The organism is Ruegeria sp. CDSA141 (assembly GCF_059612005.1).
This window is the reverse complement of record NZ_JBXWPT010000002.1, coordinates 1-113,919: the sequence shown is the minus strand read 5'-3', so window position 1 is coordinate 113,919 and position 113,919 is coordinate 1. Positions and strand designations below refer to the sequence as shown.

The window sequence follows — 113,919 nt, the reverse complement described above, 5'->3', positions numbered from 1 at the left end:
GGGCAAACTGCTGTTCCCGCGCGCCGAGGTTCTTGCCTGGCTCAACGCTTCGCGATCCGGTCCACAGGTTGCCGAACCGCCCCTGCCCCAGATTGTTGCCGGCAGCCACGATCCCCTGTTGGACTGGGCGCTGCGCGAAAGCGGTTCGGGGCTTGCCACCTATTACGACGGTTCTTTTGACGGGCTGACAAGGCTGAGTGAACGCAACGCACAGGCTGCGGTGTTGCACATCCACGAAGATGGAGGGTTCAACAAAGACTCTCTTCGGGGCGCCCTTGGCGAAGCACCGGTGATCCTGTACGAAGTCGCCCGGCGCAAGCGCGGGCTGCTTCTTGCCCCGGGCGTATCGGATATCAGAACATTCGAAGATCTCAAGTCGCGCCGCCTAATCATGCGTCAGGACAGTGCAGCCAGCCAACGCCTGTTCGAAACACAGCTTGAAGCACATGGCATGTGCCGAGACGATCTGGACGTAACCCCCGGCTGCGCACGCACCGAAGAGGAACTGGCCATCGCCCTTCACGACCAAAAGGCCGAGGTTGGCTTTGGGTTGGGTGCTTTGGCAGGGCTTTACAACCTGGGTTTCGTCCCCACCCATTCCGAGAGGCTGGATTTGGCGATTTGGCGCAGGTCATATTTTGATCCGCCAATGCAAAAACTGATAACGCTGCTGCGCTCGGATCAATTTGCGCAAAGGGCCCATGAATTCGGTGGCTACGACCTGTCAGGCCTGGGCACGATACACCACAACGGTGCCAGCGGGTGAACCATCATCCACCTTGTTCCTTGTCATGGTACTTCTGCCGCAGGCCAGCTATTGGGCGTTCGGAAAGAACACCTGCTGCCCGTCCAGCCTGAACGACGCGATCGCCTCCTGCCCGTCCGGCCCCGTCAGCCAGTCGATAAAGCGTTGACCGGCAGCTGCCCGCACATGCGGGTGTTTTTCAGGATTCACGAGGATCACACCGTATTGATTGAACAGGCGCGGATCCCCCTCGACCAGAACGCCAAGGTTTCCCCGGTTTCCAAAAGACAACCACGTGGCCCGATCCGTCAGCGTATAGGCATCCATTCCACTGGCCACGTTCAGCGTCGCCCCCATACCAGATCCGGTCTCGCGATACCAAGCACCCGAAGCCTCGGCAGGGTCCAGCCCGGCCGCGGACCAATGGCCCAGCTCGGCCTTGTGCGTTCCGCTGTCGTCACCACGAGATGCAAACGGAACTTCCGCCTCGGCGATTCTTGAGAGCGCGGCCAACACATCGGTGCCGCCGCGAATTCCAGCAGGGTCAGACTTGGGGCCTATCAGAACGAAATCATTATACATCAGATCCTTCCGCTCCACGCCCCAACCGTCAGCAACGAACTTCTCCTCGGCCGGTTTGGAGTGAACCAAAAGAACATCCCCGTCCCCGTTGATGGCGTTGCGAATGGCCTGACCGGTGCCCACTGCCACAACACGGACATCGATACCTGATTCGGCTTCGAACCACGGCAGGATGTAATCCAACAGTCCCGAGTTCTGCGTTGACGTTGTCGACTGCACCACAATAAATGGTTCTTCTGCTGAAACCGTGCTGGTCAACAGGCCCAAAGCTATCACCGCTGCCCGAATTGGTTTCCGGAACATCACACTCTCCTCTTTCTCTTTTTCAGGTAACCAATCCGCCCGCCAAATAGCGGCGCGACGCATCGCTTTCGGGAGAATCCAAAACCTGTTTTGCCGCACCGTGTTCCACGACTTGTCCGCCCTGCATCATGACCACGTCCGAGGCCAAACGGCGTGCCTGACCGATATCATGCGTCACCATCACGATCCGCACAGCCCGAGCCGAAGCCCGTAATACCATTCGTTCAATCATCTGAGTCGCGCTTGGATCCAGTGCGCTGGTGGGCTCGTCCAGAAACAAAGTCTCGGGGCTCAATGCCAGCGCCCGTAGAATCGCCAACCGCTGCGCTTCCCCTCCGGACAATGATCGCGCGGGTTGTCTGGCCTTGCCGTCCAGCCCGCCTTCGGTCAGCAATTCGGCGGTGCGGGCCTTTCGTGCCGTTCGCCCCATGCCTTGACGCTTTAGAACGAAGTCAAGGTTTGCCGCAACTGATCGACGCAGCAGAACCGGTTTCTGAAACACCATGGCCTGGCGGGCTTTTTGTGCCGCGCCAAGCGGTTTTCCATCCTGGACGACCTGCCCCCGATCCGGAGTGATCAGCCCGTGCAGACAGCGCAGCAACAGGCTTTTGCCTGCACCGTTGGGGCCAAGGATCAAGGTTGGCCCCGGCCCATCCAATACCAATGACGAGACGTCCAACAACGCCTTGCCACTACTGCGGATTTGCAGGTTCTCGACCTTCAGGCAATTCACCATGTCGCAGAGCAGGTCACGCATGGCGCACCCCCTCCTGTTCGGCGCGCAGGCTGACCGCGCTCACCATCGCGTTCACGGCCACCGCTATCCCAATCAGGATTGCCCCCAAGGCCAGTGCCAGCGCCAGATTTCCCTTCGAGGTTTCCAGCGCGATGGTTGTGGTCATCACGCGCGTAACATGGTTGATGTTGCCGCCCACAATGATCACCGCGCCCACCTCGGCAATGGCGCGCCCAAACCCCGCAAGCAAGGCCGTGACCAATGCCAGCCGTGCATCCCACAGCAGCACAGGAACCGATGCAAGCCGTGACACGCCCAGTGATCGCAACTGTTCAGAGTACTCCTCGGCCAGCATTTCGACCACCTGTCGGGTCAGCGCGGCAACAATAGGAGTGACCAACACGACCTGAGCGATGATCATTGCCGTCGGGGTATACAAAAGCTCGAGCACACCCAGCGGGCCAGAACGGGACAGCATCAGATAGACCAGCAACCCCACAACCACGGGTGGGAACCCCATCAAGGCGTTCATCAGAACGATCAGCATCCGCCGTCCCGGAAACCGGGCCACAGCCAAAGAAGCACCGACAGGCATGCCAATCAGGGCAGAAATCAGAACCGCAAACACGGATACTTTAAGGGACAACAGCACAATCGCCCAAAGCTCTGAGTCTCCCTCAAAGATCAGAGCGATCGCAGAACTGAATTCTGATGCAAATCCCTGCATTTTTTTCCACTTTTTCTGCATTCCGTACGAAATGCGCTCTTTTACAAGCAAATACTACTCTGTTTTTGGTTTAAGTACAGACACATATCCGGCATTCTAAATGAAAAACGCGGCCCCGATTGGGACCGCGTCTCAATTCGTGAATAGAGGGCTGAAGTTAATTCAGCGCAGCTTCGGTGATCTGATGCGTCCAAGCCCCTTCGGGCTTTTTAGTGATAACCGGATCGGAACCGCCTGCCAGCAGAGTGTTGACAGTGCGGTCGAAATCAGCCGGGTCCAGCGCTCCGTTCGACCCTGCGGTCAACTTGGCGATCTCACCCATCATACGCTTTTGGTGTTCTTCCGTCTGGGCACCGGTTGCATCGTTTTCCAAAACGATTTCCGCCGCTTCGTCTGGATTCTCCTCCGCATATTTCCAACCCTTCATCGACGCGCGAACGAACCGCTCCATCTTGTCAGTGAAGGCCGCATCGCTCAGGTTCTCTTCCAGAACGTAAAGACCATCTTCCAGCGTCGCCACGCCCTGGTCTTCGTACTTGAAGGTCACCAGTTCATCCGGGCTGACACCGGCATCAATGACCTGCCAGTATTCATTGTAGGTCATGGTGCTGATGCAATCCGCCTGACGCTGAAGCAACGGGTCCACGTTAAAGCCCTGCTTCAGAACTTCCACGCCGTTTTCGCCTTTGCCATCAGTGCTGATGCCCAACTGGCTCATCCAGCTCATGAACGGAAACTCGTTGCCAAAGAACCAGACACCCAGCGTGCGGTTCTTGAGGTCCTCGGGCGACGAGATCCCAGCGTCTTTCCAGCAGGTCAGCATCATGCCAGAGCTTTTGAACGGTTGAGCGATGTTCACCAGCGGCAGCCCTTTTTCACGAGCAGCAAGCGCGGCGGGCATCCATTCGACGGTGACATCAGCGCCACCGCCTGCAATCACTTGCGTCGGAGCGATGTCAGGTCCGCCGGGAAGAATGGTGACGTCCAGCCCCTCTTCTTCGTAAAAGCCCTTGTCCTTGGCAACGTAGTAGCCCGCGAATTGTGCTTGCGTGACCCACTTCAGTTGCAATGTCACCTCGTCCGCAGCCAGCGCCGCACTGGCTGCCAGACCAAAGGCGGCAACCGCCCCGCTGAGTAGCTTGTTCATCTTCAATTCTCCTAGTTGCTTGTTGTGCCCCAATTTCGGGGTCTGTTGATTTCCTTGTTTTATCCGCGCTGTGACGGGTGCCAGAAGGTCACCACTTTTTCGACCCCCGCCACCAGACCATAAAAAGCTGTACCTGCGAGTGCCGCAACAACGATTTCGGCCCAGACCATGTCTAATGACAGTTGCCCGACGCTGGTAGATATCCGGAACCCCATACCAAGTGTCGGTGAACCGAAGAACTCAGCCACGATAGCGCCGATCAGCGCCAAAGTGGTGGAAATCTTCAGCCCGTTGAAAATGAAGGGCATCGCCGCAGGCAGTCGCAACTTCAAAAAGCTCTGCCAATAGGTTGCGGCATAAGTCTCCATCAGGTCGCGCTGCATCGAGGTGGCCTCACGCAGCCCGGCCACGGTGTTCACGAGCATCGGAAAGAACACCATCACAACCACCACCGCCGCTTTGGAATGCCAGTCAAACCCGAACCACATCACCAGAATGGGGGCGGTCCCGACAATCGGCAGGGCGGCCACGAAATTGCCGACCGGCAACAGGCCCAGACGCAGGAAATCCCAGCGATCCACCGCAATCGCCATCAGAAAGGCCGCAAAGCACCCGATGACATAGCCGCTTAACGCGCCCTTGATGATGGTCTGCACAAAGTCAGCCCACAGGATCGGAAGGCTGTCCGCAAACCGCACCGCAATCACCGATGGCGCTGGCAGGATGACCAGTGGAACCTCAAGGCCGCGCACCAAAAGTTCCCAGATCCCGATGACAGTCAGCCCAAAGATCAAGGGGGCCAGAAACCGCACCATTCGGGTATCGGCGTAAGGCCCACTGGCCAACCGACTGTTCAACCACCAGCCAAAAAGCCAAAGCAGGATAGCACAGAAAACCAGTATCATTGCGCCATCCCCATCCGTTTCAGCACGGCCCGTTCAATCAGCCCCAGCAGCCCGACCAGGCACGCCGCCAGAATGGCTGCAGCAAACAGGGCCGACCAGATCTGTACCGTTTGCCCGTAATAGCTGCCGGCAAGCAACCGCGCGCCCAGACCTGCGACGGCGCCTGTCGGAAGCTCACCAACAATGGCACCGACCAGCGATGCAGCGATCCCAATCTTGAGCGACGTGAACAGATACGGCATCGACGCAGGCAATTGCAGCTTCCAGAAACCCTGAGACCGGCTTGCGTTATACGTCCGCAACAAGTCCAGTTGCATCGCATCAGGACTGCGCAATCCTTTGACCATGCCAACAACAACCGGAAAGAAACTCAGATAGGCCGATATAATCGCCTTGGGAATGATCCCTTGAATACCAATGGAGTACAGAACAACAATGATCATCGGCGCAAGCGCGATGATCGGAATAGTCTGACTCACAATCGCCCAGGGCATGACCGACAAATCCATCACGCGGCTATGCACGATCCCGACTGCGAGCAGAATGCCCAGCCCGGTGCCAATCGCAAATCCCAGCATCGTAGCACTCAGCGTGACCCAGCCGTGATAGATCAGCGACCGTTTCGAGGTGATCTTTTTCTGGACCGTCGTCTCCCACATCTCGATGGCGACCTGATGCGGGGCCGGCAGTCGAGGCCTGTCCTGTTCCCACGTGGCCGGGATGGCGAAGGCGTTGTTCAAAACAAGACCAACCTCGGACATGTCACGCCGGTCCTTGGCGGATGGCGGCTGCACCACGGCCCCCGCACGTTCCTGTTCGGTCAACACGCCCTTTATGTTCATCGGAATGCAGGCCACGTACCAGAACAGAACAATTGCGGCGACGACGGTGAATACGGCAATGACCTGCTTCATGCACGCCACTCCATCCTATAGACAGGCACGGTATCCGGCGGCACGGGGGGCTCTTCGGCCGTCACTTCGAACCCTTCGCGGCGATAAAAGCGTTGCGCCGATGTATTGGGCCGGTGCGTCGTCAGACAGAGAAAATCGCGGCCCTCTTTTGCTTTGTCGACAAAGCGCTTGCCGATACCCTGTCCCCTCCGGCCGCAATACAGCGCACCGATTTTGTTCTGTGCCGGGTCCACTGACATGTAGCAATCGACCGGATCACCGGCGACCCACATTTCACGGTCGTCGAATGCGTCGCTGATCAGTTTCGCCAGCTCTTCTACCGGCAGTTCATCGGGCATCCAGTCTGTTTGCGTGACCCAGTCATGAACAACCCTGGCGCAGGCTGGCACATCACCTGGAACCGCGCGCCGGATCCTATCCGCATTCAGCTTAGTCGTCATTGGAATGCCCACCCCGCAAACCTTCCCGGACGCGATGCGCGACCTCAATGAACTCCGGAGTGTCACGAATATCCAGCGGCCGCTCCTTGGGCAACGGGCTGTCAATCACATCAGCAATCCGCCCAGGCCGCGGGCTCATCACCACGATCTTTGTGCTCAGGTAAACCGCCTCGGGAATGGAGTGTGTCACGAATCCGATCGTCTTTTCCGTCCGCGCCCAGAGCTCAAGAAGCTGCTCGTTCAGGTGGTCCCGCACGATCTCATCCAGCGCCCCGAACGGCTCGTCCATCAGCAGGATATCCGCATCGAAGGCAAGGGCACGCGCGATACTGGCCCTCTGCTGCATCCCGCCCGACAACTGCCAGGGAAACTTGCCGCCAAACCCTTCCAGATCAACAAGTTCCAGCACCCTTTTCACCTGCTCATTCTGTTCGACAGCGGTGAATCCCATTATCTCAAGAGGCAGTTTTATGTTCTTGGCAATTGTGCGCCAGGGATAAAGGCCCGCAGCCTGAAAGACATACCCGTACGCCCGGTTTCGACGCGCCTCATCGGGGGTCATGCCATTGACGGTCAGCGTCCCGCCCGTAGGTATCTCAAGGGCTGCGATGCAGCGCAGAAAGGTGGTTTTGCCACAACCGGACGGACCGATGAAACTGACGAAATCGCCCTTTTCAATTGTCAGGTTCACGTCCTTGAGGGCGTGTACTGGCCCATCGTTGGTCTGGAATGTCAGGTCTAGCTGCCTTGCCTCGATGACGGGCCGGGTCGTGCTTTCAGTGTTCATTTTATTGCCTTGAGAAGAGTGGTGCCAGGGCCGCCGGCAAGGCCGCCCCAACTGATCAAACACCGGTCGCCGGAATTCCCGTCCGCTCGACAGGCCTTGGGGCCGTCAGCTCTTTCCAGGTGCTCAGCGCCTTGTTGACGGTAGTGTTCGCCTCGCGCGCGACAAAGTCCCCATGACCTTCCTGCGTGCGGATTTCACCGTCATGCACCGCCACCTGTCCCCGTGTCAGGGTAAAGCGTGGCAGACCTTTGACCTCCTTGCCCTCAAACACGTTGTAATCAATCGAGGATTGCTGGAAACCGGCACTGATCGTTTTGGATTTCTCAGGATCCCAAACGACAAGATCAGCATCTGCACCTACCAGAACGGCGCCCTTTTTAGGATAGCAATTCAAAATCTTGGCAATGTTTGTAGAAGTAACAGCTACGAATTCATTCGGCGTCAGGCGCCCTGTGTTGACCCCATGCGTCCACAGCATCGGCATCCGATCTTCCAGCCCGCCGGTGCCGTTCGGGATCTTGGTGAAATCCCCAACGCCAAAGCGTTTCTGTTCGGTTGTGAAGGCGCAATGATCGGTTGCAACCACGCTCAACGTTCCGGATTGCAGGCCATTCCACAGACTGTCCTGATGCTGTTTGTTCCGGAACGGAGGGCTCATGACCCGTCGCGCCGCGTGGTCCCAATCCTGATTGAAGTATTCACTTTCGTCCAATGTCAGGTGCTGGATCAGGGGCTCTCCCCACACTCGCTTACCCTGCATTTTCGCCCGGCGGATAGCTTCATGCGCCTCTTCACACGAGGTGTGTACAACGTAAAGCGGCACACCCGCCATGTCCGCAATCATGATCGCCCGGTTGGTGGCTTCACCTTCCACCTGCGGCGGGCGGGAATACGCATGTGCTTCGGGGCCGGTGTTCCCTTCGGCAAGCAGCTTGGCACTCAGTTCTGCCACCACATCCCCGTTCTCGGCATGAACCAGGGCAGTACCGCCAAGCTCCGCAAGACGCTTGAACGAGGCGAACAGCTCATCATCATTCACCATCAGCGCACCCTTGTAGGCCATGAAATGTTTGAAGGTGTTGATACCGCGCGTCTCGATCACGGTTTTGATGTCGTCGAACACCTGTTCTCCCCACCAGGTCACCGCCATGTGGAACGAATAGTCACAATTCGCCCGTGTCGACTTGTTGTCCCAACGTTTCAGTGCATCCAGCAGGCTTTCACCAGGGTTGGGAAGAGCAAAATCGACAACCATCGTCGTGCCGCCGGCCAACGCCGCCCGCGTCCCGCTTTCAAAGTCATCGCTGGAATAAGTGCCCATGAACGGCATTTCGAGATGGGTATGGGGATCAATCCCGCCCGGCATCACAAAACAGCCGGTTGCGTCCAGCTCCTTATCGCCCGTCAGGTTCATACCGATTTCGGTGATCACGCCACCGTCGACCAATACGTCCGCCTTGTAAGTCAGGTCCGCAGTGACAACGGTTCCGTTTTTGATAACAGTACTCATTTTGAACTCCCTGATGCGGTCTACGCCGCTTGCTTCATCTGGCCAAAAATATCCCGGGGGAGTCGCCCTCGGGGCGACGGGGGCAGCGCCCCCTATTCCACGATTTTGGCAGTCTCGACCACGGCGTGCAGCAGAACATCCGCCCCGGCTGCCGCCCATTCCTTGCTGATTTCCTCGGCCTCGTTATGGCTCAGCCCATCAACACAGGGGCACATGACCATCGCGGTCGGAGCAACCCTGTTGATCCAACAGGCGTCATGCCCCGCACCCGAAATGATATCGGTGTGCGAATAGCCCAGCCGTTCGGCTGCGTTTCGCACGGCAGACACGCAAGCATCGTCAAATTTCACCGGATCGAACCCACCGACTTTCTCGAATTCGATCTGAAGGCCCATCTCGTCAACGATATCCTCGGCAGCCACCCGCAGGCGGTTTTCCATGTCGGTGATCACCTCCAGCTCGGGCGAGCGGAAATCGACCGTAAACACCACCTTGCCCGGGATCACATTGCGTGAGTTCGGATAGACATCGATATGCCCCGCCGCACCCACCGCATGCGGAGCATGAGACCAGGCGATCTCGTCGACTTTTTCCAGGATCCGCGCCATGGCCAGCCCGGCATTCTTGCGCATCGGCATCGGTGTCGACCCGGTATGAGCATCCTTGCCCGTTACCGTGATCTGCGTCCAACTCAGCCCCTGTCCATGGGTGACGACGCCGATATCGTTGCCTTCGGCTTCAAGGATCGGCCCCTGTTCGATATGCAACTCAAAGAACGCATGCATCTTGCGGGCGCCCACCTCTTCATCGCCTCGCCAGCCGATACGGTTCAACTCATCCCCGAACTTTTTGCCCTCAGCGTCTTCGCGGTTATATGCCCAATCCTGCGTGTGCATCCCTGCAAACACGCCCGAGGATAGCATAGCCGGTGCGTAACGCGTACCTTCTTCGTTTGTCCAGTTGGTGGCGACGATCGGATGTTTTGTCTTGATCCCCAGGTCGTTCAGCGTCCGGATCAGTTCCAGCCCACCCAAGACACCCAGCACACCATCGTATTTACCGCCTGTAGGCTGCGTATCCAGATGCGATCCCACGTAAACCGGCAACGCGTCCGGGTCGGTGCCTTCGCGGAGGGCGAACATGTTGCCCATCTGATCGAGCCCCATGGTACAGCCCGCTTCCTCGCACCACTTCTGGAACAGGGCGCGGCCTTCCGCGTCTTCATCCGTCAGGGTCTGGCGATTGTTGCCACCGGCGACACCCGGACCGATCTTGGCCATCTCCATCAGGCTGTCCCACAACCTGTCGCCATTGATCCTGAGATTCTGCGCCGGAGGTGCCATGTTCATCTTCCCTGTTTGCTTGCGATTTAGCTCGCTTTTGGTGTCTTGATTTGACCATATGGTCAAACTCACGCTATCACGGGTTCGGTATCAGTCAAGAATTTGCGCGGCACGGCTGAAATTTTCAGTGCATTCCGCACCTGTTCGACGAAAAAAGAGACACGTTGAAAACATGCCAAAAGACCGCGCACCGACTCGCATTCAGAAAAAGAACCGTGCTGCGATTCTAGAGGCTGCCCTGAACGTGTTTTCTGCTCACGGGTTTCGCGGAGCAACCGTTGATCAGATTGCGGCCGAAGCGGGTTTGAGCAAACCGAACCTGCTGTATTATTTCCCTTCAAAAGAGGCGATCCATACAGAGCTGCTTTCCGGGTTGTTAGAGACTTGGCTGGCCCCGCTGCACGACCTGGACGCAAACGGCGATCCAATGGAAGAAATCCTGGCATACATTCGGCGCAAGTTGCAGATGAGTCAGGAGTTACCACGCGAAAGCCGCCTATTCGCCAACGAGCTTGTGCAGGGCGCGCCGCGCATTCATGATGCTTTGTCCTATGATCTCAAGGCACTGGTCGACGAAAAGACCACGATCCTTACCGGCTGGATGGATCAAGAAAAAATCGCACGAGTGCATCCCTACCACCTGATGTTTTCGATCTGGGCCTTGACACAGCACTATGCCGATTTCGATGTTCAGGTTCGTGCAATTCTGGGCAACGAAGATCCGTTCGAGGGCGCAGAAACCTTTGTTGATACGTTGTACCGAAAACTTCTGAGCCCCTGAAAAAAGGGGCCGCAAAAACGGCCCCTTGACGATCTGTCGCAATCCCCTCATTCGGCCGCTTTGGCCATGGGGTTGTTCGGATGCGTCGTCCAGTTCGCATAAGTTGGCTGAACTTCTTTTCCGGTTCGGAGATCAACCTCGCCCGCTGCCATCGGCACCATATCGATGCAGCCTTCGATCGGGCAAACATCGACGCAGAGGTTACAGGCGACGCATTCGTCATCCATCACCTCGAAGACGCGGTCCTCGGACATGGAAATCGCCTGATGGCTGGTGTCTTCACAGGCCGCGTAACACCGGCCACACTTGATGCACTGATCCTGATCGATCTTGGCTTTGGCGATGTAGTTGAGGTTCAGATACTGCCAGTCGGTGACATTGGGCACCGCGCGCCCGATCACCTCGTCGACGCTTGAATATCCCTTTTCGTCCATCCATTCCGACAGACCCGCAGTCAGTTCGTCGATGATCTTGAAGCCATAGGTCATCGCGGCTGTACACACCTGAACGTTGCCACAGCCCAACGAGATGAACTCGGCCGCATCGCGCCATGTGGTGACGCCGCCGATGCCGGAAATGGGTAGGCCTCGCGTCGCCTCGGCCCGCGCGATCTCGGACACCATCGACAGGGCAATCGGCTTTACTGCCGGGCCGCAATACCCACCGTGACTACCCCTGCCGTCAATCGAAGGTTCAGGGCTGAACGTGTCCAGATTGACGCTGGTGATCGAATTGATTGTGTTGATCAGCGACACCGCATCCGCGCCGCCATTTCTGGCGGCCGCAGCCGGTTTACGGATGTCAGTTATGTTTGGCGTAAGCTTCACGATGACCGGGCGGTCATAGTATTTCTTGCACCAGCGTGTGACCATCTCGATATATTCAGGAACCTGCCCAACGGCCGAGCCCATACCGCGTTCGCTCATCCCATGCGGACAGCCGAAGTTCAGCTCGATCCCGTCGGCACCAGTCTCAGCCACACGCGGCAGTATCGCCTTCCACGCCTCTTCCTCGCATGGCACCATGATTGACGCGATCAGAGCACGGTCCGGGTAATCTGATTTGACCCGCGCCATTTCCTCAAGGTTTACCTCAAGCGGACGATCAGTGATCAGTTCAATATTGTTAAGGCCCAGCAATCTGCGATCAGCGCCATAAATTGCGCCATAACGCGGGCCATTCACGTTCACGACCGGAGGTCCCTCGGACCCAAGAGTTTTCCAGACAACGCCGCCCCATCCCGCTTCGAACGCGCGGCGAACGTTGTATTCCTTGTCCGTCGGCGGCGCAGAGGCCAGCCAGTACGGGTTGGGGCTGGAAATGCCCAGAAAGTTTGTCGTCAGATCGGCCATGGCTTCTCCCTTCCCGGCTCAGCCGGTTTTTTTGAATATCATTTCGGTCGGGCGAATGCGCCCGGCCTTGAGGTTTTTGACGTAGTTTTGGAACTTTTCGGGCGCCGTTTCGCCCATCATCAGGTGGATACCCAGCGGTGCTGGTCCGGTCTCGGCTATCTTGGCAAACACGTCCTCGAAGAATTGGATCGCAAACGCGGTGCGGTCTGTTTCGGTAACCAATTCAAGACCAGCCTTCTTTGCGGCGTCCTTATAGACATCCGGCGCGTGAACAAAGGAGGTTTCTGGCAAAGTGGACCAGGGAAGCGGAAAAGCCAGCGGCTCATCCACCTCTCCGCCCATGACGTCGAACAGGGCAAAGGTTCCGCCCGTGGAGAGCGCCCGCGACACTTCCGCAAACAGCCCGGCCTTACTTTCGATGTTCATGCCCACATGCATCATGACCGCAAGGTCGAACCCCGCATCCGGCACAGGCATGTCCAGTGCACTGCCAACGTGAAAGCTGGCCTTTTCAGAATGACCGACCAGATCACTGAGCGCGGCGGCGGTTTCAACGAACTCTGGTGTCAGGTCGACCCCTGTTACCGTTGAATCATATTTGTCCACTATGTACCGGGATGTGCCTCCGATGCCGCATCCGACATCCAGAACACGTGTCGCATGGGTCGGCGAAAGCTGCGCAAACAGGTTGTCGGTTGCAAGAACGCCGCCTGTATGGAACTCATCCCCAGCCTTCAGATCAGCGACCGTGGCCGCATCCGGGTCGATGCCGCTGGCCTCCAGTGCCGCGCGGACGCGTTCGGTCAGTGCACCGGTGGTATAGTGTTGAGCAACAGCTTGTTCGATCTGGGACATGGGAATACCTCAGCAGCGAAAGGAATGGGGTGAATACCCCACCCTATCACGAAAAGAGCGTCGCGTGGATGTCCATCGCCGCGTCCCGACCTTCGGCAACAGCGGTTACGGTCAGGTCTTCGCCACCCGCAGCACAGTCACCACCAGCCCAGACACCAGCCAAGGAGGTTCGGCCAGCCCCGCTGACGGCTATCTTGTTGCCGTCCAGCGTCAGCCCGTCCGGTGTACCTTCCAGCGTCTGCCCAATAGCCTTGAGCACTTGATCTGCTGGCAGGCGGATCATCTCTCCGGTTCCAGTGAGCTGACCGTTCTGGCTGGATGTATATTCCAACTCAATCTCGGCCGCTGCACCGTTGCCGTGTACGGCCACTGGCTGAACATTTGTCAAAATCCGAACACCGTGCGACGCTGCCAGATCCTGCTCGTACCGGCTGGCCCCCATAGCGTCGCGGCCACGACGATAGGCAATGGTCACATGTTCTGCTCCCAGAAGCTTGGACTTCACAGCAGCATCCACCGCGGTCATGCCTCCGCCGATAACGACCACATTCCGCCCAACGGGCAGATTGGCGAGGTCACTGGCCTGCCGCACGTCCGAGATGAAATCGACCGCAGCCCGTACTCCGTCTTTATCGACACCGCCTGCACGCAGGGCGTTGACGCCAGCAAGACCAATGGACAGAAACACCGCGTCGTAGTTTTCGACCAGCCCATCCAATGAGATGCTTTCGCCCAAAACCGAACCGGTCTCGATTGCAATCCCGCCGATTTTCAGCAGCCAGTCCACCTCGGCCTGTGCAAAATCGTTGGTCGATTTGTAGGCCGCAATACCGTATTCATTCAGGCCGCCGGGTTTGGGCTTGCTTTCATGGATCACCACATCATGGCCCAGCATGGCCAGCCGGTGGGCGCATGCCAGACCCGCAGGCCCAGCCCCCACAACCGCAACTGTCTTACCGGTCGAAGGCGCACGTTCGAACGGATGCACACCCGAGGCCATGATTTCATCGGTGGCAAAACGTTGCAGGCGCCCGATTTCAACCGGTTTGCCTTCGGCGGCTTCGCGAACACAGGCCTCTTCGCACAGTGTTTCGGTTGGACAGACCCGAGCGCACATTCCGCCCAGAATGTTCTGTTCCAGGATCGTGCGCCCTGCTGATTGCGGTTGACCGGCTTGAATCAGGCGAATGAACAACGGGATATCGATATCCGTTGGACAGGCCGTAACGCATGGTGCGTCGTAGCAAAAATAACAGCGATCTGCGGCTACTGCGGCCTCATGCTGCGCAAGTGGCGGATGCAGATCGGTGAAATTTGAGGTCAGCTCATCGCTTGAAAGCCGCCCGGCTACGATACCGGGTGCCATCTGGCCCTGTGCCATCACTCTACTCCCTGTAGATATGTTTGTTATGCTCTCAGCTTGCCACAAATAAATTTTTTATCAATTGGTAAAATTTGCCAAATGATCAAAAAATGACAAGCCCAGTCAAAACACCTGCATTCTCAGGCGCTTCACCCGCGAACTGAACACAAAAAACGACGTATAACTGGGGCCGGTGTTCGGATTTGACAGAAATACACCCGCCTTCAGGGTGTGCGGGGATCAAAAAAACGGACCCCTGAGCATGGCACGTCGCCGATTTCTCCCTTCCATATGGACTGTGAAACCCTCGAGATGTCTGCAAAGATCACCTTGCGCGAACCCTTCCTCGGCCCGGTGAAGGGAATGACATAGATGATGAAAAATCAAACTATCGGCTTTTGACGCCCCACTCCGCTTGCTGTAATCCGGACCAAGGGTGCCGGTTCCGGCAGCTTTCAGGAATGGGCACAGATGCAGGCAAGTTCTCAGAATTTCAACATCGCGGTTGTCGGGCAAAACAACCGCCTGCAATACGAGGCCCTGTTGTTCGCGGCCTCGCTTCGCCATTGCTCACCTGAGTTCAAGGGCAGGTTGTTTGTCGCCACACCCAACCCAGGCCCGCGCTGGAAGCACGACCCCAGCATTCAGGACGAGGACGTTCTGAGGGCCCTGAACCAGTTGGATGTCGAAATCCTGCCATTCGACTCGCATGTTTTTGGCGAAAGCTACCCTCATGGCAACAAGATCGAGGCTTTGTTGGCCCTGCCAGAGGGTGAACCTTTTGTGTTCTTCGACACGGACACGCTGATCACCGGTGACATCACAAGCGTTCCGTTCGATTTCGACCGCCCCGGAGCCTCATTGAAGGTCGAGGGCACGTGGCCAAAGCCGACGCTGTACGGCCCCGGCTTTGACGGTATCTGGCGGGCGCTTTATGCGCGCTTCGGGCTGGATTTCGAAAGCTCTGTGGATGCTGACCAACCCCTTGGTTACTGGCGGCGCTACCTTTACTTCAACGCGGGTTACTTCTTTTACAAATGCCCCAGGATTTTCGGTGAACGGTACCTGGACTACGCAAGAACGATCCGGGACGAAAACATTCCCGAATTGACGGGCCAGAACCTTGACCCATGGCTGGATCAGGCGGCCCTGCCGCTGGTCATTCATTATTTCGGCGGCGGGCGGGATGCTTTGCCTGACGGGCTTCTGGACGGTTCCGTCAGCTGCCACTATCGCCTGTTCCCTTTGCTTTATGCCCGCGAAAGCGATCACGTGATCGATGTGCTGGAAACCGTCGTGGCCCCCAACAAAGTCAAAAAAGTGCTCAAACAGTATGATCCGCTGAAAAAGCTGGTTCTTCAGGGGAAAGGCGCGAAAATCCGCGGCCTGTTTGATCAGGACAACCTGCCGCGACGGGAGCAAGCGCTGCGCAACGCGATCAAAAGCAAAGGCCTCTGGCTGCGCTGACAGGATCGTTGTGCGCAGGCGGGCAATGGCCTACAGATTCCGCAAGACAGATACCAACAGGAGATTTTCAAGATGTCTGACGGCCCGACCTACGGTTTCGACACATTGCAAATTCATGCGGGCGCCCGCCCCGACCCGGCGACCGGAGCGCGCCAGACACCGATTTATCAGACAACTGCCTATGTGTTCCGCGATGCGGACCACGCAGCGGCCTTGTTCAACCTGCAAGAGGTGGGCTTTATCTATTCCCGCCTGACCAACCCAACCGTCGCCGTTCTGCAGGAACGCGTGGCCACGCTTGAGGGCGGCGTCGGCGCAGTCTGCTGCTCGTCCGGGCATGCAGCACAGATCATGGCGCTGTTCCCGTTGATGGGACCGGGTTGCAACGTTGTCGCCTCGACCCGTCTGTATGGCGGTACGGTCACGCAGTTCAGCCAGACGATCAAACGTTTTGGCTGGTCGGCAAAATTCGTGGACACCGATGATCTGGATGCCGTGAAAGCTGCCATCGACGAAAACACCCGCGCGGTTTTCTGCGAATCCATCGCCAACCCTGGCGGTTATGTGACTGATATTCGTGCGTTGGCAGACGTTTCTGATGCTGCGGGCATCCCGCTGATCGTCGACAACACCTCAGCCACGCCTTACCTGTGCCGCCCGATTGAGCACGGTGCGACGCTGGTTGTGCATTCGACCACCAAGTACCTGACCGGCAACGGCACTGTCACTGGCGGGTGCATCGTGGATTCGGGCACATTCGACTGGTCCGCGAATGACAAATTCCCGTCACTGAGCGAACCTGAACCAGCGTATCACGGCCTGAAGTTCCACGAGACCTTTGGCCCGCTGGCCTTCACGTTCCACGGTATTGCCATTGGCCTGCGCGATCTGGGTATGACAATGAACCCACAGGCAGCCCATTACACGCTGATGGGAATCGAAACACTGTCGCTGCGGATGGAGCGTCACGTTGAAAACGCCCAGAAAATCGCTGCGTGGCTGGAAGCGGATGACCGGGTGGAATACGTCACCTATGCGGGATTGCCGTCATCGCCTTACAAGGACCGGGTCAAGTCACAATATCCACGTGGCGCCGGTGCATTGTTCACCTTTGCGGTGAAGGGTGGCTATGACGCCTGTATCAAACTGGTCAACGCCCTTGAGATTTTCAGCCATGTGGCCAATCTGGGTGACGCACGCTCGCTGATCATTCACTCGGCCTCGACCACCCACCGACAACTGACGCCGGAACAGCAGGAGGCTGCCGGCGCAGGTCCGGGCGTGGTGCGTGTTTCCATCGGGATCGAGGACGTGAACGACCTGATCGCGGATCTTGATCAAGCTCTGGCTAAAGCCAGCGCCTGACAATGACCAGGCACGACACAAACGCACTGGGCCAGCCCATTGGCTTGCCGGTGTCGGGTGACTTTCCACGCCCGACACCCCCGTATACACCGATGGCAGGACAGTATTGTTCTGTCGTGCCCCTTGATGTGAACAGACATGCGCCCGGACTGTTCCGGGCGTTTGCAAATGACAGGGATGGTCGTAACTGGACATACCTGCCCTATGGCCCGTTTGACAGTGAGCCGCAGTTTGAAGACTGGGTCCGTGCCAACTGCATGGATGCGGACCCGATGTTTCATACTGTATTGGATGCGGACGAGGTGCCGGTGGGCATGGCATCTTATCTGAGGATCGAACCCGCAGCTGGCGCCATCGAAGTTGGGCATATCCACTTTTCCCCGCTGCTGCAGCGCAAGCCGCAATCGACAGAGGTCATGTACCTCATGATGAAGCGGGTTTTCGACGAGCTTGGCTATCGCCGGTATGAGTGGAAATGTGATGCGCTGAATGCACCGTCACGCAGTGCCGCTGAACGGCTGGGATTTACTTTCGAAGGGGTGTTCCGGCAGGCGACCCATTACAAGGGCCGCAACAGGGACACGGCATGGTACGCGATCATCGACACTGAATGGCCGCGCATCCGCGATGCATTCGAATCCTGGCTGTCGCCCGACAATTTTGACAGCAAGGGCCAGCAGCGTAAACCGCTGATGGCCCGTGCGAAAGCTTGATCTTATTCCGAAATCTCGAATTCCATCGAGACACTGACGGTAACCGAGACCTCTCCGCCTGCAACGGGAACACCACCCGCATCCGCCATGCTCATGGCGCGCATTTCGGCCATCGGACGGATACCGGCCGTTTGTTCGGATATGGATTGAACCGGGCCGAGCGTTACGCCCGCTGACTGCGCCAATTGTTCTGCCTTGGCAGTGGCTTCACCGACGGCTTTGGCGCGGGCTTGCGCTTCGATCGGTTTGGGATCCTGTACGCCAAAGCTCAAGCCCCCGAAATCATTGGCGCCGTCCTGAATGACCGCGTCCATGATTTTCCCCAATTGGGTCAGGTCACGCACGCGCACAAACACGCGGTTGGACGCTGTAAAGCCGGTGATTTCAGGCTTCTCCCCATTCTGTCCATGACGACCCGACCAAACGGGCGACAATGACAGGTCCCGTGTCTGGACGTCACGATCTTCGATACCCATCTCGGTCAGGCGCGCCAGGACTTTGGAAACGGCATCCGACGTTGCCTGCATCGCAGCCGAGGCTTCTGCGTTTTCGTTTGTTACGCCCAGCGTGATCGTCGCCATATCGGGTGCGACCTGCACGGTCCCGGTTGCATCAACGTTGATGCGACGTTCTTCCGCATGGGCTGCTCCAGCGGCCGTTGCCGCCATCATCGCGGCCAGAAAAGCGAATGTCTTCAAGGTTATCACTCCAAGTTGTTCTGTTCCAAGATGGGTTGGCAGGGCTTGGCCATACAAGAGGAGAGGTTGCCTTTTTCTTTCCCTCGGCGGGTTCCTGCTTTAATGTCGGTCTGCACACGCAAAGTCGTTTGCATTGACGTTGATAATTATGGTTCCTCCGGAATATGAAACCCGCCTTTGCGCTGTCTTTTTCTACGACCGGAATAACACTGCACCACCGTTCGGATGACGACTGGTTCGTCATCGGTACGATTCCGCTGGATGTTCCGGACTTGTCCGGACAGATGCAGGCGTTGCGGGAAAAGGCATTTGCGCTGGAAAATGATCTGAGCTGCAAGCTTGTGCTGCCGGCGGATCAGGTTCGGTTTCTACAGCTATCGACCGATGGGTTGCCCCCAAAAGACCGGACGGAACGTATCAAGAATGCTCTGGTGGAAGCCACACCTTACGCCCTGTCAGAACTGAGTTATGACAGCCAGACCGAAGGTGACACGACCTATGTTTCTGCCGTCGCGGTTGAAACTCTGGCCGAAGCGCGAACCTTTGCCTCGGAACATGGTTTTGTGGTGGTGACGTTCACCGCCGAAGGTCACGAGGGCGCGTTCCCGCGCGAGGCGGTGTTCCGCGAAACCTCAGACAGTTCCGAGGGTTCACACCCGGAAGACCAGCCTGCACTGGCAGAAACGGACGCTCCTGAACAGGCCAATACGTCCGGCCTGCCCACCCATCCTATTGCCGGCACCACCGCGCCCGAGGCTTTCCGCGTGCCCACGGAAACCACGGGTATGAACGTTGATGGGCCTGCGGGGGTAAACCGGTCTGCCATTCCTGTCTTTGCCGCTGTGCTGCTTGTTGGCGGACTTGTTGGCTCATGGCTGGCAATGGGGTTCGGCTCTGAAAAGGATCAGGCGGAACAGAGCCCTGCGCCGGTCGAGGTTTCGACCCCAGAACCAACCCCAGGACCCACGCCCGAACCAGAGCCGGACACGGCCGCGCTGGAGGACCCGCAGGAAGTAGTTCCGGATCTTGCCACCGATGATCCTGAAGAGCCTCAAACCAACGTCTCAGAGGCGGAGACCGATGCGCAGCCGGATCTGACCGCTACAGACGCAGCAATTCTGGAAGCCCTCAAGGTTGCCCCTACCCCGGTGGAATCCGTCGCTCAGGACCCCGCGACACAGAAGGATATACTGGCCGTTACGGGCGTCAACACAACCGCGCCTGCAGCACCGGAAATACCGGAGACCGTGGAACCGCAGGAGTTTTATCTGGCATCGCTTGACAACTCCGATCTGTTCACCGATGCGGTTGCCTTGCCTCCCGACCCCAGTTTTGACACTGACGCTCCTTTCAAACCCGACGTATCCCCAAACATTGCTGGCACACGATTTGATCTGGATGAGAACGGACTGGTCGTGCCAACACCGGATGGCACCGTGAATCCGGATGGGGTCATTGTTTTTCTGGGGCGCCCCTCCAAGGTTCCCCCTGAAACTCCGGTTCGTTTCGAAGAAGAACCGCTGGTTGACGAAGCCGACGGCAGGTTGGCCGGAATTCGCCCCAAGCCACGCCCCTCCGATCTGGTTGAGAATTTTGAGCGCGGCCAGCTGGGTGGCCGGTCATTGGAAGAGCTGGCGAGCAAGCGGCCCAAAGAGCGCCCCGAAAGCCTTCAGGTTCAGCCGCAAGTTGACGAAGCACCAACCGCTTTGGCTGTCGTCAGAGTCCCGCGCCCCAAGTCCCGTCCAGCCGGGTTGGCCCCTGCCAAAACACCCGCTTCAAGCAGTTCAAATCTGGGGTCTACGGCAGCATTGGATCAGACATCTGATGAAGCAGGGTCGTTCCAACCAAAGACCGTCGCACCCAAAATCCCCTCGACCGCGTCCGTCGCACGACAAGCCACGATCGACAACGCAATCAATCTGCGCAGGCTGAACCTGATCGGAGTCTACGGAACGCCAGCCAACAGACGCGCATTGGTGCGGCTTCCCAGCGGGCGTTACAAGAAGCTGAAAGTCGGAGACCGCATTGACGGCGGCAAGGTCATTGCGATCAGTGACAGTGAACTTCGGTATCAGAAAAAGGGTCGAAACGTGACGCTGGCGATGCCGCGCAGCTGAAACCGGCAACCGATCTTTTGACGCAACAACTGTCACATAAAAGCGCCGGAGGCAGATGAACAGCCCCCGGCGTGCCAGTGCGTTTCAATCAGGCTGCGGAAATCTCGCCGCTTTCGATCTGTTCGCGTTCGATGGATTCGAATAGCGCCTGGAAATTCCCCTCGCCGAAACCGTCGTCACCTTTGCGCTGAATGAACTCGAAGAAGATCGGACCGATGACAGTCTTCGAGAATATCTGTAGCAAGATCCGGGTCTCACCCCCATCAACGACACCTTCGCCATCGATCAGGATGCCGTGTTTCATCATCCGGTCCAGCGGCTCATCGTGGTCGGCCACGCGGGTCTTGGACATTTCGTAGTACGCCTTGTTCGGGCCCGGCATGAATTTCAGGCCGTTTTCCGCAATTGCATCGGTCGAGGCGTAAATGTCGTCACTGCCGACGGCGATATGCTGAATGCCTTCACCTTTGTATTTCTTAAGATAAGACACGATCTGACCCGTTTCACCGCGATCTTCGTTGATCGGAATACGGATGCGGCCACAGGGAGATGTCAGCGCGCGGCTGAAAAGCCCGGTGAACTTGCCCTGAATGTCAAAGAAGCGGATTTCGCGAAAGTTGAACAGGTCGCCGTAGAACTTGAACCACTTGTCCATGTTGCCCTTGTAGACGTTGTGCGTCAGGTGATCGAGATAGAAGAACCCCACACCCCGTGGTTTGGATTCTTTGATCCACTCGAATTCCTGATTGTAGGGCGACGTGTCGTAGTACTGATCAATGAAATAGATCAATGATCCGCCGATGCCCTTGATCGCAGGCACATTCATGGTCTTGTCGGCACCGTTGTAAGGTTCTGCACCCTTTGATACCGCATGGTCATATGCTTTCTGCGCGTCCACGACTCTCCAGCCCATAGAAGGAGCGCACGGGCCGTGTTCAGCCACGAACTTTTCCGCGAAACTGTCAGGGTCAGCGTTGAGAATATAGGTGACATCCCCTTGCTGCCACAGTTCGATGGCAGGTTTGTCTTTATGGCGGGCCACCAGGTCAAACCCCATCTTTGCGAACAGATCACGCAGCTCCTGCGGTTCAGGATGGGCAAACTCGACGAATTCAAACCCATCGGTACCGGCAGGGTTTTCTTCGCTGATAACAGATTTCGGTGCGTTGTGCGGGAAAGGACCCATGGCGCGTCTCCTTCGAGAACAGGAATTTCTTTGCTGATTCAAAAATACGACTTTTTTGGCGCTGTTTCTGCGCATTGTTTTCTTGTAGACTGCCGTTAGGCGCGCAAAACGCGCATAAAAGTTATTAAAGTCAGGATTCTTCCGCACATGCTGGACGCGACCGACAAGCGATTGCTCTCCGCCCTGCAGAAGGACGCGCATCTGACCGCACACCAACTGGGCGAGATGCTGAACCTGTCGCCCAGTCAGGCAGGACGTCGCCGACAACGGCTTGAGGCCGAAGGGTACATCACCGGGTATGCCGCCCGGCTTGACCCGCTGAAACTGGGTCTTCACGTGCAAGGCTTTGTTCAGGTTCATCTGGGTACTCATGGCCCTGAACAATCCGCAAGCTTTGCCCGCATGGTCGATACCCGCCCCGAAATTACCAGCGCATGGACGATGACCGGAGAGGCAGATTACCTGCTGCATATCTACTGTGACGATCTTTCCGCCCTCAACAGCTTGCTACATTCGGTCATCCTGCCGCATCCTGCCGTTGCAAGAGTTCAGAGCCAGATCGTAATGGATCAACTGAAACGCGACGCGCCCCTGCCCACCTGAACGGGCCCGAGAGGACACAAATGGACGTTTTCCTATACCAGGCTTCGATCTATCTGGCAGCGGCAGTCATCGCCGTTCCCCTGTCTGCGAGGCTAGGCTTGGGATCGGTTCTGGGATACCTGGCCGCCGGGATCATCATTGGCCCTGTTCTCGGGCTTGTCGGTGCGGAAACGGAAAACCTTCAGCACGTTGCCGAATTCGGCGTGGTGATGATGCTGTTCCTGATTGGCCTTGAACTGGAGCCGCGCGCGCTTTGGGATATGCGTGACAAGTTGCTGGGGTTGGGCGGGTTGCAGGTTGCGTTGTCAACGGTTGCGATCGCTGCCGTGGCAATCTATGCGAACCACCCGTGGTCGGTTGCTCTGGCCGTCGGGCTGACCTTGTCGCTGTCCTCTACAGCAATCGTTCTTCAGACCCTGTCGGAAAAGGGTCTGATGCAGACAAATGGCGGTCGAGCTACATTTTCGGTACTGCTGACACAGGACATTGCGGTCATTCCGATCTTGGCCTTGCTGCCACTTCTGGCCTTGCCGGCCATGCCTCATATCGAATCGGATGGTTCGATCGACCGCGGGGCCGGTGATCTTCACGGCGCGGACCATCACAGCCTTTCTCTGGTCGAAGGTTTGCCGGGTTGGGCCGTCACGCTGGTCACGATCGGCGCAGTTGTGTTTGTCATTCTGGCCGGTGTCTACCTGACCCGCCCGCTGTTTCGCTTCATCCACGCGACCCGCCTGCGCGAGATGTATACCGCTCTGGCGCTAATGATCGTGGTCGGGATTTCCTTCCTGATGACCCTCGTCGGCCTTTCCCCTGCCCTTGGCGCTTTTCTGGCGGGCGTGGTTCTGGCCAGTTCCGAGTTCAGGCACGAAATGGAAAGCGACCTTGAGCCATTCAAAGGGCTATTGCTCGGGCTTTTCTTTATAACGGTCGGTGCCGGTATTGATGTTGCGTATTTCTTCGATGACCCCCTTGACCTGATCGGTCTGGCGCTTCTTTTGATCCTTGCAAAAGGGATCATCCTGTATCTCGTTGGCAAGGCGTTCAAGCTGCATGCGCGCGATCACTGGCTGTTCACGTTGGGGCTGGCGCAAGCCGGTGAGTTTGGCTTTGTCCTGCTGGCATTTTCAACGCAACAGAATGTCATACCCCCCGACCTGTCCCAAAAACTGCTGATGATCATCGCTCTGACGATGCTGATCACACCGCTTCTGTTTATCATCTACGATCTTCTGTCTCGAAAGATCGGCGACACCTCCAAAGAACCTGTACCGGACGAGATTGATGAAAAAGGCCCCGTCATCATTGCCGGGATTGGCCGGTTCGGACAGATTGTAAACCGGCTGGTGCGGGCCAGCGGTTTCAAGACGGTTGTACTGGACCACAACATCGAAACAATTCAGCTGATGCGCCGTTTCGGCGTCAAAGGCTTTCTGGGCGATCCCACTCGCCCCGAGTTGCTGCGCGCTGCGGGGTTGGAAAAAGCGTCGGTCCTTGTGGCTGCTATGGATGACCACAAGCAAGTCACACGGCTCGTCAGTTTTGCCAGACGGCAGCGCCCTGACTTGCACATCATCGCCCGCGCCCGAGATCGTACCCATGTGTATGAGCTTTATCAGGCTGGTGCCAATGACATCGTGCGGGAACTGTTCGACAGCTCGCTGCGCGCAGGCCGCTATGTTCTGGAGAATATCGGGTTGAGTGAATACGAAGCCGCGCAGGCGGAGCAGACCTTTTACCACCATGACCGGATGTCAGTTCGCGATCTGGCCGAGCTTTGGGTCCCGGGTTTGCCAACAGCGGAAAACAAGAAGTACATCGAGCGCGCGCAGCAACTGGAAAAAGATCTGGAAACCGCGCTGCTGGAACTGGCTGAAAAGCACGCCAAGAAATCCGCCTGACCCAGGTCTGTGCCCGGGTCACGCAAGTACTCAGCCGTCAGATACCCCTGCCTCGGCAAAGGTCGCCATACCGGAATGGCAGGCCACGGCGCTTTTGAGAATGTTGATCGCCAGAGCCCCGCCCGACCCTTCACCCAGCCGGAGACCAAGGCTCAACAGCGGTTCCTTGCCCAGCTTCGCCAACACGGCGCCATGCGCAGCCTCGGCGCTTTGGTGGCCTGCCACGGCGTGATCCAGTGCGGTATCCGACAGCCTCCACAGGCAGGCAGCGGCGGCCGAGCAGATGAACCCATCAAGGATCACAGGAATGCGCAATACTCGCGCCGCGGCAATCGCCCCGGCCATCGCTGCGATCTCACGCCCTCCGAGGCAGCGCAGGATTTCCAGGCCATCCTCTGACCTGTGCAAGGCTACACCTTCGGCCACTACACGGGTCTTGTTGGTCAGACCTGCATCATCGACGCCCGTCCCGCGACCCGTCCAATCAGACGCGTCACCACCGAACAGCGCGCAGGCAATGGCGGCAGCCGGGGTGGTGTTGCCAATGCCCATCTCGCCCACGACCAACAGGTCAGCCTGCTGATCCACGGCTTGCCAGCCGGTACGCAGCGCGTCCAGCAATTCGGCTTCCGTCATGGCCGGTGCCTGGGTGAAATCTGCGGTCGGGTTGTCCAGATCCAGTGCGTGTACATCCATCGCCGCACCCGCAGCCCGGGCCAGTTGGTTGATCGCCGCACCGCCATGTTCGAAGTTCATCACCATTTGCACGGTCACTTCCGACGGAAAAGCCGAGACCCCCTGTCCAGTGACTCCGTGGTTTCCTGCAAAGACAATGACCTGTGGCGCCGTTATCTGTGGCCGGGCATCTCCTCGCCATCCTGCGTACCAGATAGCCAAATCTTCAAGTCGCCCCAGCGCACCGGGGGGTTTCGTCAGTTGTCCGTTTCGCTCTGCCGCGCCCTGCGCCGCGGTGGCATCCGGCCCCGGAGCAGCTGCGAGCGCAGCGCGGAACGCGTTCAAATCATTCAGTTCAGGCAACATGAAAGCCTCATTGCATCAGAGTGGTCCTGTGTGTTTAACCGAAGCATTGAATCCAACAAGACCCCGAAAGGCACGGGCGTGCAAAAAAACGACACCAAACCCTTTTCCCTGTGGGATATTCCGCTGGCGCTGGTGCTGCTGACCCGCCTGCCCCTGCCCCGGTTGCCTGAACCTGTGTTCAGACGGCAGGCACAGGCGGCATGGGCCTTCCCCGTCGCCGGGCTGGTCGTCGGAGGGATTGCCTGTATGGTTGGATGGCTGGCAATGGTCTTTCATCTGTCCCCGTTGGTTGCTGCGATCTTGTTGGTTGCGACATTGATCATGATGACGGGTGCAATGCACGAGGACGGTCTGGCAGATACGTTCGACGGCCTCTGGGGCGGATTCACCCCCGAACGCCGACTTGAAATCATGAAAGACAGCCAGACCGGAACCTATGGTGTTCTTGCTTTGGTTATCTCTCAGCTTGCTCGGGTTTTGGCAGTTGCCGCGATTTTGGCAAGCGGATCGATTTGGACGATTCTGGCGGCTTGCGCGTGTTCACGCGCCCTGATGCCGGTTTTGATGGCATCCCTGCCGAACGCCAGAAAATCCGGGCTGAGCCATTCGGTGGGAACCCCCAGCACGATTTCGGTCAGCATGTCCCTGGGCCTGGCCGTTCTAATCGCCGTTTTCCTGTGCGGGGGTATGGCGATCACCGCCATCTTCTCTGCTGCCTTGGTAGCAGCCATCTTGGCGTTGATAGCGCGCAAGAAAATCGGTGGCCAGACCGGGGACATACTTGGGGCATCACAACAACTGGCAGAGATCGCGTTTCTGCTTGCCATCAGCGCCCGGATTTAGGACGCGCCGCCAGTTTCGATCCGCAGTGTTCCACCACAATGCTTGCAATGCACGGCATCCGGATCATGCCGATACAACCCGCAGCTTGGGCATTTGTGACGTACTTTCTGCGGCATAAAGATCGCCTGCGCCAAACGGACAAACAACGCGACACCCACGACCATGATGAAAACCGAGAACAGCTTCCCCCAGGGGGTGCTCAGCGTGATGTCACCGAAACCAGTTGTGGTCAGGGTGGCCATGGTGAAATACAGCGCGTCTATGTAAGGCGTCTGTGCGTCTTCCGGAATAAAGAACACCAAAACCGCCGTAGAGGTGGCAAAGACAAAAACCATCAGATTGATCGCTGCAATCACCGCGTCTTCATGGGTGCGAAAAAAGCTGCTGTCGCGTCGCAAGTCCCTGAGCAGATGGTATGAGTGGATCAAGCGCAGGGCACGCAGAATCCTCAGGAAAGCCAGGTTGCCCGTCAGAAACGGATCCAGAACCAACGACATGATAACGACAATATCCGCCAGCGTATAAATCTGGCGCAGCAGCTTCCAGCGGTCTTTTGAAATCCAAAGCCGCGCAGAGAAGTCCAACAAAATCAAAAAACCGATCAACTGGCTTGCAAGGACCAAGCCGGGACCGTGAGGGACATGTGCCGTCGCGACAAAGAAAACGATTGTCGTAACATCGAACAGGATCAGCGCATACCGAAACCAGACCGAAATCGGGTCATGTCCGATATACAGATATCTAACTGTTTGCTTCATGTCCGCCCTGTAGCTTGCTGCATCTACAGTGAAATTAGCGGCACTTAGGCAATTCACCAAGTCACGAAAAAGGCCGCCCCAAACTTGGAGCGGCCCGTTTTTTCACAGAGTTCGCTATCAGGCAGCGCGTGAGGTCAGAACTTCGTCTACCTGTTTGGCGGCGGATACTTCGCCTGCACCAGAAACGGCCGCGACCTCGCGGGTCAGACGCTCCAAGGCCGCTTCGTATAGCTGACGCTCGGAATAGCTCTGCTCGCGCTGATCGTCCGTACGATGCAGATCGCGGACCACCTCCGCAATCGAAATCAGGTCGCCAGAGTTGATTTTCTGCTCATATTCCTGCGCACGCCGGGACCACATGGCGCGCTTAACCTTCGCCTTGCCTTTCAGCGTTTTCATCGCCTGGCTGATCACATCGGGTGAGCTGAGCGACCGCAGGCCGGATTCGGTAGCCTTGTTCGTCGGCACACGCAACGTCATCTTGTCTTTCTCAAATGAGATGACGAACAGCTCCAGAGAGAACCCCGCGACATCCTGTTCTTCGATCGAGATGATCTGGCCTACGCCATGTGCGGGGTAGACAACATAGTCGTTCGGGCGGAACTCGAGCTTTTTCGACTTTGTCATTCAGTTTTTTCCTTGCTTACGGACGGGACACAGACAACAAAAACACCACATGCGGGGACTGTTTCAGCCCCGACAGGCGGCGATATTGTCAAAAATTCAGAACTCCAAAGTGAGCATACTTGTGGAGCGCATCCCAATCTCGGTCATCATACAGGTACAGAGTATATCACAAAAACACGACACCCGAAAGTTTACCCCACGGGAATTTTTCATATTTATCCTGTTTTCAACTGGTTATGCTGCATTCCTTGTGCAGAAAACAGGGATATGAGCGCGAATCGCTTAGCCGCCTTCGCCAGGCGCCTCCGAGAAATACTTCTCCATTTTACCTTCTTCACCATCGTGTTCTTCGGCGTCGGGAAGCGGGTCTTTCTTGGTAACGATCACGGGCCATATTTCCGAGAACTTGCGATTGAATTCGACCCATTGCTCCATGCCTGGCTCGGTATCGGGACGGATCGCATCTGCCGGACATTCCGGCTCGCAAACACCGCAGTCAATGCATTCGTCGGGGTGAATTACCAATGTGTTCTCACCTTCATAGAAACAGTCCACCGGGCACACCTCGACGCAGTCGGTGTATTTGCAAGCGATACAGTTTTCGGTGACAACATAGGTCATGATCGGATTCCCGTTTGCGGTTTGAGCGTTTAGCTAATTCAGTCTGGCCTACTCTTCAAGATAAGATCAGCGATCTTCTGTGCGAGAAAGATCAAGTGCGCGACGGTCTTTCTTAGTCGGACGACCTTTTCCCTCGAACTCCGGATTTTTAGGCGGGACGTCCTGTTTTTCGGTCATATCGAAATACAGCATTTGCGCTTCGGGTGCCGGACCACGGCGTTCACCCAGTTTTTCCACGCGTATGACACGAACAATGCGGCCCTGTGGAAACGTCAGAACGTCACCGGGAGCCACAGCTTGCGCCGGTTTCCGCACCCGGTCTCCGTTCAGCCTGACATAACCGCCGCTGACCTGTTTGGCGGCCAGGCTACGGGTCTTGAAGAACCGTGCCTGCCACAACCATTTATCGATCCGCAGCCTGGCCTCGGCCATTTCGGATCAGTTACCGTCCTTCAAACCCATCAGCGCAGCAGCAAACGGGTTGTCGGGATCGATGGCCTTTTCCTTTTTCGGAGGCCGTGACGAGAAGGTCTTGGCCCCCTGAGGTTTGCCGCCCTTCTTGCCATGAGGTTTGCCACGGCCATCCTGCGGTTTGCCACGCGGTTTGCCCTTGCCCTGCCCCTGTTCACGGCGCGGGGCCCGGTTGGGCTGTCGCTGACGGGCCCAGGTGAAGGTATAGAACACTTCAACTTCGGGTTCGTCTGACACAGGTTCTGCGGCTAGACTCTCTGCGGAAACCTCGGCTGACGCCTCGGTGCTGTCGGCGGCCTCGTCTGCCGCCTCGGCGGGTATGGCGACCTCTTCCGCCGCGACTTCACTCGCCGGAGCCTCTTCGGCGGTCGGTTTGTCAGCCGCATCTGCCGCAGGCTGTTCGACCGGTGCAGGTTTGACTTTCGCGCGTTCGCCACGTTCTGCCTTGTAGCCCAGACCCTGCATCAGATCGGCGAACTGATCCAGCGTCATCCCGGTGATCGACAGCATATCGGGTTTGGCCTCGAAACCGCCGCGGCTGTCTTCAGCACGCAGCATGTCGGCCAAGCGTTCCAGCATGTCGATACGGATCGAGCGCTCGCCTGCATCGCGGTAGCCACACATGGTGTCATAACCCTGCGGCGCATCCTTGGCGACCGGCACGGTGACCAGCCCGGGTGGTGGCGCTTCGGGAAACTCCTGCAGTCCACTGGACAACGCCCACAGCACCAAACGCAGACGCGTCGGGGCTGGTTTCAGCAATAGCGGCATGAAGATGGTGAACTGGCCAAATCGGATACCATGTTTGCGCAAGGCACCACGGGCATCCTGATCGAGATCCTTGACCTCTTGTGCGACCTGAGCGCGCGGCAGAACGCCCAGCGCTTCGACCATGCGGAAGGCAAAACCTCTGGCAAGACCGCTGAGTTCCTCATCGCGTGACAGGTTCAGCAACGGCTCAAACAATGCCGCTACTTTTCGGTCAATGAAATGCTGCAACCGGCGCTGCACTTTCTGTTCGACGTCCGGCCCTGCGGCTTCGTCAACGAATACCTCGACAATAGGTTTGAGAGGTTCTGCCCCGGCAACCAGTTTGCCAACGGCATATTCGCCCCACATCAGGCCACCCTGATCAGTGAAATCAATTTCTGTATCGGGCGCATTGTAGAAGCGGTCGGCGCGCAGATGGAATTGCGGCGCGAGTGCTTGCAGGGATGCCGATTTCAGAGCTTTCGCCTCGGTTCCCTGCGCGCTTTTGTCCGGAGTAAACCGGAACCCTTCCAAACGACCTACGAATTCGCCTTCGACGGTCACTTCACCCTTATCATTTACTTCGGCCAAAAGGGCCTCCTTCTGCTTGAGCCGGCGCAGCAACACAGACGTGCGCCGGTCCACAAATCTTTGCGTTAGACGCTCATGTAGAGCGTCAGACAGTCTGTCTTCTACAGTGCGGGTTTCGTCGCGCCAATGTGATTCGTCACGAACCCAACCTTTTCGCTGCGCAACATATGTCCACGTGCGAATATATGCCAATCTTTTAGATAAAGCGTCGATATCGCCGTGGGTCTGATCGATCCGCCGGATCTGCCGTGCCATGAATTCGTCGGGAATAGATCCCCGTTCATGCAGGTGGCCGTAGATCACCTCAAGCAAACTGGCGTGTTCTGCATGGCTGATACCGCGAAAATCAGGGATTCTACACACATCCCACAGCAAGCGGATGGACGGGCCGTCGCTTGCACGGGCTATGACCTCGGTCACTTGCGACAGCGATTTCAACGCGTTCAGGTCGTCGGCGGGGCGGGCTTTGATCAGGTGTTCATCATCTGGGCTGACTTCAAGAGAACCGATCAGCGCGTCAATCGAGCCAAACTTCAGGGCAGCATTTCGCCAGTTCACCTTTTTCATCGGCGCAAACCGGCTGTCCATGATCGCCTGAGCCAACCCTTCGTCCAGCGGTGGGGCCTCTCCGGTCACGCCAAAGGTACCATCGGACATACCGCGACCTGCCCGGCCCGCGATCTGCGCCAGCTCATTTGGCGCAAGTGGACGCATCCGGCGCCCATCGAACTTGGACAGGGATGAAAACGCAACGTGGTTCACATCCAGATTCAACCCCATCCCAATAGCGTCCGTGGCGACCAGGTAATCAACCTCGCCGTTTTGGTACAGGTCTACCTGTGCATTCCGTGTACGCGGGCTGAGCGCGCCCATAACCACCGCTGCACCACCTTTCTGGCGGCGCAACAATTCGGCGATGGCATAGACGTTTTCTACCGAGAATCCGACGATGGCGCTGCGCGGGGGCATCCGGCTGATCTTCTTGGAGCCAGAGTAAACCAGTTGCGACATCCGCTCTCGCCGCACGAACTGTGCCTGGGGGACCAGCGCCGAAATGGGGCCACGCATTGTGTCCGAGCCCAGGAGCAATGTCTCGTTCGTACCGCGTGACCTGAGAAGACGGTCGGTGAAGACGTGACCCCGTTCAGGATCGGCACAGAGCTGTATCTCATCGATGGCAACAAAGTCTGCGCCCATGCCTTCCGGCATCGCTTCAACGGTACACACCCAGTATTGAGCGCGAGGCGGCACAATCCGCTCTTCACCCGTAACCAGCGCCACGACCGATGGCCCACGGATCGCAACGATCTTGTCATAGACCTCGCGCGCCAGCAGGCGCAACGGCAGACCGATCACGCCGGTCCGATGGCCCAGCATGCGATCAATAGCGTAATGGGTTTTACCAGTGTTGGTCGGGCCCAGTACGGCCACGATTCGGGATGACCCGCTCACATTCGCCCCCTGCGCCTTGAGCCTTACAGCGCCTTGCCTTCAACCTGAGGCTTCAGCCGATTCACGGCATTGGTTACTTCTTCATGATGGGGATGTATAGCCAAGGCCCGAGAATATGCTTCGTAGGCTTTCTGAGGTTCCCCGATAACTTCGAAGATCAGCCCCAGACCGTAAATCGCCTCATAGTGATTTGGATTCAGGGTCAGCACATGTTCCAGGTCGGCAGCCGCCATACCAAATCGCTCGACGCCAAAAAAGGCAGACGCGCGCAGATGCCAACCTTCGGCAAAACCAGGAGCGTGATCCGTCAGTGCCGTCAGGTGATCCAGTGCAGCGTCGACTTCGCCATCATCCAATGCTTCACGGCCCCGTTCCAGCAACAGATCAGCTGACGGCGAGCCGGATTGCGACCAAAGAGCCTGCAATTGCCTATCAATGGCAAATGCCTGTTCGGGCGTCGAGTGGGCCAGTTTTTGCAACAACTCGCCCTCGTCCCGCGAATCCGCCTGTTGCGCGACGCAATTGGTGGAAAACGTGACTAGGACAAAAAGTGCCGCAACGGTACCTTTGAGATTGTGAAGTGCAATGCTCATAACAATAGTCAGTGTAGCGTTGCGACCGGGGATGTCCATTCACGGCGCACTAACAATATGAGGAAAAGCATGAGCGAGATTCTTGAAAAGGCAGCTGCCGCGCTGAACGAAAAACTGGAAGGCAGCGCGTTCGATGCCTCGGCCAAGTTTGATATCGCCGATCTGGGCGCAATTGTTTTGGACGAGAATGGCGCGCGGGTCAGTGATGACGACGCTGACGTTACCATGAGCGCTGACGCCGACACATTCGAACAGATCCTCAGCGGTGAATTGAACCCTACCGGCGCGTTCATGTCCGGCAAGCTGAGCATTGATGGCGACATGGGTGTTGCCATGAAGCTTGCCTCGGTGCTGGCCTGATGGAGTTGTCGCCGGCCCCCTTTTTTGAAGACGTGGCCGGCGGACCTGCCGGTGGAAAGGCCCACTGGTTGACGACGTCTGACCAAAAACGCATTCGCGTTGGTCACTGGCGTCCGGTTGGTCGCGCCCATGGCACCGTCATGGTGTTTCCCGGACGCACGGAATACATAGAAAAGTATGGCAATACCGCCGGAGAATTCGTGAATCGAGGGTTCGCGGTGCTGGCCGTAGACTGGCGCGGTCAGGGTCTTGCGGATCGGCTGCTGGAAAACCCACGCATCGGCCATGTCGATCATTTCACCGATTACCAGCACGATGTTCAGGCAACCCTGGACCTTGCTGACGCTCTGGATTTACCGAAACCGTGGTACGTCGTGGGGCATTCGATGGGCGGCGCCATCGGGTTGCGTGCCGTCATCGAAAAAGGTTACTTTGCCGCTTGCGCGTTCACGGGCCCGATGTGGGGAATTTTCTTCACTCCGGTGATGAAACCCCTGAGCCGCGTTACCGCATATTGGGGCACGGCGCTTGGCCTTGGCGAACGCACTCCCCCGACCACAACGCTTGAAAGCTATGTCCTGTCTCAACCTTTCGACGGGAACATGCTGACCCGCGACCCGGACATGTACCGGATGATGCAAGATCAGCTGAATGCGCATCCCGAACTTGCACTTGGTGCCCCTTCCAACCGTTGGCTGCGCGAGTCGCTGGACGAATGTGAATGGTTGATGGAGCAGCCTGCCCCAAAGACACCCTGTCTGACTTTTCTGGGCAGCCACGAGCAAATCGTCGATCGCAAGGCCATAAGGGCACGTATGGCCAATTGGCCGAACGGCACATTGATCGAAATCCCGGACGGAGAACACGAGGTACTGATGGAAGCACCCGACGTTCGAGGACCGGTTCTGGACCAGCTTGCCAAGCATTTCCTGGCCAACCAATCAAATGGAGCGGCCAAGCTGGTTTCCTCGTAAACCTTTTCACCTTCGGGATTGGCCGCTTGTGATCCGGGCGCGCCAACCCTAGATGTTTGCAAAAGCAGTCTACAAAAGGTGATCCATGCGCGACCTTCCCTTTCCCGTCCGTGACGCAAACGCAATGGGCGGTGCCGACAATCTGGGCAATCTGCCCGAATGGGATCTGACGGATCTCTACGCATCCGAAGAGGCGCCCGAACTGGCGCGCGACCTGGACTGGCTGGAAGGCGAATGTGCGGCTTTCGCTGCTGACTATGAAGGCAAGCTGGCAGAACTGAACGCCGCGGCCCTTTTGACCTGCGTTCAGCGCAATGAAAAGATCAACGCCATCGCAGGCCGGATCATGTCCTTTGCCGGTTTGCGCTATTATCAACTGACCACCGACGCAGGGCGGGCCAAGTTCCTGTCGGACATGCAGGAAAAAGTCACGATTTTCACAACGCCTCTGGTGTTTTTCACGCTCGAGGTCAACCGGATTGAAGATGATGTGCTCAAGGCACATTTTGCTGCCAACCCGGATCTTGCCCGATACGAGCCCGTGTTCCGCCGCATCCGCGCGATGAAGCCCTATCAGCTGTCTGATGAGCTTGAGAAATTCCTGCACGATCTGGGCGTTGTCGGCGACGCGTGGGAACGCCTGTTTGATGAAACCATTGCCGGTCTGACGTTCAATGTGGACGGTAATGAACTGAACATCGAAGGCACCCTGAACCTGCTGACCGAACAGGACCGTTCCAAACGTGAGGCTGCGGCGCGCGAATTAGCCTCGGTCTTTCAGGAGAACATCAAAACATTTGCACGTGTTCACAACACGCAGACCAAAGAAAAAGAAATTGTCGATCGCTGGCGCAGTATGCCAACCGCGCAAACAGGGCGTCACTTGTCGAATGATGTCGAACCCGAAGTGGTCGAGGCCCTGCGCGAGGCGGTTGTGGCCGCCTACCCCAAACTGAGCCATCGTTATTATGAGCTGAAGCGCAAATGGCTGGGTCTGGACGTCATGCAGGTCTGGGACCGCAATGCACCGCTGCCCATGGAAGATACGCGCATTGTAAATTGGGACGAAGCCGAAAAGACGGTAATGGATGCCTATAACGCCTTTGATCCCCGCATGGGCGACATCGCGGCCCCATTCTTCTCGAAAGGCTGGATCGACGCTGCGGTGAAACCCGGCAAAGCCCCGGGCGCCTTCGCGCATCCCACCGTGACCGATGTGCACCCCTATGTGATGCTGAACTACCTGGGCAAACCGCGCGACGTGATGACCCTGGCCCACGAGCTGGGCCACGGCGTGCATCAGGTGCTGGCCGCCGATCAGGGCGAGATGCTGTCTTCGACGCCTCTGACCCTGGCCGAAACCGCCAGCGTCTTCGGCGAGATGCTGACCTTCCGCAAGATGCTGGACCAGGCCGAAACGCCCGAACAGCGCAAGGTGCTGCTGGCCGGCAAGGTCGAGGACATGATCAACACGGTGGTCCGCCAGATCGCCTTCTATGACTTTGAATGCAAGTTGCACGCCGCCCGGAGCGAGGGGGAACTGACCCCGGACGACATCAACGCCCTGTGGATGAGCGTTCAGGCCGAAAGCCTTGGCCCCGCGTTTGAATTCATGGACGGGTACGAGACCTTCTGGGCCTATATCCCGCACTTTGTTCACTCGCCCTTCTACGTCTATGCCTATGCCTTCGGCGACGGGTTGGTGAACGCGCTGTACTCGGTCTATGAAAGCGGCGCGGACGGGTTCGAGGACAAGTATTTCGAAATGCTGCGCGCAGGTGGATCAAAGCACCACAAGGAACTGTTGGCCCCGTTCGGGCTGGATGCCAGCGACCCGAAATTCTGGGACAAGGGCCTGTCGATGATCTCGGGCTTCATTGATGAGTTGGAGGCGATGGAGGGCTGAGACGCCCTTAACAGAGGGTGGCGACATCTGCCTTGCGGAAAAAAACTTGCCATGTCCGGCAATGTCGCGCCCAAGGGGCTCTTGAATGTCCACTACGCGAACAAAGCTGCCTTTAGCTTGCTAAGACAGACTAGCGACCGCGCCGACAAATTCGGTCCACCGCGCGCGGTCCACAAACCCATAGTGTGCTGCACCCGGCCACTCATGCGCTGTGCAATTGGGAAGCTCAGAGCATAGGTGTCGTGGCATTTCCGGTGAAATAATGTCGTCCGCAGTACCATAAAAGAGTTCCACGGGTTGCGCGATATCACTTGGCGAGAAGCCCCAATCCCAAAGGGCCATCGTCATTTCGAAAACACCCTCCTCGTGTTGTTGGTACCCAAGGCGAAAGTTTTCTTCGAACAGGGCTTGTTGCTCGGGAGTACGGAGTATTGTTTTGGCCTCGTTGGGCATCTGGTCAACGACGGACTCCACATATGAAGGGATGTCTTTCAATGCACTTTTGGCGCCAGCACGCTCTGCCCAGCGGATCAGGAAGGTCAGGTGGCGCAGTTTCGCGATGGTCTTCAGGTCCTTCAATACCAGCATTTTGGTAACGCCGGGCTCATCAAACGGAGCCACAGGAGTAGCGAGCGCGACCTTGCGCACACGTTCGGGCATGTGGAATGCCACTGCCAATGCGTGAGGGCCGCCTCCGGAATGGCCCGCGACATTGAAGGTATCGAGGTCAAGATGGTCAGCCAGAGCCTCCATATCAGCGCCCCAATCGACCATTCTCCGATCTTTCTTCGGGCTCGACCCGCCGACACCGGGTTCGTCGGCTGCAATCCACCGTACGCCAAGCGAAGCGGTCAGACTGTCGTCGGGGTGACGAATGACGTGAGAGTCGGAAAACCCATGGCTAAAAATCACCGGTGTTCCATTTGGATCGCCGTAAGCGCTGAAGGCGAGCGTTCTACCATCTCTGAGCGTCATGTGTTGGGTCAAGTTGCTCTCCTACAGCGAAATAGCTTCGAGTCGTGTGTTCATCAGGCTGCTGGCATAGATTTGATTTATAGATACGAGCCATACTCATTATTTCTGAACCATAACTATTAAACCGCACAATGAAACGCAGATGTCGATTTGGGCTCATAGCGGCCATACCCAAGATCACTTCAACTGACTGTCTTTCGATCCACGCCGATTGACGCCGCCACGTGCCTTGAACGCGCCGTCCCGTTCCTGCTGGCAATCCAGACACAGCTTTACTCCCGGCAACGCGACACGACGCTTTTCCGGGATAGGTTCTTCGCATTCGGCACAATGGGTCAGGCTTTCGCCTTGGGGCCGCTTTTGCGCCTGCATCCGCGCCAGTTCATCTGAGATCGACGCTTCGATCTGTTCGCTTACAGCGCCGTCGCGTGCCCAACCTCCGGCCATCGGTCATCTCCTGAAATTGTGACATGCAGAATAGCTGAGCCGTTGGCCGCAACGCAAGTTACAGCGAAACCGCGCCTTCGAATACACGATCAATCACCTCTTGCGTCCCGCGGGAAAATTCCAAAGAACAGGGGTATTCCGCCCCGTCCCGGATTGATCGGCAGAAGGCCTCGACCTGCAACTTGTAATGGTCTGCTCCGGGGAAGCGGTTAACCTGAACTTCAAGCCCCGGCCGGTGTAGCTCGACCCGAGCCTCTCCGAACACACGTGCATTGAACGGGGTCGTCAGACGGATCAAACCGCTTTCGCCGTGAAACACCATCTCCTGATGGGGATGCATCCGTATGGACACATAGCTGGAATAGGTAAATCCAGGGAACTGCGCGCGAATTTCGGTAAAGATGTCGATATCATCCTGCCAACGGATCGCGGATTGCACCGACACAGGCTCTTGCCCGGTTGCAAAGCGTGCTCCACCGATCACGTAGACCCCGATGTCACGCAAACCTCCGCCGCCCGTTTCCGCACGGTTTCGAATGTTCCGAGTGTCAGAGCGATTGTCGAAACTGAATGCACCGGTCACATGTACCAAATTGCCGATGGCACCATCAGCGATCAGTTTCCTTGCAAGCTGCCATTGAGGGTGATGGACGATCATGTATGCCTCGGCGGCCAGCAGGCCGCTTTCATCCCGCTTTTGGATCAACGCGTCGAATTCATCCGCCTTCATGGTCATTGGCTTTTCGCACAGAACGTGCTTGCCAGCTTCCAAGGCCTTCAAGCTCCATTCCGCATGCATATGGTTGGGCAACGGGATGTAGACTGCGTCAATTCCGGTGTCTGCCAACAGCGCATCATAGCTGTCATACACGTGTAAATCCGGGCAAAAAGACTTAAACGGTTCGGCCTTTGCGGCATCGGACGTTGCCAGCGCGGCTAAACGCGCCCCGTTGGCAGCATGTATCGCTGGGGCCATGTATTCACGGGCAAATTTCGCAGCACCCAATACACCAAATTGAACCGGTTTTTGCATTGCGCCCTCCGTACTCGTCTCGTTTCAGATTGTGCGCTTCCAAAGGGTCCCCGAAGGCTCGACCTGCCACAATATCAAAGAAGAAAACTGTTCTTTCTCGTAGCACAGCTTCCGGCCTTCAGCCACTTTTTCGCGCCTCAGCGTCAGTGGCTGCCAATAATTGCAAAAAAACGCCCCCTGATCTTCAGAGAGCGTTTTCTGTCTTCGCGTAAACGCGACAGGGTCGGCCCAAGGGCCTATCTGTCAGCTGACGCCCAGCATGCCTTTTTCCCGCGCCAGATCCCGCATTTTCTTTTGCAGCTTCTCGAACGCGCGTACTTCGATCTGGCGAATTCGCTCGCGACTCACGTTATACTGTGTGCTCAATTCCTCGAGCGTGACAGGCTGATCCATCAAACGGCGCTGGGTCAGGATATCCTTTTCCCGATCATTCAGCACATCCAAAGCCGCTGCCAGCAGTTCCCGACGCGCTTCCAGCTCATCGCGTGCTTCGTAATCACCGGCCTGATCGGCATCTTCGTCCTCAAGCCAGTCCTGCCATTGCATGGTGCCTTCGCCTTCGGACCCGACCGTGGCGTTCAGGGACGCATCGCCACCGGACATTCGGCGGTTCATGCTGATGACTTCGTCTTCAGTGACGCCCAGATCCTCCGCGATTTTCTTGACGTTTTCGGGGCGCAAATCACCCTCTTCCAGCGCTCCGATGCGGGCCTTGGCCTTACGCAGGTTGAAAAACAGCTTTTTCTGAGCCGAAGTCGTGCCCAACTTGACCATCGACCAAGACCTTAGGACATACTCCTGAATCGAGGCGCGAATCCACCACATGGCATAAGTCGCCAGACGGAAGCCTTTCTCGGGGTCGAATTTTTTGACCGCCTGCATCAGGCCCACATTGGCCTCGGAAATCACTTCGGCCTGCGGCAGTCCATAGCCGCGATAGCCCATGGCAATCTTGGCTGCCAAACGCAGGTGAGATGTCACCATCTTGTGTGCGGCTTCAGTGTCCTGCTCTTCGACCCAGCGCTTGGCCAACATGTATTCTTCTTCCGGCTCCAGCAGGGGAAACTTGCGGATTTCCTGCATATAGCGATTCAGGCCGCCCTCGGGCGTCGGTGCGGGGAGATTTGCGTAGTTTGCCATTATGATGTCCCTCCGACAAATGTTTAAGTCTTTAACATAGGATATGGGTAAGAAACCCTTCCCATTCAAGAGGTGCTGCTAACAGTCTGGAATTAATCTTACGTTAAGAAAGGATAACAAAAAGAGAACAAACGTGAACTTCATATTTTATTGATTTTTATGACGGGTGGCGTTCGGCGGTTTTCGGCAATTCCGGCAGTTTCGCTACCTCCGCGCTACCCTCATCCTTTTTGGGCGGGTTGTCCAGCGCATCCAACACAATGTCGTGTTCGGTAGGATCGACAACGCACCAAGCGTAAAGCGAAAGGGTGATTGCTGGCGACGAATGACCCAAAAGTTTCGACACGACCGGGATTGATACCCCCCGCTCAATCAACATCGACGCATAGAAATGGCGTGAAGCGTGGAAGTTGTGGGGGAGATTTAGGCGGCTGGCGGTTGGCCGGATGTAGTAGGTTGCCAGCCCTGCGTTATACGGGTTGCCCTTCATGTCGGAGAACAACAATGGCGAGTTGTGAAGGGTATCCAGCCTTTGGGCCAGGATTTCGACCGCCTCCGCGTTCAGCGGCACCCTACGGCGTCCCGCATCCGTCTTTGGGCTCATCTTCACTTCGGGACCATTGTTCCCCTGCGTCACCGTCCTATCCACAAGCAGGCGGCTTGATACCAAATCGACTTGCTCAGGCGATAGCGCCGCAACCTCCCCAAAGCGGAGGCCAGTGAGTGCCGCCACCATCAACATATCTGCGAAATCCGGGTGCGTCTTTCTCAGTGCGTCGGCCAGTTCGCGCGTCTCATCTATCGACCGCAATTCTGGAACCTTCTTTGGGGTCCGCACCGCCTCGACCGCATCGAACACGGTGATTGCTTCCGGGTGTAAGAGTTGCCAAGCGATAGCATCCCTTATTGCGCGCTTAAATGTACCCAAAACCTTTGCGATTGATGCGTTCGATAATTTGCTGGCGCGCGCCTGTCGCTGGATATTCAGCATCGTTAAGGGCGACAGCTTTTTCAACTGCGCATCCCCCACCCACGCCGCCAGTTTCCGAATATGGTATTGCTTCACCTTCCCGGTGCTTTCCGCGACATTGGCGGTGGCCGATGCCTCCCAAACTGCTAAGAATTCCCGAATGGTGCCATTGCCTTCCTGCGCCAAGGGTCGGCGGGTGTCGGCTGCTTCCAACAACCGCGCCTCCCGAACTGCCCCAGCCTTCCCCCCATCGCCCTTATAATTGCGCGACCGCAACTTTAACTTTCCGGTTTTGGGGTCCGGTGATCTCCAGAACATTCTGTAACGGTTCTTAACCTTCTGAACGTAAGCCAATTTTGTGTCCCTTCCGTGATCTCTAATATTAGAATATAACGGTAGATACGGCCTGACGGAAGCCTAAGCCATTGTTTTAGTGCAACAAATCGCATTGAGGGAATGAGCGGAATAGACAGAGAAGACAACAATGTAGTGGGCGCTCAACCGCCCAAAGAAATGGACTTAAATCAGGTCCGCGCAAAGGAATGGTGGAGCCTTGCGGAGTTTGCGGCTTTGGTCGGATTGGCGACCCCTACTGTGCGGGAAAAGTATCTCAAGACTGGCCTGATCCGAGCCAGCAAGGATGGAACAAGGTGGATGATCCATCGGTCGCAACTCGCAGCGTTCAACCGCCTAATTGACCCGGAATTGCCGGAATAGACGAAACTTAAAGTTTCACTCTGTAGCGGGTTTACTGCGGGGGGTTGTTTCGGGTTATCCTATCGAAGCGAAAGGGCCGGATGCTGTACATCCGACCCCATGTTGAAATCCGAACCCCACCGAAAGGGAACGACCCCAGAAGCAAGTCTAATTCTACTGGGGCGAAAATAAAAAGGGAAGCCCTAGACGATGTCTTTGTATCTAAAAACAAACGACAAACTGGGTTCGGCGTTCTTAATTGTAACTGAGAATGCGAGCCGCGTGTTATCCGAGCACGACAAAACGGAAGAATTGTTCGCCTCTCCCAATCTGCGGAGAAATGAACGATGGCTGATATCGGAAAAGTCACTGAGCTAGAACAAGTCCCATCAATCGCAAATTTCGTAAAGCGCAATGGTCTCCAATGGACCGGGATGCGGCGCGCGGCTAAGGTCACATATGGTGTTGATGGGTATCCGAAAGATGAATCCAGTGTGGCGTTCAAGGAAGGCCCTGAAGCCCATATTTGGGGGTCGGATACACTGTTCGAAGATGGTGAGAAAGATCGCATACTTGATGATCTGAGAACGACCATTCTCCCAAAAGTTATCCCATACACCGGGAAGTCAAAACCAGTCGATCTGCCAGACGAAATCAAAAACGTGCAAACTTCGGTTGGCGGTTGGCAGTTGATTGATTGGGATGAGCCGAACCGGGCTGTTCCGATTTATAACGCCAATGAAGAATTGGTGATGATCGAACAACGCTACCCAACAGAAACAGGAAAGAACTTCCTACGCTGGTCTTACCACGACGATTACAAATGGCGAAAGAACGACCCGGATTGGTTCCCTTTTTGGGGGATGGAGCAACTGAAAGGCGGCGGCCATACCACCGTTATCCTCCACGAAGGCATAAAGGCAGCGGCGTTCGGTCGAATGTTTGCTGACCCCCGAACCATAAAGGAACGCAACCAACTCAAAAAACACCCTTGGTATCCGCTGTTCTCCAGCTTTCCGCACCTCGGATGGATCGGCGGGGCAAACCGCGCCCGACAATCAATGTTCCCCCAATTGTTCCGCCTTGGCATTAAGAAGGTCATCATCGTGCCGGACAATGATCAGGCCGGAATGGATGCGGCTTATCAGATTGCCGAGTATTACCTGCGGGGGATGGATGTTTATCGTCTGCCTAACTATCCCGCTGGATTTCCGGCTGGATGGGACGTTGGGGATGGCTTTGAGGGGCTGGGTGACGGTTGGCAGGGGATGGCTGACAATTTGATCGACATATCCCGTATGACCGAAGAATACCGAACCGAAAAGGGCATACCATATTGGGGGCTGGTCGATGGGTATCCCAAAGGTCTGGCTTACGTGGCAAGGCGCGAAACCTTCTACAGATTTGATGATCCGTTTGACGAGACTGCGTGGGAAAAGCTGGGGCGGCGATATGCCGGGAATATCCACGGCGGCGCAGTAAGTGGTTTTGCTAAGTTGGTGACGGAAGCCCAACCCCAGATCGTTTTCAAAGATGTTACATTCCGACCCGGACAGGGACCCACCGTGGCCGAAAACGGTGGTCAGAATTTCAACCTCTGGCGCGAACCGAAAGTTACCCAAAAAAGATGACTAAGGCGGGGCGCAAGCTGTTTGATCGGTACTTTGATGAACTGCTACCTGATCCGCTGGAACGCGCACTCTATCGCCGCTGGATCGCCACGACGATTGCGAAACCAGAACGCAAGTATTTTGGGTTCATCCTGTTCGGTGAAGAGCAAGGGACCGGGAAATCAATGCTTGCGGAGCAGGTCTTGTTTCCGCTCATTGGGGAGAACTATTGCTACAGCCCGACTGAAGAAGACATTAACGGAAGGTTCACGGATTGGCGCGAAGGCAAGATTTTGCAGTATGCCGATGAAATCCGGGGAACGAACCAAATCACCACCGGAGACATCTACAATAAGATGAAACGATGGGTGACGGGTCCAGTTGCCCGCATCGAGAAGAAAGGCAAAGGCATCTACCCGGTACCAGACTACACCAAAATCCTGATCACATCCCAAGTTCCGCCGCTCTATATGGAACAAGGTGATCGACGGTGGGCAGCGGCTGAAGGCAGTCCGACGCGGATGAGCTGGGATAAATCGACCGAATTCCGAAACTGGCTCTAGGAAGATGGACTGAGCGAAATCTACTGGTGGGCGCTGAACTATGAAGGGGCAGCCAATGAATCCCCTATCGACCGCCGATGGGAGATTGATGAAGATCAGGAGCTAAGAGTTTTGGGGTATGAGCCGCGATACATACCGAATGGTGCTAATGCGCCGATGACATTTTCGCGTATGGGCATCCTTAGAGGCAGCAAGTCAATCGCCCAAAAACACCTGGACAAGTTGCTTGATGAACTTAGCGAATACAATGATGGGACGCCGCGCCCTGTCGTCGTTCCGACGATCATTCTGGATGATGTTTTGGGTAAGGCGGGGCAACCAGACCAACCCTTAAACAAACGATATGAGAAAGTTGGTACGGAAGGATGGTGGTTCTGCGAGGCCAGAAATAGCGACAATGATAAGTCGAAGCCTGCCCCAATGCGGAATAACTACAAATGGATTGATGGCCGTGGCCGATATGTCTACCTCATCAATGAAGCCGCGAAAGAGATCATTGACCGAAAATTAGGGTCAGCTTTGAAAACGATCAGTGTGTCCCGAAAGCGATACAAACCGGGTCGCGACTGGAAAACGATCAAGAAAATTGCGAAGCGTGAAGGGATTTTGGTCGAAGGACAGATATTCTGGAGCGGCGAAAAGAACGTGTTCAGAAGTGATGAGTTTGGGAAAGATGCGCCCGAACTCCGTGATTTGGGTAAGGAACGCCAAAAACGGCAATCTGACGGCTGACGGTTGACGGGTGAAAAACGCATAGGCTTCAGTGTGTTATTTCACCCAAATCCCTTTGTCCCATGAAAATCCCTTGGTTTTCGATTTTCGGGATTTGTGTTTTATGACCTACTTTCAGTGCCTTATACCCCATTTATCCTAATATCCCTTAAATATAGTGAATAGAGAAAGGTAGTATAGAAGGCAGAGGAAAAGGGTGGTTCCCTCGCGCGCGCGCGCGAGACTTTTCATGGATTTTACGGGATTTCGGGATTTTTGGGTCGTAACCTACTGTTTTCAGTTTTCTTTTTTGTTATCCCGACTTTTAAAAACTGCGGGACTTTTGAGGGACAGCGGGATTTTACTCTACCCTAAGACGACAAAAGCGACCCTCTGGCCGCTTCCCCGTTAGTTTAGACGATCAGGCGTTGTCGAGTAAAGCGAAAAGAAAACCCGCCAGCCTATCGTGGAAGGCCAACGGGTTTCCGGTCGCGTCAGGACAAAGTACCGAACCCTAAGCGTTTTGGGCTTATCCAGTAAACAGATTTTCAGGGGGGCAGTGTATCCGTCCCGCCCGGTACGCATAGGACAATTTTGCCCGGTACGGACGCGAGAGACAGTCCGCAGACCCTCCGGGCCGCGCGGCCCGGACGCCCCGCACCGAACACCGAAGAACCGCCAGAGGAACGCCGCGAGAATTAGGGCCACAGGCTATCCCCAGACCGACCCACTGACCGAACCCATACCGCCTCTCCTACACGCGGATATTAAGCGAAGCAGAGAACCCACCGCAGCGACGGAGGGCAGGACCGACAATGCCCATCTGGTCGCCAGAGAAACGATCCGTCCGGTCCATTGATCGAATAGGCGTAGCGCACGCACGCACGCATACGCGAGACCACCCCCGCACTCCTGCTCCCCGCACCGCTGTTCAAAGACGACAGATCGGCAACCCCATCATCGCTAACGTCGCGAACAATCCCAACGAAACATAATTACATACAATCTATCCACTGCAGAATAATCTTTCTGCAGTCCAGTTCATATTCTATTGGGTCGGTCGCTTTGGGGCGGGGGCAATGCGAAACCCAGACCCCAACTGTCCCGGCGAACCCCCCAATGTCCCTCCTTCGCTTGGCCCCACGAAATTACTGTCAAAAACTAAAATAAATAGGTAGTGAATTAATTTATTAATTGGTTGTTTGGGGCAATTTTTTTTCTGTAACGGATTAGCGTCAATTCCCTATATAAATTTTAAAAACATCGGAAATTGGAGAGCAAAAAATGCCAGCGAAACATAAACCCACAACTTTGCACAAATCAATGAATGCGAAGCCCCCAGAACCACCAGCCGATTACGCAAAACGGTTCAAAGAAGGCACCTATTTCACTTATTACGAATATCTGAAAGCACGACCCTACGACAAATGGTCGAAGCCTGACCTGCGCGTTCTGTGTCAAATCTGCCTGTTAGAAGATGCGATTATGGAGGCACAAGAAGAAGTCACACTGGAAGGAACCACTGGGATCGGTTCCCAAGGTCAGAAAGTCGCCAACCCTGCCCTTTCAGCCCTGATTAAGCTGCAACAGCAACAAGGTTCGATGATGCGTCGGATGGGTATCGCAACGCGCGGCATCGAAAGTGCGAAATCAACGAAACGGGACGCAGAGTTTCATCGGAAGATGGACGCAGTGGATGATGATAAGGATCTGCTGGCCTAATGCCGTTCCGAGTTCAAAAGCCGAAGAAGAAAAAATAAAAGATGCGGGCGTTAAATTCGTTGAAAGCGACCATTCCGTCCCCAACGTCCATCAACTACGCGCGCGCTGTTGGCCGCCAAATCCAGCTTTCGGTTGCGCATGACCCCTCTGGGCTCAACGCGGTCATCTGACTAATTCTGTCGGATGTCCGTTTGCCAGCGCGAAGCGGTTGATAGAGCTTAAGTGCACAGCCTCAATACATGTCACGCAACTCGGAAGAGCCTGAACAAGTATCTGAATTTCACGTATGCGGAACCAAAGAGCAGAGACTGCAAACATCGTTAGCATTTTGCTCCCGCAACCAATCTTTCCATTCAGATATCACTCACCTAGAATCGCTTCATGCGAGGCCTTTTTGCTTTGCGCCAAACCCACTGGACGCACTGTGGAAGCAACAGCCGCGCACACATCGTGTGGTGAACGCGCAACGGGGCTGCCCCACGTGGCATCAACCAGACTGAGAAGTGAAGCGTGACCCGGATGAGCGAAAAGCGCCCTGATCGAGAAAGGAAAATCAACTTGACCGATATGCCCAATTGGAGAGGCATTTATTTGTCAAAACCAGTTTAGGTAAATTTTAGAAATGAGTTTGGACGTGAGGTCGCGTTGGGGAATTAGCTGTGTGAACGTTCCGCAATGGCCAAAACCAGTCCCCGCAACCAATCTTCAAACCACAATCGCCAGGAAACACACACTTAAGTCACCCTGTCTGTTTTGTTGATCGCGAACGCAGCCCCCTAGCCATAGCGTAGTATCGCGATTGGTGCGGCGTGTTGAATTGGATACTTTTTCGTCGCCCGAATTTAGCCAGGGTCCTGCGGGACGTGAAAACGAGGGGCTTTAAATTCAAAGCGGCAACAAAACCGGATTAGGCGTTTGCAGGCAGTCGCCGATGTCGTGCGGATCCAAGCCCAGCAGCCTTTGACGGCCAAAACGAGGCTTCCAATGGCAGAGGTCGGGCGAAATTGCGCGCCATACCGGAACGCCAAATTCAGGGCGGGTCTGCTCTAGGAAAGCCAACCTCACCCCAGCGGCGCGAATCCGCGACAAAAACGAACCTGATGTAGAATACTCGGCACCGTCAGCAAACCTTGCAGCGCCCAGCGGAGCCGTTTCAAGAGAGGCCTCTTCCATCCAAGCATTGAGGTGCGGTCTTCTGTGAGAATCGCCCTGCGGGTCTTGGAAGACCAACAGCATCTGAGCCATTTCGCATGCGGCCTTTTGCGCAGCATCTACAAGTGTGACAGCAGCGCCGAACCCCAAGGCTATTGGTTTGCCACCTGCGTGAGCCCCCGCAGCAACTACGACAGGTGCACCAAGGTCTGTTGTGATGTCTATCAGCTTAACCGCAAAACCGTCGTTTTGGAGAACTGTGCAAGTGTGGGTGGTCGCTTCATCAAGCATGTCGGGGCCTATCAGGCGTCGCGCACGTGCGCCGTACCACCAACGCCCGGCAGCGTCCCTTTCAATCAGTTCCAGCAGCGCATGAGTTTGCGCGGCTCGGTCAGTCGATCCTGCGGCACACCCGTTGGTGTCAGCTACGCAGTCAGCGACTGAACCAACAGTTAAATCATGGCTCATGAATACTGCCTGACTTGGCACCCACACAGATCCACCGTCGATGGAACGCGCCTCGACCCATTCTGCCGGTCCTACTGGTTTTGGGTCCGGAATCCAATCAATGCCTCGCAAGCGATCGTTCCACGCGCGCCGGTCTCTTCGCTGCGCATTGGAAAACCCCATTAATGTCTGCGCATCCCAAGACGGCTCAGGACAATCTTCCCGGTCTGTCTCTAGTGTGAGTTCATCCCCCCATCGGCAAAGGCTCGCGATCTCGATCGCCTCGCCCAAACCGCTGGCTTCGGCCTGTGCGCGAGTCATGCCACGGCCAGAAGCTGCCCGGCCTGCTTCGGGGAGCGCGGCCTTAGGAAAGTTTGCAAATGCCTCAATTGCCATTTTATTTGGTACTGTGAGATTACAATGAACAGGCCATCCGTCAGAAGACATGACATGAATGTCGAAATACGGAGCCACTTTGGTTAAACTCATCATCATACTTTATTCATAAACCTTTCTGGACGGAAGCTTGGAAACCCAACGCAAGTACCAAAATGAAAAAATCCCCAAAACGATGCCCGGTGCGTCGGCGGAATGCGTGGTCTTGTTCACCGACATGGTTTCCTACAGCAATTGGATCGAACGAGACGAGAGCACCACCCTTGAATTTGTTACGAGTTGCTTCGACACTTTGCGGGTTCTGTCACGCCGGCATTCCGGCACGCTGGTCAAAACAATGGGTGACGGCGCTCTTCTTACGTTCAAAAAAGCAGATGACGCGATCAACTGCGGTGTCGAGTTCCAACGTGTCCTTGTTAGAAACCAGCTTGACGTAGCGCGACCCTATCAGTTTCGGGTTGGATTGCACTGCGGCGAGGTCGTCCAGAAACGAGGGGATGTTTATGGTAACACAGTCAATATTGCTGCGCGTTTGCAGAGCAAGGCAACGCCGGGCACCTGCGTCATCTCCGAAAATGTAATGCGAATGGCTGGGGATCACCCGGACCTTTCATTTGAGAGTATCGGCACCCACGGATTGAGAAACCTTGACCGTAAGTACCGGCTCTATCAGGTCATTGACCCCTTGACGACAACTGCACCCAAAGAGGATGCGCATCGTCCGAACCTGCATCTTTTGGATGGTGTTGCATTTGACGACCGGTACGGAGCTTCGCCGGACGCGGTCGGATTGTGCTCCCGTGCCATTGTAGGATATCTGGCGCTGTGTCCAGGCGGGGCCGAAACGTTCGATCGACTCGCGACACTCGCTTTTTTCGAAGACGAAGAAGGCGTTGCGTTACAAAAACTTGACGCTTTCGCGGTGGATTTCATGGATAGGTCATGTGCCGGAATGCCTGCGCTCATACGCAGCGAAACCCACTTGGCTTTAGATGAGTTCTCAGTACGGACCGATCTTGACGAATATATGCGGATGTTGCGGCAAGGTAGTGTACCTGACCGGTTCATCGAAGATGCCCGTTGGCCCGAAAAAATCATGGCGGGGTACGAAGCGATCGGCCCCGTTTTCAGGTCTTGGCTGAGTGTAACACGGCGGAGCTGGAAGCGCAGCGTATTGCTGGCTTTGGAACGTTTGTTGTCGTCGGTAGGTACAAATGACGCCTTTTTTGAAGATGCGGCAACGGCTATTTTACTATTGGAGCCGGGAAATGAAATGGCCGCGCTGGCTCGAATTAACGCGCGCTTAGCGCAAGGTGATACACCGGAAGCCTTCGCCGAATTCGAACGTCTAAAGCTCTATCTTGCCGAAAATTTCGACATGGCGCCCAACAAGGATGTCCAGGATCGTATTGATCAGGTCAAGTCAGAACGTAAGCGAGTTGCAGTGCAGTCACCAACGTACGTACCGCTCCGGCGGTTGTTGCGCTTGTCAGTGGCTCCGATCACCGGCACAGACGCCACCCGACTTGCTGCAGCTCAGGCTTTTCGTTCTGAACTGATCGGAAACCTTATGCGCTTCCGTGACTGGGCCGTGATAGATGCAGCGAAAACACCAGCGGGAAATGGAGACCGTGATAGCCAGATAGACTACTCGGTCGAAATGGCTGTGCTTCAAGTCGCAGACCCGCCGGTCATTCAGATCAACTTACAAACCCACGATACAGCGCGTGTACTCTGGGCAAAACGTTTTGTGCTTTCGGCCGGAGATCAGTTTGCGGCAATGAATATCATAATTCGGGAAATAGTCGTCGCGATTGAGCTCTACGTGTCGTCTGACAGGTTTGCAGAGACCTATCGCGATGCCGGACGTTTCGCGACAAGCTACGATAAGTGGTTGCGTGGCGACCGGGCACTTATGCGCTGGACACCTGCTGGTGCGGAAGAGGCTCTGGCTATTTTCGACTCGATACTGGAGGAAGACCCCGATAACGCTCCTGCCTTGTTCCGGCGCGCATCCATTGAAAACATACGGCATGTAATCTGGCCTGGCCGTCAGCGCAGTACCAAAGACGCAGCACTTGCTGATCGCTACGCCGCCAGAGCCGTTGAACTAGATCCGATGGATGCACGTATCCAGCGAACGGTGGCATGGACAGCGGCCATGAACGGTGCCTTTGCACGGGCCTCGATGCATTTGGATCTGGCCGTTAGTCTGAACCCGAACTGCCCTACAACGCTGGCCAGTTGTGCCATGGGCTTTGCTTGGTTTGGCGACGACGACAAGGCTGACAGGACGCTTAACCTCCTGTATGAAATCAGCACCAACTTGCCGGATTGGATCTGGGCATACAACGCGTCGACATTGTTCATGCTTGAACGCTATGACGCCGCGCTTGATGCAGCGGAAAAGGGTCTTGGTAGTATAATGGATGACCAAGGCTGGATCTGCGTCATTCATTCCTGCCAAAACGAGATGCCTGCCGCGCAGCGAGCCTTCGACCGGCTTTGCGAAAACGTAGAGAGCAACTGGGCCGGACCGCAACCGCTTCTTACACGCGATGTCGCACGCTGGTTCACAGAGGCCTATCCCATCCGACGCGAAGAAGACCGTCAACGTCTGAGAGACGCGATCGAGGCAGCCATCGTCGCCTAGATCGGTGCTACTGGCATCGGTTAAGGAAAATCGCCGCCAGCAAGTACTGCTTGGCCAAGTCATCGCGGCCTTCATCTTCGATCAGGCCCTTAATGTCGTCGAATAGCCGCCCGAGATATCCCCCAGCCAGCAGATTGCCGCGCTGCTCGGGAACGCCGATGGTCATATTCACCTGTCTGCCCACCCAGGTGGATTCTTCATTTACACAGTCAACAGCCAGTTTGTACCGCGCGACGTCAGTCCTGAATCTATATCCCCGTTTACGTGAGCGAATCCGCCAGTTGCTTGGGTTTCCGCCCGCGTCGTCAGCTTCGACTTTCAAGCGGTATCCGTTTGCACCACCCCCGTCCAATTCATCGAATAAGTCATCGAAGAATTCTTCTGCCAGCGGTTCTTGGTTGCTCATCATCCAGTCGTTTATTTCTTCGCCAGCTTTTGCCATCCCCAGACGGCGTTTGCGATTGTTCACGTCCGGAGTGTTTGGCAGCTCGGCCAGCGGCGCCTCGTTCTTTTCGACGATAATGTTTGTCATTTCAGTCTCCCTTGATGTGTAGTTTCAATCGACGCCCCCATAGGCGACGGCTACGACGTCGCGCAGGGTAAATGTGTTTTGCAATCCATGATCCGTACGCAATCCACGCTGGAAAGGCTCTGCGCTCAGGATGCTGTCGGGCACTGCGGTGATGGCGGCGCGGATGGTTTCCGTCACAATGCGGCTGCCAAGCTTTCCCAGCTTTCCGCTGCCCGCCGCCTCGGCTTCGGCTAATATGAAAAACCAGAGTGGCGTATGGGTCCGGAGTTCGGTGACATGGTTCAGATGTCCGTATCTTTCGGGTTTTGAATCGAGAAACGCGCCAATATCAAAGGGTGTGCTGATGCCTGCTACGGTTTCGAGTTGCTGGCCGCTGGGCAGACTAAGCGACGCGCCTCGCCGAAGCGTTTTGGTTGCCAAGTTGAACTTTCCGGTTTTGGCAGGGTTCTGGAGATCCGCAAGAAGTGCGTGATCAAGTCTATGAAGGTCCCGTTCGATGCTGGCCTGGATCGGCCTTGCCAGAATCGCCGGTGGCAAGTCCGGATTTTGGTGATCAACCATGTGGCGCCAGGCCTGCGCCCAGTTCCCTGTAAGCTGGTTTTGGTTTAACCCACCACCGGCAGATGTATAGAAAAGAAAATTCTCGACCTCCGCCGGTGCCACGGAAATGTTGGATCCTGGCGGGTATTGGATAATCCAATTGGAATAGACGTCCCTCACCATCGTGTGTCCAAATCGGAAACAGGCAGCCGCGAATTCGATGGGCACGAAAAATGCGCCGGACGTATTTACGAGTGTGGGACCATTTTGCAGGATATCTTCGTAGATGTCGCTATCAACGATCCTGGGCAGGTAATCAGTCAGCGTTACGGCCTGCAAATGCCGGCGTGTCTCGCGTTGGCCTGCCGTGGTGTCGAGTACCAGTTCGGCCGATAGCGCCTGGTGGAAACGCACAAGAAGTACCTGCATTTGCGCAAGTGCCAGATTGTCATCCGTCCGCGGGTCTACACAGCAATGCCGACCTGTGGAGCCGGCACGCGGAAGATCGCGTGCATCCGTAATACCGGGTGCCCCATTGTAGACAAGTCCCAATGCGCTGCCGGCTTTTTCCTGCCATTGACTAGTCGGTGTGTCGGGATTAGGCGCAGTCCCGAATAGGGACGAGAAATCAAGACCGTGCGGTTGTTCACCATTGATCCAGCCGTCTTCGCCATTTGGCCCGATGCCCGGCAACCATTGCATATGCGACATGTCATGCGCGACGAACTGGCCAAAATATGTGTAGGCGGCGGGAATATGAGGCCCATAGCCTAGTGGAGGTTCCTCCGGAACAAACCCTGCGATTGCTTCGCCCAGCGACTCCAGAAAGTCATCGTCATGTGTGTGAATATTGACCTCCTCCGGAGAGATGAGGCGGTCGTATAATTGGATGGCGTCCCAGTCGCTGGAGGCGGCATTGCCCCGGTCCACCGACATCGTTTCAGCACCCCGACCGGTTGCCGTTGCTAACAATTTCTGAAAGCCTGGTGCGTCAGCAGGATCGATGGCTGGCAAAGCAAAAGTCCGTCGCTTATCCTCATCGGGAGAGTCGTAGCTGTTCCGCTCAAGTCGAAAGGTGAGCCGCCCATCCGGCCCACTGTAGCTAAAGATCTCAGGACCGTCTTTGTCGGCACCCTCATGCGAGTCGCGGATAAAATACAGATTACCGCCGTGGATTAAGGGCATTTTTATAAATCCGCACTAATTATGGATTAAGCATACTCCGTGTTTCGCAAAACACAAAGGCCGGCGCCTAAGTCCTTGTTCTATCGGATGCGCAAAAGCCAGTGATTGCCTGGATCATCAGCTAGTCAGCCCAAAATCGTCCTTTGCAATTAATTGGTCACGCCAGTTCATCCCGTATTGAACCAAAACGCCTGTAAATGCGGCGATTGCATTTTGGCGGTTGGCGTCTGTCTTGTTCTTTCCTATCGGTTTGGGCTCCTGATTGTCTTATGGCGTCCTTTCCCTTCCCATTGTTGTCGGTTGGCCGGTGAGCGCAATGGGCCTTAATCGGAATAGACGGAATTAGCAGAACGCTACGTTGACGCTACCCTGAAAACAACTAAAGCCCAGAAATCGCTGAGAAATCTGAGCCCTTTAGGTATGCGTTAAGGAAAGATAAAAAGCCCTTATTCACAGGACTTTGCTTATTATGACAGCGGTGTGCGCAGACGTTCAATAAGGTTCTGCATATCTTGCGGCAAATCAGCCTCAAACCGCAGGGTTTCACAAGTGACCGGGTGTTCAAATCCCAAAACGGCTGCATGGAGCGCCTGACGGGGGAAAGCGCTTACTGACCCGGCGGCGACTGCGGAAAACGCCTTGGCAGAAAGCTTTCGCTTGCCTCCATAAACCGGGTCGCCCACCAGCCCGTGCCCTGCGTGGGCCATATGAACGCGGATCTGATGGGTTCGGCCCGTTTCAAGCCAGCATTCGATCAGGGCAAGACCCGCAGGAGCTCCAAAGGTTTCGACAACACGCGCACGCGTCACGGCATGGCGCCCACCGTGGAACAGAACCGCCTGTCTCTGACGGTCAGTCTTGTGCCGCGCAAGTTGCGTTGTCACACGCATGATGTTGCCGGGTTCAAAGCTGATCCCTTTGACACCGCGCAAACGAGGATCGTTGGCATCCGGCACCCCGTAACACACCGCGCGATAATACCGTTCGACACTATGCGCCGCGAACTGCGCGGCCAGACCGTGATGCGCTGCGTCGGACTTAGCGACCACCAGAAGGCCACTTGTTTCCTTGTCGATTCGATGCACGATACCGGGGCGTTTCACCCCGCCGACGCCCGACAGATCGTCTCCGCAATGGTGGAGCAAAGCATTAACCAGAGTACCGCCGGGTGATCCCGGCGCAGGATGTACGACCATACCTGCTGTTTTGTTGACGACGATCAGGTCTGCATCCTCAAAAACGACCTCAAGCGGGATGTCTTCGGGGCCGATATGGCTGTCTTCGGCCTCGGCCACGACAATCGTGACCCGCGCCCCTTCGACCACCTTGGCCTTGGAATCGCATGTCTCGGCACCGTCGATCTGAACCGCACCTTCTTCGATCAGACGGGCCAGCCGGGTGCGCGACAGGTTTTCCCCATCTGGCACATCCCGGGAAAGCGCCTTATCAAGGCGAGGCGGCGGATTGGCCGCGATGTAAAACTCAATCTGGCGGGTGCCCATGACTGTCCCTTCCGAACCCCAAGAACCGCAGGAAACTCCGCAACTGCGATTGCTGCGGCGGATGGTCATGCTGTTGACCGCGGTGATGATTGGCGGGGTTCTAGTGACATTCGCCCTGATTGTCATCCGCCTATCGGACCGCACCCCCAACGTACCGGATCAGATCGAGCTGCCCGATGGTGCCCGGGCGCAGGCCTTGACCATCGGGTCAAACTGGTATGCCGTCGTTACCGATGACAATCGCATTCTGATTTTTGACAAAACAACAGGAAAACTGCGCCAGGAGATCGCGATCGAATAGGCCCTGCGACCTGTTCCGGCGGTATGAAAGATCAGAGGATCACCTTGCTTCAACCGGGAAACAGCCGAGTTCCGGTCCACGCAGCACCCAGACGCTGATCCAGCGCATCCGACCGTATCTTGTGCTTGCCTGAAACCGGGGACAGCATGATGTCGCTCAAGCAAATCCTGTCACCGACTGGGAAAAGCTCTACGCAAGCGCATTCGAGGTCCTGCCCCAGGGCTTCAGCGATCTGGATCATGTCATCAAAGCGCTCAGGCCGGAGTTCAACGGCGCTGCTGGTTGGTGAAGACAACTCATCTTCGACATACCTGTAGTCGCGATCATGGAGCATCTGAACGCGCCCTCTCCCCCGGTCACGGTCAACCTGCACCAGTTGTACTTTCCCGGCGATCACCCAGAATTTCCAGGTGCCGGCCTGTCGATCCCCGGCGGACAAGTCTTCTTCGATGTAATAGAGGGGCTTTTGCGTGGCGCGCCACCATTCGCCTGTCCAGAACCCTTCGGGCGTTTTTGTCTTGTGCCACGCTGCCAGTTTCTGGTTTGCATCGTCGCGCTGCGTGCGATCCAGCGGGAACGACAGGGCCAACTTGTGACCATGGCTCATCGTTCCCTTCAACCAATACTGGCCGGGCCCGAGGTCGAGTGTTTCGGGCAATGCCGGAATGTGCGCCTCCCACGTGCGCTGCGGGCAGGCAAGCAGTTCCGAGGCGCTGCCCACGTATTTGGACCGGTCAGAGATCAACGCATCAGGGACTTCGCCAAAAAGCTTCATGACCACCAGCTTTTCGGCGAATGTCTTTGGCGTGCGCAGATCGGGTAGAGACTGATGGCTATCCGCATAGTTGTACAAAGACATACCAAGCGCATTCAGCCGTGCAGGGTCACTGCCATAGTGTTCCCAACCGCGCGAAAAACCGACGCGTGGCGGGGTGTAGGCACCGTACAGATTGTCAGCTGCAATTGCGTCGAGATCAGCCTGTGCCGCCTTGAGATAGTCTTCCCGGTCAGAGAGCAGAGCAACGGACACGACGCCGCCGGTGGCGTCGTGGATTTCTTCGGTCGTAGCGCGCATGGTGGGCAGATTTGCCGGAAACTCCACCGGTTTGAGGCCCCCTCGGCCGTGGCGCGGCAAAGGCGCGTCGCCCGGTCTCACCCCCAGGTTCCTCAAACGTCGATCCAGAAACGAATGCCGATTGATCCCGTTTGCAATCCACCACCGCATCCGGCGCCCCCACAGATGCACGGCAAGCGTATCGTCTTTGATATACGCGTCCCTGAACTCTCGGACGTGAATATCATTGGCTTGTCCTGCCCGTCTGAAAGGCAAAGGATAAAAGACCGGTATGGGGCTGGCATGTTTCAGTTCGTCGTGGTGGCGAAGAAACCACGTCATGACACCGGGGCCGTAGACGCTGTGTTCCTGATCTGACGCATGCGGCAATTCACCCGCGCGTTTCTGACGTTCCAGTTCTTCCCGTTCTTCACCTTCAACCCACGGGCGGATCGGATAAGGATCCTGACAGTATTCGGAATACGCATTCAACGTGGGGCTGTCGGGTGGCAGCCGCATGACGGCATTGCAGATGGTATCGCGGTTGAAATACCCAAAGACATGATCTGCCCTTGGTATCGGGGCAAGCGCCAACACATCCGTGTCGCACCACAGAAAGTCCGTTTTCTTCATCAGGTGCAATCTGAAGATATCGGATTGGGGCACAGGCGTCTTGAACTGGTTGTTTACGATGAACTGCTTAGGTTCGTGGATTTCGTTTGCCGACACCAGTTCGATACCATCCGGAACATTGTCGACTTGTCCATAGTGGAACAAAACGACCCTGTGACCGCATTCCACGAAGGACAGCATGCACATCTGCTCCAGAAAGCTCAGGCTGCCTTCCATCCACAGCATCCCAATCGTCGGAAGAGAGCGATCCGCAACCATTAGTCTATTTCTCCGAGGGCTGTGTTGTCAGGACTCTGTCCTGTTTTCGTCAGACGAAGACGGTGCGCCGGCAGACAGACGTTCCCGCACGCCGCGGTCTTTTGCGACAAAATCCACAGCAGGCTTTTCAAGAAGCTTCTGATACAACTCATCATACTCTGGCAGTTTCAGCAGATCGTTGATCAGGGCTTTGTGCCAGCGGAACGCTCTTCTGTGTAACCGTCGAAGCCTGTCGTCAGCGCGAAACTCTTCAAGCACCGCATCCACTTCATCCTTGTACCGCAGGATTGTTTCATCTTTGGCACCACCACGGTTCCAGCGGTCCCAATATTCGGTTCCCAGAGTCTGCGACGAATGATTTGCCCGACCTCGGCTGCGCTTGGCCAGATAGGCCTGTGTAGACCTCACGGCATAGTGGTTGATCTGTGCGACTTCAAAACCAAATGGGGGCGCCACGTGGTTACCGAATGGGGCAGGTTCCGTGGCGTGCCCTCCGGGCACTGACCGGAACACGCCGGCCTGCAGTTCGGGGCGGGGGTGCGGGTTGTGCAACCCGTAGCGAAGATAAAAATCCCCCTGTCTGAACAGGGATTTGACAAACCGACGCCCTGCCCCGCCTTGTTCGAAATCCAGTTCACAATCGTAGAACTGCCGCGTTACGAGCGTATCGCGCATAACATGCCGACCACTGTTCGAGAATATCTTCCAGGGAATGGAAATGACGTCAACGCCAGGGGTTGCCTCAATCAGATCATCAACCCTGTTATTTCCAACGTGAATATTCAGGAATTCATCCGCGTCGCCGACATATATCCATTTTGCGTCTTTCACCACCGGCAAGCGCCGCGCCTGCCTCAGCGCAGATCGATGAATCCCGCCGGTTCCGACACGGTTTGTGTGAAACTCCACATGGCCCAAGTCCTGCAAGCGTCTCAGAATCTGGTTGGTGCCGTCTGTACAATCATTGGTGTAGACAATGATCCGGTCAAACCCCAACACCTTGTGATGGGCCACCCATTCCAAAATATAGGGACCCTCGTTCTTCATCGCAGTGATGAGGACTTTTTCAGGCTTTTCCATCGCTGCCACTTATCCCCGCTGCCTAGTCGTTCTGACCTTTGCTGTCATCTTGCGGGACAATCTTTTCGATTGCGATCTGCGCGCCGGCAATCGCGCGGATGCGCAACTCTCGGGGGTGCTGGCCCAGAAATTCGTTGACCGCACGGATCACGCCATCGCCCCACCAGCCGCGGCGGTGGTAGTCGTCGAATGCCATGATTCCACCGGGTTTGATCTTGGGAAACAAAGCGGCCAGATCGGCGGTCACGCCTTCATATGAATGATCCCCATCAACATAGGCAAACGAGATGCTGTCATCATCGAAAAGCTCCAGCGCGGGCACCGAGAAATCCCGGATAATAGCGACCTTGCCCTCTTCGATCTCGGCCTCGAAAGACTTTACGACCTTCTGGAAGATGGCCTCCATCTTTTCGTCTTCGGTCCGGCCCACAAACGCAGTTGTATGCGAATCCTCACCAATGTGTTTCCACGGATCGATCAGAAACAGCTGACTGGGCTCAATCAACTTCAGAATGGTCGGAGAGAATTCGCCCTGCCAGACACCGATCTCAACGGCCACCCCGCCCTTTGGCAGACGCGAAAGGAATGTGCGACGGATTGCTTCCTTGCTGTTCTTGCGTTTGGTCGCCTTGTCAGCCTTCGGTTTCTTCTGGCTGCCGGGCGCAACACCGATAACCTTGGGTTCGTTTGACATCTCGACCTCACTTGCAGACGGGTGTCCTGTTCACGCAAAACCCGTTTTGTTTATTGAAACATGGCTACCACGCCGTCGGCTCAAGAACCAGAAGCTATGCATCCTTTTTGTCAAGTGGTGGCAACTTGTCGATACCAAGCCACGGTGGCTGCAAGCTGGTTATCCGGTACCGTGCGGCATTGCGCCCCAGAAAACTGTTTATCGCTGCATTCATACCGGTATACGACCCACCTCCATGACGGCGATAGGATGTGAACGCGATACTGCCCCCGGGCGCGAGAACCCGGTCGATGCGGCGTAAAAGCTGGTTCATCACCTGTTCTGCCCGAACTCCGCGAATGATGACCACACCGACGCTTTCGTCTTCAAACAGCTTCAGCATCAAGGGGGGCAGCGCCCGGTAGACATGTAATCGTCCGGCAAGAATGGGGTCGCGGAAATATTCCAGCAGTGCATAAAACGTGCGATCCAATGCCTGTAGCTCGGGACCCTGAGTTGCATCCGCACAGGTGAAGCCGTCCCAAGACAGCCCCCAAGGCCCTATGACCGTCAATTTTTCGACAGCGTCCAGGCCAAGAATTTCTTCTATGATTTCAGTCTCAACATGTCCGATCAGCACCCAGTTCTTCTTGCCGCTGATTGATCCAAGAAAACTCTGCCGCTGGTCTCTTGTTCTTTCAACTTCAGGAGGGGCAGCAGGCAGGAAAACAGGATCCTTTGGATCAAACGGCACCGAAACCTGTTTGGCATCCGTAATCTGCGCGTGTTGCGTGGCGGCCTCTTCGTAATCGAACGACGTTTCGAGGGCATCGAGCCGAACAAACCAGGGGAAATTGTTTGGCTTGGAGTTCTCGGGTTTGGACATTTTGCCAAGGCGGGTCCACTTCGCGACCTGGGCAAATGTGATTTCGGGGTCCTTGTACATTTCGGCGTTGAAGGACAAATCACCATCTTCCATCACCCCGAGCTCCAGTGCCTTGACATAGCGCCCGCTGCGAAAGCGGCTGAACTTTGCGATAAAATCCCGCGCTACCTCGGTTTTTCGGAGGCTTGCAATACGTTCCTTGTGAAATGCAACCGCCTGATGATGCAGTTGCCCCAAAACAGGATCTGATCGCAGTTTTTCAAAAACCTCGCGAAGGCGTGTGACTTTGGACAGGACCGAGATTTCTTCGACGTCGTTATAACAATGCAGTTTCCAGTAAGCTTGACCGGTTGCCTCCATCTTCGGGTGAAAGCTCGAGGTGTTCACATCCCCTCGCAGCCGTTTCATCAGATAGCTTTCCACAGACCTCACCGCATAGTGGTTCATCCGAAAAAGCCTGCGCCCAAACCCTGCGCCCGTCGATGAATACGCCCACCCGCGTCTTCGCATTGCTGGCGGCAACGGGTCACCATCCCCATCTACCCACGCAAATCGATCCGCCTTGTTTGGTACCGGACCCCGCGGACGATGCGTACTTATCGTCCGATACGATCCGTTATTGCGGAACAGCGATTTGAACGCCCGCAAGTTATGGGGACTGACGGCACCAAGCTCGCCTGCACGGGTGAATTGCTCGACAACGAACCGGTCTTCGAACTCGACGATTCCGTTGTGCCCGAACAACTGCCAAATTGCAGCAAACCCATCTGCGTGCGGCAATGCACGAAATAAATCGTCCAGTGTCCCGTCGCCGATGCGAATATCAAGGAATTCATCTACGTCGCAGACCAATATCCATTCGGCCTCTTTGCTCCAGGGGTGTTCCATGGCGTTTGCATAAGCTGAAGCCTGAGGTCCAAACTCCCACGGGCCGGGATTGTCGATATGCGCCAGGAATCCAAGCTCCTCGCATCGCCGAAGGATCGCGTCGGTGCCATCGGAACAATCATTTGAATTGACTATAAAATGCGTGAAGCCGATCGAAAGATAGTATGCAATCCATTCCAGGATGAACGGCCCTTCGTCTTTCATCGTGGATATGACAAGTCTCATCGCATCTACCTGCACCCGTGGCCCGCAAATTCAGGATAGCGGGAAAAAACGCATCTTTGCAGATGTATAGCGCGCATCCCTGCCTGCGGCTTTGTTACGGGCCCCGGAATTGCATTGCAAGTGGACGAGCCCGCCGGTTCACCAATTGCCAGACCCAAACTCCGCAGACGATCACAGCCTCGCGGGTCGCGTCCGTTGCGTGCGGCTTTGTGCTTGAAAACGACAATTTGATTGCCTTCGGGCGCCAACCATTTATAGCTGACCTTCAATGTCGCCAAAGGTTTTTGGCAGCAAGGATGCGGTACCTCGAGTGGATCATGACAGGTAATCTAAAAGATCAAAGGGCGCATGGCCTTGATTCACTGCGCGGTATCGCAGCGTCTGCGGTCGTGTTTGTACACGCAGTGCACATTCATCCACTCGGCGTCTACTACAAGAACTGGGGTGCCGACTATTATGCGATGGGAGTGCCGCTGTTTTTCATAATAAGCGCGATGTCTATGTCGCTGGCTTACCAAAAGGGAGTGTCCTTTGATCGAAGCTGGGCCTATGCCTTACGCCGTTTTTTTCGAATTGCCCCACTCTTCTACCTGATGCTCTTTGCTTGGCTGTATATAGGGGTCCAGGCCGAAACAGGTACGATCATCAGGAATATTACATTTCTGTTCGGGTTTGTCCCCAGTGAACAAACCAGTCTTGTTCCGGCGGGTTGGTCAATCGGCGTCGAAGCAATCTTCTATCTTCTGTTCCCCTTCCTTTGGATTTGGCGGAGCATTTGGTCAGCGATGTTTCTCTTTTTGCTCGCCTGCTTGGGATGGGCGTATGTAAACTTATCTGGTCAGGGTGAAGTTCCCGATTTTTACTATTGGACCAGTTTTTTCACGAACGCCCCGTACTTTGCGTTGGGCCTGATCGTTTGGTGCGCCTACCGTTGGACACCTAAGTCATACGAGCGCCCCGTCGGCTATTTAGCGCTCGGTGCCGGGGTCGCCGGGTTGATTTACATGTATCTGTTTGGTCCGGTTCTTGACCAAGCACAAACGCTAAACAAACCGGTTCCACTCGCACTGGTTTTGGGCTGGGGCTTTGCCTTTGCAAGCCTAGCGCTATCGCAGGCACTTCGACCCGTTTTTTTTCTCTATAACCCTTTTACCCGCTTTCTTGGAAAGATCAGTTACAGCCTATATCTGATGCATCCGTTTCTTATCTATAACACAAACCTGACCCGATGGGCCGCAACACTTACGGACAATCCGGATCTTGTGGTGCCCGTCGTCTGCGCGATTACCCTTGCCGTAACAATACCAGTTGCAACTGTTATCTACTACGCTGTCGAAGTTCCATTCATGCGTCTCGCCCGCCATCTCACCAAGCCGGATCCGAGAAACACAGCCTTACAACAATTGGCATCGTGACAGCAGAGCACGCCCACCGACACAACGTGACTCTATAGTACCAGGGGAATAACCTCGCCCTTATTGCGGGCAATGTCGGTAATGTCAAAAGCACCGCTTTGCAGTTCAGCCTCGCCCCGAACAACCATCACAGAGTGATTTTTGACGATGACTTCACGAACGATGTCCGGGCGACAGGCGCAGGACATGACGCACTGAAGCACCAGGTTCGCCAGCCCCTCTTTCCCGTCGAAATAGTCCGAATTGTAGTGTTCTTCCATCGTGGACCATTGCCAGTCTTCAATGACGAAGACGCCCCCTTCCGACATGCGCGGAAAAACGAGGTTAAATGACAACAAGGTTTCCAAATACTGGTGCGAAGCGTCATCTATGACGAGATCAATTTTCTCGTCGCCGAACTCTACGTCCAGCAATTCACCAAACCGACTGATGTCCGCCTGACTTATCCCCTTGTAAAGGCGCACGTTATCCTGCCGCGAATACCTTTCGATATAGGCGTCAAGATGAGGCAGTTCGCGCGTCGAATATTCAACTGCAACCAATTTTTCAGGCTGAAAAACACGATCGAGGAGCGCGACGCTCCCGCCCTGCCATACTCCGATATCGACGATATTGCGAACATCAATCTTAGAAGTACAATCGAGTTCGGCCTCGATCATTTCGCGGGTTTTCACCAGCAGAAACTCGTTATCGTTCGATGTGATGTCGTGGTATTCTGCACGCTCGACAGTGGCGAAAAAACTGACGCCACCAACGGTGCACCTGTTCCGCTCTGACCAGACAATCGGTTGAACTTTCTTCTTTTTCGAACCGCCTGAAATTGAGTGCAAGGCAGTTGAGATAGCCTCCCTAAATTTGTTCACCATAATGCCCTTACCTGATGGATTGTTGCTTCATCACCTGAAAGGCTTGAGTTTACAAGCTTCCTGAACATCCAAGGCAGAAAGAAACGCAGGGCAGTTGTTTCACGACCTCGAAAATGGGGCGGATCAGATCATATTCGCCAAGCCTGATGCTGAAGTTGGCGCAAACATTCGCGTAATTCGTAGCGTCAAAAACGATATGTTTCACTCTGCACGTCAGAGCTGGAAGCTAAGGCACGTCTAAGTTGAAAAAAACGCAGTTCACAGGAAATGTGACTCCATTTAGCCAACCCTCCAGGCGATTTCCCGCGATTCTTATTGAAACTTTACAGCAGAGAGGTCAGAACCAGCCAGACATCTATGCAAGGTTATAATTTATGCTCGCGGAACTTCGGGAACAATATCTGACCACGGTTGCCCGTGCCCTGGATGGCACGATCTATGAAGACCCACCAATTCTGTTTGGAGACACCAAACCGGATTATGACTCCAAAAACCGCGAATACGGCTGGGATTGGCCGTCTGTTGCTTTCACTATGGTGGGCAGCAAGAGATTGGCCAATGTTCGCGCCATGGTGGAATCCGTCATCGGCAACCAGGTTCCCGGCGATTTTGTCGAAACCGGAGTATGGCGTGGCGGTGCCAGCATCTTTGCGAAAGCGGTTCTCTTTACATATGGCCAGAATGACAGACGTGTCGTTCTGTGTGACTCTTTCAAGGGACTGCCCGAGCCGAATGAAGAGTTGTATCCTCACGACAAGGGGTCTGATTTCCATAAGTACGACGCTCTGGCCGTGTCAGCCGATTCTGTAAGGGCGAATTTTGAAAAGTTCGGGCTTCTGGATGATCAGGTTGTGTTCATTGAAGGCTTCTTCAAAGACACCATGCCACTGGTACCCAGCGAGCAGATCGCCGTGCTGCGTCTTGACGGTGACATGTATGAATCAACCATAGATCCTTTGCGGCACCTTTTCGGCAAAGTCTCGAAAGGTGGATGGATCATCGTTGACGACTATCATGTAGTTCCCGCAGCCAAAGCTGCCGTGCATGATTATCTTGACGAAGTGGGGTATCAGCCACCCGCGATCAATGAAATCGATGGTGTGGGTGTCTATTTCCAGAAGGTGTAGAGAGAACCCGCTGGAACAGACTTGGAGTTCAGGTCACGGGTCAAGTTGGGCCTACAACTTGCGGGCGCTGCTGACGTCGGGGCCCGTCACCTGAACACCTGAAACGTCAGGCTCAGCAAGGCTGTGGCCTATTCGTGTTTCAGAATGGCCGACCAAGCAAACACCCCCGGGGGTGCTACCGGACAGCATCCTCAACATCCCGATGAACGTCCACAATGTGGAACTGATTCAAGTTCTGAAAGCGTCTATTTCACTTGGTATAGCTGTCTTCGACAGCCCTTTCGGGCCTCGCTCGGTGGACAAAAGAGCGGATGCAATCTTCGCACCCTTCATCAATTTCTTATTTTTTCACTGAGAGTTGGTGCGGTCGAGAAGACTCGAACTTCCACGGGAGTTACCCCACAGCGACCTCAACGCTGCGCGTCTACCAATTCCGCCACGACCGCACTGCCAATGACTTGGTAAAGCGGCGTATAGACGTTGGTGTGCGCGATGTGAAGAGGCAAAAACACTCCGGTTCAAAAACCTTCACCGCGACCTTATCTATGCTACCGGACAACACGCTAATGATCTGACAGGAGCCGCAGATGACCCCGCCCGATAACCGCCCAATCGTTCAGATCGATATCGTCTCGGATGTTGTGTGCCCCTGGTGTGTTGTCGGGTTTCGGCAGCTTGAAGAAGCGCTGCAGCAACAGGGTGTTCTTGCCCGGCTTCGCTGGCATCCGTTCGAGTTGAACCCGAACATGCCGCCCGAGGGCCAGAATTTGCGCGAGCATATCATGGAGAAATACGGCACGACCGGTGATCAAAGCCAGCAGGCCCGGGACAGGCTTACCTCGATCGGCGCTGAGCTCGGCTTTACCTTCAACTTCGACGAAGACAGCAGAATGGTGAATACATTCGCGGCGCATCAGTTGCTGGATTGGACGGAAGGGTTTGGTCGGCAGCATCCATTGAAACTGGCTCTGTTTGACGCATATTTCACACATCAGAGGGATGTTTCCGATATTGATGTTCTGCTGGAAGCTGTTCGGTCCATCGGGCTGGACGCGGATAAAGCGCGACAAGCGCTTGAAAGCGGAAAACACATAGCCCCCGTACGTGAAAAGCAGCAGTTCTGGACCAGCCGGGGCATTTCAGGTGTGCCATCCATGGTATTTGGCGGAAAATATCTGCTGACCGGCGCGCAAGGATCTGAAACCTATGCACAGGTGTTGCAACGTTGCCTGTCTGAGGCCGCCTGACCCCTTTCCCTGACCGATCTGGACGGTTATGAGGCCGACATGGAATGGAAAATCACCGATGGTCTGACCAGCTATGACGACGCCGTTGCCTTTATGGAGGCGCGGGTCGCCGCAATCGCAAGTGGCGACGCCGAGGAATGTGTCTGGCTGTTGGAACACCCGCCGCTTTATACTGCGGGAACCTCAGCCAAGATCGAGGATCTGACCGACCCTGATCGGTTTCCGGTTTATGAAAGCAAACGCGGGGGCGAATACACCTATCACGGGCCCGGTCAGCGTGTGGCTTATGTCATGCTGGATCTGAACAAACGGGGACGCGATGTGCGCCGTTTTGTGAAGCAGCTTGAAACCTGGGTGATTTCAGCGCTGGCGGAGTTCAATGTACAAGGTGAGATTCGTGGCGGGCGCGTGGGGGTTTGGGTTCGGCGTGACGACAAGCCTTTGACGGCGACCGGCAAACCGGCGGAAGATAAGATCGCCGCCATTGGTTTGCGCCTGCGCAAATGGGTCAGTTTTCACGGTATCTCAGTGAATGTCGAACCGGATCTGGAACATTTTTCGGGCATCGTCCCATGCGGGATAAGCGAATACGGCGTGACGTCATTGGTCGATCTGGGGCTGCCGGTGACAATGGCAGATATTGATGCAGCTCTGGAAAAGACATTCGCAGACGTTTTTGGATCTGCTGATTCCTGAACTCAACTGCCAATCGCTGCGCAGCGAATCGCTGCGCTCTACTGTAGCAAACAACAATCCTTGTGACCGGGTGGCTCTGTTTCCCATGCGTAAGGCAATTAACCCTGAATTCGGTGGATTTAGGGAAGTCTTTAAGCATTTTTTAACTCAGGTAGATACAAAGGCCCCGTTAACGAGTAACATGGAACTGCCAATCAAGAGTGAGTGGTATGTTAACCGGTGATCCAGGGCTCGCCCTCGAAATCCGAGAAGTGTTTGGTTACGAGTCTGCCGTTCCGACCCCAAATCGGAACGGCAATTCTCTTTTAGGCACCGCTATTCTTCCTGGTGCCCAAATCGGGACGAACCGACGCAGGCGCGGTCGGCCTGTTCCAGTTCGAGCGTCGCATGGCCTACCCCAAAACGATCCAGAAGGGTTAGCCTGACACTGTTCCGCACCTCTTCGGCCTTTTGCCAGGCGTCTATATCGATGACCAGATGAGCCGTCAGCGCGGGCTGCCGTTCCTGCATGCTCCACAAATGCATGTGATGCACTTCGGCCACCCCTTCTGTTTCTTCAATAGCCGCCGCAACTTGCTCTGGTTCCAGGTCGAGCGGTGCGCCTAGCATCAGAATGCGGATCGTCTCACCTATCTCACTTTTGACATGCCACATGATATAGACGGAGATCAGGATCGTCACCACCGGGTCCACCCATGTCCAGCCGAACAGGATCACTGCGGTTCCCGCCACGATCACGGCGACTGATCCCAATGCGTCAGCAACATTATGAATGAATGCGGCCCGGATATTCATGCTCTCCTTGGCCAGAGCATACGTCAGCGCAGCGGTTACGAGATCGACCACCAATGCCAGCGCGGCGATCCAAACCATAATCCACCCGTTGATCGGCTCGGGTTCAAAAAACCGTATCACTCCTTCGTAGAACAGATAGACAGACAGCACGATCAACGTGGTGTAATTGACCAATGCGGCGACGACTTCGGCCCGGCCATAGCCAAAGCTCATACGGGCATCGGCGGGGCGCCGGGCTATCTTTCGGGCGAAAAACGCGATTATCAGCGCGACGGCGTCCGAAAAGTTGTGCAGCGCATCGGCAATCAACGCCAGAGAGCCCGAAATGATGCCACCGATGACCTGAGACACAGTCAGGAACATGTTCACCCCAATCGCCCAGGCGACGCGCGCATCACCTGCGTCCGGATCGATGTGACTATGATGTTGACCATGTCCGGTGTGGGAATGCTGGTGTGCCATGTCGTTTCCTGTCCCTTGTTGCGGCTTCCCAGAGCATGTAGTTCCTCTAGCCACTAGAGGTTCAAGAGGCCGCAACGGAAAAATGTACTCAATCGGGGACTTATCGCGCCGAACCGGAGTGAAAATTCCCACAATCCGGTTTTATGAAGACAAAGGCCTTTTGCCCAGGCCAGAGCGAACGGCGGGCAATCAACGCCGGTATGACGATACCGCGTTAAAGCAGCTGATCTTCATTCGCCATTGTCGTGATCTGGGATTGCCACCGGCCGACGTCGTGGGCTTGCTGTCCCTTGAGGGCGCGTCTGGCAGCGACCTTAACCGGGCGCACGAAATTGCCGAAAAGCAACTGGCCGACCTCCGGGATCGTATTGCCCGCCTTCAAAACCTCGAGGCGGAACTGACCCGAATTTCAGCGGCCTGCGACGGGCAGCACGACCACGTCTGTGCCGTGCTGCACGCGTTTCAGGATCATGGCGAATGTATGGGGCCACATGGCGCCGCATGATCAGGCGAGTGCGGCGCTGATCTTTTTCGCGTGGTCCCCGATAAGCTCGAAATCCCCCATCTTGCCCGGTGGGCCCATGGAAACGCCTTCGTAGCGCGGCAAGATGTGAAAATGCAGGTGGAAGACTTCCTGCCCGCCTGCCGCTTCACTGAATTGCTGAATTGTCACCCCGTCCGCGTCAAATGCGGACTTAACGGCCAGGGCCATTTTCTGCACCGTTCTCATAACTGCCGTCAGTTGCTCGGGCGTAGCGTCCAGTACGTTGCGGCAGGGCGTTTTGGGGATTACCAGTAGATGCCCGTCAGTGCGTGGCATGATATCCATGAAAGCCAGCGTTTCGTCATCCTCGTACACGCGCGTGCACGGGATTTCTCCGCGCAGGATTTTCGCAAAAATATTGTCGGGGTCGTAATCAGCCATCTCAAACCTCTGGATTGCGGGTGTTGGCACCGTTCTGAGACGCGCGCAGGCAACGGTCAAGGCGGAACTCTGCCAACACCCTTGCCGCATCGACAGGCCGGGCTTGAATTCTCGTCCGCCACGCCCAGATACCCCATGTTGAAGGCCGGAAAATCGCGCGGCACCCGCCTGCCCGCGACAATTAATCTTGATCCAGATCAAACTCGGCCATTGAAGGTGCCCTCTCCACATTCTAAAACCAGCAGGAATCCCGCGCGTTGGAGAGGTCCGACTGCGCGGTGCAGTTGCAACAGGAGGCACCTATAATGGCAGACGCAGCCATTCATGGCCACGACCATGAAGACGAGCGCAGCTTTTTCCAGCGCTGGTTCATGTCGACCAACCACAAGGACATCGGGATTCTGTACCTGGTCGTTTCGGCGCTTGCCGGTCTGATCTCGGTTCTGATGACCGTCTACATGCGGCTCGAGCTGATGCACCCGGGCGTTCAGTACATGTGCTTGGAAGGCTTCATGGCCGACCCATGTACACCCAACGGGCATCTGTGGAACGTCATGATCACCTACCACGGTGTTCTGATGATGTTCTTTGTTGTCATCCCGGCCCTGTTCGGCGGTTTTGGCAACTATTTCATGCCGTTGCAGATCGGCGCGCCGGATATGGCGTTCCCGCGGATGAACAACCTGTCCTTCTGGCTGTATGTCGCTGGTACCTCGCTGGGTGTGGCCTCGCTGCTCAGCCCCGGGGGTAACGATCAGCTTGGTTCGGGCGTCGGCTGGGTTTTGTACCCGCCGCTGTCGACGACCGAGGGCGGCATGTCCATGGATCTTGCGATCTTTGCTGTGCACGTATCGGGCGCCTCCTCGATCCTCGGCGCGATCAACATGATCACAACCTTCCTGAACATGCGTGCCCCTGGCATGACCCTGTTCAAGGTGCCGCTGTTCAGCTGGTCGATCTTTGTCACCGCGTGGCTGATTCTGTTGGCTCTGCCGGTTCTGGCGGGCGCGATCACCATGCTGCTGATGGACCGCAACTTTGGCTTCACCTTCTTTGATCCGGCCGGCGGCGGCGATCCGATCCTGTATCAGCACATCCTGTGGTTCTTCGGCCACCCGGAAGTGTACATCGTGATCCTGCCCGGATTCGGCATCATCAGCCATGTCATCGCGACCTTCTCGCGCAAACCGATCTTCGGTTATCTGCCGATGGTTTGGGCGATCATCGCGATTGGTGTTCTGGGCTTCGTCGTGTGGGCGCACCACATGTACACCGTTGGCATGTCGCTGCGTCAGCAGGCCTATTTCATGCTGGCCACGATGGTCATCGCGGTTCCGACAGGGGTTAAAGTCTTCTCGTGGATTGCGACGATGTGGGGTGGTTCCATCGAGTTCAAGACACCGATGCTGTTCGCCTTCGGCTTCCTGTTCCTGTTCACCGTCGGCGGTGTGACCGGTGTGGTTCTGTCGCAGGCTGGCGTGGACCGCGCTTATCACGACACCTACTACGTGGTCGCGCACTTCCACTACGTGATGTCGCTGGGCGCCGTATTCGCGATCTTTGCCGGGGTCTATTTCTACTTCAGCAAAATGACCGGCCGTCAGTACTCAGAGTTCTGGGGCAAGGTTCACTTCTGGATGTTCTTCATCGGCGCCAACCTGACCTTCTTCCCGCAGCACTTCCTGGGTCGTCAGGGTATGCCGCGCCGCTATATCGACTACCCAGAGGCTTTCGCCCAGTGGAACTTCGTTTCGTCGATCGGTGCGTTCATCTCGTTCGCCTCGTTCCTGCTGTTCTTTGGCATCGTGTTCTACGCCCTGTTCCGTGGTGCGAAAGAAACGCGTCCAAACCCGTGGAACGAATACGCGGACACGCTGGAATGGACCCTGCCCACGCCGCCGCCCGAACACACGTTCGAGCAACTGCCCAAGCAGGAAGACTGGGACAAGGGCCACGCGCATTGATCCCGATCTGATCCAAAGAAACCCCGCCCAAGTGGCGGGGTTTTTCATTGCCTTCGCAGCCGGTTCGCCAATTGCACCAAAATCCGCTATGATACCCCCGCAGAACAGTCGGAGGATCGGCAATGCCGGAAATCGACTTTTGGTATTCAATCGGCAGCACATACAGCTTCCTTACCGTGATGCGTCTGGACGATTGGCGCGTTGAACATGACGCCACTGTTAACTGGCGGCCCTTCAATGTGCGCACGATCATGTCAGCGCAGCAGAATATCCCGTTCGCCGGAAAACCGGAAAAATCCACATATATGTGGCGCGACATCGAACGTCGCTGTGCCAAGTATCACATCCACGCCAGCTTGCCGGCACCCTATCCGATTTCCGACCTGGCCTTGGCCAATCAGATCGCTGTCCTTGGCATGATGGATGGATGGGGCAAATCTTTTACCCAAAACCTGTACCGTATCTGGTTTGAGGAAGGCGTCGACGCAGGCAGCGAAATCGCTCTGTCCGAAGCTTTGCTGCGCTGCCAGCAAGATCCCCGTCTGACACTGGCACGTGCGCGCAGCCCGGATATCGTCGCGGCACTGGAAGCTGAAACGGATATTGCCGTGAAACTGGGTGTTTTCGGTGCTCCCAGCTTTGTCGTGAGGCAAGAAGTGTTCTGGGGCGACGACCGTTTGGATGACGCCTTGTCTTGGGCGCGTGTCGGCCACGTCGTCTGATCAAAACCCGTCGACTTGACGCAGCACCGCGTTATGTTTCCGGTATGCCGTACAAATGGAATCAGACATCCGAAACCGAACAGGAACTGCGCCTCTGGCCGCATAACTCTCTGCCGCGACGCGGGGCAATGATCACTGTCCTGTCAGTGTTTCTGTTCGGCCTGATCCCGCTGCTGGCCGTGCTCGGATCAGTGGTACTGTGGGGACTGTTACCGTTTCTGCTGATTTCGGTGTTGGGCCTGTGGTTTGCCCTTCAGGCGAACTATCGTGCGCGCAGCGTTTCCGAGGTATTGACGCTAACTGGTACCGAGGCCCACCTCGTCCACCATACTTCAGGCAACGGGTCGCAGGAATGGTCGTGTAACCGATACTGGGCGCGACCTGAAATGCACGAGAAAGGCGGCCCTGTCCCTCATTACGTCACCCTTATTGGGGACGGGCGCGAGGTCGAAATAGGAGCGTTCCTGTCTGAGGATGAGCGCATCACGCTCTATGACGAATTGGTCAAAAAACTGCGCGAACCAATCGCGCAGTAATTGCCTTGAGCATCGGATGACTCAGCAGTTTCCGTTTGACGCGGCGCAGAGGTGGTCCTTGACCATCGGCCCGACCTTGCCGAAATCCATCTGACCGGTATAGCGGGTCTTCAGCTCGCCCATGACCTTTCCCATGTCACGAATGGAACCGGCTCCGGTTGAAGTAATCGCGGCCTGAATCGCTTTTGACACTTCATCATCATCCAGCTGCTTGGGCAGAAACTCTTCGATGACGGCAACTTCCTGCATCTCGCGCTCGGCCAAATCGAGGCGTCCGCCCTCTTCGTAGGCGCGCGCGCTTTCCTTGCGTTGCTTGGTCATTTTACCAAGTATTTCAAGAACCTCTGCATCACCGCAGCCTTTGACCTCTTCGTTGTCCGAGGCGCGCGCGGCGATGTCACGGTCCTTGATGGCCGCGTTGATCAACCGCAGCGTCGATAGACGCTCGGCTGCCTTGTCTTTCATTGCTTGCTTCAGGGCGGCATTCACCCGTGATCGCATGTCCATTTGGCTTGTCCATCCCCATGACAACGGAACCCCGAACATATCTAAACAAAAAGCGTGTTACAACCGGGGGCGATCAGTCTTAACCTATTGAAAAATAACGATAGCATAAAAAATGAACGGACTTGACCCAAGCGCCTAACCCCCTTAGGTATGCGCCGGTTTACCTTGCAGGAGAGTCGCGCCATGGCCCAGAACGTCCCGTCCAAGCCCACCGCATGTCTGGCTTTGGCCGACGGAACACTGTTTTACGGCCTCGGCTTCGGTGCAACCGGACAGACCGTGGCTGAACTCTGCTTCAACACAGCCATGACCGGATATCAGGAAATCATGACCGATCCATCCTATGCCGGGCAGATCGTAACCTTTACCTTCCCCCATATCGGCAATGTCGGCGTGAACCCGGAAGATGACGAAACCGGCGATCCGGTCGCCGCTGGCATGGTTGTCAAATGGGATCCGACCGAGCCGTCCAACTGGCGCTCGGCCGAGGACCTGAAGGGCTGGCTTGCCCGCCGTGGCCGTATCGCCATCGGCGGCGTTGATACCCGTCGCCTCACACGCGCCATCCGCCAGCAAGGTGCGCCGCATGTGGCGCTGGCTCATGACCCCGAGGGCAATTTCGACATCGAAGCCCTGGTTGCTGCGGCCCGCGGCTTTGCCGGGCTGGAAGGTATGGACTTGGCCAAGGAAGTCACCTGTGCCCAAAGCTATCGCTGGGATGAAATGCGGTGGGCGTGGCCTGACGGGTACAAGCGACAAGAGGCCCCTGCCCACAAAGTCGTGGCTGTGGATTACGGTGCCAAGCGCAACATTCTTCGCTGCCTCGCCTCGGCTGGATGCGATGTCACCGTATTGCCAGCGACAGCGACCGCAGCCGAAGTGCTGGCCCATCAGCCAGACGGCGTTTTCCTGTCGAACGGTCCCGGCGACCCGGCCGCAACTGGTGCCTATGCTGTGCCGATGATCAAGGAAATCCTGGACACAACCGATCTGCCCGTCTTCGGTATCTGCCTTGGCCACCAGATGCTGGCCCTGGCTTTGGGCGGTCAGACAGTCAAGATGAACCATGGTCATCACGGCGCGAACCACCCGGTCAAGGATCTGGACACCGGCAAGGTCGAAATCACCTCGATGAATCACGGTTTTGCCGTGGACGCGCAGTCTCTGCCGGAAGGCGTTGTTGAGACCCACAGGTCGCTGTTTGATGGCTCGAACTGCGGTATCCGCATGACTGACAGACCTGTATATTCGGTGCAATATCACCCCGAAGCATCGCCCGGGCCTCAGGACAGTTTCTATCTGTTCGAACGTTTCGCCGATGCGATGGAAAAGAAAAAAGAGCAGGCATAACGCCGGAACTTTCCAGAGTTAACGGCACGTTAACTTTGTTTGAACAACCCTGAGCGCAGGTAACTGTGCCAGGGTTTTATTATGGTTGAGCTTAACCTCCAGGATTTTACAACCGCCGCCCCGTTCCCGGCGCCCGGTTTTCGCAAACCGCTGGGCACTTGCCTGTTGGAGAACGAGGTCATCACCCGCTCGCAACTGGACCACGCATTGAGCCTGCAGGCCAGACAGAAAGCGCCCCTTGGTGAGATTTTGGTTGGCGAAGGATATGCCAACAGGCAAGACGTTCTGACGGCCCTATCCACGCAGTTCGAGTGGCAAATCGCGGACCTTGAACAGATCCCACCAATGCGCGGTTTGTGCGAACTGAAGCCAGTAGATTTCTGGCTTGAACACAATGTTATTCCCTGGATGCGCATAGGCCCGCTGCTTTTGGTCGCCACCGCCCGGCCTGATCGTTTTGCGACCGTTGTTTCCGAGATGCAGGATTGCGACCATGCCATCCTGCCGGTTCTTGCGGATTCTCATCAGATCGACCGGGTCATTGCACTGCACTTCTCGCAGACACTCGCAAATGCTGCCGAAACCCGTGTAAACGCCGCACAAAGCTGCCGCAACTGGACCGCCGGATCCCGGCTCGTAACATCCGCAACAGCGGTGAGTGTGTTGTTTCTTTTCGCCCTATTCCCCGCGTTTGGATTGATGGTTTTGTTGGGCGCGGCCGTGGGGACTTTGGTTCTTTTTGCAGCCTTTCGGACAATTGGCACCCTTGCCTACCTCGGCGACCACATGAAAAAGCCGACCGAACCACCAGAGGCGGCAATCGCGCTTCGACACCCCTGCGTGTCCATCATGGTGCCGTTGTACAAGGAACGAGAAATCGCGAATGCTCTGGTGCAGCGGCTCCAAAGGCTGACCTACCCCAAAGCGCTTCTGGACGTCATTCTCGTGCTTGAGGAAACGGATGACGTGACGCGCGACGCCCTTGCGCAGACGGCTCTGCCCAGTTGGATGCGTGTTGTTGTCGTCCCGGAATTGAACGGGCTGACCACCAAACCGCGCGCCATGAATTACGCGCTGGACTTTTGCCGTGGTGACATCGTTGGCGTTTGGGATGCCGAAGACGCACCTCAGCCAGATCAGATCGAATGTGTGGTGGCGCATTTCACTCAAGCTTCGCCCGAGGTGGTTTGCCTGCAAGGTGTTCTGGATTACTATAACCCTCGCACAAACTGGCGGTCACGCTGTTTTACCATAGAGTACAACAGCTGGTTTCGTGTGATCCTGCCGGGCATCGCACGTATGGGCCTGGTCGTCCCGCTTGGGGGAACGACGTTCTTTTTCCGCCGTGAGAAGCTGTTGGAACTGGGCGGCTGGGACGCCCACAATGTTACCGAAGATGCCGATTTGGGCGTGCGGCTTTGCCGGGCCGGTTATCGGACCGAGATGGTGGATACCACGACATTCGAAGAGGCAAACTTTCGAGCCTGGCCGTGGGTGAAGCAACGCTCACGTTGGCTCAAGGGTTTCATGGTTACCTATCTTGTGCACACGCGTAACCCTCGGAAACTGTATGCGGACCTGGGTGCAGTGAAGTTTTTTGGCCTACAGACGTTCTTTCTGGGCACGCTGGGTCAATTCCTGCTGGCCCCTGTTCTCTGGATTTTCTGGCTATACGCCATGGGCATAACCAATCCGATGGAGCAAATCCTGTCACACCAGATGGCAACAGTGTTGGTCTGGCTGTTTCTGGCGACCGAGGCCCTGAATATCTGCGCCGGGATCATCGCTGTATCCGCGCGTGAACGCCGTTTCTTGCTGCCTTGGGTCCCGACGATGTTTCTGTATTTTCCACTAGGTGTGGTTGCCGGTTACAAAGCGCTGTGGGAGCTGGCGACAAATCCGTTTTTTTGGGACAAAACCCAACATGGTCAGGCCAGCGAAGACATTCCGCTGGCCTGACGTTCATTTATCGCGACGACTGGCATCCTGTTTCAGACGAGTCATGAACGCGATTGAAATATGCTCCTTCAGCGCCCGCCCCGCGGCTTCCTCGTCGCGGGCGGCGATGGCTTCTACAATTCCCTTATGCTCACTTTGTGCAATCTCACCACGCCCCTGAACTGCCAGAGAAGTGGTCGCCATCAGGGCCATCGTCCGGTGGACCAGATCGAGCTGCTGAACCAGATAGCGGTTGTGTGACGCCAGATGAATCTGTTCGTGAAACCGTCGGTTGGCGCGCGACAAAGCCGTTGGGTCATCGATAAGTTTGTCGTCTTCAACAACCATATCCTGAAGAACCTTGATCTCTTCTTCAGTAGCGTGTTTTGCGGCCAGCCGTGCGGCAAGCCCTTCAAGTTCCCGGCGCACAATGTAAAGCTCGGCCATCTGGTTGTGGTCCAGAGACGCCACGATCAATGACCTCCCGTCCCGTTCCAGCAAGGATTGGGTTTCCAGGCGTTGCAGCGCTTCACGGATCGGAGTGCGCGACACGCCGAACCGTTCAGCCAATTCGCTTTCGACCAATCGATCACCGGGCTTGTAGACCCCCACATCGATGGCTTCGAGAATAAGGCTGTAGGCGTCCTTGGTCGGGGATCGGGTCTGGCTCATGGGATCATTTGTCTCCTCGTTCGGACATGTCTAGCCGTGTCAGGGGGCGGCGATCAAGTACAGCATTGAAAACCGCCCGACTGCGCCCTAAACCCAAGCCATGGTCAAACCTTCGTTTAGTCATGTCACCCAATGGGTGTTCGATCTGGATAACACCCTGTATCCGCCGCAGATGCGGCTGTTCGATCAGATCGAAGTTCTGATGACGGACTATGTGGTGCAAGCCATCGGTGTGGAACGGGCCGAGGCCGACAGGCTACGCGCGCATTACTGGCGCGAATACGGGACAACGCTGGCCGGATTGATGGCCGAACATGATCTGGACCCCGACCCTTATCTGCACGCGGTACATCAGGTTGACATGAGCCACATGGACCCGGATGCGGAACTGGCCGATCATATACGCGCCCTTCCAGGTCGGCGGATCGTCTACACCAACGGCAGCGCGCCCTACGCGGAACGTGTATTGGAAGCACGCGGCCTGACAGGCTTGTTCGACGCGATATATGGTGTCGAACACGCAGGGTATCGACCAAAGCCCGAAAAAGCTGCGTTCGAAGCGATCTTTGAAAAGGACGGCCTTCAGGCCGAAATGGCGGCGATGTTCGAAGACGACCCTCGCAATCTTGCGGCCCCGCACGAGATGGGAATGCGTACGGTTCATGTTTCTCCTGACCGGCATGAAGCCGATCACATCCACCACCACACGGACGATCTGACCGCGTTTTTGGCCCGCCTGCGATAGCCTGTCACAGTGCGACGATCTGCACGTTCCGCACCTGCATCTGCGTCCCTATATGCGCAGCAGCGACGAACAGATGGAGACCCCGATGAGCGCGATCGAGATGCCCGGACGCCTGCCGATTTGGCAACGTCTTTTCTTTGCAATTCCGGTTATGGGGTGGCTGGCGCGCGACGCGGCTAACGCTAAGCCAGAAGATCTGTACTATACTGTCGCTGCCATTTTCAGCATGTGGGGCTGTTCCATAATGCTGTTCGGCCTTCCCGGTCTCTACATCCCCGCCCTTATGATGGTGCCGGTGATGTTTCTGATCCTCGTCCTGATTTCGCGCGGCTGAAATACGGGACAGGATGTCACTTGGCACTCGGGGCAGATCCGAATTAGGTTCTGCCCGGAATGATGAGAGGCGCCATGACCGACAGCTGTGACATCCTGATTTCCGGTGGTGGGATCGCCGGTCTGACCGCTGCGGCGGTATTCGGAACGGCAGGATTTGAAGTGATCTGCGTTGATCCGAGCCCTCCGATCACCGAGCGGGATGTGGACGGGTCAGACCTGCGCACCACAGCTTTTTTGCAGCCTGCGCGCGGCCTGCTGGAACAATGCGGTCTGTGGGCAAGGCTGGATGCTCACGCGGCTCCGCTGCAAATCATGCGGATCGTTGACGCGGGCGGCGACGTGCCCGAGCCGCGCGTTGTCCGCGACTTCAACGCAGCCGACATTTCTGAACACCCTTTCGGTTGGAACTTGCCCAACTGGTTGCTGCGCCGAGAAATGGTGGCGCGACTGGCTGAATTGCCCAATGTCGATTTCCGCCCCGGCACCGGAACCACCAGCTTGTTCACCCGAACCGCCGAGGCCCGCGTGGGCCTGAGCGATGGAAACCGCGTCCGGTGTAAACTGGTGCTTGCCGCCGATGGTCGCAACTCACCTATGCGCGAAGCCGCCGGGATCAAAGTTCACACGACACGATATGGGCAGAAGGCGCTGGCCTTTGCGGTGACACACCCAATTCCACACGAGAATGTCTCGACCGAGATTCACAGATCCGGGGGACCGTTCACGATGGTGCCTCTGCCTGACTGGAAAGGGCAGCCCTCGTCCGCCATTGTCTGGATGGAACGCGGACCGAAGGCCGTTGAACTACTGAACCTTGAGCCCGAGGCATTCGAAGCCGCTATGACCGCTCGTTCTTGCGGTTTGTTCGGCCCGCTGAATTTGGCCTCCCGCAGAACGATCTGGCCGATCATCAGCCAATCCGCAGAACGGCTGGCGGGGGAACGCATTGCCCTGATGGCTGAGGCCGCGCATGTGGTGCCACCCATCGGAGCACAGGGATTGAACATGTCGCTGGGCGATCTGCGTTGCCTGCTGGATTTGGCGCAGGCCCGGCCCGAAGGTCTGGGAGACGCACAGATGCTGGACGCCTATCACAAAGCCCGTCACACCGAGGTCGAGATGCGCGTCAAGGGCATTGATCTGCTGAACCGCGCCTCGATGATCGAGGCACGTCCGCTGCGGGATGCACGGGCGATGGGTCTGAGCGCGCTTTATTCTCTGCCAAGCGTGCGCAAGACGTTGATGCAGATGGGCCTTGGCGTTCGCTAAGGCCCGGTCCGCTTACAGAACCTGATCCAGCACCCGCTTCAAACGCGCGATGGTGCCGTCCACGTCGTACAGCTTGTCGAGCCCGAACAGGCCCAACCGAAAAGTGCTGAACCCTTCGGGCTCATCGCATTGCAACGGGACACCAGCGGCAATCTGCATACCCAGTGCCGCAAATTTCCTGCCGTTCTGAATTTCGGGATCCGAGGTGTAGCTGACCACAACTCCGGGCGCGCCGAAACCGTCGGCGGCAACCGAAACAACGCCCTTGTCCTTCAGCATCGACCGCACACCGTCGCCCAACGCCCACTGCGCCGCACCCAGTTTTTTGAACCCATAATCTCGAGTCTCTGCCATGGTGTCGCGGAAAGCCAGCAAAGCATCGGTCGGCATCGTGGCGTGATAGGCGTGACCGCCGTTTTCATAGGCTTGCATGATCTGCCGCCATTTCTTCAGATCAATGGCGAAACTGTCAGAACTGGTCTGCTCCAGCCGTGCCTCGCCCCGTTCAGACAGCATGACCAGACCGGCACATGGCGACGCGCTCCACCCCTTCTGAGGCGCAGAGATCAGAACATCGACACCGGTGGTTTTCATGTCCACCCAGGCGCAACCCGACGCAATGCAATCCAACACCATCAATGCACCCACCTCGTGCGCCGCGCTTGCCAGCGCGGTCACATAATCATCCGGCAGAATGACCCCCGCCGAGGTTTCGACATGCGGAGCAAAAACAACACCGGGCTTTTGTTCGCGAATCGCGGCGACGACCTCTTCGATCGGAGCAGGCGCAAAAGGCGATGGGCTGGCATTGCCAGTCTCCCGCGCTTTCATGACCGTGGTCGAGTTTGTCAGGGAACCGCTCTCAATGATCTGGCTCCACCGGTACGAGAACCATCCGTTGCGAACCACCAGCACATCCGCGCCGCGCGCAAACTGTCGGGCGACCGCTTCCATGGCATAGGTTCCACCGCCCGGAATAACTGCGACGCCTTCCGCGTTGTACACGTCTTTCAGCATGTCCGAAATGTCGCGCATCACCTGCTGAAACTTCTGCGACATATGGTTCAGCGAGCGGTCGGTAAACACGACCGAGAATTCTTCAAGCCCGTTCGGGTCAACGGTATCCAACAAGGCAGGCATGAGGCGTCCTTTCCAAAGCGTTTTCGAAGTTTTGTCCCCTTTGCCCGTGCGGGTAAAGCCCATTCGCGACAAAAGTTTGACCCCATGTAAAGTAGCGGAAACAGTAACTCTTTTCCGCCTACCCCCCTGAAAACACGAGAAATGACGCCAAGTAGTGTCACTTCCCCTTTACACTTCTGCTTGATTCTGAACAGATGCCCACACTTTATACTTGAAGGGACATATTTACCCGTGACAATACAAAAGCGGATCAGCTTCCAGTTCGTTCGAGACGAAGTAAAACGACGCATTGAAAGCCGTGTCTGGCCACAAGGATCGCTTTTGCCGACAGAGACTCAGCTGGCTGAGGAATTCAATTGCGCCCGGGCCACTGTGAACAGAGCCATGAGGGAACTGGCCGATCAGGGCTTTGTCGAGCGCAAACGCAAGAGCGGAACACGTGTCAAGAAAGAGCCCAGCAAACACGCCAAACTCGAATTTTCACTGGCGCGGCAAGTGGTCGAAAGCCAGAATGCAACCTATCGCTACGCGCTTGTTGAACGGAACGTAGTCACCAGCCCCGGATGGCTTTCTTCACAAATCAACGTGGCACCGGATGTGCGCGTTCTGCATATTGTCTGCATGCATTATGCAAACAATCGGCCTTTTCAGATGGAAGAACGGTGGATCAACATTGAGGCTGTTCCAGATGTAGAGGACGCGGACCTGATCGAACAGGGGCCACATGAGTGGCTGTTGACGGCTGCGCCCTTTACCGACGCCGAGGTTGCTTTCTGCGCCATTTCTGCGGATGCGCGGTTGGCAGAATTCATGGGCACCACGGCAGGGACATCCATGATTCAGATGGAACGCACAACGTGGAAAGAAGACAAACCACTCACCTTTGCGCGCATGACACACCATCCGGGTTATTGTATTCGTACCAAATACTGAGCGTATTCAACCGATCGGCCCAGGTAGGCGTTCTTCGCTAAGCAGCACGTTTGCCTCGACATCGCCCGCGCCCGGCAATGTCATGATCCGGCGCCGCAATACACGCTCGAAATCGGCCAAGTCTCGGGCCACGACACGCAGTCGATAGTCATACAGTCCAAGCACATGCTCGACTGTCTGCACCTCGGGAACGGCACTGACGGCGCGCTCAAAATCTTCAAGGCTGATCTGGCCTTTTCGCCCGAGTTTGATACCCAGAAAGACGGTAACACCAAACCCAAGCGCCTCGGCATTCAGGCGCAGCCGTCGGCCCTTGATTACCCCGGTTTCTTCCAGCCTGCGGATACGACGCCACGTGGCGGGTTGAGATAACCCGAACCTGCGCCCCAACGCTCCGGCACTTTGCGTCGCGTCCTGTTGCAGTGCGCGAAGAAGACCGCGATCGATCTCATCCAGCTCAATCATACCGGCAGTACCTCGTCCCGCTTGACCCTCGCGATATGCATCAGGGCCTCGATATCGGCGATATGAGGCAGGGTCAGAATCCGGTCGCGATAGAGCTGCTGATAGTGCTTCATATCTCTTGCAATGACGGAAAGACGAACGTCGACACGACCCAGAAAGGTCTGGATCTCGATTACCTCTGCCACATCACGCGCCGCCTGCGTGAAATCGTCGAACGCACGGGCTTGAGTCTTGTCAAGCGTGATCCGAAGCGAGACCTCGACTGCATATCCCATCGCGGCCCAGTCTATCACGGCCTCCTGCCCTTCGATGATCCCTGCGGCCCGCATCTTTTCGATCCGCCGCCAGCAGACACCCGCGCTGATCCGGCAAAGATCGGCCAGTTCCGCTGTTGTCAGGCTCGGGTCTGCTTGAAAGTGGCGCAGAATGCGTCGATCAATATCATCAAGCATGATTTTTTTGTTTTCTCCTGTTATCGCGAATTATTCTTCATCTTTTTTGCAAATACTCAAGCCCAACCCTATCGCCATTGCGTGAACAGGCAGATACAACCGCCGCAACCTAACCAGAAAGGACCGGCGAAATGCGCGTCTATTACGATCGCGATTGCGACATCAACCTGATCAAAGACAAGAAAGTGGCCATCCTCGGCTATGGCTCGCAAGGTCACGCTCACGCGCTGAACCTGCGCGACTCCGGTGCAAAGAACCTGGTCGTCGCCCTGCGCGAAGGATCGCCTTCGGCCAAAAAAGCCGAAGCCGAAGGTTTGCAAGTCATGGGCATCGCCGAAGCGGCGGCCTGGTGCGACGTCATCATGTTCACCATGCCCGACGAGCTACAGGCCGAGACCTACAAAAAATACGTCCACGACAACATCAAGCCCGGTGCGGCCATCGCGTTTGCGCACGGCCTGAATGTTCACTTCGGCCTGATCGAGCCGAAAGAAGGAGTCGACGTCATCATGATGGCCCCCAAGGGCCCCGGCCATACAGTGCGCGGCGAATACACCAAGGGCGGCGGCGTTCCCTGCCTGGTCGCGGTTCACAACGACGCAACCGGCAAGGCGCTGGAAATCGGCTTATCCTACTGCTCGGCCATTGGTGGCGGCCGCTCGGGCATCATCGAAACCAACTTCCGTGAAGAGTGTGAGACCGACCTGTTCGGCGAACAGGCTGTTCTGTGCGGCGGTCTGGTCGAACTGATCCGTTGCGGGTTTGAGACTTTGGTCGAAGCCGGTTACGCCCCTGAAATGGCCTATTTCGAGTGTCTGCACGAAGTGAAACTGATCGTCGATCTGATCTACGAAGGCGGCATCGCCAACATGGATTATTCGATCTCGAACACCGCAGAGTACGGCCAGTACGTCACCGGGCCGCGTATCCTGAAATACGACGAAACCAAAGCGCGTATGAAAGAGGTCCTGAACGACATCCAGCAGGGTAAATTCGTTCGTGACTTCATGCTGGAAAACGCCGTTGGCCAGCCGACCATCAAAGCGGCGCGCCGTGCCAATGACGAGCATCAGATCGAAGAAACCGGCGCCAAGCTGCGCGGCATGATGCCGTGGATCTCGGCCGGCAAAATGGTCGACAAAGAAAAGAACTAAGCCTGACCTTAGTCAGCATCAGGGCGGCCACAGCGGTCGCCCTTTTTCGTTTGCACAAAAAAGTGGCGCGGCACATAAACGCCCGATCAGACTAATCTATTTCGCGAACTTGCGCTGCCCGACAGGACAAACCAATGGTGCAACAGCCGACAAAACAGGACTGGAGCGGCGTCTTTACGCTGGGCCTGATCTGGGGCGCAACGTTCATGGTCGTTGCGATGGCGCTGGAAGGCTATGGGCCGATCACGGTCGCCACGTCCAGAACCACCCTGGGTGCCGTAACGCTTCTGTTGCTGATGTGGGTAACCGGGCGCAAAATGCCTGTTCTGACGCCTGCCCTTGGGAGTTCGATACTTCTGATTGGTGTTCTATCCACAGCCGTACCCTTCATGCTGCTCAGCTGGGGGCAACAATTCGTACCATCCGCCTTTGCTGGGTTGTCCATGGCCGCCATTCCACTGATGGTATTGCCGCTTGCGCATTTCTTTTCTGACGAGCCGCTTAATCTACGTCGCCTGCTGGGCGTGTGTCTGGGCTTCTTGGGAGCTTTGGTATTGATCGGCCCCGGTCTGGCACAGCTTGGCCAGGGAGCGGAACCTCTGGCCCAATTGGCCTGTATCACCGCCGCATTGTGCTATGCGTCTTCGTCGATTTTGACCCGTCGCTGTCCGCCTGTCGACCCGTTGGCGCTTGCTGCGCTGACCCTGCTGGTTGGGGCTGCGTTGTTGGTGCCAATCATGCTGATGACCGAAGGCTTGCCCAGATGGCAAGGCACGCGCCCCACACTTGCTCTGATCGTGCTGGGCTTGGTGCCGACGGCATTCGCCAACCTGCTGCGCGTGTCCATTACCCGCAGCGCAGGTTCTGTGTTTCTGACACTGGTGAACTATCAGGTGCCCATCTGGTCAATGGTATTCGGCGCGTGGGTTCTGTCCGAGGCCCTGCCCCTGCGCTTTTTCATCGCCCTTGCGTTGATCCTGACAGGCATGGCCATCAGTCAATGGTTCAGCCTGCGCAAGGTTCTGTTCGGGCACTAGCTTGTGGCGGCCTCGACCTCGGCGACGATGCTGTCAACGACTTGTGTCAGCAACCCATCGTCTTCGCATTCAGCCATCACGCGGATCAACGGTTCGGTCCCGGATTTGCGAATCAACAACCGGCCCTGCCCATTCAACCGTGCCTCGGCATCGGCAATGGCCGCCTGTACACTTTGCACCTCCAACGGGGTTTGATCGCTGGAATAACGTACATTCTTCAGCAACTGCGGCACGGTTTCGAACTGTTTGGACAGATCCGACGCCTTGCGCCCCGACAGAACCATTTCCGCCAGGAAATGCAGGCCTGCCATCAAGCCGTCACCGGTGGTGGCATAATCGCTCATCACGATATGGCCGGACTGTTCTCCGCCAAGGTTGAACCCACCTTCACGCATCCGTTCGACCACGTAGCGATCGCCGACAGCCGTTCGCTCCAGACGCAAACCCTGCGCTGTCAGGTGGCGTTCCAGACCCAGGTTGGACATGACAGTCGCGACCAGGGCATCGCCCTTCAACTGGCCCGATTTCTTCCACGCCGTCGCCAGCAAAGCCATAAGCTGATCGCCGTCAGCCACCTGACCGGTTTCATCGACCACAACCACCCTGTCCGCGTCGCCATCCAGACAAATGCCCACGTCGGCACCATGCGCGACAACGGTTTCAGCGGCCAGATGTGGCTTGGTCGATCCGCAGTTGAGGTTGATGTTCTTGCCGTTGGGCGCAATTCCCACGGGAATCACATCTGCACCCAGCTCCCATAGAACTTCCGGCGCGGTGCGGTGGGCTGCGCCGTTTGCACAATCGATCACCACTTTCAAACCATCCAGGCTCACGTTCCGCGGCAACGACGATTTCACACGCTCGCCATAGCGAAAACGTGCATCGTCAACCCGGCGCGCCCGACCGATATTCTGCGCCTGGGCTGGCCTGACACCATCGTCGATCAGCCTTTCGATTTCGACCTCGGCCTGATCGGACAGTTTATAGCCGTCCGGGCCAAAGAACTTGATCCCGTTGTCTTCGGCAGGGTTATGGCTGGCCGAGATCATGACGCCCAAATCGGCTCGCATGGACCGGGTCATGAGACCAACGGCGGGGGTCGGAACGGGTCCCAGCAGCAACACATTCATTCCTGTGGACGTCAGTCCGGCCGTCAGCGCGTTTTCCAACATATAGCCGGACAGACGTGTATCCTTACCGATGACAACCCGGTGCACACCTGTCGCGTCGCGTCGAAAGTACCGCCCGACCGCTGCCCCGATGCGCAGCGCCATCTCTGCCGTCATCGGATGCGTGTTGGCGGTGCCCCGCACCCCGTCGGTTCCGAACAGCTTGCGCATAAGTGTCACTCCGTGATTTGTCGTGCGACCGGATTACCGGACAGCAGCCCATAGGCGCAAGGCCTGAGAGGTCTCGGCCACGTCATGAACGCGAATGATCTGCACGCCCTGAGACAATCCTGCCAGAGCCACTGCAATTGATCCCGGTGCGCGGGCAGTCTTGCGAGGTTCATTTCCGATGGACCCAATGAAGCCCTTGCGCGACACGCCCAGTAGGATCGGGCAGCCCAACCCGTGGAACAGGCTGAGATTGCGCAGAAGGGTCAAATTGTGATCCTCTGTCTTCCCAAACCCGATCCCGGGATCCACGACGATCAGATCGCGGCTCAGGCCCAAGCCTTCCAGCATCGCAATCTGGCTTTCGAGAAAGTCGTAAACATCCAGCAGAACATTGTCGTATTGTGGATCGTCCTGCATCGTCGCCGGATCACCTTGCATGTGCATGACACAGACAGGCGCACCTTGCGTGACACAGAACGGTGCCAATTCCGGATCGAAGGTGAAGCCCGAGACATCGTTGACCAACCCCGCCCCGGCGTCACAGGCGGCCTTGGCGACGTCGGCCTTGCGTGTATCGATGGAAATCAAAGCGCCTGTTTCTGACCGGATCGCTTCGATCAACGGGCGGGTTCGTGCAATCTCTTCCTCCACCGGAACAAAATCAGCACCCGGGCGGGTGGATTCTCCACCGATATCCAGAATTGTTGCCCCATGCGCCACCATCTCGACTGCAGCCGCACGGGCCGCGTTCGCCGAGCTGTGAACACCGCCATCCGAGAAACTGTCCGGCGTGGCATTCAGAATCCCCATGATATGAGGCACGTGCATGTCGAGACCTGCGACGTCAGCCCGCGGTTGGCTCAAACGGCAAAGGTGATCCGACGGAACGTCCGAGGCCGCGACGATTTCGGGTTCGGACCCGCGCCGCAGGGCCTCGACATGGGTGAACCAGAGCGGTTGGCCGGCCAGCGGCACAGCGTCTGTGGGACGAGTCGCTCCATGCTGGACCAGTGGTCTGAAATAGGCGCTCACAGCTGGGCCTGATCCACCGCAACAGCGCGCAATGGCGTTTTGGGTTCCGTCGGCAAAGCGCCGCCGATCACCATCATTTCGCTCGCCTCAAAGGTCGCGGCAAACCATGCAGCCAACGCTACGGCATCCGACGGGGCAGCCGACGGGCCGTCAACGGCGTCCAATACGATCTTGGATGGCGCCCAAACGCAGATTTGGCCGTTCTTCATCGCCCAATCCAATTCGGTCCGCGTCGAGACCACCACACAGCGATGATCTCGTGCCGCCAGAACCCACGCATTCTGTTCGATGGCCAATAGGTCAATCCGGCGCTGCGTCATCGCATGTCCCGTTTGTGGAGCGGCCAGTTCCGACGCCCCGACACACAGGATCAGTGGACGCCGACGGTTCTCCAACTGATCAATCCAACCCGTCAGATTATCCGAGGCAATGGCGTCATTCGACAGGAACACAAGGCGGGGGTGCGGGCGTTCTTCTTCGGCCACTTCGTGGTGGACCGAGTCTTTTCCGCGCACGATCTCAACCCCCAATGCGCCCGGACCCCGATCCAGTTTTTCGATGCGAACAAAGACTCTTACAGCCTGAGGCTCAAGCAGTATGCGTTCCGCAACACGCTCTGCCAATGTCTCAAGCAGATTCAGGCGCTCGGCCGCCAGCTCATAGGCGATGGATTCCGTTACCCTGTCATAAGACAGGATGCGATCCACATCATCATCAATCGGGTCTGTCAGAGGCCGGACTTCGACCACGATGTTGAAACAGATCCGCTGGGTTGTTCCCCGCTCGGCCTGGAAGGCACCGATTTCGACTTCGACAATATGGTCGCGCAACGAGATACGATCCAACGGCCCCCGGGGGGACGTCGCCTCGGACCGTTCGGACGGGTGTGCGAATGCCAGACGGATTTCAGAGCTCATGGGTCAGGCCTTTTCGGGCTCGTTTCAAAGTTCGCCTACTATAGGCGTTGCGAGGGCCTATAGCATTCAAACAAGCGCCATTCCAACCGCCGAATGCGTCGTCAGAAGACCCGAAACCAGCTCATCATCCCGGACGCGGCGTGCCCCAGCATATGGCAATGCAGCAACCAGTTCCCCGGATTGTCCGCGATCAATGCGATTTGGCGAGCCTGTCCTCGCCCGACCAGAATAGTGTCGCGCCAGGGACCAAGAGAACCATCACCAAGGATCAGTCGGAAGTGATGTCCGTGCAGATGCATCGCATGCGGAAAGGCGGATTCATTCACAAACTCAATCCTGTGCAAACTACCGACAGCAGCATCCAGAAACGGCTCTTCGGGGCGCTCGGCGTAACCATTCAGCGCCCAGAACTTGCCCAACTGCGCCAACTCGCGGCCCGACAATTCAGCTTCGCCCAGCCGGGCACTTTCCAGCCAGCGCATTGCACCACCTTGCAGACGCATCTGGTGCGTTTGTGCTTCTTGAAGATTTCCGATCTCAGGCAAGGGATTAGACAGCAATGCTGACACACCCTGCCTGTGCGCCTTCGCAGCACTACCACTGACTTCGAACCGCGCCAGACCAAAGGATCCATCCCTTTCGACACTGACCAAGCTTGCCGTATCTCCTTCGGCGGTGACATCGACAATCAGATCCGCGCGCTGCGCCGGCGCCAGCGGGAAAGAGCTGGATAGTTCTAGTGGCTTTTCCAAAGGCATTCCATCCAACGCGACGATCCACCCCACAAGACCATCCAGATCCAGATCCAGGATCCGGGCATTGGACGCGTTGACCAGTCGCAGTCGCAGCCGCTCGTTTCTTCGCACCGCATACACAGGATCGAATGATCCGTTGACGGTAAGGATGTTCCCAAGCCGACCTGCATGGCTCAGATCATGGCCATTGTCGAAATCATCCATTATCTGTGCGGTCTCAGGGTTCAACCGCCAATCATCCAACATCAGCACCAGATCCTGATCGACATCCGGTGCCGTGGCCTCTGCAACGATCAGCGGCCCGTAAAGCCCGCGGGCCACCTGTTCCATCGACCGGTTATGCGCGTGGTACCAATAGGTGCCCGCGTCGGGAACGACGAAGTCATAGTCAAAAGAACTGCCCGGTACGACGGCATCCTGAGTCAAACCGGGCACACCGTCCATGGCGTTGTCTATGCGGATCCCGTGCCAGTGGACCGATGTTGCTTGCGGAAGGTCATTCACCAGTTTGCGCTGAACGCGTGCGCCCTGATCGACCCTTATGGCCGTTCCGGGGACTGTGTCACCGTAACTCCAGACTGTTGTGTCAGGAAACCCTTGAGGTGCAACGCGTTGGCGGGTCACATGCGCCTTGAGCGGCGGATAACCGGCCCGGGCCGCGACCGGCAGAATTGTGGCTGCGACGGCTGTTTTAAGAATGTGTCGTCGGGTGAAAAGCATTACGGGCCTCCTGAGCCCGTAATATAGACTGCAACCCGCATCGCGCCATCAAGCTTCCAGCGCGGGTGCGTCAATCAGTTGCTCGCTGTCCGATAGTTGTGGCGGTAGAAAATATGCACACCAATCCGCGCAGTCTGCTTATAGACACGCGACCAAGATGGACGGACCGCCGTCGTGTGGTAGTGCGTCGCCCCTTCGGTCAGCTCTTTGCCAACACCATCAATAGCTGCACGAGCGACTTTGGATACGCGCTCATAGGCCTTCTTCTCATGAATGACTTCTTTGCGGCCGTCGCAAGTGTACGTGAACTGGCACTGGTATTTCTTACCGGTCCCCTGGCGGATTACACCGCACAATGAACTCGGAAAGCGGCTGCTCTTGACCCGGTTCAGAATAACCTCGGCCACTGCAAACTGACCGCGCACGCTTTCGCCACGGGCTTCGAAGTACAACGCCTCGGACAGGCACTTCCAGTTTTCGTCACCGGTCGCCTTGGGCCGTTGGTCAAGCCAGTCCTTGGAGTATGTTATTTCAACAGGTTTAGCCGCCTTACGGGGCTGGAACAGTTTGAAATAGTCACGAAAGCTTTGCGCCGGCAATTCGCTGCGGGCGACAAGTTCTTTCTTTGCAGTATCAATCGCTTCCCTCTCGGCGAAGGACGCACTCGGCAGCACGGTTGCCGCCATTGTGGCAACAGCCATTATGTAACGTAGCATCAGATAACCTCGCACAGGCACTTCACGCGCCATACCCTCCCCCGGCGGGCGCGACGAGGCATCTAACGCAATCTAGCGAAAAGGTCCAGTCTTTCAAAAAATGCAAGTGGAATCTTGCCCGTAGCGAAGATAAATTTCGCCTACGAGTGTCCAGATAACCCACTAATCCTTGGGTTTTCAGGCCCTGTCAACCCCCAAGTCTGGAGGAAATCGCCAGTTGAGCGGCAGCCAGCCGAGCGACCGGAACCCGGAACGGAGAGCATGACACATAGTCGAACCCCAGATCGCGACAGATGGCGATTGATTCGGGGTTTCCGCCGTGTTCTCCGCAAACAGACAGGGTCACATCCGGTTTCGCAGCTCGTCCCCGCTCAGCTCCAAGCTTAAGCAGTTCCCCTACCCCATCCGGATCAAGAACGTGGAACGGATCTTCCCGAAACACTCCCTGCCGAACATACGCCGACATAAAGCGCCCAGCGTCGTCGCGGGACAGACCATAGGTCATCTGCGTCAGGTCATTTGTTCCGAAACTCATGAACGCGGTCTGCGGGGCAATCTCTTCTGCGCGCAGACAGGCGCGCGGGGTTTCGACCATCACACCCAGCCGATATTCAAACTCCTGCCCTCGTTCCGACGCTACCGCCGCCGCCACCGTATCAATGCGGGACTTGACCAGTTCGACCTCTCGTTTCGCGGATACCAGCGGTATCATCACTTCGGGCACGACGGGGGCACCATTCTTTCTGGCATCCAGCGTGGCTTCAAAGATCGCGCGCGCTTGCATGTCATAGATTTCAGGCACGGTCACACCCAGACGAACACCGCGCAGGCCCAGCATCGGATTGTATTCGGTCATCGCATCAACCCGACGCTCGACATCGGAAACCGGCAAATCCAGCGCCTCGGCCAATTCCCGTTGACCGCTGCGCGTGGTTGGCAGGAACTCGTGCAATGGAGGGTCGAACAGACGAATGCAGACGGGCTGCCCTTCCATGATTCTGAACAGCTGAACAAAGTCCTCACGCTGCATCGGAAGCAAACGTTCCAGCACAGCCGCCCTGCCCGACGACGTTTGTGCAAAAATCATCTCGCGCATCACGATCAGGCGGCCGGGCTCAAAGAACATATGCTCTGTCCGGCACAAGCCGATCCCCTGCGCCTGAAAATTGCGCGCCGTTTGCGCATCGGCCGGTGTGTCGGCATTGGCGCGGATGTCAATATCACGCTCGGCATCGGCCCACGCCATCAATGTCTGAAAACAATCATCCAGCGCGGCTTCAAGCATGGCAGGCTGCCCCGCCAGCACCTGTCCAGAGCTGCCATCGATGGTCAGAACATCGCCAGTTTTGAAGACACGACCATCGGGCGCAGTCAGCATCTTCTGTTTTGTCTGGAACCGGATGTCAGAAGCGCCAACGATACAGGGCAAGCCAAGCCCACGACCAATCACGGCGGCATGGCTGGTCATCCCGCCTTTTTCAGTCAGAACCGCAACGGCAGCATGCATCCCGCGCACATCCTCGGGCGAGGTTTCGCGGCGAACCAGGACACAGGCCTCCCCGCGCGCGGCACTGGCCTGCGCTTCTGCAGATGTAAACACGATCTTTCCCGTTGAAGCGCCCGGGCTGGCACCGATGGCCGTCGTCAGCACATCACGCCGCGCTTCCGGATGGACCTGCCGGTGCAATAGTTCATTCAACGCGTGGGGGTCGACACGCATCACCGCCTCCTGCGGCGGTATGATCCCGTCTTCAGCCAGACGAACGGCAATTCGCACCGCCGCGCGCGAAGTTCTCTGAACCCGGACGCCATCCAGAATATGCACTTTGCCGTTTTGAATGACGAACTCGACCTGCATTTCTTCGCGCAGTTTTTTGCGCATCAACGCGGCTTGTTCCTTCAACTCGGCAAACGCTTTGGGGGCGACTTCTTCAAGCGACGGTCCACGCGGGTCTTTTTCAAGAAATAGTGCTGCCACATCTTCGCCCAGCGCATCCCGGCCCTGGCTCTGGCTCAGGTAACGCCCTGTGATCTGCGGCATTCCGGTGGTGGAGTCGACCAGTTGAAGCACACCTGACCCGCACTCACCTTGTCCGACCCCTGGGATCATCTCTTGAATGACAAGCCCAAGACCAGCATCTGCGGGGGCGCCTTTGGCCTGCCGCAACAGCCGTGCGGATGTCCCGTCCCATGCGCGGGCCATCGAGCGCAAAACCCCGATCAACTGCTCACCGCGGTCCTGCGGGAAGGCTTCGTCCGTTTCATCTTCGTATGCGCGCAAGGAATGGCGCAGACCTTCGCTGCCATCCATGTCGATGTCATCGAACACGTCCGCGTCCAGCCGCGCCACGTGGATCGCATAGCTTTGAACAAACCTGCGATACAGCGCTGCGGCGGCCTCTGCCCCCATGGTATCGGACAGGTCCACGTAGCGCGCATCATTCATACCAATATTCAGAACCGCACCGGGCCCACCCCAGTCGGGATCTTCGGAACTTGGTCGGACGCAAAGCAGTGTCGCCGGATCGAATTGCTCAAGGATCGCGTCAAGGTTCGGAACATCGCCTTCCGCAATCTGGTGGACTGCATCAAACGACAACGCGACGGTCCGGGGCACCGGCAGGTCCAGTCGAACCAGTCGTTGCAGACATTTGGCCCGCCCGCCATGCGTATGAGCCGTGACCGGAGCATCGGGTGTAATGAGCGTGGTATGCGGATTATTCTGCACTGCAGCACCTTTTGATTTGCGTGCAGCATAAGCGCTTGCGCCCTTCGTGCAAGGGCGTTGTGGGCACGCATCGCTGCGTGCCCGAGGTTTTAGCCTTCGATCCGCGACAGATCGGCCACGCTGGAACAAACCTGCCGAATCTGACTGAGCAGGTTCAGTCGGTTGCGGCGGACAACGTCATTGTCGGTGTTGACCTGAACGTCCTCAAAAAACCCATCCACAGGTCCGCGCAGCGCGGCCATGGCGGCCACAGCGGCTGGGAAGTCTTCGGACTTCAGAGCCACATCGATCTGCGACTGAGCCCTATCCAAAGCCGCAAAAACCGCCTTCTCGCTGTCGGTCTCGGCGAATTTCACATCTGCTCCGTAGGAGTATTCCACTCCGTCCTTTTCCTCGGCCTGGGTCAGGATGTTGTTGGCACGTTTGAACCCCTGCACGAGGTTTTCCCCATCCTCGGTCGCGATCACGGCATTCAGCGCGCGCGCTCGTTTGACCAGCAGATTGAGGTCGTCATTGCCATCCTTCGCGATACAGGCGTCGATGATGTCGTGGCGGATGCCTTCATCTCGGAGGAAGACCTTGAGCCGGTCGTGGAAGAAGGACAAAAGGTCATCGGACGTATCGGGAACCTTTTTCTCCAATCGCAGGAAGTCGCCGTTCGGCATCTTAGCCAGCTTTTCCTTGACCGCCTGGAAAGCCGCACCAAAGACGCCATGGTCTGCGATTTCGCCCAACAACGCATTGATATCATCGGTCGCCAGCGCATCATTTGCGGCACTTTCTGCGCGCACCAGTTGGCTGTCAAAATATCGATCCAGCTTCAGACGCAGGTTGTTATTCAACACCAGGCGAATAATACCCAACGCCGCGCGACGCAGAGCGAACGGGTCTTTCGACCCGGTAGGTTTCTCATCAATCGCCCAGAACCCGGTCAGCGTATCCAGCTTGTCCGCCAGTGCCACGGTCACCGACAGCGGCGCGGTTGGCACGTCATCCGATGGGCCCAGCGGTGAATAGTGTTCCTGCGCCACAGCAGCCACGGCAGCGTCTTCGCCTGCCGCTTCGACATAGTAACGCCCCATGAGCCCCTGAAGTTCGGGGAATTCATAGACCATCTCGGAACTCAGATCGGCCTTGGCCAGACGCGCGGCTTTCTCGGCCTGATCCGGGTCGGCGCCCGTCACCGGCGCGAGTTCACGGGCCAGCGCCGCGATGCGATCAATCCGTTGGGCCTGGGTGCCCAGCTTGTTGTGGAAGGTCACGTTCTCCAGCGCACGGGTCCATTGGGTGATGTCCGACTTGGCAATGCGCAGGTCGTTCTCCCAGAAGAACTTGGCATCGGCCAGACGTGCCGACAGCACCTTTTGGTTCCCCGCCAGTATGGTCGCGCCATTGTCAGCAGTTTCGCGGTTGGCGACGGTGATGAACCGTTCGATCCGACCTGTCTTGGTTTTGCGCACCGAGAAGAATTTCTGGTGCTCTTTCATCGAGGTCTGTAACACTTCGGGCGGCAGTTCCAGAAACTCGTCATCGATCTGGCCCATCAAAACCACGGGCCATTCGACCAGACCGGCCACTTCTGCCAACAGTCCCTTGTCTTCTACAATTTCCAGACCGGCGGCAAAAGCCATGTTCTGCGCATCATTCCAGATGTGCTCGGCGCGTTCATCCGGTGACAGAATCACGAATGCGCGTTTCAGCTTGGCGGCATAGTCCTCGAAAGACGTAACCGGGAACCGGTTGGGGGCCATGAAACGATGACCGGCTGTGGTGTTACCGGAACGGATGCCATCGACCTCCATCGGAACGACCTGCGCCCCGGCGTCATCGGTCAGGATGCACAGAATGGAATGCAACGGACGGACCCACCGCAGACTGCCACTGCCCCAACGCATGGATTTGGGCCATGGGAAATTGCGAATGGTGGCCTCCAGCACTTCGGCAATGATCTCGGCGGCCGGACGACCCGCCTTCTCGATGGTGGCGAAATAAACGGCGCCCTTGGGCGTCTCGCGCTCTTCCAGTTGGTCGCGGGTCATGCCCGCGCCCCGCAGGAAACCCTCAATCGCTTTGTCCGGCGCGCCGACCTTGGGTCCTTTGCGCTCTTCCCGGATTGTCGGGCTTTGCGCCAGCAGACCTTCCACCGCCAATGTCAGACGGCGGGGTGTCGTCAGGGTGGCAGCGCTTGAATAAGTCAAGCCAGCCTCGACCAGACCATCAGCAATCCGCTTTTTCAGATCCTCACCTGCTCGCGCTTGCATCCGCGCAGGAATCTCTTCGGAAAACAGTTCGATCAGCAAGTCGGGCATTGTCGGTCCTTAGAAATTTACGATCGTCTGAATGACGATGGCATTTGCGATATCCACAAAGAAGGCGGATACAAGGGGCAGCACGATAAAGGCAATAGGCGAAGGCCCATATCGCTTGGTTACCGCGGTCATATTTGCAATCGCCGTGGGTGTGGCGCCCAGGGCAAATCCCCCGAAGCCCGCTGCCAGCACCGCCCCCCGATAGTTCGAGCCCATCAAGGGAAACAAAACCCAAATCACGAAAACGACCGTGAACAGAGTTTGCGCCGACATGATCACGGCAATTGCCATGCCCAGTTCCGCGATGGTCCACAACTGCAGGCTCATCAATGACATTGCCAGAAAAGCACCAAGAGCGAATTCAGACAGCAATGCCAGTGACGGTGTACGCGCAACCTGCGGCGCCGACGGAGCGATGGCCGCTCGGACATTGGAGATCACGATGCCCATGATCAGACAGGGCACAAACAGCGGCAGTTTCAGCCCCGCTGCCGAAATCGCCTCGCCCAGCGCATAGCCCAGAATAATCGCAAGGTTCAGATGCAGCAGCACGCGCATAATGGTCATATGGTCAATTTCGGTGGCCGCCGTCGTTTTTTCCGGCAGTCCGACCGTATGTTCTTCGTCAGGGCGGTCCGGCGACAGGCCTCGTGTTTCCACCAGAAGACGGGCGATGGGGCCACCCACCAGCGCTGCAAGCACCAGACCAAGCGTTGCCACAGCAACGCCAAGTTCGGTTGCACCATCCAGACCCGTTGCGCCGGCCACTTCGGGTGCCCATGCGACTGCGGTTCCGTGTCCACCAATCAATGCGGCCGAACCGAACAGAACGCCAGCTTGCACCGGATAGCCAAACAAGGAAGCCCCCGCCGCGCCTATAACGTTCTGCGCAACGATCGTAACAAGCGTCAAAATCAGCAGGACCATCAAAGGCTTACCACCGGCAATCAAGTCAGAAAGCCGCGCGTTCAATCCGATTCCGGCAAAGAACAGAACCAGCAGAGCGTCCCTGGTCTGCAACTCGAATGACAGCTCAACATTGGCAACGAGATAGAGAAGCAAGACCACGAGCGAGGCCAAAAGGCCGCCTGTGACCGGTTCAGGAATGTTGAACTGTCTAAGAACCGCGACTTTGCTGTTAATCCGGGCACCCATCAAATACACCGCAAATCCCAGAGTTGCAGTAATGAAGTCCGGGATCAAAACGGCGTCGGCCATGGTTTTCCTCAGTTATCAGGCTGTTTTGGGCACTCCTCACCCACTACCGTACCGTCATAGGCTTTTTCACCGCAATTGTTCAACGCGTGCCAGACATACCCCTTGCCGTCCTTGGCAACCGCCACAATCCGGTCGACGCCGAAATGGATGTTTTTCACACCCAAGAACGCCTGAGCCTGACCTGATTTCAGCGCATCGCCTAGCGACACGGCGTCGTAACAGTCAAACCAACCCGGCGCGGTCAATGGTTCGGGGTTTTCGACAGGAATAAATCCGGCCATCTGATCCGGTTTTAGATCCGTTTCAAAACAGCCGCGGTAGCGGATCGGAGAACTGTCTGCGTCGATCGCCTGAAACTCTGAATAGGGGATCGGGACGGGCGTATCGCCTTCTTCCGTCATCAGGACCACGTCCTGACCGGGTTGCGCTTCGACCTCATAGTAGAAACCGTAGATCTGCAAATAATACATTCCGGCCCCGGCGACCAGGGCCGACAGCAACAGGACAATTGCCAGCAGTTTTCCCGTCATCTCTTAAACCGCCTCTTTCAAGTTCTTGTAAAATAGGACAGGTTTCATCCGAGTACAGGCATTAATGAGGTCAACACCATGGATTCCACGCTTGCTGTCGGTTTTTTCGGCGCATTGTTTGCGATCATGAACCCGGTTACCAACCTGCCGGTGTTTCTGAGCGTCACTCAGGACCTGCCTGCCGCCGACCAGCGCAAGATTGCGGTGAAGACGGTGATCTATTGCCTGATCCTTGGTGGTGCCTTTGCGCTGGTTGGAAGTCAAGCACTTGGCCTTTTTGGCATCAGCGTCAATCACCTGCGCGTCGCCGGTGGCCTGGTCGTCATGATGATCGGCCTCAACATGCTGAACGGAAACGAAAGCACCTCTCACCACGGAACGAAGGGAGAGAAGGAGGCTTACCCCGAACCAGACACTGTGGCCTTTTACCCGCTGGCCTTTCCTATCCTGGTGGGCCCCGGCACGATAACCACCCTGATCCTGTATGCACATCAGGTCCAAACTCCGGTCGAAGCCTTTGTTTATGCAGGAGTATTCCTCACCATAGTTGGCCTGCTTCTGATCACGTTCTGGAACGCCGCGTGGCTGGCTGAACGATTGTCCAGCAACGCGCGCGTGATCATGAGCCGCTTCATGGGCATGATCCTTGCCGCCATTGCCGTCAGCATGATCGCAGACGGACTCAAAGCACTTTTGCCCGGACTGGCCTGATTGCCTCATCAGGCCTGAAACCCGGCGGCCTCGGTCTGCACGAATGCATCCGCACATTGTTTGGTCAGCGCCCGAACTCGCCCGATATAGGCCTGCCGTTCTGTCACTGAGATTACCCCGCGCGCGTCCAGCAGGTTGAAGATGTGACTCGCCTTGATGCATTGATCATAGGCGGGATGCGCCATGATGATGCGTTTGCCAGTCTTGGGGTCCACATCCTCCTGCGCCAGGATGGCGGCGCACTCGACTTCGGCCTCTTCGAAGTGACGCAGCAGGACCTCGGTGTTCGCGACATCGAAGTTCCAGCGGGCGTATTCCTCTTCGGTCTGCTTGAAGATATCGCCGTATGTCAAAGGGCTGGGCGACTGGGGATCGTTGAACGGCATGTCCATCACGTGATCAATGCCCAGAACATACATGGCCAGACGCTCAAGCCCATAGGTCAGTTCGCCTGATACCGGTGCGCAGTCATGCCCGCCGACCTGTTGAAAATAGGTGAACTGGCTTACTTCCATTCCGTCACACCAGACTTCCCAACCCAGGCCCCACGCGCCGAGTGTTGGGCTTTCCCAGTCATCTTCGACGAACCGGATGTCATGCAGATCCATATCGATACCGATGGCTTGCAGGCTCCCCAGATACAGTTCCTGCAAATCCGGTGGGCTGGGTTTGATCAGCACCTGATACTGATAGTAGTGCTGCAACCGGTTCGGGTTCTCACCGTAACGCCCATCCGTCGGGCGGCGCGACGGTTGAACGTAAGCCGCGGCCCAAGCCTTGGATCCCAGCGCGCGCAGGGTCGTCGCGGGATGGAACGTTCCGGCCCCAACTTCCATGTCATAGGGCTGCAGAATCGCACAGCCTTTTGACGCCCAATAGGTCTGAAGCCGCAGGATGATCTCCTGAAATGAACGCGGTGCGCTGGTCGGTTCGGTCATGACATTCCCTCTGGGCGCCTTTACGCCCGGTTCCGGTCGGTTTTGCCCTTCCTATGCAAGGGGCCAAGGGGCGTCAACGGGGCTTGGGGCCAAGCCTGTATCTGCAGGGCCACACAGCAAATTCCCCGCATTCATGGCATGGCGTTTCGCAAGTGAATTCGCGTATTCTGTGCCAAAGCACGAACACTGCATAAAACGGGCAGATTATGACACGCGTATTTTCAATAATCCTATTGTTTCTTCTGGTCGGCCTGCGCGCCGCAACCGCGCAACAAGATCCCGGCGTCTGGGTCCAGATCGAGGCTCAGCCCTCGCTGAGCAAAGCACAAGAGCGGGCACAGGCCTATGCCGGCGCGTTACCGGACGTGAACGGATTTCGTCTGAACAGCGGCTGGTATGCAATCGTGATCGGCCCTTATGCACGCACTGACGCCGAACAGGTATTGCGCGTTTATCAGACCGAGGGCCAGATCCCGCGCGACAGCTACATCGCATTTTCCAGTGCGATGGGACAACAGTTCTGGCCCGTCGGAGCAAATGTACTGAACCGTGGCACCGTCGCGGCACCAATTGAACCGGCAGCGCAACTGGAAGAAGCCCCGGCCGTGGTCACGCCTCAGAATTCGGATGAAAACCGCGCACAGGCGCTGCAGTCCGAACGTCTGCTGACCGCGCAGGAACGCAAAGATCTGCAAACGGCTCTGCGCGCGGCCGGGTTTTACAACTCGACCATTGATGGTGCGTTCGGGCAAGGCACCCGCCGCTCGATGAGCGATTGGCAGCGCTATAACGGGTTTGATGCAACGGGGGTGCTGACCACTTTGCAGCGCAAGGCCCTGATGGATGAATACAACGCGCCGCTGATCTCTGTCGGAATGGAGCGGTATTCCGACGACAAGGCCGGGATTGTGCTCGACATGCCTCTGGGCGCTCTGAGCCTTGATCGTTATGAAGCCCCCTTCGCACAATTCAAAAGCATCTCTGACCTGAACGCCAACGCGCTCCTGATCAGCCAGGAGGGAGACAAGAACACGCTCCGCGCCCTTTACGAGGTGATGCAATCGTTTGAGATCGTTCCGCTGAATGGCCCTCGTGAACTGGGCCGCGACCGGTTTACCCTTGAAGGACGCGGCAACGGCATAGTGTCCTTTACGCAAGCGCAATTGGCGGATGGAAAAATCAAGGGTTTCACCCTTGTCTGGCCCGAAGGAGACGAGGCACGTCGCCTGCGAGTTCTGTCAGCGATGAAGTCCAGCTTCAGCACAACGGATGCGGTTCTGGATGCCGCCGCCGGTGCATCCGCAGAACAGCGCATTGATCTGGTGTCGGGCCTTCAGGTCCGCAAGCCCCGACTGACACGTTCTGGTTTCTTCGCGGATGAGAATGGGACAGTACTGACGGTTTCTGAGGCCGCAGACAGGTGCACGCGGATCACGCTGGATGGTGATCAGGAGGTTCAACTGGCCCTGACAGACCCTGAACTTGGCGTTTCAGTCCTGCGTCCTGCAAAGACACTCGCCCCCATGAGCGTCGCCGCATTCAGTGCCGCCATTCCGCGCATCAAGTCGGAGGTGGCCGTGTCCGGCTATTCCTATGAGGGCGCATTAGGCGGCCCTTCTCTGACCTTCGGGCAGGTCGCTGACGTTCGTGGGCTGAAAGGTGAGGCGGGCGTCAAGCGTCTGGCGTTGAACGCCCAACCCGGCGACGCAGGCGGCCCCGTTTTCAATGACAGCGGCAACGTCGTCGGAATGCTGTTGCCCACACCGTCCGAAGGGCGCACCCTGCCCGCTTCGGTCAGCCTTGCGGCCACCGTTGATCGGTTGACCGAAATTCTGGCAGAGGCCGGAGTGGCCGGTCAGTCGAGCGAGGAAACCACACGGATCTCGCCCAATGAGTTGAACCGGCGCGCAACCGGGATGACGGTTCTGGTTCGCTGCTGGGATTGATCCGACAGCACATCAACAAAAAGCGCCGCAGGAAAGTGCGGCGCTTTTTTGTTACAGAATGTCAGGTGTCACGTGGATCAAGGTTGGCACAGGTGCGTCGAATGCGGCTCGGACTGCACTTTGCATCTCTGCCACATTCGAAGGTGCTGAAGAGCGCGCACCGAAGGCTTGGGCGAGTTTGCAGAAATCAGGATTGTGGGCCATGACCGCATTGGGGGCGATCTGACTGCGCACCATACTGTCCTCGATTTCTTTCAGTTTGCCGTTGTCCCATAGAATGATGGGCAGCGACAAACCCAGTTCAACCGCCACGCCCAGTTCCTGCATCGTGTAATGGAACCCGTAATCCCCGGCGATAACGGCCGTGGGTTTGCGGCGTCGGGCAACCGCCCCGCCAATACCGGCGGGCAACCCATAGCCAAGAGTGCCAAACCCCGTCGGATGATGCCAGTGATGAGGATAGGCCATGTCCCATACCTCTTTTGCTACGTAAGCAAATTGCGTCATGTCCGAATAGATCATGGTGTCGGCCGGCATGGCCGCACGCAGGGCATCTGCAATCGGCACGATTCCCGGCCGCTCGGCATCCACCTCAGCACGCCAGCGGGCGCGCGTGTCGGCCACTTCCTCGGCTGACCAGCCCGTTGCTGGTTTCATGTCCTGGGTTGCGTGCCACAGGGCGCGGGCAAAGCTCTGGCTGTCGACTTGCAGCTTGATGGCGGCGCGGCGGCGATCAGACAGAACCTCGGGGTCGAGATCAACGCGTATCAAGGTCGCCTTGTGCCCCAACTCATGCCGCCACAAATCGACCTCGCCCAGCTCGGCCCCTACCGCGATCACCAGATCAGCCGATGCTATCACCTCGGCACTGCTAGGACGCGGCAACATGGACCCGAAATCCAGCGGATAATTTGCGCCCGACAGCCCACGTCCGGCATAGGTGGTAAAGCACGCCGCCCCCAGCTGCGTCAGAATCTGCCGCCATTCATTGGATTTGCAGCCCCCACCCAGAATGAACAGCGGCCTGCGGGTCAGGTTCAACATGGACACAACCGATGACACGTCAGGCGGCAACGCTTTGGTGCGCAGCGCGGGCTGGTTGGGGAACGGCGCCGGGTCGGCCTCGGCCTCCAACTGTGCGATGGGCACCTGAATGTGCTTGGGTCGCGGGCGCAAAAGCTCGAATTCTTCAAACGCCCGTTCTATCAGCCCATAGGCAGCTTCGGCGGAATCGGCCTGTAGAGACCAATCCGCAACCGTACCGGCCGCGGCACGTTGATCTTTCATCTGGTGCAACTGGCCCCGGACGGCATGTGTTTCATCCAGACAGGAGGACAGAATCAGCATCGGAACCGAGTCGCTGTAGGCCTGTCCGATCGGGGTCATGATGTTGCACAAACCGGGACCGGTGATCACATAGGCGACGCCGGGCTGGCCGGTCGCACGCGCGTAACCGTCAGCCATAAAGCCAGCCCCCTGCTCGTGCCGGGCCAGAACATGCGTGATTCCGGCCTCTTCGATACCGCGATACATTTCCTGATTGTGGACACCGGGAATGCCGAAAATCACATCCACACCACGATCCTTGAGCATATGCGAGATTTGCGCGCCAAGGGGTCTTTTCATCAGCCTCTCCAGAATTGAACGGTGAAGATCGCGTATACGGCCAAAAGCTCGAGCCGCCCGACCAGCATTCCGGTTGTCAGCAGCCATTTGGCCGTATCGTTGAGACCTGCAAAATTACCCGCAGGTCCGATCTGATCGCCAAGACCCGGGCCAACGTTGGCCAGCGCTGTCGCGGCCCCGGACACGGAAGTAATGAAGTCCAGACCTGTCAGTGCCAGCGCCCAGGACAACACGCCCATCGACAGAACGAAGAACATGAAAAAACTCATCACCGAGGTCAGAACGTCCCGTCCGACCGGCCTTCCATCATAGAGCGGCATGAACACGCCATGAGGGGACCTGATCCGTTTGATCTGGCTTCTGATCGAGGCAAACAGCAACTGATACCGGAAAACCTTGATCGAACACGCCGTCGACCCCGCGCATCCACCTATCAATCCGATCAGGAAAAACAACATGATCGGAAAGCTGCCCCACCCCATGTAATCGACACTGGCATATCCTGTCCCCGAGATGATCGAGGTGATATTGAACAACGACTCGCGGAACGCCTGTTCCCAGTGATGGGGAAAGACCGAGGTCAGAAAGACTGACATGATGACAACCAGAACCAGAATGGTCGCCAGAAATGCCCGTATTTGACTGTCTTTCCATAAGGACGCCGTATGACCATTGGCCAATTGGACATAGCGCACAAAGGGAAGAGCCGCCAAAATCATGAAGACGGATGCAGCATATTCGGCCGGGCCTGAAAATGTTCCAAACGAGGCATCATAGTTCGAAAAACCGCCGGTAGACATCGTCGTGAATGCGTGCACCAACGCGTCAAAAAAACTCATCCCTAACCCGGCATAGACCAGCACGCATACAAGAGTCAGAAAGACGTAGATCAGGGAAATCTGTCCCGCAATCTCTTGCGCGCGTGGCAGGATTTTTCCCATGGTTTCAAATCCTTCCGATCGGAAGATTTGCATGCCACCAACCCGCAATTCCGGCAGGAACACCATGGCGACAACGATGATACCGATACCCCCCAGCCATTGCAGGATACCCCGCCACAACAAAAGCCCCTGCGGCAGCGCGTCCAACCCTGATATCACGGTCGAACCTGTCGTCGTCAGTCCTGACATCGCCTCGAAATACGCATCGACAAAGCGCAGCTCGGTTTCACCGAACAGAAACGGAATTGCACCGAAGACGGGCAGCGCAACCCAGACCCCTGTTGTCAACAGAAAGGTCTGCCGAATGGTCAACCCCTCGCCCACGCCATTCGAACAACTCATCGCCAGAACGGATCCGGTCAGCATCGTGATGATCGCGCTTTCCAGGAAGACATTCCATTCGCCGCGACCCTCGATGATGTCCGCAAGCATAGGAAACAGCATGGTCGCCCCAAGAATGGCGACCAGCAAGCCAATCACATATCCGACCGGGCGAAGATCCATCATAACGCGCAGCGTTGGCGCGCCAGCCCGACCGTGTCAAGCAGATGATCCCGGATTACGCGTCTGTTTTGGTATCTGCCCCCGGCATCGAGGGTGGATTCGACGGCGACCGGGTTTTGCGCGCCTGCGGTTTTGATTGCTCTACCGCTGCCGCGGGTTTTGGCTGCGTAGCAGAAGGCGCTTGCTTCGGAGATGCTGCCTTGGGCGTACGGGGCGCGGGTTTTGCTCGGGTCGATTCGGTTTTTTCAAGCGTCTTAGCAGCTTTGGACCGTGCGGAGGGCGCCTTGGCCGCGGAATCCGCAGGTCGGGCCCGAGGTTTTTTCACCGGGGCTGATGCACCCGAGGAAGACGCGGCAGGGGTCGCGTTCCGTGCAACTGGCTTAACGTTATTGGCACCAGATACAGCCGGTTTCGTTTCTGTTTTTGGCTGCGGTGCCGGTTTTGGTGCTGGTTTGGCTTTCACTGCAGTTTCAACCCTAGGGGTGGCGGCGGCGCGTGGCTTCGCGGAAAACTCTGCAGGTTTGGGTTTGGGTTCGGGTTTCGGTGTAACCGCAACAACCTTCTTTACCGGTTTCTTCGCAACAGCGGTCTTTTGGGCCGCTGAATTTGACACGCGCGGCGCGGTAGCATTGGCCTTGACCGTCGTCTTTTTAACCGGTTTTGCAGGAGCTGATGCAGCCGAGTGCAGTGCTTGCACAGGTGCCATGGGCAGTTCAAACGCAGAACGGGCCACAATTTGCATGATCTTTATCTGGTTGACCATTGCGTAGCCTGCCATGCGAATTGCCGCAGCTTGAAACTCCAGCGGTTGGGTAATCGGATTCATTACATGTTTCTCCTGTAAAAACGATGCAGCCCGAGATTTGTGACTAGTGCCTTGTCCGCTTCGATTTCTCGAGCGACGGTTTCGGTCTTGCAGTCCAAGGCGTCTCACGTCTCGGCCTCCTTTCAGGGCCGTTCACCATTCAATTGGCATACAACGGCTGCTGCATTCCCTATGGACATACAACAAAAAAACGAGCAGATGCAGCATTTTTGCTGCATTGCGGCAAAGGAGCGCCTACAGATGAAATCTCTGATCAAATTCTAACCGCTTACGCAGGTGTATTCACCCAACGTGAAACAGGGTGGTGAACAGTCTTGGATCCAAGCTGGATGCCGCAAAGGTTGGTCCTTCGGTCAGAATCGACACGGCGTCGTGGCTGTGCAGGCTTTCCTGATGGCTGGCGACAACCCGGAAATCACCGACGTGATGATCTGCCAGCAATTCAGCGCAGAACAAGCGCGCCGCATCTTCGACAAAAATCGGATTGGCGGCGTTTAGCTCGGCAAAAGCCTGTTCATCTTCACGTTTGACCATGACCTGCGTTTCGGTCGGAACCGCGCGTCGGCATAGCTCGATCAGGTCTTCAAACCACAGACAATCGGCGTCGCAATCGACGACCACGGAAATCCGCGCGACAGAACGTTGCGAATGCGGTGTCGCCAATTGTCCCCGCGTGGAACGGGCATGTTCACTCAGTTCCAAAGAGCACGGGCAGGTCGAGGAATAGACATAGTCCAGATGCATGATCTTCTGGCGCACACCGTTGGATTCCACCAGTTCCAGAGCGATGTCGTAATACTGGTACCCTTCCAGACCCGATCTCAGGCTCTTGATCTTGTCCGGGTAGGAAAACCGCATTTGGATACGGGCATCGAAACTGTCCAGATCGGTCATGTAGTCGTCAAGCGCCGCCTCCATCACTTCGAAACTGAATGTGCGCTCAGCATGTTTGTAGAATGACCGCATGATCCGGGACATGTTGATGCCCTTTTTCTCGGCCTCAAGGCTGACGGTACCGGTGATTGACGTCTCAAGCGTCAGGTCTTCACCCTCTTTCCGATGAAATCGGATCGGCAGGCGGAAATTCGAGATGCCGACATGCTGTATCTGCTGCTTGGCACCGCGGATCAGGCTGGACGGACCGTTTTGCAAATCAGGCAATGTCGCGCGGTAATCCGCGTCAACTGAGAAACCATCCGGGTACTCGCGCGAGAGCGAAGGGTAGTTCACCGCAGTCATGCCGGGCACCAGCCGCGCAATAGCCGGATCCAGTTGGCTGATCTCGGATGCCGTCGCAGATTCCGCCCATTGCCGCAGAACCTTCAGAGCCTCGGCGGCTTTTTCCTGATCCGGAGTATCATCAATGTCGCGCGGGTGAACGTTCATCGGCTGCGGTTCCTCGAATGGTCGGCAGAATATATACGGCTGCAGGTCACTTACCAGTTTAACCCATTACGCAGGAAATAGCAGTCCGGATTGAAAAAACCGGCGCAAAACCGTCATTTCGCAACGAATTACGCCTTTCGCAGACGCAAAGGTCAGGCTTCAACCGTGAATACCACCCGAAAAGACACCGCGTTCACAGACAACGCGACGCCCCCAGACGGTAAGAGGCTTTTCACTGTGCTCCAGTTTTTTTCTGCGAAGCCTCCAATGCCTGCTGGATGTCCGCCAGCAGGTCCCTTGCGTCTTCCAGGCCAACTGAAAAACGGATCAGGCCCGGCGTTATGCCCAGCTCATCTTTTTGTGCATCGCTCAGGCGCTGGTGGGTGGTGGTCGCCGGGTGCGTCGCGATCGACTTGGCATCGCCCAGGTTGTTGGAGATCACAGGAATGGTCATCGCATTCAGGAAAGCAAAAGCCGCGTCCTTGCCACCCTTGATATCCAGAGACAACACGGTTCCGCCCTTTCCGCCAAGTTGCGATTGAACCAGAGCATTTTGCGCGTGGGTCTTCAAACCAGGGTAAAGGGTACGCAACAGCGCGGGATGCCCTTCAAGCGCCTCCGCGATCCTTTGCGCGCTGTCGGCCTGCGCATTGACGCGCAGCGCCATGGTTTCCAGACCTTTGAGCATGACCCAGGCGTTGAACGGGCTGAGCGCGCCGCCGGTATGCTTCAGATACGGCTCAACGGTTCCGCGGATGAAGTCCCTGGTGCCGATGATGACGCCGCCCAGCGCACGGCCCTGCCCGTCAATGTGCTTGGTTGCCGAATAAACGACCACATCCGCGCCCTGTTCTATCGCGCGCGAGAAGACGGGCGTCGAGAACACATTGTCCACCACCACAATGGCACCGACTGCATGGGCCAGCTCGGACACGGATGCGATGTCTATCACTTCAAGAGTCGGGTTCGACATGGATTCGAAGAAGACCGCCTTGGTGCCCGGGCGGATCGCTGCCTGCCATTGCTCCAGATCGGTGCCGTCCACAAAGGTAACTTCGACGCCAAAACGGGTCAGGATGTTCTCAAGAATGTACAGGCAGGACCCGAACAGTGCCTTTGCTGAAACAACATGGTCCCCGGCCTTCAACATCGAGGTCAGCGCACCGTTGACCGCCGCCATGCCCGAGGCCGTCGCGAACGCATCCTCGCCACCTTCAAGTGCCGCTATACGCTGTTCGAACATAGATACGGTCGGATTGCCATAGCGGGCATAGATGAACTCATCGGGGCCGCATTCCAGAAACCGGGCTTCGGCCTGTTCGGCGCTTTCGTAGACAAAGCCCTGCGTCAGGAAAATCGCCTCGCTCACCTCATTGTACTGACTGCGGCGGATACCGCCATGGACGGCTTGTGTGCGCTTGTTCCAGTTCTCGCTCATCTCATTCCTTTCAGCCTCTGGCGGAGGCAAACAAAAAACCCCAGACGCGGCCAAGCGAAAGGGGTCTTTCATCCTGACCTTTTAGCGGTGTTGTTTAGCGTGGCCCGCAATCCGGTAACAAATCGCCACGTAGCTCTGGGATGGCAATACGCCTCGGGCGGTTTGCGGTCAAGCCCGGCTTGCATTCGGTCACGCTTTCGTAAACCGCACTTGCCGAGCCGGCAGAAACCCGCATGATCCCCCCAACATCAGGAGAACACATGGCTGACCCGATTGATCTGTTTTTCTGGCCCACACCGAACGGCTGGAAAGTGTCCATCGCTCTGGAAGAGATGGAGCTGCCCTACACCACTCATCTGATCGATATCGGAAAGGGTGATCAGTTCGCCCCCCGATTCCTGAAGATCGCCCCGAACAACCGGATGCCAGCAATCGTGGATCCAGACGGGCCAGATGGTACACCGATCTCGGTTTTTGAAAGCGGCGCAATCCTGATGTATCTGGCCCGCAAGACCGGGCGGTTCTATGGAAAGACCGAGCGTGAGCGGATCGCCGTCGAAGAATGGCTGATGTGGCAGATGGGCGGCGTTGGTCCGATGGCCGGTCAGGCGCATCACTTCCTGAAATACGCCCCTCAGCTGAGCCCCCCACAGGACCTGCCCTACGCCAAAGACCGTTACCGGGCCGAGGTCGGTCGTCTTTACGGGGTACTCGACAGACGGCTGGCCGAGAACGAATACGTTGCAGGAGACTTCTATTCGATTGCAGACATGTCGATCTGGGGCTGGGCCAGCCTGTGGGAAGGGCAGCAGCAAGTGCTGGAGGACAAACCCCACTTTGCGCGCTGGCTGAAGGCCGTCGGCGCCCGCCCCGGCGTTCAGGCCGGGCGCGCTCTGCACGCAGATCTACGTGGAGACAATCGCGACAAGCAGGCGCAGGAGGTCTTGTTCAAACGATGACTGCGTTGAAAACCCGTTTGGATTGACGCTGATCATCGGCCCTGGCTGCCTTGGTCGCGGCAGGATCGGCTAGCGAAACTTGAATTCGGGCTCCGCAGGGAAAGACATCGGTCTATTCCTCCAAACCCCACTGCGCAACGCGGCAGTATTTCTGTGGTCAACGCGCATCCGGGGCGTCAGGACAAAAGCCGCTTGCGTTTTCCTTACCGCGTTTTTCCCAACTGGTTCTGCGGGTCGCTCATTCGTATCGATAGAAAGGCCACCCGGCACCTTCGAGCGCGCCGAACGAAAGTTGGGAACCGAATGCATTTTTTCACCGGTTTCTTCCACCAAACGTGTCATCTCTTTGCGCTTTAGATGTTGCAATTCCGAGAGGTATTTTTGGGTTTTCCCAAGGTGTCTGTGCTCGAAAGAATGGGCATTCAATGCTTCTTCGATCATTCTGGCGGTATGCACATATCCCTTTGAGCGTGTAAGCGCCAAGAGCTCCTCGAGGCGACTGGTTATCTGGCTCTCATCCAGATGGACGTTTTTTTCGAAATATCCATGTTGTGTTACGTTGGGCATCTGAACCGACTCTGAGATGATGTGAGTAGCGTGCAATCGCGTCTGCGTTCTGACACAGGCGACGCATAGAGTTGCCTGCCATTACTCACGCGGCATCAAAGAGTCGACCAACCAGCGCCAAAGTGGCAAAAAAGCGCCTCTGTTCCGCCGTTGCATCAGGGGGCAACCAGGCGAGCACAGGTCTTGGTGCGCGCAAGGCGGCAACGCAGACGTCGGCTTTTGCCCGTGAAAGCTGGCCTACCCCTCGCCCCGCACCAGCACATCCAACATCCCCGAAATATCCTCGATATCTTCCGCAATCACATGGGTCACTGAATGCGCCCGCTGCATCCGGCCTGTCACTTTCAGCAACCGCCCCGAAATCACCGCACGGCGGAACTGTTCGTAGATTTTGCGCCAGACCACCACATTCACGATCCCGGTCTCATCTTCAAGCGTCAGAAAGATCACGCCCTTGGCCGTCCCCGGCCTCTGCCGCAGGATCACCAGCCCGGCCACAGCCACGCGCGCACCCTCGGACGGGGAATCCAGTTGGTTGGAAGGCAGACAAGACGGCGGGCGCGGCCAATCACGGTTTGAAGCCACAGGGCGAATGGGTGTAACAAGCATAAGAACAAAAATAGAACAAATGGCAAGAAAGTCCAGACACGGCGCACTGAGTCGCAAATGAGGCTGGAAAGACCTAAATGCCTTCACTAAGGAAGAAATCGAACATCGCAAAAGGAAGACGCACGCAATGGCAAAGATCACCTATGTCGAGCACGGCGGTACCGAACATACAGTCGAGGTCGCCAACGGACTGACCGTCATGGAAGGGGCCCGTGACAACAACATTCCCGGCATCGAGGCCGATTGCGGCGGCGCCTGCGCCTGCTCGACCTGCCATGTTTACGTCCATCCCGACTGGATCGAAAAAATTCCGGCAAAGGATGACATGGAAGAAGACATGCTGGACTTTGCGTTCGAGCCCGATCCGGCCCGCTCGCGCCTGACCTGCCAGATCAAAGTCACGGATGCGCTGGACGGGCTGGTCGTTCAGATGCCCGAAAAACAAATCTGATGTCTTCATGGCCGGTCGCCGCCGTCGCAATCGCATTTGGCGTTTGTCCGTTTCAGGCTCGGTCACAGCAACCATGGCAATATGAACCACTGGGCTCGGCGGAATACGCCGAACCCACTTCGCGGTATCCACATGGCGTTCTCGGCGATCAGATCGAGTACGGCGCGTTGGTTCTGCAATACGCACCTACATGGGCAAAATATACAATCCGGCTACCCAAGGAACGGGTTTTCGAAGACATCCAACCGCGCCTTGTCGACATAGACAATGATAACCGTCGCGAAGCACTTGTAGTCGAAAGCCATCGCGACAAAGGTGCAAGGCTCGCAATCTACAACGGTGGCGGCCTTATCGCTGCAACTCCTTACATAGGCACCCGCTTCCGCTGGCTCGCCCCGATTGGGGCCGCCGACCTGGACGGCGACGGGCATATCGAGATCGCTTACATCGACCGCCCTCACCTAGCCAATACATTGCGTATCTGGCGCTTCAAAGACGGCGGGTTGGCAGAAGTCGCCGCTCTGCCCGGATTGACCAACCACAGGATCAGTGAAGATTTCATTTCCGGCGGCCTGCGCACCTGCGGCGACCGCCCGGAACTGATCGTAGCCAGCGCCGACTGGTCGCGGATCGTCAGCGTCTCCTACGACAACGGCTGGATCAAATCTGACCTGGGCCCGTTCAAAGGCCACAACAGCCTAGCCCAAGCCCTGAACTGCTGATCCGCCTCTTCATCTGGCCAAAAACAGCCTGGGGGGGGGTGGGCGGTTGAAAGAAAATCGTCCAGTGGACGATTTCGACCGCGAACGCGCACAGCGCAGGGAGACCGCAAAACCGAGGGGGCAGCGACCTTAGCCCATTCGTTAGTTGTACTTTCAGTTGCGGTCGAGAAGTTGTCACCCCTGATTGTGATCCATCGGGCATTGCCCAAGCGCGAACGTCAAAATCGGCCCAAAGGCGACCTTGAACACGTGGTTGCGATGCTGCGGTCGCAGCCTGCTTAGCGGACATTCGCCGTGACCGCGAAAACTAAAGTAGATTGAACTCACCATTTGCGGACGAAGCTGACTTTGCAGGACCGGTTATGCGTTCCTTTCCTAGCAATAAATTTCGTAGGCTCTATCATGCTGGCGTTGCCCCACTGTCGAAGGAAACAACATGTTACGTTCAATGCTAATCCCCGCAGTTCTCATTGCACCTCATTGTCTGACTGCTGCAGAGAAAGTGTCGGCAACGAACTTCTATGTCGTCAACCAAGAGCAAATTTCCGCGGGCGAGGACGTGTTCTGGAAAGAGGACAACTATGGGACTTATACCGTTGACGAGGGACCAATCGATCCTGGTTTTGTCCGGTGCGTGGGCTCGGGTTTCGGCGGACCCAGCGGTGTCAGCGGCGGTGGTGTCTGTGTTTATGGTGAAGAAGAGGACACGTTCACCATGAGATGGGAGGTTGTTTCATTCGGCGTCAACAACTGGCGGATCGTTTCCTCTACCGGCAAATATTCGGGGATGGCTGGAAGTGGGACGACCAAAACACGTGTGGCGTCAAAATTCCTGGCGCTACCACACCGTATTTCTGACTGGGAAGGCGAGGTTGACTTGCCCGATAAGGATTGAAACTCGAACTGAAAAGGTCGGGGATGATGCTGGTTCGAAATGTTGGCAAAGCCCGTATAGGGCTCAGTTCTGACATTGGAGCGGTGGCAGTATAAGCCCCTGCCCCGGTGACCATGACATGCCGAACGGGCTATTAACGCTGTGTTTGCCCGTCCATGCGGGCGCAACCAAATTGGACTTTCAATTCATTGTCGTACACACAGTGAAACATTCTCGTTACCGCTGAGGGGATCAAACGGGAAACCACGATCGTGGTTCGCCAAAGACATCATGTGCTGCTGCGTGACCCGTAGGACCTGTCGTTCGTTGCTCTCGCAAAATTGCCGTTTGATCAATCTCACAACTCGCGGGACAGATCTGCCATTCGCCAGGCTTTCCCGTAATTTGACTCACTCAGCTTGTTGGGGTTGGCGGTGAAAGAAGCGGGCAAAAAGCCGACCGTCAGTTACGACAAAGCCCAACGCTATGATGGCAAACCCAACCCAAGCGTTGGGCTCCATCTTTTCACCAAGAAACGTGACACCAAGGCCGATAGCGAACGGTGGGATCAGCAGCGTAACCAATAGAAGATTGGCGGCTCCGGCGCGCGCGAGGATTGCGAAATAAAGTACATAGGCCAGCGCTGTTGATAGAGCGGCTATCCCAATAAGCGCTGCCCATACACCAGCAGACAGAGCGAAGTTTGGGGGGCCATCCATCACAAGAACAATGGGGATCATAAGTACTGTGCTGCCGATCAGCATACCAAGTGCATTTACAAGTGGTGGTTGGCCCGAAAGAGCTGTTCTGCCCCAGACCCCAGCAAAAGCATAAGAGAGCGTCGCCCCAAGGATAGCCAGCTGTGCCAGATTGCTCGGGTTAAACTCAGTTAATGCGCTTGGCCCCATAATGAAGGCCACCCCTATAATACCCAAGGCAGCACCGGCTATTTTCTTCGGAGTCAGCGGCTCATCCTTCAGAAGTAAGCCAGCCACGACCGCTGCAAACATTGCTGTTGTTGCGTTGAGGATTGAGGCCAACCCGCTGTCTATTTGCGTTTGCCCCCAGAAGATCAACGAAAATGGGATGGCATTGTTGAGCGCTCCCATGACGAGATAAACTCCCCATACCTGAGGGGCACGTGGAACACTCAATCCTTTGAATAGGACGATGAGTGCCAGAATAGGGACTGCCCAGATCACCCTATGCAGCGTTATTGTCAGCGGGGGCACTTCGGCCAGTGCAACCTCGCCGAAGAAGAAGGACCCGCCCCAAACCGCAGCGAGCAGAAGCAGCATGACGCTTGCTGTAAAATCCATTGCTGGCATGGGGCGATTTGTCATGTCTTCTGGTTCCGTCACTAACTATCACCTAACGGATTAGCTTACGTGACCCCGACACCGCGACCCGGTTCTTGCGGAAAACCATTACAAAGCCAGCTTCCATCTATCCAATTGTGAACGGCTGTATTCGTCTATCGGTGGAGTGCCTCAGCAATCATTTCTGCAAGCCTTTCGGGTTGATCAACGCTCGCCCAGTGTGTGGCCTTTTCGAGAACGATCCGATCCATCTTGTTTTCTTCCAGCCAACGAACGGTGCTATCCGGACAGTTGTCGGGGTTGTAGAGATAAATCACATTTGCCGCGTTCAGCAAAAGCTCGCCGGGCACGCAGCCTGCTGAAAAATGCCGTGCGTCGGTGCCGAGTTGCCACAGCGCCAGAGTATCGGCCTTCGATACCTCATCGCGATACCGTCGAATTATTGGTGCCGTTTTTGCCATTTCATCAAGCCGCTCAAGAAACGCCGCACGAAACGCAACCGGATCACTGTAGTCGGCGGCAGTTCCAGAAAAATAGGCATCCTCAGCAGTGATATTTCCTTCTAAAGAAATGATGGTTGTCAAAGGACAGCTGGCCTTTTTGGCAGCCAGTGAAGCTATGATTGAAGCAACCGAATGAGCGACAATAATCTCGGCTCCGTGCTTGTTCGCTTCGTCGGCGACGGTTTGCGCGAGTGCTTCGAGAGTTGTTTTCTTTGCCAGAGGCTGAGCGCCAAATCCCGGAAGATTAATCGGTAGCAGACGAAAGCTGTTGGCAAGGTTTGTGTTAGCCAAGCCTTCAAACATGCTCGCATTGTCACCAAATCCTGCAACACAGAGAATGGCGGGTCTTTCATCGTTCAATTGACTGGGGCATTTGGTCATTTCGGCTTCCAGAGCATCGTATGCGGACATTAACACGGCTCCGCAGCATTCGACACTTTGGGCTCAGTCCGGTCATCTGACGGTTTCTGTATATCTCAGGATCGGTTCAGACGACCTCAAGTTTGGCTCAGCGCACTAACTTGCCTTCGGTCCGAGTGGTTTCACTATAGTGGGGTCTGCGGTACCGAGATTGTTTTTAACCCATCAGTGGCTGTATGCCCGGACAGGCAGGCGGCGGCGGCCCTCTCTCCAAATTTGAGGCAACTCTCAATTGGCCAGTCTTCGTGGATTCCATGGACAACGCCGGAGCAGAAAGCGTCACCTGCGCCCACCGGGCTGATTATTTGCTCCGCAGGTATAGGGTCCGGTGCGAAAGCGATTTCAACCTCGTTCTCACAACATACAATTTGCGTCGGGCTATGGATTATGACAGCCCGGTTGACCCCGCCAGACTTCAGAATGCGAGCCGCTTTCATCATTTCGTTGGCATCAGTTCTCTGCGTCAGGGTGATACCTGTCGCCTCCTCGGCTTCAAGTTCGTTCGCAAACAGAAAATCGATTTCCGGAAGCGTCTTTGACACGATGTCTCTGTATGCGCCGGATCTGAAAGATGCGAGGTCAACGCAGGTTAGCATGCCCGCAGCTCTGGCGTCCGACAAAACCAGTGCGGCACTGGTTTTGTCCTCCGGCAGAACCTCATCCAGCTTATCGAGCAAAGTTAGATAACCAAGATAAAAGAGCCTAACTCCGGCCGCCGATAACTCATCAATTTTTATCGACGAAGCGTCAAACAAACTGTTCGCACCACGGTGGTGGAAGAACGTGCGGCTGTCGCCCTGCACGTTCATTACATGCGTCTGTGATGTTGTTGCCCGTGTTGTTCGCTGCAAGCCGTTCACCGGTAGCCCCACCTCGGCGCAAAGACGCAAGACTTCGTCGCCCATAGCTCCCGCGCCGATCAGCCCGATTGGGATCACCGGGTAACAAACACCCATAGCTTTCAAACCCAATGCGACATTGGCCGGTCCGCCGCCAAGGTCGATATGCTGGTTTTCAATAAGCGCCAGACCTGACTTTTCTGGCCAATGCGAAATTGTGTGCACCGTGTCGAGAATCCAATTTCCCGCGCAGGCGATGCCTTGCCTCACTTTTCCGGGCTGTATCGGACTGAGCACGTAAAATTCCTACATAGAAAGTAATGATGCCGTGAGATTAACAGACCTCTTTGAGCTGCGCACTCAGCAACCAGGTTACTGATTGATCTACTGTCGCCTCAGGCCACCAGACAATCATCTTTCCAACGAAACGCTTCTTCAGTCGCTTTGGGCTAAATAATGGGCGCCTACCGCGTTTTGCTGAATGACCTCAGGGTCGTTCAGCACGATTCCAATCATTTCGTCTGCTGAAAATAGTTTGCTTGGTGCGTGGCGAATGTTTTGGAGCTTTAGTTTCTGTCTGATCTCCGCTCTTTTTTGGTTGCAATGCGCCAGGTTTTTTCCCTTTTCAAATCACCCTGAACTGTCCTACGGGCGCTGACGACAGCCCGTTTGCGGTAAGAGCGCATCGGCATCACGACGAGCGTTGAAGCACTGGCTGTCATCGGGTTTTGCTATCCCCAAAGCAAGGGCTCCACCAATTTTGACGGCTGTGACTAAGTTCAGTTCATCAGACCCTATGAGATACGGCGCGAAGTTCTTATCATGGCCGGCATGAGAGATACGATAAGCCCCTCCCCGGAACTTGCAGCGATTGTGGAGCGTTGGATAAACGCCTATGGCCGGGGCGATGGTGAGACGGTGGCACATCTATTTTCTGACGATGCTGCCTTGTCATACTTCGGCTCAGCCCAAGGTGAGGCCTGGAAAGGTGATGCTCTGCGTCGCGGTATGGAGCAATACATCGGAGAGGTCCCACGATTCCGGTGGAACGCAAAGGAACTGAGAGGATTTGAATGTGGATCACTTGGTTGGGTGGAATGGGAAGCAAGGATTGATGGCATTGAGACAGGGCAGTCCGCGCATCTGCGCTCCACAGTCATTCTGAAACTCGAAAAAGGGTCCTGGAAGATCGTGCACGTTCACAATTCCATTCCGGTCAACAACGTCGAAGGCTTCGGATACGAGGCCAGAGGCTTTGAGGAGTTGCTCGATGCCGCCCTCTCTACACCCTACGAACTCGGGCAAAGTGGGATTGCGACCATTATGTTTACTGACATAGCGGATAGCACGACAATTGCTGAGGCTATAGGAGATACACTTTGGACAGACGCCCTCGGAAGACATCTGCGACTGGTCGAAACACAGATTGTTGAAAGCGGTGGACGTTTAGGTTCTGGACCTATTAATTTGGTTGCGGTCGACTTGGCTGCGTGATTCAAGCCCCTGAGTTTCAGGGGTGTATC

The 113,919-nt window shown here is 56.4% G+C and carries 105 protein-coding genes, 1 tRNA gene and 1 riboswitch (1 of these 107 only partly in view); of the genes, 43 read left to right on the top strand and 63 right to left on the bottom strand.

Annotated elements, in window-relative coordinates; translation table 11 throughout:
• Positions 1-766 carry the 3' portion of a substrate-binding domain-containing protein gene (locus AC2FLP_RS04490; RefSeq protein WP_496681798.1) on the top strand. It extends 107 nt beyond the left edge of the window, so only the last 766 of its 873 coding nucleotides appear in the window; its start codon lies off the left edge, out of view; the stop codon is at positions 764-766.
• 48 nt (positions 767-814) lie between these two features.
• Here the strand turns inward: AC2FLP_RS04490 and AC2FLP_RS04485 are convergent, their stop codons facing one another.
• From AC2FLP_RS04485 to AC2FLP_RS04440, 10 genes are all read right to left on the bottom strand, one after another.
• Positions 815-1,630: an ABC transporter substrate-binding protein gene (locus AC2FLP_RS04485; RefSeq protein ID WP_299896302.1), complete on the bottom strand. Its 816-nt coding sequence runs from the start codon at positions 1,628-1,630 to the stop codon at positions 815-817.
• A gap of 22 nt (positions 1,631-1,652) precedes the next feature.
• Positions 1,653-2,387 (bottom strand): ATP-binding cassette domain-containing protein, encoded by a 735-nt coding sequence (locus tag AC2FLP_RS04480; RefSeq protein ID WP_299896300.1) that lies wholly within the window; start codon positions 2,385-2,387, stop codon positions 1,653-1,655.
• Positions 2,380-3,093, bottom strand: a complete 714-nt coding sequence (locus AC2FLP_RS04475) for an ABC transporter permease (protein ID WP_117869262.1) — start codon at positions 3,091-3,093, stop codon at positions 2,380-2,382. Before AC2FLP_RS04475 ends, AC2FLP_RS04480 begins: the two co-directional genes overlap by 8 nt.
• A 157-nt stretch (positions 3,094-3,250) precedes the next feature.
• Positions 3,251-4,240: an ABC transporter substrate-binding protein gene (locus AC2FLP_RS04470; RefSeq protein ID WP_171613730.1), complete on the bottom strand. Its 990-nt coding sequence runs from the start codon at positions 4,238-4,240 to the stop codon at positions 3,251-3,253.
• Positions 4,241-4,299: 59 nt separating this feature from the next.
• Complete coding sequence (locus AC2FLP_RS04465) at positions 4,300-5,145, bottom strand: ABC transporter permease (RefSeq protein WP_496681794.1); 846 nt, start codon at positions 5,143-5,145, stop codon at positions 4,300-4,302.
• Positions 5,142-6,059 carry an ABC transporter permease gene (locus AC2FLP_RS04460; protein WP_117869265.1) on the bottom strand — a complete coding sequence of 306 codons (918 nt, stop codon included), beginning with the start codon at positions 6,057-6,059 and terminating at the stop codon, positions 5,142-5,144. Before AC2FLP_RS04460 ends, AC2FLP_RS04465 begins: the two co-directional genes overlap by 4 nt.
• Positions 6,056-6,499, bottom strand: coding sequence for a GNAT family N-acetyltransferase (locus AC2FLP_RS04455; RefSeq protein ID WP_299896287.1), 444 nt, complete (start codon positions 6,497-6,499; stop codon positions 6,056-6,058). The genes AC2FLP_RS04460 and AC2FLP_RS04455 overlap by 4 nt, the downstream gene beginning before the upstream one ends.
• Positions 6,489-7,286 carry an ABC transporter ATP-binding protein gene (locus AC2FLP_RS04450; RefSeq protein ID WP_496681789.1) on the bottom strand — a complete coding sequence of 266 codons (798 nt, stop codon included), beginning with the start codon at positions 7,284-7,286 and terminating at the stop codon, positions 6,489-6,491. The genes AC2FLP_RS04455 and AC2FLP_RS04450 overlap by 11 nt, the downstream gene beginning before the upstream one ends.
• Before the next feature lie 55 nt (positions 7,287-7,341).
• Positions 7,342-8,796, bottom strand: a complete 1,455-nt coding sequence (hydA, locus tag AC2FLP_RS04445) for a dihydropyrimidinase (protein WP_496681787.1) — start codon at positions 8,794-8,796, stop codon at positions 7,342-7,344.
• A 92-nt stretch (positions 8,797-8,888) separates the two neighbouring features.
• Complete coding sequence (locus AC2FLP_RS04440) at positions 8,889-10,139, bottom strand: Zn-dependent hydrolase (RefSeq protein WP_299896278.1); 1,251 nt, start codon at positions 10,137-10,139, stop codon at positions 8,889-8,891.
• A gap of 172 nt (positions 10,140-10,311) precedes the next feature.
• On the opposite strand from AC2FLP_RS04440, the gene AC2FLP_RS04435 reads away from it, so the two are divergent.
• Positions 10,312-10,920, top strand: a complete 609-nt coding sequence (locus tag AC2FLP_RS04435) for a TetR family transcriptional regulator C-terminal domain-containing protein (RefSeq protein ID WP_496681784.1) — start codon at positions 10,312-10,314, stop codon at positions 10,918-10,920.
• Between the two features lie 47 nt (positions 10,921-10,967).
• Here the strand turns inward: AC2FLP_RS04435 and preA are convergent, their stop codons facing one another.
• Genes preA through AC2FLP_RS04420 form a run of 3 tightly spaced genes read right to left on the bottom strand, consistent with a single transcriptional unit; the run spans position 10,968 to position 14,508 of the window.
• Positions 10,968-12,272, bottom strand: a complete 1,305-nt coding sequence (gene preA, locus AC2FLP_RS04430; RefSeq protein WP_299896272.1) for an NAD-dependent dihydropyrimidine dehydrogenase subunit PreA — start codon at positions 12,270-12,272, stop codon at positions 10,968-10,970.
• A gap of 18 nt (positions 12,273-12,290) precedes the next feature.
• Complete coding sequence (locus AC2FLP_RS04425; protein WP_496671733.1) at positions 12,291-13,127, bottom strand: methyltransferase domain-containing protein; 837 nt, start codon at positions 13,125-13,127, stop codon at positions 12,291-12,293.
• A gap of 46 nt (positions 13,128-13,173) precedes the next feature.
• Complete coding sequence (locus AC2FLP_RS04420) at positions 13,174-14,508, bottom strand: NAD(P)-dependent oxidoreductase (protein WP_496681782.1); 1,335 nt, start codon at positions 14,506-14,508, stop codon at positions 13,174-13,176.
• Between the two features lie 453 nt (positions 14,509-14,961).
• On the opposite strand from AC2FLP_RS04420, the gene AC2FLP_RS04415 reads away from it, so the two are divergent.
• From AC2FLP_RS04415 to AC2FLP_RS04405, 3 genes are all read left to right on the top strand, one after another.
• The gene (locus AC2FLP_RS04415) at positions 14,962-15,957 is read left to right on the top strand and encodes a GT-B fold glycosyltransferase domain-containing protein (RefSeq protein ID WP_299896261.1); all 996 of its coding nucleotides are present in this window, start codon (positions 14,962-14,964) and stop codon (positions 15,955-15,957) included.
• A gap of 72 nt (positions 15,958-16,029) precedes the next feature.
• A complete protein-coding gene (locus tag AC2FLP_RS04410) occupies positions 16,030-17,322 on the top strand; it encodes an O-acetylhomoserine aminocarboxypropyltransferase/cysteine synthase family protein (protein WP_299896258.1) in 1,293 nt (430 codons plus the stop codon).
• A 2-nt stretch (positions 17,323-17,324) separates the two neighbouring features.
• Positions 17,325-18,035 (top strand): GNAT family N-acetyltransferase, encoded by a 711-nt coding sequence (locus tag AC2FLP_RS04405; protein ID WP_496681780.1) that lies wholly within the window; start codon positions 17,325-17,327, stop codon positions 18,033-18,035.
• Between the two features lie 2 nt (positions 18,036-18,037).
• Here AC2FLP_RS04405 and AC2FLP_RS04400 read toward each other — a convergent pair whose 3' ends face one another.
• On the bottom strand, positions 18,038-18,742 hold the full coding sequence (locus AC2FLP_RS04400) for an SIMPL domain-containing protein (protein ID WP_496681778.1): 705 nt from the start codon (positions 18,740-18,742) through the stop codon (positions 18,038-18,040).
• A 155-nt stretch (positions 18,743-18,897) separates the two neighbouring features.
• Here AC2FLP_RS04400 and AC2FLP_RS04395 point away from each other — a divergent pair, with 155 nt between their 5' ends.
• Entirely contained in the window at positions 18,898-20,850 is a 1,953-nt protein-coding gene (locus AC2FLP_RS04395) for a hypothetical protein (protein ID WP_496681776.1), read from the top strand.
• A gap of 88 nt (positions 20,851-20,938) precedes the next feature.
• Here the strand turns inward: AC2FLP_RS04395 and hppD are convergent, their stop codons facing one another.
• Positions 20,939-22,036 (bottom strand): 4-hydroxyphenylpyruvate dioxygenase, encoded by a 1,098-nt coding sequence (hppD, locus tag AC2FLP_RS04390; RefSeq protein ID WP_117869277.1) that lies wholly within the window; start codon positions 22,034-22,036, stop codon positions 20,939-20,941.
• A gap of 147 nt (positions 22,037-22,183) precedes the next feature.
• Between hppD and AC2FLP_RS04385 the strand changes: the two genes are divergently transcribed.
• Both AC2FLP_RS04385 and AC2FLP_RS04380 read left to right on the top strand, forming a co-directional pair.
• Complete coding sequence (locus AC2FLP_RS04385) at positions 22,184-22,639, top strand: Lrp/AsnC family transcriptional regulator (RefSeq protein ID WP_117869278.1); 456 nt, start codon at positions 22,184-22,186, stop codon at positions 22,637-22,639.
• A 20-nt stretch (positions 22,640-22,659) separates the two neighbouring features.
• The gene (locus AC2FLP_RS04380; protein ID WP_496681772.1) at positions 22,660-24,540 is read left to right on the top strand and encodes a monovalent cation:proton antiporter-2 (CPA2) family protein; all 1,881 of its coding nucleotides are present in this window, start codon (positions 22,660-22,662) and stop codon (positions 24,538-24,540) included.
• Positions 24,541-24,570: 30 nt separating this feature from the next.
• Here AC2FLP_RS04380 and cobT read toward each other — a convergent pair whose 3' ends face one another.
• Positions 24,571-25,581 carry a nicotinate-nucleotide--dimethylbenzimidazole phosphoribosyltransferase gene (gene cobT, locus AC2FLP_RS04375; protein WP_117869280.1) on the bottom strand — a complete coding sequence of 337 codons (1,011 nt, stop codon included), beginning with the start codon at positions 25,579-25,581 and terminating at the stop codon, positions 24,571-24,573.
• Positions 25,582-25,659: 78 nt separating this feature from the next.
• Here cobT and cobS point away from each other — a divergent pair, with 78 nt between their 5' ends.
• The gene (cobS, locus tag AC2FLP_RS04370; protein ID WP_496681770.1) at positions 25,660-26,424 is read left to right on the top strand and encodes an adenosylcobinamide-GDP ribazoletransferase; all 765 of its coding nucleotides are present in this window, start codon (positions 25,660-25,662) and stop codon (positions 26,422-26,424) included.
• Here cobS and AC2FLP_RS04365 read toward each other — a convergent pair.
• The 6 genes from AC2FLP_RS04365 to AC2FLP_RS04340 all read right to left on the bottom strand — a co-directional run bounded on the left by AC2FLP_RS04365 (position 26,421) and on the right by AC2FLP_RS04340 (position 32,287).
• Positions 26,421-27,182 carry an ion channel gene (locus AC2FLP_RS04365; protein WP_117869281.1) on the bottom strand — a complete coding sequence of 254 codons (762 nt, stop codon included), beginning with the start codon at positions 27,180-27,182 and terminating at the stop codon, positions 26,421-26,423. The two genes, cobS and AC2FLP_RS04365, sit on opposite strands and share 4 nt — an antisense overlap.
• A gap of 117 nt (positions 27,183-27,299) precedes the next feature.
• Entirely contained in the window at positions 27,300-27,809 is a 510-nt protein-coding gene (locus AC2FLP_RS04360; protein WP_117869282.1) for a CarD family transcriptional regulator, read from the bottom strand.
• 282 nt (positions 27,810-28,091) lie between these two features.
• Positions 28,092-28,430 carry a ferredoxin FdxA gene (fdxA, locus tag AC2FLP_RS04355; protein ID WP_117869283.1) on the bottom strand — a complete coding sequence of 113 codons (339 nt, stop codon included), beginning with the start codon at positions 28,428-28,430 and terminating at the stop codon, positions 28,092-28,094.
• Between the two features lie 66 nt (positions 28,431-28,496).
• Positions 28,497-28,862, bottom strand: a complete 366-nt coding sequence (locus tag AC2FLP_RS04350; protein ID WP_299896232.1) for an RNA-binding S4 domain-containing protein — start codon at positions 28,860-28,862, stop codon at positions 28,497-28,499.
• A gap of 6 nt (positions 28,863-28,868) precedes the next feature.
• Positions 28,869-31,694 carry a helicase-related protein gene (locus tag AC2FLP_RS04345; protein WP_496681765.1) on the bottom strand — a complete coding sequence of 942 codons (2,826 nt, stop codon included), beginning with the start codon at positions 31,692-31,694 and terminating at the stop codon, positions 28,869-28,871.
• 23 nt (positions 31,695-31,717) lie between these two features.
• Complete coding sequence (locus AC2FLP_RS04340; RefSeq protein ID WP_496681763.1) at positions 31,718-32,287, bottom strand: tetratricopeptide repeat protein; 570 nt, start codon at positions 32,285-32,287, stop codon at positions 31,718-31,720.
• Between the two features lie 69 nt (positions 32,288-32,356).
• On the opposite strand from AC2FLP_RS04340, the gene AC2FLP_RS04335 reads away from it, so the two are divergent.
• The 3 genes from AC2FLP_RS04335 (at position 32,357) to AC2FLP_RS04325 (ending at position 35,527) form a co-directional block, all read left to right on the top strand.
• Complete coding sequence (locus AC2FLP_RS04335; RefSeq protein ID WP_117869287.1) at positions 32,357-32,647, top strand: SCP2 sterol-binding domain-containing protein; 291 nt, start codon at positions 32,357-32,359, stop codon at positions 32,645-32,647.
• Positions 32,647-33,621 carry an alpha/beta fold hydrolase gene (locus tag AC2FLP_RS04330; protein WP_117869288.1) on the top strand — a complete coding sequence of 325 codons (975 nt, stop codon included), beginning with the start codon at positions 32,647-32,649 and terminating at the stop codon, positions 33,619-33,621. Before AC2FLP_RS04335 ends, AC2FLP_RS04330 begins: the two co-directional genes overlap by 1 nt.
• An 85-nt stretch (positions 33,622-33,706) precedes the next feature.
• Complete coding sequence (locus AC2FLP_RS04325) at positions 33,707-35,527, top strand: M3 family oligoendopeptidase (RefSeq protein WP_496681760.1); 1,821 nt, start codon at positions 33,707-33,709, stop codon at positions 35,525-35,527.
• 120 nt (positions 35,528-35,647) lie between these two features.
• Here AC2FLP_RS04325 and AC2FLP_RS04320 read toward each other — a convergent pair whose 3' ends face one another.
• The 5 genes from AC2FLP_RS04320 to AC2FLP_RS04300 all read right to left on the bottom strand — a co-directional run bounded on the left by AC2FLP_RS04320 (position 35,648) and on the right by AC2FLP_RS04300 (position 40,278).
• Complete coding sequence (locus tag AC2FLP_RS04320; RefSeq protein ID WP_496681757.1) at positions 35,648-36,514, bottom strand: alpha/beta fold hydrolase; 867 nt, start codon at positions 36,512-36,514, stop codon at positions 35,648-35,650.
• 165 nt (positions 36,515-36,679) lie between these two features.
• Positions 36,680-36,949 carry a DksA/TraR family C4-type zinc finger protein gene (locus AC2FLP_RS04315; protein ID WP_170346639.1) on the bottom strand — a complete coding sequence of 90 codons (270 nt, stop codon included), beginning with the start codon at positions 36,947-36,949 and terminating at the stop codon, positions 36,680-36,682.
• 58 nt (positions 36,950-37,007) lie between these two features.
• The gene (locus AC2FLP_RS04310) at positions 37,008-37,982 is read right to left on the bottom strand and encodes a Gfo/Idh/MocA family protein (protein WP_496681754.1); all 975 of its coding nucleotides are present in this window, start codon (positions 37,980-37,982) and stop codon (positions 37,008-37,010) included.
• 243 nt (positions 37,983-38,225) lie between these two features.
• On the bottom strand, positions 38,226-39,122 hold the full coding sequence (gene rpoH, locus AC2FLP_RS04305; RefSeq protein ID WP_299643484.1) for an RNA polymerase sigma factor RpoH: 897 nt from the start codon (positions 39,120-39,122) through the stop codon (positions 38,226-38,228).
• Between the two features lie 157 nt (positions 39,123-39,279).
• Positions 39,280-40,278, bottom strand: coding sequence for a tyrosine-type recombinase/integrase (locus AC2FLP_RS04300; protein WP_496681752.1), 999 nt, complete (start codon positions 40,276-40,278; stop codon positions 39,280-39,282).
• Positions 40,279-40,548: 270 nt separating this feature from the next.
• On the opposite strand from AC2FLP_RS04300, the gene AC2FLP_RS04295 reads away from it, so the two are divergent.
• From AC2FLP_RS04295 to AC2FLP_RS04275, 5 genes are all read left to right on the top strand, one after another.
• The gene (locus AC2FLP_RS04295) at positions 40,549-40,809 is read left to right on the top strand and encodes a helix-turn-helix domain-containing protein (RefSeq protein ID WP_496681750.1); all 261 of its coding nucleotides are present in this window, start codon (positions 40,549-40,551) and stop codon (positions 40,807-40,809) included.
• 326 nt (positions 40,810-41,135) lie between these two features.
• Positions 41,136-42,419, top strand: a complete 1,284-nt coding sequence (locus AC2FLP_RS04290; protein ID WP_496681747.1) for a toprim domain-containing protein — start codon at positions 41,136-41,138, stop codon at positions 42,417-42,419.
• Complete coding sequence (locus tag AC2FLP_RS04285; protein WP_496681745.1) at positions 42,416-42,961, top strand: primase-helicase family protein; 546 nt, start codon at positions 42,416-42,418, stop codon at positions 42,959-42,961. The genes AC2FLP_RS04290 and AC2FLP_RS04285 overlap by 4 nt, the downstream gene beginning before the upstream one ends.
• 111 nt (positions 42,962-43,072) lie before the next feature.
• Entirely contained in the window at positions 43,073-43,693 is a 621-nt protein-coding gene (locus tag AC2FLP_RS04280) for a hypothetical protein (RefSeq protein WP_496710050.1), read from the top strand.
• Positions 43,694-44,995: 1,302 nt separating this feature from the next.
• On the top strand, positions 44,996-45,394 hold the full coding sequence (locus tag AC2FLP_RS04275) for a hypothetical protein (RefSeq protein ID WP_496681740.1): 399 nt from the start codon (positions 44,996-44,998) through the stop codon (positions 45,392-45,394).
• A gap of 885 nt (positions 45,395-46,279) precedes the next feature.
• On the opposite strand, the gene AC2FLP_RS04270 is transcribed toward AC2FLP_RS04275, so the two are convergent.
• Positions 46,280-47,314 carry a YcaO-like family protein gene (locus AC2FLP_RS04270; protein WP_162896781.1) on the bottom strand — a complete coding sequence of 345 codons (1,035 nt, stop codon included), beginning with the start codon at positions 47,312-47,314 and terminating at the stop codon, positions 46,280-46,282.
• A gap of 205 nt (positions 47,315-47,519) precedes the next feature.
• On the opposite strand from AC2FLP_RS04270, the gene AC2FLP_RS04265 reads away from it, so the two are divergent.
• Positions 47,520-50,042: an adenylate/guanylate cyclase domain-containing protein gene (locus AC2FLP_RS04265; protein ID WP_299896205.1), complete on the top strand. Its 2,523-nt coding sequence runs from the start codon at positions 47,520-47,522 to the stop codon at positions 50,040-50,042.
• 7 nt (positions 50,043-50,049) lie between these two features.
• Here AC2FLP_RS04265 and AC2FLP_RS04260 read toward each other — a convergent pair whose 3' ends face one another.
• From AC2FLP_RS04260 to AC2FLP_RS04250, 3 genes are all read right to left on the bottom strand, one after another.
• Entirely contained in the window at positions 50,050-50,574 is a 525-nt protein-coding gene (locus tag AC2FLP_RS04260) for a hypothetical protein (RefSeq protein WP_117869296.1), read from the bottom strand.
• A 24-nt stretch (positions 50,575-50,598) separates the two neighbouring features.
• Positions 50,599-52,050 carry a peroxidase family protein gene (locus tag AC2FLP_RS04255; RefSeq protein ID WP_496710049.1) on the bottom strand — a complete coding sequence of 484 codons (1,452 nt, stop codon included), beginning with the start codon at positions 52,048-52,050 and terminating at the stop codon, positions 50,599-50,601.
• A gap of 716 nt (positions 52,051-52,766) precedes the next feature.
• Positions 52,767-53,801, bottom strand: coding sequence for an RluA family pseudouridine synthase (locus tag AC2FLP_RS04250; RefSeq protein WP_117869298.1), 1,035 nt, complete (start codon positions 53,799-53,801; stop codon positions 52,767-52,769).
• On the opposite strand from AC2FLP_RS04250, the gene AC2FLP_RS04245 reads away from it, so the two are divergent.
• Positions 53,800-54,102, top strand: coding sequence for a DUF6476 family protein (locus tag AC2FLP_RS04245; RefSeq protein WP_299896197.1), 303 nt, complete (start codon positions 53,800-53,802; stop codon positions 54,100-54,102). The genes AC2FLP_RS04250 and AC2FLP_RS04245 overlap by 2 nt on opposite strands.
• Positions 54,103-54,151: 49 nt before the next feature.
• Here AC2FLP_RS04245 and AC2FLP_RS04240 read toward each other — a convergent pair whose 3' ends face one another.
• The 4 genes from AC2FLP_RS04240 to AC2FLP_RS04225 all read right to left on the bottom strand — a co-directional run bounded on the left by AC2FLP_RS04240 (position 54,152) and on the right by AC2FLP_RS04225 (position 59,799).
• Entirely contained in the window at positions 54,152-56,047 is a 1,896-nt protein-coding gene (locus AC2FLP_RS04240; protein WP_496681733.1) for a glycosyltransferase family 32 protein, read from the bottom strand.
• A 27-nt stretch (positions 56,048-56,074) separates the two neighbouring features.
• Entirely contained in the window at positions 56,075-57,127 is a 1,053-nt protein-coding gene (locus AC2FLP_RS04235) for a glycosyltransferase family 2 protein (RefSeq protein WP_299896191.1), read from the bottom strand.
• 22 nt (positions 57,128-57,149) lie between these two features.
• Positions 57,150-57,821 carry a class I SAM-dependent methyltransferase gene (locus AC2FLP_RS04230; protein WP_496681730.1) on the bottom strand — a complete coding sequence of 224 codons (672 nt, stop codon included), beginning with the start codon at positions 57,819-57,821 and terminating at the stop codon, positions 57,150-57,152.
• A 94-nt stretch (positions 57,822-57,915) separates the two neighbouring features.
• Positions 57,916-59,799 carry a glycosyltransferase family 92 protein gene (locus tag AC2FLP_RS04225; RefSeq protein ID WP_496681727.1) on the bottom strand — a complete coding sequence of 628 codons (1,884 nt, stop codon included), beginning with the start codon at positions 59,797-59,799 and terminating at the stop codon, positions 57,916-57,918.
• A gap of 317 nt (positions 59,800-60,116) precedes the next feature.
• Between AC2FLP_RS04225 and AC2FLP_RS04220 the strand changes: the two genes are divergently transcribed.
• Positions 60,117-61,214 (top strand): acyltransferase family protein, encoded by a 1,098-nt coding sequence (locus tag AC2FLP_RS04220; RefSeq protein ID WP_496681725.1) that lies wholly within the window; start codon positions 60,117-60,119, stop codon positions 61,212-61,214.
• A gap of 32 nt (positions 61,215-61,246) precedes the next feature.
• Here AC2FLP_RS04220 and AC2FLP_RS04215 read toward each other — a convergent pair whose 3' ends face one another.
• Complete coding sequence (locus tag AC2FLP_RS04215; protein WP_496710048.1) at positions 61,247-62,080, bottom strand: class I SAM-dependent methyltransferase; 834 nt, start codon at positions 62,078-62,080, stop codon at positions 61,247-61,249.
• 374 nt (positions 62,081-62,454) lie between these two features.
• Here AC2FLP_RS04215 and AC2FLP_RS04210 point away from each other — a divergent pair, with 374 nt between their 5' ends.
• Complete coding sequence (locus AC2FLP_RS04210) at positions 62,455-63,207, top strand: TylF/MycF/NovP-related O-methyltransferase (RefSeq protein WP_496681719.1); 753 nt, start codon at positions 62,455-62,457, stop codon at positions 63,205-63,207.
• 359 nt (positions 63,208-63,566) lie between these two features.
• On the opposite strand, the gene AC2FLP_RS04205 is transcribed toward AC2FLP_RS04210, so the two are convergent.
• Positions 63,567-63,653, bottom strand: a tRNA-Leu gene (locus AC2FLP_RS04205).
• Positions 63,654-63,794: 141 nt separating this feature from the next.
• On the opposite strand from AC2FLP_RS04205, the gene AC2FLP_RS04200 reads away from it, so the two are divergent.
• Both AC2FLP_RS04200 and lipB read left to right on the top strand, forming a co-directional pair.
• On the top strand, positions 63,795-64,454 hold the full coding sequence (locus tag AC2FLP_RS04200) for a DsbA family oxidoreductase (RefSeq protein WP_299896174.1): 660 nt from the start codon (positions 63,795-63,797) through the stop codon (positions 64,452-64,454).
• Between the two features lie 39 nt (positions 64,455-64,493).
• Positions 64,494-65,150, top strand: coding sequence for a lipoyl(octanoyl) transferase LipB (gene lipB / locus AC2FLP_RS04195; protein ID WP_299896171.1), 657 nt, complete (start codon positions 64,494-64,496; stop codon positions 65,148-65,150).
• A gap of 315 nt (positions 65,151-65,465) precedes the next feature.
• Here the strand turns inward: lipB and AC2FLP_RS04190 are convergent, their stop codons facing one another.
• Positions 65,466-66,407 (bottom strand): cation diffusion facilitator family transporter, encoded by a 942-nt coding sequence (locus tag AC2FLP_RS04190; RefSeq protein WP_299896166.1) that lies wholly within the window; start codon positions 66,405-66,407, stop codon positions 65,466-65,468.
• A gap of 82 nt (positions 66,408-66,489) precedes the next feature.
• Between AC2FLP_RS04190 and AC2FLP_RS04185 the strand changes: the two genes are divergently transcribed.
• On the top strand, positions 66,490-66,912 hold the full coding sequence (locus AC2FLP_RS04185; protein ID WP_496681716.1) for a MerR family transcriptional regulator: 423 nt from the start codon (positions 66,490-66,492) through the stop codon (positions 66,910-66,912).
• On the opposite strand, the gene AC2FLP_RS04180 is transcribed toward AC2FLP_RS04185, so the two are convergent.
• Positions 66,913-67,332: an HIT family protein gene (locus AC2FLP_RS04180; RefSeq protein WP_299896160.1), complete on the bottom strand. Its 420-nt coding sequence runs from the start codon at positions 67,330-67,332 to the stop codon at positions 66,913-66,915.
• 305 nt (positions 67,333-67,637) lie between these two features.
• Here AC2FLP_RS04180 and ctaD point away from each other — a divergent pair, with 305 nt between their 5' ends.
• From ctaD to AC2FLP_RS04165, 3 genes are all read left to right on the top strand, one after another.
• Positions 67,638-69,296 (top strand): cytochrome c oxidase subunit I, encoded by a 1,659-nt coding sequence (gene ctaD, locus AC2FLP_RS04175; RefSeq protein WP_117869314.1) that lies wholly within the window; start codon positions 67,638-67,640, stop codon positions 69,294-69,296.
• 122 nt (positions 69,297-69,418) lie between these two features.
• A complete protein-coding gene (locus tag AC2FLP_RS04170; protein WP_117869315.1) occupies positions 69,419-70,018 on the top strand; it encodes a 2-hydroxychromene-2-carboxylate isomerase in 600 nt (199 codons plus the stop codon).
• Positions 70,019-70,062: 44 nt separating this feature from the next.
• Entirely contained in the window at positions 70,063-70,554 is a 492-nt protein-coding gene (locus tag AC2FLP_RS04165; RefSeq protein WP_117869316.1) for a DUF2244 domain-containing protein, read from the top strand.
• Positions 70,555-70,575: 21 nt separating this feature from the next.
• Here the strand turns inward: AC2FLP_RS04165 and AC2FLP_RS04160 are convergent, their stop codons facing one another.
• Positions 70,576-71,061, bottom strand: a complete 486-nt coding sequence (locus tag AC2FLP_RS04160; RefSeq protein WP_117869317.1) for a GatB/YqeY domain-containing protein — start codon at positions 71,059-71,061, stop codon at positions 70,576-70,578.
• Between the two features lie 183 nt (positions 71,062-71,244).
• Between AC2FLP_RS04160 and carA the strand changes: the two genes are divergently transcribed.
• Both carA and AC2FLP_RS04150 read left to right on the top strand, forming a co-directional pair.
• A complete protein-coding gene (gene carA / locus AC2FLP_RS04155) occupies positions 71,245-72,411 on the top strand; it encodes a glutamine-hydrolyzing carbamoyl-phosphate synthase small subunit (RefSeq protein ID WP_496681710.1) in 1,167 nt (388 codons plus the stop codon).
• Positions 72,412-72,492: 81 nt separating this feature from the next.
• The gene (locus AC2FLP_RS04150; protein ID WP_496681708.1) at positions 72,493-74,370 is read left to right on the top strand and encodes a glycosyltransferase; all 1,878 of its coding nucleotides are present in this window, start codon (positions 72,493-72,495) and stop codon (positions 74,368-74,370) included.
• A gap of 3 nt (positions 74,371-74,373) precedes the next feature.
• On the opposite strand, the gene AC2FLP_RS04145 is transcribed toward AC2FLP_RS04150, so the two are convergent.
• A complete protein-coding gene (locus AC2FLP_RS04145; protein WP_117869320.1) occupies positions 74,374-75,021 on the bottom strand; it encodes a GntR family transcriptional regulator in 648 nt (215 codons plus the stop codon).
• Positions 75,022-75,121: 100 nt separating this feature from the next.
• Between AC2FLP_RS04145 and AC2FLP_RS04140 the strand changes: the two genes are divergently transcribed.
• The 3 genes from AC2FLP_RS04140 to AC2FLP_RS04130 all read left to right on the top strand — a co-directional run bounded on the left by AC2FLP_RS04140 (position 75,122) and on the right by AC2FLP_RS04130 (position 77,371).
• A complete protein-coding gene (locus AC2FLP_RS04140; protein WP_299896145.1) occupies positions 75,122-75,766 on the top strand; it encodes a pyrimidine 5'-nucleotidase in 645 nt (214 codons plus the stop codon).
• Between the two features lie 85 nt (positions 75,767-75,851).
• Positions 75,852-76,100, top strand: coding sequence for a hypothetical protein (locus AC2FLP_RS04135; protein WP_117869322.1), 249 nt, complete (start codon positions 75,852-75,854; stop codon positions 76,098-76,100).
• A 74-nt stretch (positions 76,101-76,174) separates the two neighbouring features.
• Positions 76,175-77,371: a UbiH/UbiF family hydroxylase gene (locus tag AC2FLP_RS04130; RefSeq protein ID WP_117869323.1), complete on the top strand. Its 1,197-nt coding sequence runs from the start codon at positions 76,175-76,177 to the stop codon at positions 77,369-77,371.
• A 12-nt stretch (positions 77,372-77,383) separates the two neighbouring features.
• On the opposite strand, the gene AC2FLP_RS04125 is transcribed toward AC2FLP_RS04130, so the two are convergent.
• Positions 77,384-78,511, bottom strand: coding sequence for an aminotransferase class V-fold PLP-dependent enzyme (locus AC2FLP_RS04125; protein ID WP_299896142.1), 1,128 nt, complete (start codon positions 78,509-78,511; stop codon positions 77,384-77,386).
• A gap of 231 nt (positions 78,512-78,742) precedes the next feature.
• Between AC2FLP_RS04125 and hutC the strand changes: the two genes are divergently transcribed.
• On the top strand, positions 78,743-79,444 hold the full coding sequence (gene hutC, locus AC2FLP_RS04120; protein WP_254683811.1) for a histidine utilization transcriptional repressor HutC: 702 nt from the start codon (positions 78,743-78,745) through the stop codon (positions 79,442-79,444).
• Positions 79,445-79,450: 6 nt separating this feature from the next.
• On the opposite strand, the gene AC2FLP_RS04115 is transcribed toward hutC, so the two are convergent.
• Both AC2FLP_RS04115 and AC2FLP_RS04110 read right to left on the bottom strand, forming a co-directional pair.
• Complete coding sequence (locus tag AC2FLP_RS04115) at positions 79,451-79,909, bottom strand: Lrp/AsnC family transcriptional regulator (RefSeq protein WP_117869325.1); 459 nt, start codon at positions 79,907-79,909, stop codon at positions 79,451-79,453.
• Positions 79,906-80,361 carry an Lrp/AsnC family transcriptional regulator gene (locus AC2FLP_RS04110; RefSeq protein WP_496681701.1) on the bottom strand — a complete coding sequence of 152 codons (456 nt, stop codon included), beginning with the start codon at positions 80,359-80,361 and terminating at the stop codon, positions 79,906-79,908. Before AC2FLP_RS04110 ends, AC2FLP_RS04115 begins: the two co-directional genes overlap by 4 nt.
• Before the next feature lie 131 nt (positions 80,362-80,492).
• Between AC2FLP_RS04110 and ilvC the strand changes: the two genes are divergently transcribed.
• Complete coding sequence (gene ilvC, locus AC2FLP_RS04105) at positions 80,493-81,515, top strand: ketol-acid reductoisomerase (protein WP_117869327.1); 1,023 nt, start codon at positions 80,493-80,495, stop codon at positions 81,513-81,515.
• A 134-nt stretch (positions 81,516-81,649) separates the two neighbouring features.
• Entirely contained in the window at positions 81,650-82,552 is a 903-nt protein-coding gene (locus AC2FLP_RS04100; protein ID WP_496681698.1) for a DMT family transporter, read from the top strand.
• Here AC2FLP_RS04100 and glmM read toward each other — a convergent pair.
• The 9 genes from glmM to AC2FLP_RS04055 all read right to left on the bottom strand — a co-directional run bounded on the left by glmM (position 82,549) and on the right by AC2FLP_RS04055 (position 94,817).
• The gene (glmM, locus tag AC2FLP_RS04095) at positions 82,549-83,892 is read right to left on the bottom strand and encodes a phosphoglucosamine mutase (RefSeq protein ID WP_117869329.1); all 1,344 of its coding nucleotides are present in this window, start codon (positions 83,890-83,892) and stop codon (positions 82,549-82,551) included. The genes AC2FLP_RS04100 and glmM overlap by 4 nt on opposite strands.
• Positions 83,893-83,925: 33 nt before the next feature.
• Positions 83,926-84,924, bottom strand: coding sequence for a dihydropteroate synthase (folP, locus tag AC2FLP_RS04090; RefSeq protein ID WP_496681694.1), 999 nt, complete (start codon positions 84,922-84,924; stop codon positions 83,926-83,928).
• Positions 84,921-85,841 (bottom strand): dihydroneopterin aldolase, encoded by a 921-nt coding sequence (locus tag AC2FLP_RS04085; protein ID WP_299638497.1) that lies wholly within the window; start codon positions 85,839-85,841, stop codon positions 84,921-84,923. The genes folP and AC2FLP_RS04085 overlap by 4 nt, the downstream gene beginning before the upstream one ends.
• Before the next feature lie 101 nt (positions 85,842-85,942).
• Positions 85,943-87,316 (bottom strand): multicopper oxidase family protein, encoded by a 1,374-nt coding sequence (locus tag AC2FLP_RS04080; RefSeq protein ID WP_496681691.1) that lies wholly within the window; start codon positions 87,314-87,316, stop codon positions 85,943-85,945.
• Between the two features lie 74 nt (positions 87,317-87,390).
• A complete protein-coding gene (locus AC2FLP_RS04075) occupies positions 87,391-88,065 on the bottom strand; it encodes a cell wall hydrolase (protein WP_299896120.1) in 675 nt (224 codons plus the stop codon).
• Positions 88,066-88,219: 154 nt separating this feature from the next.
• Entirely contained in the window at positions 88,220-90,760 is a 2,541-nt protein-coding gene (locus tag AC2FLP_RS04070; protein ID WP_496681688.1) for a putative PEP-binding protein, read from the bottom strand.
• Positions 90,761-90,849: 89 nt separating this feature from the next.
• Complete coding sequence (gene glyS / locus AC2FLP_RS04065) at positions 90,850-93,069, bottom strand: glycine--tRNA ligase subunit beta (protein ID WP_496681686.1); 2,220 nt, start codon at positions 93,067-93,069, stop codon at positions 90,850-90,852.
• Between the two features lie 9 nt (positions 93,070-93,078).
• On the bottom strand, positions 93,079-94,287 hold the full coding sequence (gene gltS / locus AC2FLP_RS04060) for a sodium/glutamate symporter (protein ID WP_496681683.1): 1,209 nt from the start codon (positions 94,285-94,287) through the stop codon (positions 93,079-93,081).
• A gap of 8 nt (positions 94,288-94,295) precedes the next feature.
• The gene (locus tag AC2FLP_RS04055; RefSeq protein ID WP_299896108.1) at positions 94,296-94,817 is read right to left on the bottom strand and encodes a DUF6446 family protein; all 522 of its coding nucleotides are present in this window, start codon (positions 94,815-94,817) and stop codon (positions 94,296-94,298) included.
• A 78-nt stretch (positions 94,818-94,895) separates the two neighbouring features.
• Here AC2FLP_RS04055 and AC2FLP_RS04050 point away from each other — a divergent pair, with 78 nt between their 5' ends.
• The gene (locus tag AC2FLP_RS04050) at positions 94,896-95,528 is read left to right on the top strand and encodes a MarC family protein (protein ID WP_496675070.1); all 633 of its coding nucleotides are present in this window, start codon (positions 94,896-94,898) and stop codon (positions 95,526-95,528) included.
• An 8-nt stretch (positions 95,529-95,536) separates the two neighbouring features.
• On the opposite strand, the gene AC2FLP_RS04045 is transcribed toward AC2FLP_RS04050, so the two are convergent.
• A complete protein-coding gene (locus tag AC2FLP_RS04045; protein ID WP_299896102.1) occupies positions 95,537-96,466 on the bottom strand; it encodes a glycine--tRNA ligase subunit alpha in 930 nt (309 codons plus the stop codon).
• A 206-nt stretch (positions 96,467-96,672) separates the two neighbouring features.
• On the opposite strand from AC2FLP_RS04045, the gene AC2FLP_RS04040 reads away from it, so the two are divergent.
• Positions 96,673-98,412: a serine protease gene (locus AC2FLP_RS04040; RefSeq protein ID WP_496681679.1), complete on the top strand. Its 1,740-nt coding sequence runs from the start codon at positions 96,673-96,675 to the stop codon at positions 98,410-98,412.
• 51 nt (positions 98,413-98,463) lie between these two features.
• Here AC2FLP_RS04040 and AC2FLP_RS04035 read toward each other — a convergent pair whose 3' ends face one another.
• Complete coding sequence (locus tag AC2FLP_RS04035; protein ID WP_299896096.1) at positions 98,464-100,038, bottom strand: thiamine pyrophosphate-binding protein; 1,575 nt, start codon at positions 100,036-100,038, stop codon at positions 98,464-98,466.
• On the bottom strand, positions 100,038-101,486 hold the full coding sequence (locus AC2FLP_RS04030; RefSeq protein ID WP_496681676.1) for a TrkH family potassium uptake protein: 1,449 nt from the start codon (positions 101,484-101,486) through the stop codon (positions 100,038-100,040). Before AC2FLP_RS04030 ends, AC2FLP_RS04035 begins: the two co-directional genes overlap by 1 nt.
• A gap of 11 nt (positions 101,487-101,497) precedes the next feature.
• Between AC2FLP_RS04030 and AC2FLP_RS04025 the strand changes: the two genes are divergently transcribed.
• On the top strand, positions 101,498-102,253 hold the full coding sequence (locus AC2FLP_RS04025) for a hypothetical protein (RefSeq protein WP_496681673.1): 756 nt from the start codon (positions 101,498-101,500) through the stop codon (positions 102,251-102,253).
• 338 nt (positions 102,254-102,591) lie between these two features.
• On the opposite strand, the gene folE2 is transcribed toward AC2FLP_RS04025, so the two are convergent.
• Positions 102,592-103,695 carry a GTP cyclohydrolase FolE2 gene (gene folE2 / locus AC2FLP_RS04020; RefSeq protein ID WP_117869343.1) on the bottom strand — a complete coding sequence of 368 codons (1,104 nt, stop codon included), beginning with the start codon at positions 103,693-103,695 and terminating at the stop codon, positions 102,592-102,594.
• Positions 103,696-103,927: 232 nt separating this feature from the next.
• On the bottom strand, positions 103,928-105,133 hold the full coding sequence (gene metZ / locus AC2FLP_RS04015; RefSeq protein WP_117869344.1) for an O-succinylhomoserine sulfhydrylase: 1,206 nt from the start codon (positions 105,131-105,133) through the stop codon (positions 103,928-103,930).
• A gap of 61 nt (positions 105,134-105,194) precedes the next feature.
• Positions 105,195-105,272: riboswitch (SAM riboswitch) on the bottom strand.
• A gap of 121 nt (positions 105,273-105,393) precedes the next feature.
• Between metZ and AC2FLP_RS04010 the strand changes: the two genes are divergently transcribed.
• Positions 105,394-106,092, top strand: coding sequence for a glutathione S-transferase N-terminal domain-containing protein (locus tag AC2FLP_RS04010; protein ID WP_496681670.1), 699 nt, complete (start codon positions 105,394-105,396; stop codon positions 106,090-106,092).
• A gap of 69 nt (positions 106,093-106,161) precedes the next feature.
• Here the strand turns inward: AC2FLP_RS04010 and AC2FLP_RS04005 are convergent, their stop codons facing one another.
• The gene (locus AC2FLP_RS04005; protein WP_496681668.1) at positions 106,162-106,659 is read right to left on the bottom strand and encodes a hypothetical protein; all 498 of its coding nucleotides are present in this window, start codon (positions 106,657-106,659) and stop codon (positions 106,162-106,164) included.
• A 237-nt stretch (positions 106,660-106,896) separates the two neighbouring features.
• Positions 106,897-107,268: an OB-fold nucleic acid binding domain-containing protein gene (locus tag AC2FLP_RS04000; protein ID WP_117869347.1), complete on the bottom strand. Its 372-nt coding sequence runs from the start codon at positions 107,266-107,268 to the stop codon at positions 106,897-106,899.
• A 127-nt stretch (positions 107,269-107,395) separates the two neighbouring features.
• Between AC2FLP_RS04000 and AC2FLP_RS03995 the strand changes: the two genes are divergently transcribed.
• From AC2FLP_RS03995 to AC2FLP_RS03985, 3 genes are all read left to right on the top strand, one after another.
• On the top strand, positions 107,396-107,719 hold the full coding sequence (locus tag AC2FLP_RS03995; RefSeq protein ID WP_117869348.1) for a 2Fe-2S iron-sulfur cluster-binding protein: 324 nt from the start codon (positions 107,396-107,398) through the stop codon (positions 107,717-107,719).
• On the top strand, positions 107,719-108,441 hold the full coding sequence (locus tag AC2FLP_RS03990) for an FG-GAP repeat domain-containing protein (RefSeq protein ID WP_299896077.1): 723 nt from the start codon (positions 107,719-107,721) through the stop codon (positions 108,439-108,441). Before AC2FLP_RS03995 ends, AC2FLP_RS03990 begins: the two co-directional genes overlap by 1 nt.
• A 436-nt stretch (positions 108,442-108,877) precedes the next feature.
• Positions 108,878-109,336, top strand: a complete 459-nt coding sequence (locus tag AC2FLP_RS03985; RefSeq protein ID WP_496681664.1) for a hypothetical protein — start codon at positions 108,878-108,880, stop codon at positions 109,334-109,336.
• 389 nt (positions 109,337-109,725) lie between these two features.
• Here the strand turns inward: AC2FLP_RS03985 and AC2FLP_RS03980 are convergent, their stop codons facing one another.
• The 3 genes from AC2FLP_RS03980 to AC2FLP_RS03970 all read right to left on the bottom strand — a co-directional run bounded on the left by AC2FLP_RS03980 (position 109,726) and on the right by AC2FLP_RS03970 (position 112,621).
• On the bottom strand, positions 109,726-110,676 hold the full coding sequence (locus AC2FLP_RS03980) for a DMT family transporter (RefSeq protein WP_496681661.1): 951 nt from the start codon (positions 110,674-110,676) through the stop codon (positions 109,726-109,728).
• Between the two features lie 113 nt (positions 110,677-110,789).
• Positions 110,790-111,548 carry an alpha/beta fold hydrolase gene (locus AC2FLP_RS03975; RefSeq protein ID WP_496681658.1) on the bottom strand — a complete coding sequence of 253 codons (759 nt, stop codon included), beginning with the start codon at positions 111,546-111,548 and terminating at the stop codon, positions 110,790-110,792.
• Between the two features lie 134 nt (positions 111,549-111,682).
• Complete coding sequence (locus AC2FLP_RS03970) at positions 111,683-112,621, bottom strand: carbohydrate kinase family protein (RefSeq protein ID WP_496710047.1); 939 nt, start codon at positions 112,619-112,621, stop codon at positions 111,683-111,685.
• A gap of 597 nt (positions 112,622-113,218) precedes the next feature.
• Here AC2FLP_RS03970 and AC2FLP_RS03965 point away from each other — a divergent pair.
• A complete protein-coding gene (locus tag AC2FLP_RS03965) occupies positions 113,219-113,890 on the top strand; it encodes a nuclear transport factor 2 family protein (RefSeq protein ID WP_496681653.1) in 672 nt (223 codons plus the stop codon).
• The last annotated feature ends 29 nt before the right edge of the window (positions 113,891-113,919 follow it).

Excerpts from the sequence above, each read along its gene's own strand:
- AC2FLP_RS04440 (WP_299896278.1), bottom strand. The coding sequence starts at position 10,139 with ATGGCACCTCCGGCGCAGAATCTCAGGATCAATGGCGACAGGTTGTGG.
- AC2FLP_RS04150 (WP_496681708.1), top strand. The coding sequence starts at position 72,493 with ATGGTTGAGCTTAACCTCCAGGATTTTACAACCGCCGCCCCGTTCCCG.
- AC2FLP_RS03975 (WP_496681658.1), bottom strand. The coding sequence starts at position 111,548 with ATGTCCGCATACGATGCTCTGGAAGCCGAAATGACCAAATGCCCCAGT.
- AC2FLP_RS04185 (WP_496681716.1), top strand. The coding sequence starts at position 66,490 with ATGTACTCAATCGGGGACTTATCGCGCCGAACCGGAGTGAAAATTCCC.
- AC2FLP_RS04360 (WP_117869282.1), bottom strand. The coding sequence starts at position 27,809 with ATGACAAAGTCGAAAAAGCTCGAGTTCCGCCCGAACGACTATGTTGTC.
- AC2FLP_RS04340 (WP_496681763.1), bottom strand. The coding sequence starts at position 32,287 with ATGAGCATTGCACTTCACAATCTCAAAGGTACCGTTGCGGCACTTTTT.
- AC2FLP_RS04030 (WP_496681676.1), bottom strand. The coding sequence starts at position 101,486 with ATGATGGATCTTCGCCCGGTCGGATATGTGATTGGCTTGCTGGTCGCC.
- AC2FLP_RS04005 (WP_496681668.1), bottom strand. The coding sequence starts at position 106,659 with ATGCCCAACGTAACACAACATGGATATTTCGAAAAAAACGTCCATCTG.
- AC2FLP_RS04480 (WP_299896300.1), bottom strand. The coding sequence starts at position 2,387 with ATGCGTGACCTGCTCTGCGACATGGTGAATTGCCTGAAGGTCGAGAAC.
- preA (WP_299896272.1), bottom strand. The coding sequence starts at position 12,272 with ATGGCCGATCTGACGACAAACTTTCTGGGCATTTCCAGCCCCAACCCG.
- AC2FLP_RS04485 (WP_299896302.1), bottom strand. The coding sequence starts at position 1,630 with ATGTTCCGGAAACCAATTCGGGCAGCGGTGATAGCTTTGGGCCTGTTG.
- AC2FLP_RS04010 (WP_496681670.1), top strand. The coding sequence starts at position 105,394 with ATGGCTGACCCGATTGATCTGTTTTTCTGGCCCACACCGAACGGCTGG.
- AC2FLP_RS04455 (WP_299896287.1), bottom strand. The coding sequence starts at position 6,499 with ATGACGACTAAGCTGAATGCGGATAGGATCCGGCGCGCGGTTCCAGGT.
- AC2FLP_RS04380 (WP_496681772.1), top strand. The coding sequence starts at position 22,660 with ATGGACGTTTTCCTATACCAGGCTTCGATCTATCTGGCAGCGGCAGTC.
- AC2FLP_RS04045 (WP_299896102.1), bottom strand. The coding sequence starts at position 96,466 with ATGACCGAACCGACCAGCGCACCGCGTTCATTTCAGGAGATCATCCTG.
- rpoH (WP_299643484.1), bottom strand. The coding sequence starts at position 39,122 with ATGGCAAACTACGCAAATCTCCCCGCACCGACGCCCGAGGGCGGCCTG.
- glyS (WP_496681686.1), bottom strand. The coding sequence starts at position 93,069 with ATGCCCGACTTGCTGATCGAACTGTTTTCCGAAGAGATTCCTGCGCGG.
- AC2FLP_RS04415 (WP_299896261.1), top strand. The coding sequence starts at position 14,962 with ATGCAGGCAAGTTCTCAGAATTTCAACATCGCGGTTGTCGGGCAAAAC.
- AC2FLP_RS04310 (WP_496681754.1), bottom strand. The coding sequence starts at position 37,982 with ATGCAAAAACCGGTTCAATTTGGTGTATTGGGTGCTGCGAAATTTGCC.
- AC2FLP_RS04040 (WP_496681679.1), top strand. The coding sequence starts at position 96,673 with ATGACACGCGTATTTTCAATAATCCTATTGTTTCTTCTGGTCGGCCTG.
- AC2FLP_RS04385 (WP_117869278.1), top strand. The coding sequence starts at position 22,184 with ATGCTGGACGCGACCGACAAGCGATTGCTCTCCGCCCTGCAGAAGGAC.
- AC2FLP_RS04055 (WP_299896108.1), bottom strand. The coding sequence starts at position 94,817 with ATGACGGGAAAACTGCTGGCAATTGTCCTGTTGCTGTCGGCCCTGGTC.
- folE2 (WP_117869343.1), bottom strand. The coding sequence starts at position 103,695 with ATGAACGTTCACCCGCGCGACATTGATGATACTCCGGATCAGGAAAAA.
- AC2FLP_RS04170 (WP_117869315.1), top strand. The coding sequence starts at position 69,419 with ATGCCGGAAATCGACTTTTGGTATTCAATCGGCAGCACATACAGCTTC.
- AC2FLP_RS04235 (WP_299896191.1), bottom strand. The coding sequence starts at position 57,127 with ATGGAAAAGCCTGAAAAAGTCCTCATCACTGCGATGAAGAACGAGGGT.
- AC2FLP_RS04365 (WP_117869281.1), bottom strand. The coding sequence starts at position 27,182 with ATGAAGCAAACAGTTAGATATCTGTATATCGGACATGACCCGATTTCG.
- glmM (WP_117869329.1), bottom strand. The coding sequence starts at position 83,892 with ATGCGCAAGCTGTTCGGAACCGACGGGGTGCGGGGCACCGCCAACACG.
- AC2FLP_RS04315 (WP_170346639.1), bottom strand. The coding sequence starts at position 36,949 with ATGGCCGGAGGTTGGGCACGCGACGGCGCTGTAAGCGAACAGATCGAA.
- AC2FLP_RS04215 (WP_496710048.1), bottom strand. The coding sequence starts at position 62,080 with ATGGTGAACAAATTTAGGGAGGCTATCTCAACTGCCTTGCACTCAATT.
- AC2FLP_RS03995 (WP_117869348.1), top strand. The coding sequence starts at position 107,396 with ATGGCAAAGATCACCTATGTCGAGCACGGCGGTACCGAACATACAGTC.
- AC2FLP_RS04295 (WP_496681750.1), top strand. The coding sequence starts at position 40,549 with ATGAGCGGAATAGACAGAGAAGACAACAATGTAGTGGGCGCTCAACCG.
- AC2FLP_RS04000 (WP_117869347.1), bottom strand. The coding sequence starts at position 107,268 with ATGCTTGTTACACCCATTCGCCCTGTGGCTTCAAACCGTGATTGGCCG.
- ilvC (WP_117869327.1), top strand. The coding sequence starts at position 80,493 with ATGCGCGTCTATTACGATCGCGATTGCGACATCAACCTGATCAAAGAC.
- AC2FLP_RS04140 (WP_299896145.1), top strand. The coding sequence starts at position 75,122 with ATGGTCAAACCTTCGTTTAGTCATGTCACCCAATGGGTGTTCGATCTG.
- AC2FLP_RS04180 (WP_299896160.1), bottom strand. The coding sequence starts at position 67,332 with ATGGCTGATTACGACCCCGACAATATTTTTGCGAAAATCCTGCGCGGA.
- AC2FLP_RS04115 (WP_117869325.1), bottom strand. The coding sequence starts at position 79,909 with ATGATTGAGCTGGATGAGATCGATCGCGGTCTTCTTCGCGCACTGCAA.
- AC2FLP_RS04080 (WP_496681691.1), bottom strand. The coding sequence starts at position 87,316 with ATGCTTTTCACCCGACGACACATTCTTAAAACAGCCGTCGCAGCCACA.
- AC2FLP_RS04425 (WP_496671733.1), bottom strand. The coding sequence starts at position 13,127 with ATGTCCCAGATCGAACAAGCTGTTGCTCAACACTATACCACCGGTGCA.
- AC2FLP_RS04275 (WP_496681740.1), top strand. The coding sequence starts at position 44,996 with ATGAATGCGAAGCCCCCAGAACCACCAGCCGATTACGCAAAACGGTTC.
- AC2FLP_RS04165 (WP_117869316.1), top strand. The coding sequence starts at position 70,063 with ATGCCGTACAAATGGAATCAGACATCCGAAACCGAACAGGAACTGCGC.
- AC2FLP_RS04260 (WP_117869296.1), bottom strand. The coding sequence starts at position 50,574 with ATGACAAACATTATCGTCGAAAAGAACGAGGCGCCGCTGGCCGAGCTG.
- AC2FLP_RS04420 (WP_496681782.1), bottom strand. The coding sequence starts at position 14,508 with ATGGCACAGGGCCAGATGGCACCCGGTATCGTAGCCGGGCGGCTTTCA.
- AC2FLP_RS04210 (WP_496681719.1), top strand. The coding sequence starts at position 62,455 with ATGCTCGCGGAACTTCGGGAACAATATCTGACCACGGTTGCCCGTGCC.
- AC2FLP_RS04405 (WP_496681780.1), top strand. The coding sequence starts at position 17,325 with ATGACCAGGCACGACACAAACGCACTGGGCCAGCCCATTGGCTTGCCG.
- AC2FLP_RS04460 (WP_117869265.1), bottom strand. The coding sequence starts at position 6,059 with ATGAAGCAGGTCATTGCCGTATTCACCGTCGTCGCCGCAATTGTTCTG.
- AC2FLP_RS04250 (WP_117869298.1), bottom strand. The coding sequence starts at position 53,801 with ATGGGCACCCGCCAGATTGAGTTTTACATCGCGGCCAATCCGCCGCCT.
- AC2FLP_RS03990 (WP_299896077.1), top strand. The coding sequence starts at position 107,719 with ATGTCTTCATGGCCGGTCGCCGCCGTCGCAATCGCATTTGGCGTTTGT.
- AC2FLP_RS04100 (WP_496681698.1), top strand. The coding sequence starts at position 81,650 with ATGGTGCAACAGCCGACAAAACAGGACTGGAGCGGCGTCTTTACGCTG.
- hppD (WP_117869277.1), bottom strand. The coding sequence starts at position 22,036 with ATGGGTCCTTTCCCGCACAACGCACCGAAATCTGTTATCAGCGAAGAA.
- AC2FLP_RS04475 (WP_117869262.1), bottom strand. The coding sequence starts at position 3,093 with ATGCAGGGATTTGCATCAGAATTCAGTTCTGCGATCGCTCTGATCTTT.
- AC2FLP_RS04145 (WP_117869320.1), bottom strand. The coding sequence starts at position 75,021 with ATGAGCCAGACCCGATCCCCGACCAAGGACGCCTACAGCCTTATTCTC.
- AC2FLP_RS04220 (WP_496681725.1), top strand. The coding sequence starts at position 60,117 with ATGACAGGTAATCTAAAAGATCAAAGGGCGCATGGCCTTGATTCACTG.
- AC2FLP_RS04160 (WP_117869317.1), bottom strand. The coding sequence starts at position 71,061 with ATGGACATGCGATCACGGGTGAATGCCGCCCTGAAGCAAGCAATGAAA.
- AC2FLP_RS04130 (WP_117869323.1), top strand. The coding sequence starts at position 76,175 with ATGACCGACAGCTGTGACATCCTGATTTCCGGTGGTGGGATCGCCGGT.
- ctaD (WP_117869314.1), top strand. The coding sequence starts at position 67,638 with ATGGCAGACGCAGCCATTCATGGCCACGACCATGAAGACGAGCGCAGC.
- AC2FLP_RS04110 (WP_496681701.1), bottom strand. The coding sequence starts at position 80,361 with ATGCTTGATGATATTGATCGACGCATTCTGCGCCACTTTCAAGCAGAC.
- AC2FLP_RS04085 (WP_299638497.1), bottom strand. The coding sequence starts at position 85,841 with ATGAGCTCTGAAATCCGTCTGGCATTCGCACACCCGTCCGAACGGTCC.
- AC2FLP_RS04125 (WP_299896142.1), bottom strand. The coding sequence starts at position 78,511 with ATGCCTGCCTTGTTGGATACCGTTGACCCGAACGGGCTTGAAGAATTC.
- hydA (WP_496681787.1), bottom strand. The coding sequence starts at position 8,796 with ATGAGTACTGTTATCAAAAACGGAACCGTTGTCACTGCGGACCTGACT.
- AC2FLP_RS04035 (WP_299896096.1), bottom strand. The coding sequence starts at position 100,038 with ATGAAAAGACCCCTTGGCGCGCAAATCTCGCATATGCTCAAGGATCGT.
- AC2FLP_RS04255 (WP_496710049.1), bottom strand. The coding sequence starts at position 52,050 with ATGTCGGTGGACCGGGGCAATGCCGCCTCCAGCGACTGGGACGCCATC.
- AC2FLP_RS04290 (WP_496681747.1), top strand. The coding sequence starts at position 41,136 with ATGGCTGATATCGGAAAAGTCACTGAGCTAGAACAAGTCCCATCAATC.
- AC2FLP_RS03985 (WP_496681664.1), top strand. The coding sequence starts at position 108,878 with ATGTTACGTTCAATGCTAATCCCCGCAGTTCTCATTGCACCTCATTGT.
- gltS (WP_496681683.1), bottom strand. The coding sequence starts at position 94,287 with ATGGCCGACGCCGTTTTGATCCCGGACTTCATTACTGCAACTCTGGGA.
- AC2FLP_RS04245 (WP_299896197.1), top strand. The coding sequence starts at position 53,800 with ATGACTGTCCCTTCCGAACCCCAAGAACCGCAGGAAACTCCGCAACTG.
- AC2FLP_RS04190 (WP_299896166.1), bottom strand. The coding sequence starts at position 66,407 with ATGGCACACCAGCATTCCCACACCGGACATGGTCAACATCATAGTCAC.
- AC2FLP_RS04435 (WP_496681784.1), top strand. The coding sequence starts at position 10,312 with ATGCCAAAAGACCGCGCACCGACTCGCATTCAGAAAAAGAACCGTGCT.
- AC2FLP_RS04285 (WP_496681745.1), top strand. The coding sequence starts at position 42,416 with ATGACTAAGGCGGGGCGCAAGCTGTTTGATCGGTACTTTGATGAACTG.
- AC2FLP_RS04135 (WP_117869322.1), top strand. The coding sequence starts at position 75,852 with ATGAGCGCGATCGAGATGCCCGGACGCCTGCCGATTTGGCAACGTCTT.
- cobT (WP_117869280.1), bottom strand. The coding sequence starts at position 25,581 with ATGTTGCCTGAACTGAATGATTTGAACGCGTTCCGCGCTGCGCTCGCA.
- AC2FLP_RS03965 (WP_496681653.1), top strand. The coding sequence starts at position 113,219 with ATGGCCGGCATGAGAGATACGATAAGCCCCTCCCCGGAACTTGCAGCG.
- lipB (WP_299896171.1), top strand. The coding sequence starts at position 64,494 with ATGGAATGGAAAATCACCGATGGTCTGACCAGCTATGACGACGCCGTT.
- AC2FLP_RS04450 (WP_496681789.1), bottom strand. The coding sequence starts at position 7,286 with ATGAACACTGAAAGCACGACCCGGCCCGTCATCGAGGCAAGGCAGCTA.
- AC2FLP_RS04270 (WP_162896781.1), bottom strand. The coding sequence starts at position 47,314 with ATGACTCGCGCACAGGCCGAAGCCAGCGGTTTGGGCGAGGCGATCGAG.
- metZ (WP_117869344.1), bottom strand. The coding sequence starts at position 105,133 with ATGAGCGAGAACTGGAACAAGCGCACACAAGCCGTCCATGGCGGTATC.
- AC2FLP_RS04075 (WP_299896120.1), bottom strand. The coding sequence starts at position 88,065 with ATGGCGCGTGAAGTGCCTGTGCGAGGTTATCTGATGCTACGTTACATA.
- AC2FLP_RS04465 (WP_496681794.1), bottom strand. The coding sequence starts at position 5,145 with ATGATACTGGTTTTCTGTGCTATCCTGCTTTGGCTTTTTGGCTGGTGG.
- AC2FLP_RS04230 (WP_496681730.1), bottom strand. The coding sequence starts at position 57,821 with ATGTCAAACGAACCCAAGGTTATCGGTGTTGCGCCCGGCAGCCAGAAG.
- AC2FLP_RS04410 (WP_299896258.1), top strand. The coding sequence starts at position 16,030 with ATGTCTGACGGCCCGACCTACGGTTTCGACACATTGCAAATTCATGCG.
- AC2FLP_RS04330 (WP_117869288.1), top strand. The coding sequence starts at position 32,647 with ATGGAGTTGTCGCCGGCCCCCTTTTTTGAAGACGTGGCCGGCGGACCT.
- AC2FLP_RS04395 (WP_496681776.1), top strand. The coding sequence starts at position 18,898 with ATGAAACCCGCCTTTGCGCTGTCTTTTTCTACGACCGGAATAACACTG.
- carA (WP_496681710.1), top strand. The coding sequence starts at position 71,245 with ATGGCCCAGAACGTCCCGTCCAAGCCCACCGCATGTCTGGCTTTGGCC.
- AC2FLP_RS04470 (WP_171613730.1), bottom strand. The coding sequence starts at position 4,240 with ATGAACAAGCTACTCAGCGGGGCGGTTGCCGCCTTTGGTCTGGCAGCC.
- AC2FLP_RS04240 (WP_496681733.1), bottom strand. The coding sequence starts at position 56,047 with ATGGTTGCGGATCGCTCTCTTCCGACGATTGGGATGCTGTGGATGGAA.
- AC2FLP_RS04200 (WP_299896174.1), top strand. The coding sequence starts at position 63,795 with ATGACCCCGCCCGATAACCGCCCAATCGTTCAGATCGATATCGTCTCG.
- AC2FLP_RS04225 (WP_496681727.1), bottom strand. The coding sequence starts at position 59,799 with ATGAGACTTGTCATATCCACGATGAAAGACGAAGGGCCGTTCATCCTG.
- AC2FLP_RS04050 (WP_496675070.1), top strand. The coding sequence starts at position 94,896 with ATGGATTCCACGCTTGCTGTCGGTTTTTTCGGCGCATTGTTTGCGATC.
- AC2FLP_RS04350 (WP_299896232.1), bottom strand. The coding sequence starts at position 28,862 with ATGGCCGAGGCCAGGCTGCGGATCGATAAATGGTTGTGGCAGGCACGG.
- AC2FLP_RS04335 (WP_117869287.1), top strand. The coding sequence starts at position 32,357 with ATGAGCGAGATTCTTGAAAAGGCAGCTGCCGCGCTGAACGAAAAACTG.
- AC2FLP_RS04325 (WP_496681760.1), top strand. The coding sequence starts at position 33,707 with ATGCGCGACCTTCCCTTTCCCGTCCGTGACGCAAACGCAATGGGCGGT.
- fdxA (WP_117869283.1), bottom strand. The coding sequence starts at position 28,430 with ATGACCTATGTTGTCACCGAAAACTGTATCGCTTGCAAATACACCGAC.